Consider the following 115,343-nt stretch of genomic DNA (forward strand, 5'->3'; position numbering starts at 1 on the left):
ATGGCCGTCAACGCAGCAAACAGATATTGCCAGATGCCTTTTTGCGACCAGCGGTTATAACGATTGTAGACCGTGGTGGATGGACCGTAATCGGCAGGGCAATCTTGCCAACGACAGCCAGATTGAAGCACGTGAATGATCCCGCTGATGATGCGCCGATCATCTTCGCGCCGCCGACCCGCCGCACGGTATGGCAGATGCGGCTTAATCAGCGCCCATTGCTCGTCGGAAAGCCAGAATTGACCCTTCATGTTACGGAACTCCATATATTGCGTTCCAGATCATTGAATCTGTTAAAGGTTAATGAGTTCTAACCCTAGGTTTTCAAAAATCGGCGATAAAGTTGTAGCTTTGGATATGTGCTATAATGGCAAAACCGCTCCACTTTTTCTTAAGCAGAATCTCCCTGATGCACTAGAGAAGTCGAAATCAGGCTTGCTTTACTTCGATAGAAAAGAGGTTAGCAAAAGAGTCCGCGCTAAATTTAGATGCGTTAAACGAGAGAAGTCTGTTGCCCCCTCCGGATGTTCATTAAGCAATCTATGTGGCCACAAACTCTTTTTCGTGTTCACTCAGTTTTGCAAGGTCATCGCACGAAGAATCTCTAGAAAAGTAAACTCTGTTAGCGACAATGCGATAAGAAACTCATTAATTGAGCTATTCAAGCTCTTGGCAGACCACACCGTACAACAACACTACAAGAGCAGCCTCACCTCAATCTAGAAGCCCGGTCACCCCAAATACCTTCCTAAATGCTCCACCAGCATGCGGATTTTTGGGGATAAATGCCGATTGGTGGGGTAAAGTGCCCAGATGCCTTCGTCAGACGGCTGGTATTTGGTCAGAACCGGGACAAGATCACCACTCGCGACCCAAGGATCGACGTAATAGTCGGGCAGTTGCACGATCCCCATACCTTTACGGGCAGCATCAAGCAGCGCCTGCCCACTATTGGCATGGATGGAGCCATGAATGCGCACGGTGCGTTCGCGCCCGTCTTCTTCAAACCGCCAGTAATCAAGCGTTCCGACAAGGCAGTTATGGTGGGATAGTTCCGATAGCGAATAGGGCTCACCGCGTTTGGCGATGTATTTTGGCGCGGCACAGGCATAAAGCCGCCGGGTTGAAAGCTGCTGATGCATCAAGCCGCCCATCGCACCATCCAGTCGACCCAAACGGATGGCCATATCAAAACCTTCGAGCACCAGATCAAGTTTCTGATTGGTGAAACGACAGTGCACTTCAAGATCGGGATAGCGCGCAACGAAGTCATTGACCAATGGCGCAATCACGGTTTCGCCGTAGGTGGTCGGGGCGGTGATTTTAAGTTTGCCGCGCGGCACCTCGGTCAAATTGCCAATCGCGCGTTCGGCGTCTCCCAACCCATCGAGCAATTGTCGGCAATGCTGATAATAGATCACCCCGGCCTCGGTCGCGCTGACCTTGCGCGTGGTGCGGTAAAACAATTGCACGCCAAGCTTTTCCTCCAACGCCGTGACCTGTCGGCTGACCTGTGCGACGGAAATGCCAAGCTGCCTGGCCGCCGCAGTAAAGCTTTGGCGCTCGGACACGGCGATAAATTCGCTGATCCCGTCCCACGCATTCATCGCCATAATCCTTCGTCATTATTACGTATTGGTAAAAGTAAATTACCAAATCACAGGATTATCATTTTTGACGGAATAAATATACTGGTCGCATCCTTACATAAAAGCCGGAGTACGATCATGAGCGCCGAAACCATTACCTGCAAAGCCGCAATTGCCTGGGAAGCAGGCAAACCGCTGTCGATTGAAGAGGTTCAGGTTGCCCCGCCCAAGGCCGGCGAAGTGCGCATCAAGATCGTTGCGACCGGTGTGTGCCACACCGATGCCTTTACCCTGTCGGGTGACGATCCCGAGGGGATTTTCCCCGCCATCCTTGGCCATGAAGGCGGCGGCATTGTTGAGTCCGTCGGTGAAGGTGTGACCAGTGTGGCCGTGGGCGATCACGTCATTCCGCTCTATACCCCCGAATGTGGCGAGTGCAAATTCTGCAAATCGGGCAAAACCAACCTGTGTCAGAAAATCCGCGCAACGCAGGGCAAGGGCCTGATGCCTGATGGCACCACGCGTTTTTCCCAGAATGGCAAGCCGATCTTCCATTATATGGGCTGCTCGACCTTCTCGGAATATTCGGTTCTGCCGGAAATCTCATTGGCGAAAATCAATAAAACCGCCCCGCTTGAAGAAGTTTGCTTGCTGGGGTGCGGTGTGACCACTGGCATGGGGGCCACAACCAATGCCGCCAAAGTACAAAAGGGCGATTCCGTTGCCGTCTTTGGCCTTGGCGGCATCGGTCTTTCGGCGATCATTGGCGCGCAGATGGCCGGTGCGGGTCGCATTGTTGCCATTGATATTAACGAGTCAAAGTTCGAGCTTGCCAAGCAGCTGGGTGCGACCGATTGCATCAACCCGCAGAAATTCGACAAACCGATTCAGGAGGTCATTGTCGAGATGACCGATGGCGGCGTTGAATGGAGCTTTGAGTGCATCGGCAATGTCAATGTCATGCGCTCCGCCCTTGAGTGCTGCCACAAGGGCTGGGGTGAGTCGGTGATTATCGGCGTTGCCGGGGCTGGTCAGGAAATCTCGACCCGACCGTTCCAGCTTGTGACCGGGCGCGTCTGGCGCGGCACCGCCTTTGGTGGGGTCAAGGGCCGTTCGCAGCTTCCTGATTATGTTGAACGCTATCTTGCCGGTGAGTTCAAACTGTCGGACTTCATCACCCACACCATGAAACTTGAAGAGATCAACGAAGCATTCGATTTGATGCATGAAGGCAAAAGCATCCGTTCGGTAATCCATTACTGATCAAACCAAAACGTTTTGAATTATCACGCCAATGCCGGATTTAACCCCGGCATTGGCCGACAATCAAAAAGATCAGAGGAGCCCGAAATGGGTATTGAGAACGCGTCAAGCAACAAGGTCTATGGCGGCTGGCAAAAGCAGTACACCCACCCGTCCAATGTTCTGGGCTGTGACATGCGCTTTGCCATTTTCCTGCCGCCACAGGCAGGCAATGGCACCAAGGTCCCGGTGATGTACTGGCTATCGGGTCTGACATGCACCGACGAAAACTTCATGCAAAAGGCCGGTGCGTTTCGTCTTGCGGCCGAACTGGGCATTGCGATTGTCGCACCCGACACCAGCCCACGCGGCGATCATGTGCCCGATGACGAGAACGAGGCCTATGATTTTGGTAAGGGTGCCGGGTTCTACGTCAATGCGACGCAGGAACCCTGGGCACGTAATTACCGCATGTATGACTATGTCACGAAGGAACTGCCAAGCCTGATCAAGGATCACTTCCCGGTCAGTGACGATGCGGTGATTTCGGGTCATTCGATGGGCGGTCACGGGGCATTGATGATTGCGCTTCGTAATCCCGGCACATTCAAATCGGTCACGGCCTTTTCCCCGATCTGCAATCCGATCAATTGCCCGTGGGGCCAAAAGGCGCTGGGCAATTATCTGGGCGACGATAAATCAGTTTGGAAAGCATGGGACAGTTCGGAACTGATGAAATCGGCAACAGCGCCGGATGCGCAAACACCGGCCCTTGTCGATCAGGGCGATGCCGACGGCTTTTTGGCCGAGCAGCTTAAACCCGAAGTGCTTGAAGCAGCGGCCAAATCCTCAAGCTACCCGCTGACGGTGCGTATGCAGGATGGCTATGATCATAGCTATTACTTCATCTCAAGCTTCATCGAAGATCACATCCGCTTCCACGCCAAGCACCTTGGGCTTAGCTAACAAAGCGGATTGATTTCACGAGATCCGCAGCAATGCGGTTCCCCGGCACGCCATCTCGCCCAAAACTTGGTGTGCCGGGGGCTTTCTTTTGCGGCGCGATCAAGATGCCGTTTCATCAGGATCAAAGCTGCGCGCTTCAATCGCATCGGCCACATCATCGGCCATTTTAAGGGTTCGGATGAGCAGGGGCACGACCATGGCAAGGATGGATTTATCTAGGCCCCGTGCCCGTTGGGCGTCGCGGATTTCCGATGCCACGGTGGCGATCACCGGGATAAAACGCAGCACCATCGAAATCGCCAGGCTGACCTTTTCCGGATTAACGCCAAGCGGACGCAACGGCCCCATGGCGCGCTCCAGTGATGCCAGCATGGCGGATGTTTTGGTGGTTAGTGTCACAAGGGACGCGAACAATACAATTGCAGCAACGCGCGCAATGACAAGCAATCCGGCCTGCCAGTCATTGAGCCAAAGCTGCACGGCAAAAAAGATCAAAAGCAGCCAGAAGATCGGCTTCACCTGCGCCCAGATGACAGACGGGCCAAATCCACACAGCGGGTAGAACACCAGTACCGTTGTAAGGATAACTGTCACCACCGGCCAATCAGGGATCAGAAAAACACCGGTACCAAGGGCAATCATCGCCAATATCTTGATCCCGGCGCCTGCGCGGTGCAGCGGCGATGTCCCGTCGATATAAAGCCCGGCGATCATGCCATCATCTCGCGGTATTTTGGCAAGGCGTTGGCGGGCGTATCATCAAGGGCGATCTTGCCCTGATCAAACACCAGCACCCGGTCATAATCAGCAATCAGATCAAGATCATGCGACACCGTAATCACGGTTTGATCAAGCTTTGCGATGGCGCGTTCGACCCGATTGCGGTTGCGCAGATCAAGCAAGGTGGTCGGCTCGTCAAAAATGACGTATCGCGGGTTCATCACCAGCACCCCGGAAATCGCCAGAAGCTGCTTTTGCCCGCCGCTCAAAAGGTGGCTTGGATGGGTTTTGAAATCTGTCAGGTCATAGCGCGCAAGGATTTCATCAATGCGGCGATGAACTTCGTCCTTAGGCAATTTTAACGCCTTGAGACCAAAGGCGAGGTCTTCTTCAACCACCGGATAGACAATCTGATTATCTGGATTTTGAAAGACAAATCCGACATGACGGCGCAGCTTGCGCCCGTCCTTGGCCGGATTGAAATCATCGACCGTCACCGTACCGCTGGTCGCGGTTTGCAGCCCATTGAGCAAGCGCACAAAGGTGCTTTTGCCCGAGCCATTTGCCCCGACAACCGCAATCCGTTTTTCAGTCAGGGTCAGCGAAATATCGTGAAGCACACGTCGCTGGTCAAACTGCACAGAGACATTTTCAAAACGGATCATAAGGGGGTATCCGTGGGTTTTAAGGGCATGGAAGGATGCGCATAAAGGGTGCCAGGCATCGTCGCACATGGCGTTCCATGCGTGGCACCCATAAGACGTTAGCGCGCCTTGGAAATCAAGGGATAGGACCGCCGTACAGCAAGGCACGCCGCAACCGCAATCGCCACCTTGATCGCATCGCCAATCAGGAACGGTGCCGCCCCGACAGTTGCCTGCCAATAGCTGATGTCGGCGGCAACCGCCACCCACGCATTGCCGATGGCATACAGCACAACAATCCCGCCAAACCCGATGGCAAGGGTCGCTTTGATCACCGTAAGGTCATTCCAGAAGTGTTCGATCAGAAGGCCAATGACAAAGGCCGAAATGGCCCAGCCAAAGATGAAGCCACCGGTCACCCCGATCATCACGCCAAAACCACCGCGTCCACCAGACAGCAACGGCAAACCCACCGCGACCAGCACAAGAAACAGCACAATCGACAGGCCACCGCGCCGGGCACCCAAAATGGCCCCCGCCAACATCGGGCCAAGCGACTGTGCAGTTACCGGAACGCCGGTCACCGGAAGGGTAAGTGGCGGAAACAGCCCCAGAACTGCGGTCAAAGCCGCAAACAGGGCGATATAAACAATATCCTTGGTATTCATGTAACGGTTCCCATTCCCGTTATAAGACCGCCTTGCAATCAACCCCTTGCGCAAAACGACCTTTCGTTAACCGGTCCGCCCGACCGGCTCAACGGGCAATGGGATACCCGCAATTTTCCTTCCCGCCAAGCAAAATGACGCTTCTTTCGGACAAATGCCTTGGCTCATCCCGCAATAGATGCGCGATTTCAAAACGTTAGCCGTCATCGCCTTCGACAAAGGTTTTAAGCCGCATCAGTGCAGAATCCCAACGCCCGGCCACATGATCAAGATAGGCGCGCGCCTGTTTGAGTTGATCAGGGCAAAAGGCATAGTGGCTTTCGCGGCCCATCCGATGATTTTGCACCAGCCCGGCGGCTTCGAGCACGCGCAGATGCTTGGTCACGGCCTGCCGGGTCATGTCGGCATCATCAGACAGCACCGAAATTGATCGCGGCTTGCCATCCGACAGACGATCAAAGAGTGCTAACCGGGTGGAATCACCCAGAGCGGCAAAAATGACGGAAAAATCACCGTCATTTTTGCCATTCGCTTGATTATTTTCAGTTTTCGACATGTTTTTTGATGTTTTCCAACTGGGATGCCCAACCATGTGTGTTGGCGCGCAATGCTTCGGCAACCCGATGGGCGGGTAGATTGTCAAATCCGGTTTCGCGCACCCGAACCGATGTCTGACCATCGCCTTCTTCGAGCCAGAATTCGACCAGTGTTTCGGGCTCCCCACTGTAATCAACATCCGGGTCCACGGCATAGGGATGCCATGTATAGGCGAAATAGGCTGGTTCCTCCATCGCCTTGATGGTGGAATGCCACGGCACATGGGTGAAACCCTCAATCGTGATTTTGCCGGTTGAAACCTTGCCAACCTCAAACGGGGCATCAATCGCAAGACCAAACCACGTGCCAAATTCGGTATGACTGGTTAATGCGCGCCACACACGGGCACGTGGGGCCTTAATCTCGATAGACTTTTCAATCGTATTTGACATAACGCAACCTCCTGGTTGCATTTAAGATGCCTGAGCATTTTTTATTATGCAACTAAAAAGTTGCTCATTCTATTCTAAGCCCAAACCACAAACGCCCGACCATTGCTGGCCGGGCGATGTGTGCTCCCGTCATCCGCTTAATATTTGCGTCCATCTATCCCCATATCAGGACGCTGCGGATTGGCGGAGCCCCCCTGTCTCGATGATGAAATTCTTAACGTCTTCAAGGCCGTCCATCGCCTTAAGGTTGGTGAACAGGAACGGACGCGACCCACGCATTTTCTTGGCATCGCGGTCCATGACACCCAAATCAGCCCCGACCAATGGCGCCAGATCGGTTTTGTTGATCACCAGCAAGTCAGACCGTGTAATGCCCGGGCCACCCTTGCGCGGGATTTTATCACCGGCTGAAACGTCGATGACGTAAATGGTGATATCGGCAAGCTCCGGCGAAAACGTCGCGGACAGGTTATCGCCGCCCGATTCAATAAAGATCGCCTCAAGCCCGGCATGCTTGGCCGCCATGTCTTCGACTGCCGCCAGATTGATCGAGGCATCTTCGCGAATGGCGGTATGCGGGCAGCCGCCGGTTTCAACCCCGGCAATGCGGTCCGCATCCAATGCGCCCGAACGGGTCATGAATTCGGCGTCTTCGCGGGTGTAAATATCGTTGGTGATCGCCGCGATGTTAAATTCATCGCGCATGGCCTTGCACAGCCGTTCCAACAACGCGGTTTTACCGGACCCAACCGGGCCACCAATGCCGATACGAAGGGGTGAGCTCATGATCTAAATAACCTCGTATATTGGGTTTCGTGTTTCATCGATGTCCAGTCAACCATAGGGGCTGCCGCCCCCAGATCGGCCAAATCTGTTGCCATGGCATGATCCACGGCGATTGAGACGGCTTTATCAAGCGATGATAAGGACCGGACACCATCGGTCTGACCAAGCGGCACCAAACGCACTGCACTCGACACAAGGTTTGCCGCCATGGCATGTAAAAAGGCCGTCAGGGCTTCGCGCAATGGAACCGTGGCAACCGCCGCAGCAATCCCGACCGCAACGGGATAGGATGGCAGGCGATCATTACCCCGCATTTGATCAGCCCAGCGGGTCAGCACCCCATCGCCCCAGACTTTCGATACCGTGGAGACAAAGGCACGCCCCTGTGCGGTTGCTTCAAGCGCCATTTCCGATGTGCCGCGCCAACAGTCCGCCTCAACCCCGATGCCAAACAAGGCATCTTCATCGCCCGTAAGGGCGGCCCGCCATGCGGCACAAAACAGCACCGCATCAATCCGCCCGGCGCCAAACTCCAAAACACCCTCAACCCAGTTGATCAGGGTATCGGCCGAGCCAACCCGACCGTCCTCAACCGCATATTCCACACCATGCGAATAAGTATAGGACCCGACCGGAAAAGACGGGCTTAGCCACGTCATCAGGCGCATCAGACCCGCAGGGTTAAGCGTCAGGTTATCCGTGGTCATGTGGGATTCCTGCGGCATGGGCATGGGCGTGTTTGGGGTCATCATCCTGATCAAAATGATCGTTGCCATGGCTGTGGCCATGCGCACCGCCAAGCCCGTGATACGCGCCATTCAGCGGATCAAACGGCGCGATTTCATGTTCCACCACACCACCAAGGCCGATGATCATGTCGCGCATGACGTGATCGTCAATGATCCGCAAACGCCCATCATTCAAAACCTGAACCGGGGTATGGCGGTTGCCGATGTGCCATGCCAATTTGGCCGTCGCAATCGGCCCGGCTGCGGTGATGGTTAGGACCGGCTCATCCGCCGCACGCACGACAATCACCCCGCCCTCAGCCAGACGCAAACGATCCCCATCGGCCAGCCGCACCGCATGCGGCAGATCCAGCAGGAACGCATCGCCCGCATCATCATGCAGGCGAATACGCCGACGATGGCGGTCGGAAAACACCAGGGTCACCGTACCGCGCACTTCTGACGTATCGGCACGATCAACCGGGATATGTTCAATGGCATGACGCATGACGTTATCCATCCCAATCAGAACAGGAAATACCGCTGCGCCATCGGCACAGTATCGACCGGCTGACAGGTCAGAAGCTCGCCATCGGCCTTGACCTGATAGGTTTCAGGATCGACTTCCATTTTCGGCAAGGCGTCATTGAGCTTCATGTCTTTTTTGCCGATATTACGTGTGTTTGACACCGCCAAAAGATCCTTCGACAAACCAAATTCAGCCGCAATGCCAGCATCAATGCCCGCCTGCGACACGAACGAGAAGCTTGAGCGTGCAAGCGCACCACCATAGGCGCCAAACATCGGACGGTAATGCACCGGCTGCGGGGTCGGGATCGAGGCATTGGGATCGCCCATCGCAGCCGCCACAATCATCCCGGCCTTGATCACCATGTCGGGCTTCGTGCCAAAGAACATCGGCTTCCAGACCACCAGATCGGCGATTTTGCCAACTTCGATGGAGCCGACATGCGACCCGACCCCTTGGGCAATCGCCGGGTTGATGGTGTATTTCGCGACATATCGTTTGGCCCGGAAATTATCATTGCCCGCCCCGGCATCCTCGGGCAGTGCACCGCGCTGCTTTTTCATCTTGTCTGCTGTCTGCCATGTGCGGGTGATGACTTCACCGACACGGCCCATGGCCTGACTGTCCGATGAAATGATCGAAAACGCGCCAAGGTCATGCAGGATATCTTCGGCGGCAATCGTTTCACGACGAATGCGGCTTTCGGCGAAGGCGACGTCTTCGGGGATTTTCGGATCAAGGTGATGGCAAACCATCAACATATCGAGATGTTCGTCAATCGTATTGACCGTAAACGGACGGGTCGGATTGGTCGAACTTGGAATAACGTTGGCCTCCCCACACAGCTTGATGATGTCGGGCGCGTGGCCGCCCCCGGCCCCTTCGGTGTGGAAGGTATGAATGGTCCGTCCCTTAAACGCCGCACGGGTATGTTCGACAAAGCCGCTTTCATTAAGCGTATCGGTATGGATCATCACCTGCACATCAAGGTCATCAGCAACCGACAGGCAGTTATCAATTGATGCGGGCGTCGTGCCCCAGTCTTCATGCAGCTTAAGCCCGCAGGCACCGGCCTTGACCTGCTCAATCAGCGATCCCGGCAGGGTCGCATTGCCCTTGCCAAAGAACCCGATATTCATCGGAATGCCGTCTGCGGCCTGAAGCATCCGGGCAATGTGCCACGGACCGGGTGTGCAGGTGGTCGCATTGGTCCCCGCCGCCGGGCCTGTACCACCGCCCAACATGCTGGTCACACCGGAATAAAGGGCATCTTCAACCTGTTGCGGACAAATCCAGTGGATATGCGCATCAATGCCACCTGCGGTAATGATGTTGCCTTCACCGGCGATAATTTCGGTGCCCGGACCAATGATGATATCAACACCGGGCTGGATATCAGGATTACCGGCCTTACCAACGGCGGCAATACGGCCATCCCGAAGGCCGATATCGGCCTTGATGATGCCGGTATAATCAAGGATCAGCGCATTGGTGATCACGGTATCAACCGCACCATCGGCGCGCGTAACCTGTGACTGGCCCATGCCATCACGGATGACTTTGCCACCACCAAATTTGACTTCTTCGCCCAGTGTCGTGAAGTCCTTTTCGACTTCAATGATCAAATCAGTATCGGCCAGCCGGACCTTGTCGCCCACGGTCGGACCGAACATTGCCGCATAGGACGGACGATCAATTTCGTATGCCATTTCTCGTTCCCCCGCTTAAAGCTTGCCGTTGATTTTGGCGTTAAAACCGTAAACCGTGCCGGTCCCAGCGTATTTGACCAGATTGACCTCGCGCGATTGGCCCGGTTCGAACCGCACTGCACTGCCCGCAGGAATATCAAGGCGGAAGCCGCGCGCCGCATCACGGTCAAAATCAAGCCCCGGATTGGTTTCATAAAAATGATAGTGCGAACCAACCTGCACCGGACGGTCGCCGGTATTGGACACCGTGATGGTTTTGGTTTCACGACCCTCATTTAAAATCAGGTTGCCTTCTTTGGTAATGATTTCACCTGGAATCATAATCATAAGCCCCCTTAACGGATCGGTTCGTGAACGGTGACAAGCTTGGTTCCATCGGGGAACGTTGCTTCGACCTGAATGTCGTGGATCATTTCGGCAATGCCATCCATCACCTGATCGCGTTTGATCACGGTGGCCCCGTCGCGCATCAAATCGGCAACCGATCGACCATCACGGGCACCCTCGACAACGTAATCAGTGATGATTGCGATGGCTTCGGGATGGTTAAGTTTTACACCGCGTGCAAGGCGATTGCGCGCCACCATGGCGGCAACCGAAATCAGCAGTTTGTCCTTTTCGCGTGGCGTCAAATTCATGCCTGCTTCCTCCTTGGATCCACCATTTTAAATCTCCCACAAACGCGGCAAGCGTTCGGGAAGCCCCCGTGTTTTATGGCGGAACTGTTTCCACCATGCGCCGTAAACCCGGCGCAATTTCATCGGATCACGCGCCATAAAGCGCACAATCACAATTCCCTTCATCGCGGTTGCCGCACACAAAACGGCCGCGTCATCCAGACCGTCACACGCCTGTGTTAAACACACCCGCGCATCATCCAACTGATCCTCGGCACCGTGACCAACCAAAATGGCCGTCGCCGCAGCACGTGCGCCATCAAAGGCCGCCGCGTGATTGAGCATCCGCAACACATCGCCCTCAAGATGCAGCGCATCACGCCAGATCGGGCGCCCGTCAATCGACACATCCCATGCATCGCGGGCAAGTCCCGTGGTAAATACTTCGCCGCGTGCAAGACGGCCAAACACCATCATTTCCCCGGCCATGACCATGCCGCTGCCGGTTGCAGCCACGGTTGTTTTGCGCCGCAAGCGCGCCTGATCAAACAGGATGGTTTCATGGGGCAACCATTCCAGCCAGCCACCATCGCCAACGCCCAGATCAACCGACATCTCACAATCAAGCCCAGCAGACCGGTAAATCTTTTCCGCTGCCTGGGCGGTAAACAACGCAGACGCACCGTCCGAAACGCGACCTTCAAACGCCAGCTTATCGCCACCGACCATGCCACCCGATGTGGCGACCAAAACAGCCGTGGTCAGATCCCCTGCCACAGGGCGCGGGAACAGGATTTTCATCGGATCGCGGTAATACAGATGATCAAGTGCCGCATGCCCGCCCTGATGGGTCGGGCCGGTTCCCGTTCGGAACGTCACCTCGGCGCGGCCATCGGTTTTGATGCGCGCGTTCTCTGCGGTCAGTTCAGTATCCGCGTTTTGAGGGGCGGAGATCGGGGTTTCGAGTTTGCGAAGTTGCACAAGGCCACCTGATGATTTGGTTCTTTACGTGAACCTGATACCGTTTTCCGGCAATTCCATCGGCCATAACAGCAAGATGCGGGCCAACCAGACAATCCATCGCAACCGACGGATTTCCGGCCCCGTTTAAGCGCGCAAATCACCCCAAACCTGCGCAAATTTTCGGCAAATGCTGATCAAACAGTCAGATAAGCCCGGACTTTTTCACGATCCAGCGTGTCCTTTGATCCGGATAAAACCACCTCGCCACGTTCCAGAACGACAATCTCATCGGCCAGTTCATGGGCAAATTCAAAATACTGTTCGACCAGAAGGATTGCCATATCGCCACGATCCGCGAGCTGTTTGATCACGCGCTGGATATCCTTGATGATCGATGGCTGAATGCCTTCGGTCGGTTCATCCAGCACAAGCAATCTGGGTCGGGTGACAAGGGCACGCCCAATCGCAAGCTGCTGTTGCTGCCCACCCGAAAGATCGCCACCGCGACGCCCCAGCATGTCACGCAGAACCGGGAACAGTTCGAAAATCTCATCGGGGATATGACGCATGGCACGCGGCAAGGCGGCAAACCCGGTTTCAAGGTTTTCCTTCACGGTCAAAAGCGGGAAAATCTCACGTCCCTGCGGGACAATAGCGATACCATTGACTGAACGCCGCCATGATGGATCGCGCGAGATATCCTTGCCTTCCCATTTGATGTTGCCATCCGCAATCGGATGCTGACCAACGACCGCGCGCATCAGGGATGTTTTACCCACCCCATTACGACCAAGCACGGCGGTGACTTTGCCCGTGCTTGCACTCAGCGACACTTTGCGCAGGGCATGGGACGCACCATAGAACAGATCAATATTGCTAACATCGAGCATGATTAAGTCTTTCCCCTAGCGTCCCAGATAAACTTCAATGACCCGCGGGTCTTTTTGCACGTGATCAAGACGGCCTTCGGCCAGCACCGATCCTTCATGCAGCACGGTTACCTTGCAATCAAGGTCACGGACAAATTCCATGTCGTGCTCGACCACCACCACTGAATATTCCTTGGCGATTGTGCGCAAAAGCTTGGCGGTTTCTTCGGTTTCAGAATCGGTCATACCGGCAACCGGCTCATCGACCAAAAGAAGTTCAGGTTCCTGCATCAACAGCATCCCGATCTCCAGCCACTGTTTCTGCCCATGCGACAGGTTGGCGGCCAACTCATCGCGCTTTTCATCAAGCATGATGGTGATCAGCGTTTTCTCGATCTTGATCTTTTCGGCACTCGAAAGACGATGGAACAGGGCCTTAAACACCCCACGCCCGCCCGAACAGGCAAGCAGGAGGTTGTCAAACACCGTATGGCTTTCAAATACGGTCGGTTTCTGGAACTTGCGCCCGATGCCAAGATTGGCGATGTCGGCTTCATCCAGTTTGGTCAGGTCGGTTTCGCTTTTAAACAAAACGTCCCCGGTATCAGGCCGGGTTTTACCGGTGATGATATCCATCATCGTGGTTTTACCCGCCCCGTTCGGGCCAATGATGGCGCGAAGCTCGCCCGGTTCGACATAAAACGACAGATTATTGAGCGCACGGAAACCATCAAAGGTCACCGACACCCCATCGACATAGAGAATGGTTTCAGCACGGGCACTTTTAACCTGCGCGTCTGGTTTGATATCCATGGCTTCGCTCATGCTTTGCCTCCTGCACTCAGGCGTTTTCGCATTGACGATAGGATTGATTGCCTGTCAGGCGCCCCGAATGCCGGAACCGCGCCAATCACCCCTTTGGGCAGAAGCAAGGTCACCGCAATAAACAACCCGCCAAGGAAGAACAGCCAGAAGTCCGGCATTACCCCGGTAAAGAAGGTCTTGGCATAGTTGACGATAAACGCGCCAAGCACCGCCCCATAAAGCGTGCCACGCCCGCCAACCGCGACCCAGATGACGATTTCAATCGAAAGGGCCGGGGCAAATTCGCCCGGATTGATGATCCCGACCTGCGGCACATAAAGCGCACCGGCAATTCCGGCCATCACCGCCGAAATGGTAAAGACAAACAGCTTGTAATATTCAACCCGGTAGCCCGTAAACCGCACCCGGCTTTCGGCATCACGAATTGCGATTAAAACTTTGCCAAGGCGTGACTGGGTAATGCCGCGCGCCACGATGTAACAAATGCCAAGAAACACACAGGACGCGACAAACAACCCGGCCCTTGTGCCATCCGATTGCAATGAATAGCCCAGCAAATCCTTAAAATCGGTCAGGCCGTTATTGCCGCCAAACCCCATATCGTTGCGGAAAAACGCCAGCAACAGTGCATAGGTCATGGCCTGCGTAATGATCGAAAGATACACGCCGGTCACGCGTGATCTGAACGCCAGGAACCCAAACACAAAGGCCAGCAGTCCCGGCACAAACATCGCCATGACAATGGCAAACCAGAACATGTCAAAGCCGTACCAGTACCACGGCAATTCGGTCCAGTTCAGGAACACCATGAAATCGGGCAATTCCGGGTTGCCATAAACCCCGCGATCACCGATCTGGCGCATCAGGTACATGCCCATGGCATAGCCGCCCAGCGCAAAGAATGCCCCATGACCCAACGACAAAATCCCGCAGAAGCCCCATATCAGATCCACGCTAAGTGCCAACAGCGCATAGCACAGATATTTGCCCAAAAGGCTCAGCATCCATGTCGGCACGTGGAAGGACGAAGTTTCAGGCACCAACAGGTTTCCAATCGGCACCAGAATGGCTGCGGCAATCAGGATCGTAAGCAAAATCATGCCCCCGCGATCCTTAAGCAACCAGCCCACGACCGGCGTCATTTGATATTTTTGACTGTAATCGGTCATGTATCAGGCCTCCACCGCGCGGCCCTTAAGGGCAAAGAGCCCCTTGGGTCGTTTCTGGATGAACAGGATCAGCGCAATCAGCACAAAGATTTTGGCCAATACCGCACCGGCAAATGGTTCAAGGAACTTATTGACGATGCCAAGGCTGAACGCGCCCAGAACCGTGCCCCAAAGATTTCCGACACCGCCAAACACAACCACCATGAAACTGTCGATGATATAGGTCTGACCAAGGTTCGGACTGACGTTTGAAATCTGGCTCAGCGCCACCCCGGCAATCCCGGCGATCCCCGATCCCAACCCAAAGGTCAACGCATCGACATAGCCCGTACGTATGCCAACCGACCCGGCCATGCGGCGGTTCTGGGTGACGGCGCGCATTTGAAGGCCAAAGGCGGTATAGCGCAGAACGCAGGCAATCCCGGCAACCACAATCAGGCTGAACAGAATGATCCACAGCCGGTTATAGGTCAGGACCAGACCGGTCGAAAATTCAATCGCGCCACTCATGAAATCGGGCGCTGTCACCTGTTGGTTGGTGGCACCGAAAATCGTTCTGGTGGCTTGCTGCAACACCAGACTGACACCCCATGTCGCGAGAAGGGTTTCAAGTGGCCGACCGTACAAGAAACGAATAACGCAGCGTTCAATCACAACGCCGATCATACCGGCCACCAAAAACGCGGCAGGCACGGCAATGATCAAAGACCACGGCGAGCCAGACGGCAGAACCGAACTTAAAATCTGCTGCACGACAAAGGTGGTATAGGCGCCGATCATGATCATTTCGCCGTGGGCCATGTTAATGACCCCCATCACGCCAAAGGTGATGGCAAGCCCGACGGCGGCCAGCAACAAAACAGAGCCCAAACTGATCCCGCGATAAACATCGCCAAGTGTTTGCCAGTTTGAAAGACGGCCTTCGACATCGTCCAATGCATCCTGCGCGGCAGTCACGACTTCGGGTTCAATCCCCTCGGCCTCGGCACTGGCAACAAATTGCGACAGAACCGCGCGAATTTGCGGGGTGGTTTCACTGGCCAGAACGTCGATGGCAGCCAACCGTTCCTCGGCATTTTCACCCGCGGCCAAGGCCATGGTCGCGCGCGCCAAATTCATCCGCGCCAGAAGCGTTTCATCGTCTTCGCGCTCAATCGCGCGTAAAAGCAACGGCAACATCGCCGGATTACGGGCATCCATGATCTGCTCTACGGCAGCGGTTCGCACGGCATGGTCGGGACTAAACAGGTTCAGGGTTGCCAGCGCATCGCGAAGCGCCCCGCGCAGCCGGTTGTTGACCTTGATTTTATCAAGTTCCTTGGATGAACTTTCCCCGGCTTCTTCACCACTGATGATGTCGATATGGGTATAGACCTTGCCCTTTTTGGTCGCGATCACGACATGTTCGTCGCTGTCACGGACATAAAGGTCACCTTCGAGCATTGCCTTAAGGATTGGCGCGACGCGCGGATCGCCGTCTGCGGCCATTTCTTCGATGATGGCAACCTGTTTGGTCGAACTTTTGTCATTGAGTTGTTCGGCAATATTGCGCAGTTCCTCGTCGCTAAAGGCCTGCGCAACATTGGGGAAAACCACAGAAAGCATCATCAAACAGGCAACCACACCACAAATCCGGGCAGTAAACCGGCGCATCTGCATGATGGAAAACGGGGAACGGCGCAGCACTGAAAACATGTCATTGCGCATGATCACCAAACCTTTGTATTCAATATGGAAAATGGGGAAAATAATAGATCAGACGATGGCGGCACCCTGGCCTGCCTGACAGCGAACAGGCCGGTCGCGTTCCCACGACCGGCCCGCCCAGCACCGATTAGTACATCGGTTTTTCACAGTTGCCGCAGACCCAAGGATAGGTCCAGTCGGCGGTCAGTTTTGCGCTTTCTGGCAGGAAGTCCGACCATGCATCGCCAACGACCGTACCTTCGGTTTCCCAAACGGTGTCAAACTGGCCATCGTCCTGAACTTCGCCGATCAAAACCGGCTTGGACAGGTGATGGTTGGTGTTCATGACAGCCATACCACCAGTCAGGTTTGCAACTTCCTGGCCATACATGGCCTGACGCACGGCATCAACATCGGTGGTGCCAGCCTGCTCAACAGCCTGTTTCCACATGTTAAAGCCGATGTAGGTTGCTTCCATCGGATCGTTGGTGACACGTGCGTCATCACCAATGAAGGCATGCCATTTTTCGATAAAGGCCGTATTGGCATCAGACTCAACCGACTGGAAGTAGTTCCAGGCAGCAAGGTGACCAACAAGCGGCTTGGTATCGATACCAGCAAGCTCTTCTTCACCGACAGAGAACGCAACAACCGGAATGTCTTCGGCTTTGATGCCCTGGTTGGCGAGTTCCTTGTAGAACGGAACGTTCGCATCACCGTTAATGGTCGAAACCACGGCGGTTTTCTTACCGGCTGACGCGAATGCTTTTACATCCGCAACAATCGACTGCCAGTCGGAATGACCGAACGGGGTGTAGTTCTCCATGATGTCTTCATCAGAGATACCCTTACCGTTCAGGTAAGACCGCAGGATTTTGTTGGTGGTACGCGGATAAACGTAATCGGTACCAAGCAGAACAATACGTTCTGCAGAACCGCCGTCTTCGCTCATCAGGTAATCAACAGCCGGAATGGCCTGCTGGTTCGGCGCGGCACCGGTATAAAATACGTTGCGCGAGCTTTCTTCGCCTTCGTACTGAACCGGATAGAACAGCATGCTGTTCAGCTCTTCAAACACCGGCAGAACCGATTTACGCGAAACCGAGGTCCAGCAGCCAAAAACAACATCGACTTTATCTTTTTCGATGAGTTCGCGGGCTTTCTCGGCGAAAAGTGGCCAGTCGGATGCCGGGTCAACGACCACAGCTTCGACCTGCTTACCAAGCAAACCACCATTTTTGTTCAGATCATCGACCAGCATCAGGACAGTGTCCTTCAATGTGGTTTCAGAAATCGCCATCGTCCCCGAAAGAGAATGCAGCACACCTACCTTAATGGTATCTGCTGCTTGTGCGGCTGACATGGTCATAACAGACAATGCCAAGGCCCCAGCGCCCATGAGCGCTTGAAGCTTCTTATTCATTTATAGCCTCCACTGCGAGTTTATTGCACCACAGTGGTACTAGCTAAAACCGTGCCAGAATCACCCTCTTATGGAATAAAATCAAGAATCGAGGGATTCCCACGCAATATCCAACTATTTTACATCGCAGTTTCGGAAAATATTTGCGTGGACCACATTTTATCTGACCATTTTTCAATCATAGATTAAAATTTGATTATTTTTTAATCACATTGACGCACCTGCCACCAGCCCCTATTTCAAGGGCGGAAGTTTCGCCACCGCTTGCGGTTATTGCACCACAATCCCGCCTTGCCATTGGCGGCTTCCCGCCCTGCGGGTTCGCCCGCAGGGCGTTATCCGTTCAACGTCAAAATCATTCCGCTGCCAGAAGGTGATCTTCAGGGGCGATTGACGCAATTACATTTCGGATTTGATCGCGCAACCAAACCAGCCCGACGTCCTTGTCGGTCCAGACCGCCCAGTTCATCGTCACCGGTGGAAATGCGACTTCAATTGGCATCTGGCAAAAGCTCAACCCAAATAACGGGGCATACTGGGTGGCAATACGGCACGGAACCGTTGCGATAATCGGTGCATTGCGCGCCGCAGCCAAAAGCGGCATGAAATCAGGGGCCGCCATGACGACGTTCAAATTGATCCCCAACCCCTGCAACGCATCGCCGACACATCCCGCAACGTTACCCGTCTGCGACAACACCGCGTGGCGTGACGCCAGATAATCCTCACGCGACAAAGGGCGGCTCAACTTAAGGAGATTGGGGTTAAAGCAGCACGCCACTTCGGACTTAAAGAGTACCTCGCCGAAATAGCCTGATTGCAACGGGCTTTTACATCCGATTGCCAAATCGATCTCGCCATTATTGATCATCGTATCAACCCTGTCGGTGGTGATCGTGCGGCTTAACAGCTTGGTTCCCGGTGCGTGTATCTGCAAATGACGCAACAACACCGGAAGCAGGATCATTTCCATTTCGCCGGTCACCCCCAACCGAAAAACGCGTTCCGCCGTTGCCGGATCGAACCGGTCCGTTGCCTGAAGCGCATTTTGCGCCTGTGACAAGGCGGTCCGGACGGGCCCGGCCAATGCACGCGCCTTGGCGGTTGGTTGCATTTTCTGCCCGACCCGCACAAACAGATCGTCCTGCAACAACACGCGCAGTGTTGATAAATTGTGACTCATGGCCGATTGCCCAATCCGCAATTTTTCGGCGGATTTGGTCACGCTAAGCTCTTGCATCATTGCGTCAAACGCAACCATGAGGTTGAGATCGAATGACCGTAAATTGAAATGATCAATATTATCCATGACCCGCATCGATTTGATTACTGATGAAATGGACTATACATTTTGCCCATAAACTTACAACCCGCCGGTTTGCCCGGCATCTTTAGGAGGAAAAGATCCATGTTATCACGTCGCGACATGCTCAAAGGGTCATTGGCCGCCGCCGCCATCGGTGCAGTTGGCAGCACCGTATTTGTCCCCCTGCGTGCGGATGCCAAGGCCCCTTTGGCCGGTACACAGGCACCGGGGTATTACCGCCTGATGGTCGGGGACGTCGAAATCACCGCCCTGTCGGATGGTACCGGCCATTTCCCATTGGCCGATCTTTATCTTAACACCACGCCCGAACATGCCCGTACCGCCCTTGCAAATGCGTTTCAGGGCACGCCGACACATGTATCGGTCAACGCGTACTTGCTGAATTTCGGGGATCGGCTGGTGCTGCTTGATGCGGGCACCAGTGACTTGATGGGCCCTGCCCTTGGCAAACTGCCGGCCAACATCATCGCATCGGGCTATCACCCCGATCAGATTGATGATGTCGTCATCACCCACATCCACACCGACCATACCGGCGGGCTGACACTCAATGGCAAAAAGGTCTTTGCCAATGCCACGGTCCATGTGCCGAAACTTGATGCGGATTACTGGCTTGATCCGGCCATCCGCGACGCAGCCCCCGATGAAGCCAAGGCATTCTTTGATCAGGCGGTCTCGGCCACCAAACCCTATGTCGACAGCAGCACGCTCAAAACCTATGACGCCGATGCGCCAGCCCTTCCGGGCTTGGTCAACACGACCCATCGCCCCGGCCACACGCCGGGCCACAGCGCGCTGTGGTTTGAAAGCAAGGGCGAAAAGTTTGTCTATTGGGGCGACATCACCCATGGCGACATCCTTCAGTTCGACGAACCGGGCGTTTCAATCGCCTTTGACGTTGATCCCAATCAGGCGATTGAAACCCGCGAAGCTGCCTTTGCCGAGGCGGTCGCGGAAAAATATCTGGTTGCTGGCTGTCACATCGCATTCCCGGGCATCGGCCATGTCCGCGAAGATGCCACGATGTATGACTGGGTTCCGATGAATTATCGCAGCGACGTCTGATCCCCCATCCCCGCCGGGTCTTTGCCCGGCACGTCAACGCAAAAGGGCGGCCGCATCACGCGACCGCCCTTTTGCGTCATCAACCAAGATTGGTGATTATTCCGGCATGCCCGCACGTATCCACTGGCCAAGCTGGGCACGTTCTTCGTCGGACATTTCCGTGATATTGCCAAGCGGCATGGCCCGGCCAATCACGGCCTGTGCCAGCACACGCTGGGCATTGGCTTCGATCTGGGCCAGATCATCAAACATCACGCCCGCCGGGGCTTCATCGAACCCTTCGTCACGCGGGTTTTGCGAATGACAGCTCGCACAGCGTGTTTGAACAATCGCCAACGCATGATCAGCCGTGATGATGTCTTCATCCGCAAGCTTGACCGCATTAGGGTCATAGGATGCAAACATCGCCAAAACCGCCATGCCCACACCGGCTGCCGGAAGCTGCCAGACAATTGCCTTACCCGTCCCGCCCGCATTGCGCGTGTTAAAGAAGTGCCGCACTAGCCCGCCAATAATCAGGATCAACCCAACGATCAACCATGACTGATCGTGCGAAAACAGCATCGAATAATGGTTGCTGATCATCATCAGCAACACCGGCAGGGTCAGATAGTTATTATGGGTTGAGCGTTGCTTGGCCTGTAGCCCCAATGCCGGATCAGGCTTTTCCCCGGCCATCAGGCTGGCAACGACCTTTTTCTGATTGGGGATGATGATGCGAAACACATTGGCGGCCATGATCGTACCAATCATTGCCCCAACATGGATAAAGGCCCCACGCCCACTAAACACATGGGTAAAGAAATAAGCCGCCACCATGATCAGGATAAACAGGGCGACCGCAAGCTTACCCGTACTTTTGCCAATCGTACTTTTGCACAGGATGTCATAAATCACCCACCCGGCAAACAGGCTGCCCAGCCCAATCAGGATCGCATCCATCTTGGTCAGCGCCAGAACACTTGGGTCGATCAAATAGCTTTCGGCACTCCAGTAATACATCGTCACCAAAAGTGCAAAACCGGTCAGCCAGGTAAAGTAAGCCTCATACTTGAACCAATGCAGGTCGGCTGGCATGGATTTGGGCGCAACCATCCATTTATTGACGTGATAAAACCCGCCGCCATGCACCATCCATGCTTCGCCGTAGACACCCTCATCCATGTCTGGCCGCTTGCGCAAACTCAAGTCCAGCCAGACAAAATAAAACGAAGATCCGATCCAGGCGATGCCCGTAATCAGATGCGCCCAGCGCAGGATCAAATTGATCCAGTCCTGAAACAGAATATCCACGGCGTTAGAAACCTCCGTCTCGCCCAAGGCAGATGACGATCACGTCATGCTTGGGCTGCCCCTCTTTTGGGAATGATACCGGCGCCGCTTATCCCCACGCAGACCAAGAATCATTCCAATCACTCTCTTATTCAGTCCTACCATAGGCGTCAGAGCTCCTCTATTATTAACGCCCCGAGCATAATCGAAATGACTTTCAAACTATTCTTTAAAATGGCACAGTGGGCGCCACCAAATTGAACAAACAACAACACTAAACGCCAAAAGCCACGACCAGATCAGGAGCATCCCGCACCATGTCCGACTTTGAGGACATCCAGATTTTTGTCCGCGTTGCCGAACTTGGTAACCTTTCTGCCGCCGGGCGCGAATTGCGTCATTCAGCAGCCGTCGTGTCCAACCGGATTGCACGCCTTGAAGAACGCCTTGGCGTTCGCTTGCTCAACCGCACAACGCGCCGGGTTAATCTGACCACCGAAGGCGATGTCTATTACCGGCACTGCCTGCGCATTTTATCGGAAATGCAGGAAGCCGAAAATGCCATCGCCAATCAGAAAAACACCACACGCGGCCCGGTAACGCTGACCTGCCCGATTGCATTTGGCAACAAATATGTCGTGCCGATCATTCCAAAATTCGTTGAACAAAACCCGGATGTGCAAATCCGCCTGCATCTGTCGGACCGGCTTTTGGATTTGTTGCAAGACAAGGTTGATCTTGCCATTCGCATTGCCGAGCTTAAGGAAAGCTCGCTCATCGTTCGCAAACTGGCGGCCAACAAACGCATGCTGGTGGCAAGCCCGGATTATCTTGAAAAGCATGGCGCGCCAAATATGCCCGGTGACCTTTTGCATCACAATTGCCTGTTGCTGCGCTTCCCCGGATCGCAACAATATCAATGGACGCTGGTCGGCCCGAATGACGAAGGCGCGGCCACCTTGGCGGTTTCGGGCTCAATGGATTCCGATAACGGCGAAGTCCTGACCCGCTGGTGTCTGGACGGGCACGGCATTGCGCTTAAATCACACTGGGAAGTCGGCGCCCACATCCGCGATGGCCGCCTGAAGGTGGTTCTGCCCGACTATCAACCGCCATCACATGCGGTCTATGCGCTGTATCCGGAAAACCGCTATCTGCCGACACGCGTGCGCGCCTTTGTCGATTTTCTGGTCGGTGAATTTGGCGGCACGCCGCCGTGGGACCGCTGAACACGTTGGCCTACCCCTGCCCATCCAAAATGAAAATGCCCCGGCACGAAGCACGGGGCATTTTCATTTCAAGCCACATCTAATCACGTGATCAGCGTTTGGCCTCATTCAGATATCCACTGAGAACCGCCGCCACATTATGCCCAATCACGTCATGGGCGTAGCCGCCTTCCATGGCAAACACGGTTTTAAGACCCAAGCGCCCGATCATTTGACCGATGCGTTTAAAATCATCGGTCTGGAGTTTGAAATCACAAATCGGTTCCGCTTCGTGGGCATCAACACCCAGTGCAATCACCAGCGCATCGGGTTGCCATGTCACAAGCTTTTGCATGGCCTTGGCATAGCCCTGCCCCCATGCACCAAAATCACTACCACCGGGAAGTGGGATGTTCAGGTTCGCCCCCTGCCCGTCATTGCGACCGGTTTCATTGGCATAGCCCATGAAGAACGGGAACTGATGGGTCGGGTCGGCATGGAGTGAGATGGTCAGAACATCGCCACGTTGATAGAAAATATCCTGCGCGCCATTGCCGTGATGGTAATCAATATCAAGGATCGCGACCTTTTTCGCGCCCTTGGAAATCATCCTCTGGGCCGCAATGGCGCAATTATTCAAAAAACAATACCCGCCATAACGGTTGGCATGGGCATGATGCCCGGGCGGACGGGTGAGGGCAAAGGATGCCTCGCCATCATGCCACGTCGCATCGGCAGCAGACGTAACAGTCTGCGCCCCCCAATAGGCCGCTTTCCACGTGCCTTGCGTGATCGGTGTATCTGATGAAATGGCAAACTGGCCCAGACGCGCGCTGATATGTTCGGGTTTACCGCCAGAAAACCCAGCACTGGGCCAGACATAGGGGAACGCATCGCCCTTGTTACCCGCCTTGGCCCATGCGCCCCAGGCGTTTTCGATGAAATCAAGGTAATCGGCATCGTGGATGGCGCGGATCGGATCCATGCCGTGATCAGCCGGATCAACAAGTTGCGCCTGTACCGCATGTGCGACCGCATCACGGATAATCGGAATGCGCCGGGCATTTTCAAAACAGGGCACCATGCGCCCGTGGTGCATTTCGCCAGCACCGTCATGGGCATCGTGGCGGGCATTAAAGAAAACACGCACGGCACAGTTCTCCTGTGAGAAGGGCAAGGAAAGAGCATCTCTAAGGACGCTCCTAGATCATCACCCTACCCCGATATGTTTAGAAAACGGTTATTTCTTGGCGGTATAGAGCAGCTTTTCAATCGTATCGAGGAATCCGCCCAGCTTATTGCGCAGATTTTCCGACTGTGTCGCCAGACGGCTGGCCATTTCGCGGGTCGTATCGGCGGCGTCCCCTGTACGGCTGGCCATGTCGGAAACGACCGTGATGTTATCGGTGACTTCCTGTGCGCCGCTTGATGCCTGTTCGACATTGCGGGTGATGTTTGATGACAGGCTGGCTTGGGTTTCAACATTGCCCGAAATCATGTCTGAACGTGCAGCCAGATCATCAATCACCCCGGCAATTTCACGGATCGACCCAACAGACTGTTCAATCGCGGTCTGGATATCCTGAACTTTTTCTTCGATGCTTTCGGTGGCCTTACTGGTCTGATTGGCAAGACCTTTGACCTCATTGGCAACCACGGCAAACCCTTTGCCCGCCTCGCCCGCACGCGCAGCCTCGATGGTCGCATTCAGGGCCAGAAGGTTGGTCTGGGCGGCGATATCACGGATGAAGCTGACAACTTCGACGATTTCACCGGCAGCCGCTTCAAGCTGGCCAATCCGACCATCGGTTTCCTGTGCCAGACCATTGGCACGATGGGCAATTTCAACCGATTCACGTGCCTGATCGGACACTTCGCGGATTGACTGGTTCAGTTCTTCGGAGGCCTGCGACACCTCGGTCACATTGCTGGCGGTCTGACGCGCCGCGGCGGCAACAGTGGTCGAACGTGCGCTGGTTTCATGGGCAATCGAATTGGCATCACCCGATGCCTCGGACAAGGCCGAGGCTGCACTGGCAATTTCGTCAACAACGTCAAACGAACCACTTTTGAAATCATCAAGGATGGATGCAAAGCCCGACAGTTTTTCTTCAATTGAGGCGGTCGCCGCATTGATGCGTTTTGCCGATGACAGATATTCACCAACAAGGCCGGTTTCGACAATCCGGCGATAATACCGGTTTTCCGAAACGGCGCCCATCGATGCGGCACTTTCGCGCAGGAACGCATCATTACGGTCGATCAACCGGTTGATCGCGATAAACAATTCGCGCATGTCCGAATGACTGTCGACATTGGTAATACGCGCTTCGTAATCACCTTCGGCTGCGGCCAGAACCACATCCAGTGCCTTTTTGATACCTGACTTGGAACCACCAAATAGCGCCATTGCGAACCTCGAACCTCTTGGTCTTAAAGACTTTGGATGAATTTATCGTACGCCATACCGGCATCGGAAAGCTTTTGCGCAAGAACCTTGGATGCGGCCATCATTCCGTCCTTACGGTTGGCCGTACTGTCCTCGATCTTGCGCAGCTCCGCATAAAGCGGAATGATCGTTTGCTTAAGAATTCTTGGGTCGGCAACACGACGATTTGAATGATAGCCAATCACCTTGTACGCGGCATCAAATGTCGGGGTGATATGGGCATAAACCCAGTAATGATCACCTTTTTTGCCCATATTCACGACATAGGCAAAAATCTCGTGCCCGGCTGCAATTTCATCCCACAGCATTTTGAAAATGCAGCGCGGCATATCGGGGTGACGGATAAGCGAATGGGGCTGACCAAGGACTTCCTTTTCACTGAAGTCGGCCAAATTCAAAAACAGTTCGTTGGCATAGGTAATCCGACCTTTAAGATCGGTCTTGCTGACAATCAGTTCTTCTGGTTTGAAATGGCGTTCCTTGCCGGACGGCTGAACACCTGAACGCTTTTCACTCACCTTCAATACCCCGTTTATATTCTTCTTTCCCTGCAATTAAGGCGTGCAGGGAATTTTGACTGTCCGATTATCATGTAACCTTAATTCAGCGAAGAAAAAATGTAAATTTATCTTATATTTCAGACCCTAAGCCCGCTCGCAAAAATAAGATCAATTCAAAGGCTTAACCTCTTTCACGGATGGGCGATTTGGTCGAATTTACCTACACTGGAAAGCTGAAATTCTTCTAATCGCCCCGACAACAGAAGCCACGAAAAGGATTGATACATCCTTGCGTGCGATGTTCATGTATCATTGCCGCGTCAGGCAGGGTTTGTCTTGGGGGATACATGCAACAAGACCTTCGCAATTTTCCGTTCCGCGTTGTTATTCACGAAAAGCAGTCTGCGCAAAACGTTCTGGACTGGCTTGATAAAAATATCCGCAGTGACCGCTGGACCATGGGCATTCGCAACATCGAACTGCCCCGATCCGGGCAATCCGCACCGTTTGTCGACATGGTGATCTATTTTGCGCGCCGCGATGACATGGACCTGTTTCGCGAACGCTGGGCGGGTAAAACCCGCGAACACAAAGTCAAACTCCGTGGTCTGCGGGCGGCTTTCTATGCGCTGCTGCATCCGGGCACCGAAATGGTCGCCTATGAAAAGTCATCCGACACACCGACCAAAACGGCAAACGCAAAAACCTGAACAAAAAAGCCCCGCGCACCTTAATGCACGGGGCTTTGTCATTTAACCGATCCGGATGGATCGAAAACCTGACTTATTTCGGAAGTTCAGCGTCGATGCCTTTGATGTACCAGTCCATGCCAAGCAGCATGCCATCTTCGGCCATTTCGCCTTCCTTGATGCGAAGCTCGCCTGCCTGATCATAGATCGGGCCGGTGAACGGATGCAGTTCACCCGAAGAAATTTTGGCTTCGACTTCTTCTGCAAGCGCTTTTACGTCGTCAGGCATGTTGGTGTAAGGCGCCATCTCGACCATACCGCTATCAATACCACCCCAGGTGTCGATCGACTCCCATGTGCCATCAGCAACCGCTTTGGCGCGCTCGACATAGTATTTGTCCCAGTTATCAACAATCGCAGTCAGCTGTGCTTTTGGCGCAAACTTGATCATGTCAGAAGCTTGACCGAAACCAAGAACGCCACGGTTTTCAGCAACCTGAAGCGGTGCCGGGCTGTCGGTGTGCTGCACCATGATGTCAGCACCCTGATCGATCAGGGCCTTGGCTGCATCGCCTTCTTTGCCCGGATCATACCAGGTGTTGGCCCAAACGATTTTCACTTTAACGTCCGGGTTCACCGACCATGCACCAAGCATGAAGGCGTTGATGCCACGCACAACTTCCGGGATCGGGAACGACCCAACATAGCCGATGGTGTTCGACTTGGTCATTTTACCGGCAATTACGCCCGCAACATAACGGCCCTGATAGAAACGTGCAGCATAGGTCGAAAGGTTATCGGCACGCTTGTAACCGGTCGCGTGTTCGAATTTCACATTCGGGAACTGCTTGGCCACTTTTTCGGTCGGGTTCATATACCCGAACGAGGTGGTGAAGATCAGGTTGTGACCGGTCTGTGCCATCTGACGGATAACGCGTTCCGCATCAGCACCTTCTGGCACACTTTCGACGTAGCTTGTCGAAGCCGCATCACCCAATTCTTTTTCAATCGCCTGACGGCCAATGTCGTGACGATAGGACCAGCCGTGGTCACCAATCGGGCCAACATAAACAAAACCGACTTTTACGTCTTCGGCCTGGGCTGCACCCATGCCCAATGCAAGTGCACCCGTCGCCACAACGGCGGTAAGGGTACGCTTCATGAAACTTGTATTCATTATGTAGTCTCCCTGTTAATCAGCAGATCAGGATTTAAACACATTCCTGTTTGCAATCAATGACGTGTTCTCACGCGAACCAAGACTCAAACAAACCGGCCGAACAGATTGACCGCCTTGCGTGAGTTTTGGTCCGTCGCGCTCTTCCTCCCGCTGGGCTGGAACATCATTTGTCGTGTTCCGGTCCCAATCGCAGACCGGCCTTAGTGGGCCGGTCTGAACGCCTGACCAATACAGGCCGGCGCATTCAGTCTGATTTTTGCACGGTCACTGGAAATAATCACCAGCACAATCACCGTCGCCAGATACGGCAGCATCGACATGAACTGGGATGGCACATGAATGCCCGCCCCTTGCGCATGAAGCTGCATGACCGAAATCAGGCCAAACATATAGGCCCCGGCCAACAACCGCCCCGGACGCCACGTGGCAAACACCACGAGTGCGAGCGCGATCCAGCCACGGCCCGCTGTCATGTTTTCCGCCCACATCGGGGTATAGGACAGCGACAAATACGCCCCGGCCAATCCGGCCATCGCCCCGCCAAACATCGTGGCAAGATAGCGGATTTTAATCACCGAATAGCCAATCGCATTGGCCGAATGATGCGAATCACCCACCGCCTTAAGGATCAATCCCGCCCGGGTTTTGGTCAGGAAATAACCCACCCCGAACACCACAAGCAACGAGAAATAAACAAGGAAGTCCTGTCCAAACAGGATCGGACCAATCACCGGAATCTGACTGATCCCCGGGATCGAAAGTGACGGCAGCGGATCAATCGCAAAGCCGACAAAACCCGATCCGACAAGGGCGGAAAAACCAACCCCAAAGATGGTCAATGCAAGCCCCGTCGCCACCTGATTGGCCATCAGGGTCAAGGTCAGAAACGCAAAGATCAGCGATATCAACACTCCGGCCACCACAGATGCAAAAATGCCCAGAATGGCCGATCCGGTCGTCGCGGTGACGGCAAAACCGGCAATCGCCCCAACCAGCATCATGCCTTCGACGCCAAGATTAAGCACACCGGACTTTTCCGTGATCAACTCACCCGACGCCGCCAGCAAAAGCGGGGTCGATGCAGTAATCACCGTCAATGTGAAAGGAACAATCCAATCCATTATGCGGTTCTCCCTTTTGCCGCGATAGAACCGAAACGAATACGGTATTTGGTCAAGACATCACAGGCCAGCAAGAAGAACAGCAATATCCCCTGAAACAGGCCGGTCACCGCATTGGGAAGCCCCAGCGTAATTTGGGCAAGTTCACCGCCAAGATAGGTCAGCGCCATAATCAAACCGCCAAACAAAATGCCCACCGGATGCAAACGCCCCAAAAAGGCAACAATGATCGCGGTAAAGCCATACCCGGGCGAAATGGACGGCTGCAACTGGCCAATCGGGCCCGCAACCTCAAACAAACCAGCCAATCCCGAAAGTCCACCGCCCAAAAGCAGGGTAAACCAGATCATGCGTTTCTGACGGAACCCAACGTGGCGGGCGGCCTGCGGGGCCTTGCCAACCACACGCAACTGGAACCCGATCAAGGATTTCGACAGTAACAACCACCCGGCAATCACCACCAAAACCGCAATCGCCGTGCCCAGATGCACCCGTGTGCCATCATAAATGATCGGCAACAGTCCGGCATCGGGGAATGGGCGCGATTCCGGGAAGTTAAATCCTTCGGGATTACGCCACGGGCCATGCACCAGATAACTTAAAAACAGGGTCGCAACATAGGTCAGCATCAGGCTGGTCAGAATTTCATTGGCGTTAAAGCGCGTACGCAACAATGCCGGGATAGCACCCCAGAACGCCCCGCCGATGGCGCCAAACACCAACATGGCCGGCAGTAAAAACACGCTTTGACTGTCATAGAAATAAAGGGCCAGGCCACCGCCAAAGATCGCCCCCATGGTCAGCTGCCCTTCGGCACCAATGTTCCAGACGTTTGCCCGAAACCCCATGGCAAGACCAATCGCAATGATCACAAGTGGGGTCGCCTTGACCAGAAGCTCGGACACGCCATAGCTGTTGCTGATCGGCAGGATAAAGAAGGTATAAAGCGCTTCAAGCGGGTTCTTGCCCATAAAGGCAAAGATGACGCCGCCAACAACAAGCGTCATGACGATTGCCAAAACCGGCGACAGATAGACCATCGCCTGTGAATGCGAACGGCGGGGTTCAAGCCTGATCAACGCGACCTCCTGTGGCTAGCATGTCGTTCGCCGGGGTCGCGTCGCCGTCCAAATCATGGAGCCCCCCCATCAACAGACCAATTTCTTCGATGCTGACATCGGCCATCGGACGCGATCTGGACATTTTGCCCTCCGACATCACAACGACCTGATCACAAATCGCAAAAATCTCGTCAAGGTCCTGCGAAATCACCAGAACCGCCGTACCCTTTGCCGCGAGATCAAGCAACGCCTGATGAATGGCACTGGCCGCGCCGGCATCTACACCCCACGTCGGCTGGGAAATCACCAGTACACCGGGGTCTTGCAGGATTTCACGCCCGACGATGAATTTTTGAAGGTTCCCGCCTGAAAGGCTTCCGGCTTCGGCACCAGAGCCGGTGGTACGGACATCAAATGTTTTAATAATAGTATCGGCAAAGGACCTGGTCGGGACTTCGCGGATCAAACCACGTGCCGTCAAGGCCATCCGGCGAAATGCCGTCAGGAACCCGTTTTCTGCCAAACTCATATCGGTCACGGCACCATGGCCATTGCGTTCTTCGGGAACAAACGTCGCGCCAAGGCGACGGCGGCGACGCGGCCCGAAATGTGCGACGGATGTGCCATCAATCTTGATGTTATCGGGGGCGGCAAACTGTTCGGTTTCCCCGGCCAGTGCCTGAAACAGCTCGTTCTGACCGTTCCCGGCCACCCCGGCAACGCCAAGGATTTCACCGCCGCGCACGGTCAGATTGACATCCTTAAGGTCAGTGCCGAACTGTTCTTCGCTGGCCAGTGACAAGTTGCTGACCTCAAGACGAACATCGCCAAAGGTCCGGTCATTGCCCCGGTCCGGTGCGGTCAGTTTCTGGCCGATCATCATTTCGGCCATCGATTTTGCGGTTTCTTCCCGCGGGTCACAGCCACCCACCACCTTGCCACCGCGCAACACAGTCGCTTTCTGACACAGCGCTTTGACCTCATGCAGCTTGTGGCTGATATACAGGATCGCGCAGCCCTCATCGGCCAGACGGCGCAGCGTTTCAAACAGTTTTTCGACTTCTTGCGGGGTCAGAACCGATGTCGGTTCGTCCAAAATCAGCAATTTGGGATTTTGCAGCAAACACCGGACAATCTCGATCCGCTGACGTTCGCCAACCGACAGGGTGTAAACATGGCGGTCCGGATCAAGCGGCAGGCCATAGGTCTTTTCGACCTCGACCACCTGCTTGCGCAGCACCTCCATATCGCGCACATCGTTCATCGCCAGCGCAATGTTTTCAAGCACCGTCATGGTTTCAAACAGCGAGAAGTGCTGGAACACCAGACCGACACCCATTTCACGCGCATCGTGCGGGCTATGAATGGTCACAGGCTTGCCGTCCCAAAGCACCTCGCCCTGATCGGCCTGCAATACACCGTAAATGATCTTCACAAGCGTACTTTTGCCAGCCCCATTTTCCCCAAGCAGCGCATGAATCTCGCCCGGCTCGATACGGAAACTGATATCGTCATTGGCCAGACAGCCCGGAAAGGCCTTGGTCACACCGCGCACTTCAAGTTGCGCGTGCCCTGCCCCCGTCATGGCTTCTGTCCCGGCATCACCGGTCATTGACGTCACTGCTACCACCCCTATTTAGCAATATGATTTTGCACACCGTTGGCGGTTTTACCGCATTCTGTGCTGCAATCAAACGGTCTCAATATGCGATCTTGTCGGTTTTGGTATCCCAGGCGGCGAAAACCTCGCGCGCTTCGGGCACATCGACATGTTCTATGGGCAAGGACCGATCCTTGATCGGCTTTGCCACTTCATCATACAGGAACTGATCATCAAAACCGATGGCGGCGGCATCATCGCGGCCATTGGCATAATAGATCTTGTCAAGACGGGCCCAATAGATCGCCGAAAGACACATCGGGCAGGGTTCGCAACTGGTGTAAATCTCACACCCGGCAAGGTCAAAACTGCCAAGCTTCTCGCACGCCGCACGAATGGCGCTGACCTCGGCATGCGCGGTTGGATCGTTTGTCGATGTGACATTGTTCCATCCTTCGGCAATCACGTCGCCATTGCGCACAATGATTGCCCCGAACGGCCCACCACATCCCTCGTCCATTTTTTGCCGGGATAAATCCACGGCATGGCGCATATGGCCCTTTTTGGCATCACACACTACCAGTTCTCCTTTGCGAAACCCACGATCTGGCAAACCAGATCACCTGATCAGGCCGTCATTAACGCGGCCCTTTATCATTAAAAACACCTTCAATGAAGGTCGTAAAATCAACCCGCCCCGTCTGATGCGGTTTTAATCGGCTGACTTTGCGCCATCTGTGCTTCGCGCACAGACAGCAATTGCACAGCAACTGACGCCGCAATAACGGCCGGCTGTTTGCCGGTAATCCCACCAACACCAATCGGGCAGGTCAAACGACCAATCGCCGCTGCGCTTAAACCCCGATCGGTAAGCCGCCGGATAAAACGCGCGCGCTTGGTCTGGCTGCCAATCATGCCGACAAAGCCAAGATCACCACGCACCAACGCCGCCCGGCAGATGTCAAAATCAAGCGCGTGGTTGTGTGTCAGGATCAAAACATGCGCACCAGCTGGAATATCGGCGACTTCTTCTTGCGGTTTATCACTGTGACACACCTGAAGTTTCGCCCCGCTCAGTCCAGTCAGATAGTCCTCACGCGGATCGACAAGATGAATGTCAAACGGCAAGGGTGCCAAGGTATTCACCAGTGCCGTGCCCACATGCCCGGCCCCGAAAATCCACACCGGTGTCGCCGCGTCATCCAGACGCAGACACAGCATGTCCACCCCGTTATGGCTCACCATGCCGCCACGCAATGCACCAAAGGTCCGCGCCAACACGGCTGATTGCTCGGCATCGGCCACGCCGAGGTGGTTGTCACTGGTCGGCAGCATGATCCAGTGACCATCGTTCTGCCCGCCACCGCTAACAAGCTGCTTGAAGGCGTTTAAAAGTATGGTCTTTTGCGACGGCCCAAGCAGATGAAACCCGACCTCAACCGATCCACCGCAACATTGGCCCAAGCCCGGCCCCAGCGGGAACCGCACGATTTCCGCATTGGCGATGTCAGGGATGTTAGCGCTAACATCCTCTGCTACGGCAAATGCATCGCGCACCCGGCGCGTCACCTGATGTTCAAGGTTGCCACCGCCAATCGTACCGGAAATGCCCTCTGACCCGATCAGCATGAAGGCACCGGCTTCACGCGGGGTTGATCCGCGAATGGCCGCAACACTGACCAGCATCACCGGCCCCGACGATGCCAACAGATCAATATGTGCACCATGCGACAGGGTCATGCCTTATTCCCCCGCCGCGGGCATGGATTGCCCGACATTTTGCATCATCCGCTTGGCCACATCGGCCACCGCATACAAAACCGCCTCGGGCGTTGCCGGGGTGTTAAGTGCCGGGATCACCTTATGATCGGCGACCGAGGCAATCGCATCGGCAATTGCGCGATGAACCGAAATCGCCAACATCAACGGCGGCTCCCCGACCGCCTTGGACCGGTGAATGGTTTTTTCAACGTTGCGTCCCGATGACCACAATTCCATGCGGAAATCTTCCGGTCGATCCGAACAAGCCGGGATTTTATAGGTTGATGGCGCATGGGTGCGCAAATTGCCCTTATCATCCCACCAAAGCTCCTCGGTGGTCAGCCACCCCATGCCTTGAATAAAGCCGCCTTCGATCTGCCCACGGTCAATCGCCGGGTTCAGCGACCGCCCGACATCATGAATGATATCCACCCGTGTGACCTTGTTTTCACCGGTCAGGGTATCGATCAAAACTTCCGAGCACGCCATGCCATAGGCAAAGTAATAAAACGGTCGGCCCGATGCGTTTTCGCGGTCGTAATGGATTTTCGGCGTCGCGTAATAACCCGTCGCCGACAAAGACACCCGTGCGAGATAGGCCTGCTTGATCACATCGGCAAAGCTCAGCTCCGCCTGATCGCCGATAATCACCTTACCGGGTACAAACCGCACCGCCGCCTCGGCCACACCGTATTTTTCGGCTGCAAACGTGATCAATCGGTTCTTGATCGTCATCGCCGCATCACGTGCCGCCATGCCGTTCATATCCGCCCCGCTTGAGGCCGCCGTCGCCGATGTATTGGGCACCTTGCCGGTATTGGTCGCGGTGATCTTGATCTGGTCAAGGTCGATCTGGAATTCCTCGGCGACGACCTGGGCGACCTTGATAAAAAGCCCCTGCCCCATTTCCGTCCCGCCGTGGTTCAAATGCACCGACCCATCCTGATAAACATGGATCAACGCCCCGGCCTGGTTCAGGAACGACGTGGTAAAGGAAATGCCAAACTTGACCGGGGTTAACGACAGCCCCTTTTTCAGAACCGGGCTTTGCGCGTTAAACGCCTCAACGTCCGCCCGGCGTTTGCGATAATCGCTGGCCGCCAGAATATCATCGGTCAGATCACCCAGAACATTGTCTTCGACCACCATGTGATAGGGCGTCGTATTACGATCATCGGTCCCGTAATAATTGGCAATCCGCACATCCAGCGGATCGCGGCCAACGGTCATCGCAATTTCATCAATGATGCGTTCAATCGCCACCATCCCCTGTGGCCCACCAAACCCGCGAAACGCCGTGTTGGACACAAGATTGGTTTTACAGCGGTACGACCGAATTTCGACATCGCCAAGGTAATAGGCATTGTCGGTATGGAACATCGCCCGGTCAGCAATCGCAGCCGACAAATCGGCCGAAAAACCGCAATTGGCGGCATATTGGATATCAAGCCCGCAAATCCGCCCGTCATCGTCAAAGCCGACATCATAATCGACGATAAAGTCATGGCGCTTGCCGGTCATGATCATGTCGTCATCCCGATCCAGCCGGAATTTCGCCGGGCGACCGGTTTTCACCGCCACGATGGCGGCCAGTGCCGCCCACTGGGATGCCTGCGTTTCCTTGCCGCCAAAGCCACCACCCATACGGCGCACTTCGACCGTCACCGCATTGGCCGGACGGCCAAGCACATTGGCGATATTGTGTTGCACTTCGGATGGATGCTGGGTCGAGCAATGCAGCAACACGTCACCGTCTTCCTGCGGGACGGCAAACGTGATTTGCCCTTCAAGGTAAAAGTGATCCTGCCCGCCAATTTCCATTCGGGCCGACCGGCGATGCTTGGCCTTGGCAAGTGCCGACGCCGCATCCCCCTGTTTCATCACATGCGGCGGGGCGACAAAAAGCTGCTTTTCAAGGGCTTCATCCACCAACAGAACCGCAGGCAGTTCTTCGTATTCAATGTCTGCCAGCTTGGCTGCGGCACGCGCCTGTGCGCGGGTTTCGGCCGCCACACAAAACACCGGCTGACCATAAAACTGCACCAATCCGTCGGGCAAAACCGGCTCATCATGGGTATGGGCCGGGGACACGTCATTAACACCGGGGATGTCATCGGCGGTCAAAACGCACACCACACCCGGCGCCGAACGCACCTTGGACAGATCCATCTTGGTGATTTTGCCATGCGCAATCGTCGCCGCACCGGGGGCCAGATGCAGCGTGCCGAATGGCTCGATAATGTCATCAATATAAACCGCTTCGCCCGCCACATGTTTCGGGCCGCTATCATGCTTGGACGCGGTGCGCACCCCACCCGACAAACCGGCAGTCGGGGCAAGAAGATCATCGGTTTGGCTGTTTGCAGATGGGTCAGACATGTGCAGCCTCCTTACCAACAAGGCGGGTGGCAACATCGGGCGCGCTGGTTTCGATAAACAGCTTGGTCAAAAGGTTCTGGGCCACCAGCATGCGGTATTCCTTCGATGCCCGCATGTCGGTCATCGGCGCAAAATCACTGGCAAGGGCAAGCTGCGCCGCACTGAGGCTGGCCTCATTCCAGTCCTGCCCGATCAGGGCCGCCTCGCATTTCTTGGCACGCATCGGGGTCCCGGCCATACCGCCAAACGCGGCACGGAATTCCGCCACCTTGCCATCCGCAATCCGGATCGCAAAGGCGCCAAGAACCGCCGTGATATCCTGATCAAAACGTTTGGAAATTTTATAGGCCTTAAATGTCATGCCCAATGCCGGTTTGGGCACAATCACGCTTTGTACAAACTCGCCGGGCATCCGGTCCTGTTTGCCATAGCTGACAAAGAATTCTTCCAACGGCACGTCGCGCGTTACATCGCCCATGCGAAGGACAATTTTCGCCCCCAGTGCAATCAGGGCCGGCGGCATGTCACCAATCGGTGATCCGTTGGCGACATTACCACCGACAGTCCCGGCATTGCGGATTTGCCGCGATCCGATACGCCGGATCAGCTCACCCACATCGGCCGCCACCCGACCCAGCGCATCATGCGCACGGCTATAGGTCACACCGGCCCCGATGGTCACGGCCGTCTCGGTTTCGCTCACCGATTTCAGATCAGCAACGTCACCAATGTAAATGATCGGATCAAGCCGTTTGAGCATCTTGGTCACCCAAAGCCCAACATCGGTTCCGCCCGCCAATACGGTTGCGTCCGGATGCGCCACCAAAAGGGCCGCCAGTTCATCAGATGTGCGCGGCGCGTAATAGCGGCCCGCAGCATGTTCTACCGCCAAAGTCCCGGCATCCTTGACCATATCACTCAGGCGGGTGGCAAGATCAGTCCGGCGTTTTTGTTCAGTTGTATCATTGGCGGCAACACCGCCAGCATTCCGCGCCGCCTCAATAATAGGACCATAACCAGTACAGCGGCACAGGTTCCCGGCCAGTGCATCATTGATCGCCCCGCGATCCTCCTCGCCACCATCCAGCCACAGCTGATACAGGCTCATGACAAAACCGGGTGTGCAGAAACCACATTGCGATCCATGGGTCTCGACCATCGCCTGTTGCACCGGGTGCAGGCTACCATCCTTGGATTTCAGGTGTTCGACCGTCAAAAGCTGTTTGCCATCAAGGGTCGGGACAAACTGGATACAGGCGTTCACCGTGCGATAGGCCATGCCCCCATCGCCATTTGGCTCACCAATAATGACGGTGCAGGCCCCGCAATCCCCCTCTGCACAGCCTTCTTTCGTACCTGATTTGCGTTCTTCAAGACGCAGGTAATCAAGAACCGTCATCTGCGGATCAATATTGCGCAGGCTGCGTTCTTCGTCCCCCAAAAGGAACCGGATGTCAGCCCGCATAGTGATGTCGGTGTGTTGCGTCATGCTCGGCCTCAGCTTCCGCGATAGGTCGAATAGCCGAATGGCGACAGCAAAAGCGGCACATGATAGTGCGACTGCCCGTCTGAAATGCCAAACCGGATGACAACCTGATCAAGGAACTTCGGGTCAGGAAGCTCTGTCCCACAGGCGTCAAAATAATCGCCCGCATGGAAAACCATCTGATACTTACCGGGCTTGAATGACGCCCCGTCAAGCATGGGCGCATCGGTCCGACCATCAACATTGGTCACCGCCTCGGCGACAAGGTCATCATGGCCATTGCCAAAACGATGCAGCTCGATCCGGATACCGCCCGCCGGACAGCCTTTTGCCGTGTCGAGTACATGCGTCGTCAGTCGTCCCATGGCGGGCCTCCCTCTCTCAAACTCTTATATGGTGGTCGATCGCTTCTCCCCAGGTCGGCATTCTATTTGGTGATTTTGTGCCGTACCAAATTTTGAGCGATGTTCTTTTAAGCCCTTCCCGTTTAGGGCAGTTTTAAAAAGGGTCGCATTACGACCCGTTCTCGGAAAGAGGCGATAAAGTGAAACTATATCAATAATTCTTTGAAAAACGAATTCCGTCACTTCGTGCAGAATGGTACGAAACAATGGTCAAAAGCCCAAGGGCCAAGACATAACGACCACAAAAACGTGGCAAACCGCTGATCCCGTCCAGGAACATTATCAAAGTCGTCTTGATAGTGCGGCGCTACAGCAACGGAGTTCTTCCTTGCTGCACTGCGACCTATGGTTAATGCTATACCCATAGATGCTACACCAAACATCCCGGCAGACAAAGCAAGGGATACAAAGAAGGCAGGAGAGGCAGACATGAGCGACCAGAATTATGCGCGCGATCTGATTGGCTATGGCGACACCCCGCCCAAGGCCAACTGGCCAAATAAGGCCCGCGTCGCGGTTCAGTTCGTCCTGAACTATGAGGAAGGTGGCGAAAACTGCATCCTGCATGGCGATAAGGCATCCGAGGCGTTTCTGTCGGAAATCGTTGGCGCGGACATGCGCGAAGGTGTCCGCCACATGAGCATGGAGTCGATCTATGAATATGGATCGCGTGTTGGTGTCTGGCGCATTTTAAACCTGTTTCGCGAACGCCAAATCCCGATCACGGTCTTTGCCGTTGCCATGGCGCTGGCGCGCAACCCCAAGGTTGGCGAAACCGCGATGAAGGACGGGCATGAAATTTGCTCGCACGGCTATCGCTGGATTGATTACCAATATCTGTCCGAAGACGTCGAACGCGACCATCTTCATAAGGCGATTGAGATTATCAAAGGCATCACCGGCGAACGCCCGCTGGGGTGGTACACCGGGCGCACCAGCCCCAATACACGCCGCCTGGTCGCCGAAGAAGGCGGATTCCTCTATGATGCCGATGATTACAGCGATGAACTGCCGTTCTGGAGTACCCAGACCGAAACCCCGCATCTGATCGTGCCTTATACCCTTGATGCTAATGACATGCGCTTTGCCGCCATGCAGGGGTTTAATTCCGGCGAACAGTATTTCCAGTACCTCAAAGACAGCTTTGACACGCTGTATGAAGAAGGCGCTGAAACGCCGCGCATGCTGTCCATCGGGTTGCATTGCCGCTTGGTTGGTCGTCCGGGCCGTTTTGCCGCGCTCAAACGCTTTGTCGATTATGTGCAAAGCCACGACAATGTCTGGTTTGCACGCCGCATTGATATCGCACGCCATTGGCGCGAACATCACCCGTTTGGCGGCTAAGAAAACAAAAAAGAAAAGGTCATCATGACGAATACCGCACCATCGCTTTTTGAAACCCGCCCGCCCAGCACATTGGCCGAAAGCGCCTTTGTCTCGCGCTATGGCTGGGTCTATGAACATTCACCGTGGGTCGCCCATAAATTGTATGAGCGCGGCATTACCAGCGCGCTTGATACCTCCACGGCCCTTGCCGATGCGATGGCCGCCGTGGTCAATGGCGCGGTTGACGCCGATAAGCTATCCTTGCTGCGCGCTCATCCCGATCTGGCTGGAAAACTGGCCTTGGCCGATTTGACCGCCTCATCACAAAGCGAGCAAAAGGGGGCCGGGCTTGATCAATGCAGTGCGGATGAACTGGTCCGCTTTACCGAGCTTAATGACGCCTATAAGCAGAAATTCGGCTTCCCGTTTATCTTTGCCGTAAAGGGCTTTGACCGCGCCGATATTCTGGCCGCCTTTGAACGCCGCGTAAAAAACGATCCGGAGGCCGAATTTAACGAGGCCATTGGTCAGGTCCATCGCATCGCCAAGCTGCGGCTTGAAGATCTGTAACCATCAAAACTTCCGCGCCACAATGCCCGGACCGAATAACAAACGATAAAATCAGGAATGAACTGTTATGAGCCATACTGAAAACCATGATGCACCGGAATTTACACGGCGCTTTGTTAATCTGGCCGATGAACGTCTGGGCGCAGAAGCCATTTTCGCGACCGATGATTTCTTTGCCGACAAACAGCGCATGCTGCAATCGGGCGACGCCATTTTCTATCCCGACCGATATGACGATAACGGCAAATGGATGGATGGCTGGGAAAGCCGCCGCAAACGGATCGAAGGCCATGATTACTGCGTTGTCCGTCTGGCAACATCGGGCCGCATTCACGGGGTGGATATCGACACCAGCCACTTTACCGGCAACTTCCCGCCTGCAGGCTCACTCGAAGGCTGCTATTGCCCGGCGGGTGATCCGGGTGATGATGCCACATGGACGGAAATTGTCGCCCCCATGGGCCTTGGGGCCAGCGCGCATCACTATGCTGATGTGACCTCAGACGCCATTTACACCCATGTCCGCCTGCACATCTATCCAGATGGCGGGGTGGCACGTTTGCGCGTTTATGGCCGCCCAAACCGCGACTGGACCGATATGGCCGCCCGCAGCGAACAGGTTGATCTGGCCTCCATGATCAATGGTGGGGTCGTTGTTGGCTGGTCTGATTCCCATTACGGCAACCCGAACGCCATTTTGTCCCCCGGTCGTGGGGTTAATATGGGCGATGGCTGGGAAACCCGCCGCCGACGTGAACCGGGCAATGAATGGCTGATCATTGAGCTTGGCAATCCGGGCGAGATTGAAAAAATCATCGTCGATACCTGCCACTTTAAGGGCAACTATCCTGACCGCGTATCGATCCAAGGTGCCTTTGTCGATGGGGAAAAGGACAAGTCGCTGACCGCACGTTCGATGTTCTGGTCGACCATCCTGCCCGAAAGTAAAATGCAGGCAGACCATATCCACGAATTTGATGCATCGGCCCTGACCATCAGTGGCCCGGTCACCCATTTGCGGGTCAATTCGATCCCCGATGGCGGCATTAGCCGTTTGCGCATTCTTGGCAAACCGACCAGCAAATAGGGCGGATGCATGTCGATGAAACTTAAGGTCGAACCGCTTACCGCGGATGACTTCGCCCCATTTGGCGAGGTCATCTCAACCGCGACCGCGCGCGACAGTTACAAAATCAATCTGGGTACCACCACCCGGTTTCACGATATCTCGCGCGTTGATGTCGGGGATCAGGGTGGTGCCCCGATCATCAGCATCTTTCGCGGCACACCCCGGGCCAAGCCGATTGAAATCAAGATGATGGAACGTCACCCGCTCGGCTCACAGGCTTTCATGCCATTGGCCGGTCAGAAATTCCTGATCGTGGTGGCATCGGGTACGGATACCCCGACACCAGACACCCTACGTGCGTTTATCTCGGACGGCACCCAAGGTGTGACTTACGCCAAAAACGTCTGGCATCATCCGCTGTTAGTCCTTGAATCCGACAGTGATTTCCTGATTGTGGATCGCAGTGGACCGGGGGAAAACCTTAACGAAGTCGACCTGCCGCTGGTTGATGGCGCGGTGATCACCCTCGATTGGTCTTAGCGCGTATTGTGGGACTACATGTCGGCAAGGCTCACTTGCCGACGAGCTCAGATTTAATAACTTATAACTGACACAGAGCGGGCAATCTTGCCCGCTCTGCATAAGATTTAAGGGATCAGTTGATTTCCGACAATAGATCCGGATTTGTCACAAGATTTCGCACGCCATGGGCGTGGTTTTCACCAAACGGGTTATCTTTTAGCCATGCATCTACCGACGCAAGGTTCAGCTTAACGACCGTTGGTCGCACACTCCAGGTCACCTGGAAGGGCGAACCTTTTTCGTTATAGCCTGGACCTGTCGTCGATCCTTCGTACAAAACCGGTTTACCCAGATCGGTTGGCAGGTTCGGAACCTGATTGAGCCCGTTGATATCTTCAATCTCGGCCATCTTGGCAAAGTCTTCTCCGCCCTCGGAAACCAGAACCCCAACAACCGCTTCGACACGCAGTTGTGGATTTTTAATCGCATCGCTCAGACAGGTACCAAGGCCATTGCCAATTGTGGCTTTCGCAGTCGAGTAGACAAAATGAATTTCGATGGTGTCACCCGGCTCAAGATCGCCATGCTCGCTGGCCCCAACTTTCATACCAATCGGGGCAAGTTCATCTTCGGTCAGTTTGCCATCATATTTAAAGCCGGTACCATACCCGTGCCCGTCACCATTGCCCGCATATGTTGTGAACATGCCGCCTTTGTGTTCGGCATTCTCATGAAAATGAATGTCGCACAACGTCATCTTATCGACAGCCGGTGCAATGCTAAAAATGCGATGGTTCTCGCCAGAATATGAACCGATATCGCGTGGCGACTGAGGACTATACCCTTTTCCGTCGGTCTCAATGGCCAACGATGTGCGCTGCTTGGCAATGACCTCATCAGGAACACCATGGTCCGCCGATGCAGCCATGGCAGCAGATGAGACAAATGCGACTGTTGCAGTTGCCAAAAGGAACGTCTTGAACATTTTCTTCTTTCTCCAGAAAATACGGCAAATAGGAATATTAGATCCGCCACATAAGACTAGAGCGCCGCCATTGGGGCGATATCTGGGCAACATCCGGGCAATACCGGGACGATATTTCTCCCCTCAGCCTGAAGAACTGTTCACCACTTCAAAGCAATTGTCAAAGACCACAACTTAGCGATGTGGCCATGTCACCCCCGTCATCATCTTGACTAAACCTAACGTCTGAACGCACCAACCAACCCGAGATCACGCATATAGCCGAACAAATCAACGCTGTTGTCCGCAACATACTCCGCCCCGGCATCGCGCAGAATATCGGCATCCTGCGTATGGCGATGCGCCCCGCCTAAAAACCCGACCGACCGCATGCCCGCCGCCTTTGCCGCAACGACCCCAGATGGACTGTCTTCAATCACCAAACACTGTTCTGGTGCCCACCCACAGGTTTCAGCCGCCAATAGGAAAACATCCGGTGCCGGTTTGCCGCGTTTAACCTGCTCGGCGGAAAAGATGCGATGTTCAAAGAAATCGGCCAAACCGGTCAGGGACAAGCATTCATCCAACCGCGCCAGATCGCTACCCGATGCCAAGGCAAATGGCACACGCAGCGACGACAGCAGTTCGGGAATACCCGCAATGGCGCGAAGCTCGGTTGCAAACATACCTGCAAGTTCGGCCTCGCAATGTTCCTGATAACGTTGCGCGTTGATCGACGTGCCAAACCGGGTATTAAGCGCAAGAACCATCTCGCCATACGCAACCCCGCCAAACGTGCGGGCCAGTTCAGCCGCCGTAAGGCTGACGCCATAATCAGGCAAAAGTTTTTCATCGACCGCAAAAGACAAAATCTCGCTGTCGATCAGAACGCCATCACAGTCAAAAATGACGTTGGAAATCATTGTGCCGGGGCTTGCTGACCACTTGATGCACCGCCGAGATCAAGGGCAAGCAACCGTTTCTGAATGGTTTGTGACAGCACCGGGCTGGGATCGGCCTGCATCGCACGTTGATAGGCCGCACGCGCCATATCGGTTTTGCCCATCGCAAGCGCGTTATCGGCAAAATGCGCAAGATGCTCGGCCGTCGGCATTGACTTATTAACCGCAACAAACACTTCCTCAGCCTCGGCGTAGCGTTCCTGTTTATACAGGATCAAGCCATAGGTATCGAGTGCACTCGGGTTCTCCGGATCAGCTTGCATGACCTGCTTCGCCAACCGTTCCGCTTCACCAAGGTTTTCACCCTTCTGGGCAAAATGAAACGCCAGCCAGTTTGCCGCTGCGATATTCCCTTGACGTGCGGCCTGCCAAGCTTCTGCGGTCATAGTATCGCGGTACGATGAAATCACCCCTTCGATGGTTTGCTGATCCAGCCCATCGACCCATGTCAAACCAACCCGCACCGCCTTGCAGCCCTGCGCGTTGGCCTGCTGGCACATGGCAACGGCTTCCTCGACCGCGCCCAGAACGGTGGCCGATGGACCCGCCGCATATTCCTTGCCCACGTCATCACGCGACAGCGCCTTAAAATCAATCATCGCCCGGTATCGGTCATCAACCTTGGCCTGTTTGGGCGCTTCGAACATATCTTGGGGCTCCCAGTTTGAACTGGTATCCCCGCAGGCAGCAAGACCAAGCAGCAGGGCAACCGCCACAAACGGGCGCATGGATCGAATGTTAAGGGGACGAAAATCAGGCACGGCAGTCATTCCCTGTATTGGTGAAAAAGCCAGACGCATCATAGCGCAAATCGGTTTTTCAGACATTAACAGCATGGTTTTTACCGGGTTTGGCGCCAGCGTTGCCCACCGATCTTAAGGTCGGAATAGCGCGGCGCAATCACATCAACCGCCCCTTCGGCCAAATCGCGTTGCATCTGGGCCCGGTCTCTGTCGTTGGGATCAAGCTGCAAGGTCGCAACCGACACCCATTCACTGTCTTCGGCCGCATACCGATAGACCGGGGCATAATCTTCATCGATGAAAAACACGGCTTCTTCGCTGCCATCGCCATCAAGATCAATCAGCAAAATCGAACACAGGTTCGCCCCGGTATCATCGCGGCAAAATCGGCGATAAAATTCAAGCGGCCCGGTCAGAAGCTCATCAACAAGGTCACTGGGCACCTTATGGGTTGCCGGAAAGATCGGAATGCGATCAGCCGCAATCATATCGCCCCGGTCATTGGGATTGCGGTCACGCAAAGCAGTCAGATCGGGCATAGCATCGGGATAGCTTGCCGTAAATTTGGCAATGGCCGCGATGCCAGGGTCGCCTAATCGGGTGGCCATAAAGGACAGATCATTCAGCGTGCGAGTTGACAGCTCAGAAGAGGATGCCTCGGCCCCAAGCTTCTCCGTCAGGCGGGCTTCCTGACTGCGGGCCGACATGGTCACAGGATCAAGCAACGGCAGATGCACGACAAACGCCGTTACCGCCAGACAGATCGCGATATGGCCAAATGTCGCGCGCAGGGCATTGGGGGCTGATTGGCGACGGCCAAAGGCCGCAACCGATAGCCAAATGGTCGAAAACAGCACAAACAGTGCTGCCCAAATGCCATAGGTCCGCGACGGTGTAAGGCCGTAATCGGTCACCCGAAGCCAGATGGTATAGATCGCAATCGCGGCAAAAACCGGCGCCATCCACAAGGTCACCCGAAATATGCGGTCGCCAATCTTGCCAAACAGGGTCGATGCCTCACCGGCCTGAACCGCCCCAAACAGCAAATAACTAAGCCCCGCGGCGGCGGCCATCACCGTCCACCACACACCAAAGTCCTGCGCAATCAGGATTTCCCAGCCGCCAAATACGGCAACGGCCAAAAACACCAACAGCCCACAAGCCTGAATGGGATAGAGCACGCGAAACATCACGCCGATGACCTGGCGCACCGGGATCAAAAGATTGGCTTTTTCCTGCGCAATCAAAACACCCGTCGCAAACGCAACCCCCGACAGGGGGGCACCAATATATCCTTCGGCAATGAGGTCCCAAATCTGATCAAGCCCGACCAGCTCAAGCAGGGCTGTCAGCGCATATAAAAGCGGCCAAAGAATACCAATCGCCAAAAGTCCGAAGGCCAGCGAAAGCTTGATCGACCAGATTTCCGGTACCAAAGCTCCACGGTCGCGATGGTTTGGCAAAACCGTTGTTTGCGGGCGGGCCCATATCCGCCAAGCCGCCACCGCAATACCAACCCAAATCGCCTGACAGACCAAAAGCCCGGTTGTTGGAATATCGGTCACAAAGTCAAACCCGACGAAAACCTGAAAACCAAGGACCTGAAGGGCAGAAAGACCCGCAACGCCAAGGGTAAAAAGCACATCATCGCGCAGGTTGCGCACGCCAACCGCAAACCAGCTACAAAAGGCAAGGCTTGCGACAAGTGTCATCAGACTTGTCAGGGCATATTCATCCAACGGCGCGTAACTGCTTAGATACCAGAACGCCAATCCATACGCCGCCCCGCTCAGCGGAAACATCCAGTGCCTATTGTTCATTGATGTACTCATGCTTGTGCCTAGGGTCTGAACCCACATGCGGTCTTATCGCCGCGAAGTTTGCATTAGAACAGAAAAAGCCGCCAGGATCATCAGATCACTGGCGGCTTTAACATGTTGGCGTAAAACGCCTATTTCAGGGCAACCCGATGCGCAATTATGCGCGGCGTTCTGCAATCATCTTTTTGATTTCAGTAATCGCAAGCGACGGGTTAAGGCCTTTCGGGCAAGTATTGGTGCAGTTCATGATCGTGTGGCAACGATACAGGCGGAACGGATCTTCGAGTGCATCGAGACGTTCACCGGTATATTCGTCACGCGAGTCTGCCAACCAGCGATACGCCTGAAGCAAAACTGCCGGGCCGAGGAATCGGTCGGAGTTCCACCAATAAGACGGGCACGCGGTCGAACAGGAGAAGCACAAAATGCATTCCCACAACCCATCAAGCTGGGCACGTTCTTCACGCGACTGCAAACGCTCGCCGTCCGGCGGTGTCGGGCTGTCGGCCTTAAGCCACGGCTCGATCGAGGCAAGCTGCGCATAAGGCTGTGACAGGTCAGGCACCAAATCCTTAACCACCGGCATATGCGGCAGCGGATAGATTTTGACCTCACCCTTGATGTCATCAATCGGCTTAAGACACGCAAGCGTGTTGCGGCCATCAATGTTCATCGCGCACGAACCGCAAATGCCTTCACGGCATGAACGGCGGAATGTCAGGGTCGCATCGATCTCGTTTTTAATCTTGATCAGCGCATCCAGCACCATCGGACCACACTTATCGAGATCAATATCGTAAGTGTCGGTCCGCGGGTTGTCGCCGCTGTCAGGATCAAAACGATAGATCTTGAAGCTGCGTGTGTTCTTCGCGTCAGCCGGAGCAGAGAACGACTTGCCCTCTTTAACGACCGAATTGGCGGGAAGATTGAATTCTACCATCTCTCAAATCCTCTCTTGCCGCGCCTTAATAGACGCGCTCTTTCGGCTCGATGTATGACACTTCATCAGTCAGGGTGAAGTTGTTAACCGGACGATACGTCAGATCAACAGCATACCCCTTGGCGTCATCCACCTTGGCAATGGTGTGCTTCATCCAGGTTTCGTCATCACGTTTTGGATAATCTTCGTGGGCATGTGCCCCACGTGATTCGTGACGCGCTTCTGCCGAATTCATTGTCGCTGCGGCACAGGTCATCAAGTTCTCAAGTTCGAGAGTCTCGACCAGGTCCGAGTTCCAGATAAGGGACCGATCCGAAACGCCAACATCGGGAAGTGTTTTGGCGGTTTCAGACAATTTGTCCTTACCTTCTTTCAGGATTTCAGCCGTCCGGAACACGCCGCAGTTGCCCTGCATGACGCGTTGCATTTCCAAACGGATATCTGCCGTCGGACGCGAACCTTTTGCCCAGCGCAGACGATCAAAACGTGCAATCGCTTCGTCGCCGTCGGTGGTTTTAAGTTCCTTGAACGATGATTTCGGATCGACCACTTCGGCGGCATGCATACCGCACGCACGGCCAAACACCACCAGATCAAGCAGCGAGTTGGTACCCAAACGGTTTGCACCATGGACCGACACACAGGCGGCTTCGCCCGCGGCCATCAGACCCTTAACAATTGCGTTCGGGTCTTTGGCGGTCGGGCGCAGAACTTCGCCCTTATAGTTGGTCGGAATGCCGCCCATGTTGTAATGGACCGTCGGAAGAACCGGGATCGGTTCCTTGGTCGCATCAACACCGGCAAAGATTTTTGCGGTTTCGGTAATACCCGGCAGACGTTCCCACAGCACTTCCGAACCAAGATGTTCAAGATGCAGGTGGATATATTCGCCGTGCTCGCCAACACCACGACCATCACGGATTTCCTGTGACATGCCACGCGACACAACGTCACGCGATGCAAGGTCCTTAACGGTCGGCGCATAACGTTCCATGAAACGTTCGCCTTCGGAGTTGGTCAGATACCCGCCTTCGCCGCGCGCACCCTCGGTGATCAGGCAACCTGAACCGTAAATGCCGGTCGGGTGGAACTGAACAAATTCCATGTCCTGCAAACCAAGACCTGCACGTGCCACCATGCCATGACCGTCACCGGTGCATGTATGGGCCGAGGTGCAGCTAAAGAATGCACGCCCATAACCACCCGATGCCAGAATGACCATCTTGGCGTTGAAACGGTGCATTTCACCAGAATCAAGGTCCCAGGCCACCAAACCGCGGCACGTGCCGTCATCATCCATGATCAGGTCAAGGGCGATATATTCGACAAAGAACTCGGCTTTATGCTTCAGGCACTGTTGATACAGGGTATGGAGCATCGCGTGACCGGTACGGTCAGCCGCGGCACAGGCCCGTTCAACCGGCGCCTTACCGTGATCACGGGTGTGACCACCGAACGGACGCTGATAGATTTTGCCATCTTCGGTGCGCGAAAACGGCATGCCATAATGTTCAAGTTCATGAACAGCCGGCACCGCATTGCGGCACATATATTCGATTGCGTCCTGATCACCCAGCCAGTCTGACCCCTTGACGGTGTCATACATATGCCACTGCCAGTGATCTTCGGACATGTTGCCAAGCGACGCACCAATGCCACCCTGTGCCGCAACAGTGTGCGAACGGGTCGGGAAGACCTTGGTGATACATGCGGTTTTAAGCCCGGCCTCAACCGTACCCAGCGTCGCGCGAAGTCCCGCGCCGCCCGCACCCATAACAACAACGTCGTAGTTATGGTCGATGATTTTATAAGATTCACTCATTGGCTCAGGCTCCGGCAAAAACGATACGCAAGACCGATACAATGGCAGCAACGGACAGGAATGCCGCCACAGCCTTGATCAGCATCAACGAAATCATTTCTGCTTTACGGTTATGCACATAATCTTCGATCACAACTTGCAGGCCGTGCGTGGTGTGCACAGCAACGCTGACAATCATCAGGATCATCATCGTCGAATGGAAGTACGAGCTCAACCACGCATGGACCGCGTCATAGTTGGCTGTATGTCCGGCAAGAATCGAAATTATGAACCAGATGCCGAGCGGAAGGTTCGCCATAGCCGTAACGCGCTGGGTCCACCAGTGCGATGCGCCACTTTTGGCAGAACCAAGACCGCGCACACGGCCAAGATCGGATTGCATCTTCATGACAAGTTTGTCCCCTCTTGCCCGGCCTTAGGCCAGACCGATGATCCAAGTGATAATGGTCAGCACAACTGCCGCGCCAAGGACGATGGGGTTGCTTTTTGCTGCACCCTCATTCGACAGGCCGCGACCAGTGTCCCAGACAAGATGCCGGACACCGTTGCAAGCGTGGAAATAAAATGCCACCGTCCAACCGAACAGCAACAAAAGACCAAACCACGAGGTGAAAAATGCCTGATAGCCTTCAAAGGCATCACGGCCAGCGCCGGCACCAATCAGCCAGGACGCTAAAAATACGAAACCAACGGCAAGGCCGACACCCATCACGCGGAAAGTAATGGACATCACTGCTGCCATCGGAAGCCGGTACACCTGTAAATGCGGAGACAGCGGCCGATTGGCTTTGCTCATAACGGAATTGCCTCTTCTCAAAGTAGCTGGCGGGAAAGCAGGGTTTATTTACCCATGCGAGCCGTTTGAGTCAATCTGAACCCCTCTGTAAACCAAAGAAATCAGTGATCAAATCGGGTTTTAGCTTCCGTTTAACTACGTAGGTTGACCTCTCAGACACCGTAAACGACCCGCGGGAAGGGCCCAAAGTAAGACTCGGCGTCAAACTCCTGAAGTGCATACGGCATAACGTGGACTTAGCAATTGCACAATTAGACCTTCTTACGCAAGACAACAGCAATGCGATCAATGGCTAATAATGGCTAATATTCGTCAAAGATGAGGATGAATGTGCTGGCAATCAACCGTCGGCAAGCACCGCATTGAGATAATCTTTGGAAAAATCGGTCTGAATTTCGCACCAGAGAAGTTTATGGTCCGACATTTGATGCTTGCGATAATATCGCCGGTAATAATTTTCCTTTTGATCGCGGGTGCGCAAATTACCGTCACTGTTGCGATCAAACGCCGTCCCCCAGACGTGATCAAGGTAATGGTCGCTGTCCTCGTTGCGATAAATCACATCAAACATGCTAAACACGCCCGATCGCAGCAAACTGAACCGGTCATCGGCCAACCGGAACGCAATCTGATCATAATGATGCTTTCCCGACAGGCTGGTCGGGGCGTTCTTGATCGCCTCGGGGATGACAAACCCGGCGCCTTCAAGCGCCTGCATGGTGTGATGTTCGGGCGACACAATGTTGAAATCGCCCAGCAGGACAAAATTGGCGGCCTTGCCCTGCACCTTCTGTTCCTTGCTTTGACGTGCAGCAAGAAAATCGGCTATGCGGCGTATTTCTTCACGCCGATGCGCCATTTCCGGACTGGTTTCAGATGCATTGCCATAAAAGATATGCACCGTACACAGCTTGAATTTGAACCAGCCGGACTGAAAGGCCACGGAAAAAGGTGTCCGGGCAAACTGCACACCGTCCGCGTCGTCATCGTCTCGACCGACGGCAGCATCACCGGCATCACTGGCGCGCCCCGGCTCGACGATCTTCTGACCGGTCGGCAGGACAATTTCACCGGCCTCCCGGCGAAACCACACCTTGGATTTGCGAAAGGCAAAGGCAAGCCGTTCGCTATTGCCTTTGCTGCCTTCGGTGGTGTCGGTGACGATATAGTCCCAGCCACTGCCCAAATGATCGCGAAACAGCGTTTCAAGTGCGGCCAGGTTTTCATTCACTTCCTGGATCGCCACCAGATCGAAATGATCGATGATTTCGGCGATATACATCATCGACTCGGCCTCACGGGTATAAGCCCCGCCATTGCCAAAATGCATCAGGTTCCATGACGCCAGACGCAGGCTTTGTGTCTCGGCCTCCGCCCCGGCAAGAATGTCTGATTTCAAACGATCCTTAAGCCGCAAAAGCGCACTGGCGACAAACCGACGATGGATCGGATTTTCAATATCGCGGATGGGTTTGACATTGGTCACGGCACCCTCACACTGCAATTTATGGTGAATGCGTTATTCTACGTAATTCAACCATAAATGAAAGTTACAATTTCAAAAGCAACCAAAGCGATTATCGGATACCGTAAACCTAGCGCGGAATGAGAACCGTATAATCAAAGTCCAAAAGAACATCGGCGTGATATTTCCCGTCCTCCGTCCGCAACGGGAAATCGCTTGCCCGGCGATCTCGCACCGCCACAAGCCGCAAACGAAGCGCGCCAAGATCGCGCCGACCGGGCAGCTCAAACTTATCCAGAACTTCTGACCAGGCAAAAACCGTATCGCCGGCAAAGGCCGGATTGGCATGTGCCCCGGCATTGATTGCGGCAATTTTAAACGCATTGCCCAGCCCGTTAAACGACAAGGCGCGGGCCAGTGATATGATATGCCCGCCATAAATCAGCCGCTTGCCAAACCGTCCGGCACTGGCGGCCACCTGATCAAAATGCACCTTGGCGGTATTTTGATACAGCCGGGTTGCGATCTGATGTTCGGCTTCTTCAAGGGTCATGCCGTCAATATGATCAATCTTTTCCCCGACATAATAGTCATCCCAAAGATCGGGCGATCCTGAAAGTTCGGTATCATAATCGGACGCATCCAACCCAACGGGCACCTGAAGCGCCTCGGGGGAGACAACCGTTGGCAGTTCGGGCAAAACCGTTTCGGGGGCCGGCGCTGATTGGTCTTTTTTGACCACCATCACCCAGCGATTGTAATCCAGCACCATCTCGCCGCGCTGATTGCGCCCGACAGTATTGACGTAAACAACCCCGGTTTTGCCGTTTGAATTTTGCTTGAGCCCCGTCACGGTCGAGACCGAACTCACCGTATCACCGGGATAGACCGGAACGCCAAAAACACCCCCGGCATAGCCCAGATTGGCCACCGCATTTAGCGACACATCGGGTACCGTTTTGCCAAACACCATGTGAAACGCCAAAAGATCATCGACGGGGGCGGATTTAAACCCGATCCGATGGGCATAAACGTCTGACGACTGCACGGCAAACCGCGGACCATACAGCCCGGTATAAAGGGCGACATCGCCCGATGTGATGGTGCGCGGTGTGGCGTGGCGAATTTCCTGCCCGATGCGGAAATCCTCGAAATAGTTCCCCGGATTGGTCTTTGACATTCGATGGCCTCCCTAAAGGCAAAACTTTGCAAACGTCCGGTTCAGTCGGATTTTATGGTTTTATGATCCGAACCGGTGTCATGGGTTGGCGGCTCAGGCCCCGTCCATTTCGCCGATCAAATCGGCCATGGTCACCAGTTTCTGGGCTGACACCACATGCAGGTTTTCAATCAGCTTGCCATCCACAACAACAACGCCCTTGCCCTCGGACGCGGCCTGCTCAAAGGCCGCAATGATCTTGCGCGCCCAGGCAACATCCGCCTCACTTGGCGCAAATGCCGTATTGGCCGCGCCAATTGTTTTGGGATGAATAAGGGTTTTGCCGTCAAAGCCCATATCGCGGCCCTGCTGGCAGGATGCGGCAAATCCATCGTCATCGGACAGATCAAGATGCACACCATCCAAAATCGCCAAGCCAAAGGCCCGTGCCGCCAAAATACACAGACCAAGGCTTGTGATCATCGGCAAACGATCCGGGGTATGGGCGCAATTTAAATCCTTCGCCAGATCAGACGTCCCCATGACAAACCCGCCAAGCTTGGGATGCGCCCCTGCAATTTCCTTGGCATTGAGCATCGCAAGCGGGGTTTCCATCATGCACCAGATGCGCATGTCCTCATGCGCGCCTTCGGCCGCCATGATGTTTGCCACCTGACGCACGGTATCGGCACTTTCGACCTTGGGCAGCAAAATCGCATCGGCCGATGTTTTCGCCGCCGCAACAATGTCGGCATGGCCCCACGGGGTATTGAGCCCATTGGTCCGGATTTGAATTTCGCGTTTGCCATACCCACCCTCGGCCAAGGCCGAGACAATCTGATCGCGTGCGCTATCCTTGGCATCAGGCGCCACCGCATCTTCCAGATCAAGGATAAGCCCATCAGCGGGCAGGTTTCGACCCTTTTCCAGCGCGCGGGCGTTGGATCCCGGCATATACAAAACAGACCGGCGCGGACGTGGGGCAGCAGCCATCAGACATCTCCCGTTTGATAATATTTGTTCAAAATTGACGTTTTATTTTTACGAAAATTACCCAAACTTGTTTTGCACCGCAAGTCACTTTTTGCACTGCGGGATGAATACAATTGAAAATTGGAAGGTTCTGAATACCGACCCACAGCCTTTAACCCACCCGGCCAAGGCAAAAGAAAAACTATTCCGGTTTCCCAAAAAGCCCCGTCATCAGCATGCTGGTGACGGTCGGAACGTCGTTTAACGCCCGCCCGTTTGACAGAAACACCACCACGGTGTCCTGATCGGGGAACCATGAAAATTCGGCGGAATAGCCAAAGTAAATCCCGTCATGCCCCCACACCGGGCCCCACGCACTATTGCCGATTACAAACCCATAGCCATAGGACCCGTCCCCGGCAAAAATCGTATCGCTGGTCGCGCGCTCAATTGCATTGGGGCCCAATAACACCCCGTTAACAAACAGTGCCCGGGCAAACTTCACCATGTCTTGCACGGTAGACATCACCCCGCCATCGGCAAGCTGATCACCCACATCATAATCGGTGACGTCTTCAAGCTGCCCGTCATCATCGGCATCATCAAACCCGCGCGCCAGAAGGTCCGGTCGCGGAAACCGGCCAAAGGATGTGTTGCGCATTTCGGCGGGTTCAAAAATCCGGCGGTTAAACACCGCTTCAATAAGATCGCCCTCAACCGCCTCAATCATGATGCCCAGCAAGATGAAATTGCTGTTGGACGGGGCATAGGTCGAACCGGGCTCAAAATAGGCATCGTGATCGGCAATCAGCGGCAGCAACTCAATATTGCGCCAGCCATGCTGCGGATCGCTGCCGACCAGTTGAAAGAAAAACTCCCCATCAAGATAATCGGGGATACCCGAACTGTTGCGCAAAAGATCACGGATGGTCGCCGTCTCGCTGTTGGCAATACGGCCCTTGTATTCCTCGGGCAGGAATTTACCGATTTTATCTGACAGATTGATGCGTTTTTCCGACGCCAGCTGCAAGGTCACCACAGATGTCATCATCTTGGTCAGCGACCCGATATAAAACTGCCGGTCGACCGTCATCGCGGTATCGGGCTTGACCGAGGCATAGCCGCTCGCCGCCGTGCGCAGTGTCCCATTGCCATAGCCAATGCCAACAACCGCACCGGGCAACCCGGCATGATCGACATATTGCTTCAGGAAAATCTCAAGCGGATCGGCATCGGGTTGTGTCTCCCCCTTGGCAGTCTGCGCCATCGCCACGGTCGGACACAGCATGGCCGGGAACACATATGCCCCCAGCACCAGCACCGCAAAAACCCCAAAAACCCGATGCAGCTTTATCATACGCCCCATAATCTCGTTGCCCATTATCCAATGGCGACCATCTGCGCGGCCTTGCGAACCTGCCATTTTGTGGTGTTCATCGGTCGATCTGCTTGCACCAGGCCACCAGTGCAGCCCGCAATTCTTGCGTTTTAACCTGCACCGACGGATCGCCGGCGTCGTCATAGACCGGTGATATATCGGAAACCTCCATCCCCACATTGAGGATATGGGCATTCATCGCCATTTCCCAACCCGTTGATTTTCCCGAAATCACATCTTCCACCTTGGCCAGAACCTGCCCCGCCCAATCGGGCACAGCCTGAACATCAAACACCAGTACGGCACAAATCTGATCGTGCCCGGCGTTACCGACAATCCGCCCCGGCCAGTCGGGAACAAATGCCTCATTGTCGTTCGATGCGGTCATGGGTTTTGTCCTTTAAAACAGCCTGCTACGCACTTAACGCAGCGGAAAGGCCGTATTGATCCGACCGTCTTTGAGCAACCCCATCGCGATCAAAAACCGCGATTTTGGGGCCGCCCCGACACAGAACTTCACATCTTCCCCGATCAATCCGCCGCCCTCCGGCCGATTGGCCCCGCATTGCCACCAGCCGGGCGACCCCGCCGGACAGGCTTGGCGATGTTCAAACGCATACAGGATAGATGCCGTCACCTGTTCCATGCTGCACGCATCGGGAAACAGGCTGGAAAACTTTTGTGGATCATCCCCATTCCGATTGCGCAAACGCACGGTCCCGGCATAAATCCCGTTGGCATTGGGGCTTTGCGTCACCTCAACCCCGGCCACCGTGGCTGGATTGATCGCATTTGGCCGGGCATGAAACCCGGTTGCCGATCCGTTTGACCGGATTTCACCGCAAAACACATGATCAAGGTTGATCGGCGGCGTACTTTTGCTCCATGCCGGGGCTGCCGGGCAGGCCACCTGTGCGCGCGCCGGCAGGATCAGCACAAACACCCCGACAATGATGATAGCGGCGAGCCCCGAAATACCACCACCAATGCCCAACAGCCCCAAATTCCGGCGACTTGTCATGTCTCACACCCGTCCTTAAAGCTGCGAAAACTCAAGCCCGATACGAAGGGCCAGCACACTGGCCGGCTCAAACCGCATCGGCACACCGCCAATTTTCCCACCGTGCCATTGCGCCTTGGTCAAAACAAACGCACCCAGCGGCAAGGCATGACTGCCCCGGAAATTAACCAATGCACGGATTTCCTTGGGCTTGCGGATCGCTTCATCACGCCACAGACAGTGATAGGCAAAAAGCGGCGTGCCCGACCGCCGATCCAAGAACACAAATGGCACCTCATAATGCCCCCAACGCGCGTAATAGAGGCTTTCCATCCCGACACTCGATGTCAAAAACTGCGTCTGGATCGCGGTTTCCGCCAACCGCGTGATTGTCGCACTGTCGGACGTCCGCGCGCCAATAAGCCCGGTGCGCAAACCCGGATGGATCAGATGGACCTTAAACGCCACCGCACGCTGGAACGGCTTGGCATCCTGATCAACCCGTTCAAGACGGCGCACCAACCACGCACTTTCAAGATATTCCAGATAACGGCGCAGCGTGTTTTTGGCGATATCAAGCTCACGCGCCAGCGTCTCGATCGAAAATTCCGAGCCGGTGTTATAGGCCAGAAGCGCAAACAACCGGTGCAAATCCGACGGGCTTGAAATCCCGTGCAACCCCGGCAAATCGGAATGAAGCGACCGATGAATGGCGCGCGCTTCGCCGTTGCGGTCATGAAAACCGCCTTCATTGATATAGGCCTCGAACATCTCGTTCAGCTCAACCAAGCCACCGGGCACATCGGACGTATAGCGTCCGACATTTGGCGTTTCGGGCAAAACGTCAGTTGGCGAAACGCCATTCTGTTCAAGATATTCGGCAAAACTAAACGGGGGTAAAAACAGGCTCTGAATATGTCCGGCACTGTCCGCACTTGGGGCCAGCGCACTGACCGCCACCACACGCAACAGCGGATCCGCCACCAGCAATTGCGCCAAACGGTCTTCCCAGTCGCGTTGATAAGACACCTCATCGACGAAAATCCACAATGGATGATCGGCCGAAATACCGCGCATCGACCGCAGCAATTTGGGCAAACGCGGCAGATCAATTTCCAAAAACAGCGGATGTTCAAGCGAGATATAGCAAACATGACGGCGCGGCGTGTCGGCATTCAGCAAGCTTGCAATCGCCTGGCGCATCATCACGGTTTTACCCACCCCGCGCGGCCCGGTCAGAACAACCGCCTTTTGCCCGTCATGCTTTTCAATTGCCGCCCAGAACCGCTTGAAAAAGGCGCGCTGCGGCAAATCATGGACCAGATCGTCCGTCACCCCGTCCCACCACGGGTTATCTTGCATCAAACGGTGCAGAAAGTCCTGCTCACCGGGATGTTCGATCATGGTCGCCATTGTCACCTACCCCAAATATTCCGCCGCCCATCGCGCGTCTTTGGCGATAATGCCGGGGAAAACCTTTAAATTAGGTATAGTGATAAACGCTATTTGGCAATTATTTCGTAATTCCCTGCAAACAAAAGAAAAACCGGACCCGCAAAGCAGATCCGGTAAAAAAGGCTGGCGGCGATTTCACATTGCAGACGCAAGGGGGAGCCGTTGCAAGGGAAATTGGGGATTTGAAATCGCCACCCGTATCGCGTTCGTCGCGTTACGCTTTATCGTTGGGGGAGGAAGGATCGTTTTTCGGATCCTTTGAATGTGCATCATCACCAGACGTTGCATCATCCTTTTTCATTTTTTCAAGTTCGGACGCCAACCGGTAATCGCCAGAAGCAACAAACCCCTCCATCGAGCCGGTCCGGCTTTCAAGGTCGTCAAACTTCTCACGCAGCTCTTCCATCCACGGCTCTTCAAAATCAACACCCATGGTCGGACGATCTTCCGGGGCCGTGCTGCTTGATGTCGTGCTGCTTGCTTTGGCGTTATGGCGCGCTTGATATGATGGATTGCCACGCGATGCGCCGCCAAACTTGCCGCGCAATCCGTCAAACCATGACGGATGATGGACAAAGGCCCATGCAATGCCAAACAGCATCACACCCACCGGGAAACTGAACACAAGGATCAGGATAAAGGCAATCAAAACACCCTTACGTGGAATGCCAAAGCTTTCCGCAATTCCGCGCGTGGTGCGACCAATCACACCGTGACATTTCTCGCCGTTCTGATCACGCTTGCGCGCACGGCATCCGCCGCGATCGCGCCTTTTGTGACCACACCGATACCCACCGCCATCAGCAGTCGCTTGCTGGGCACTCATATCCTGTTCCTCCATTCGACAACCTCGGCATCCAACAGGCGTTCAAGTGTTTCGACACGGCCTTCAAGACGTTCGGCCCGTTTTTTCAAACCCGCCACGAGTTCCTTTTCGTGCGCGGCTTGCTCCGGGCTTTGTGCGCGCTGTGCCGTCTTCATCCGTTTCCAGACCGTTATATAGTGAAACACAACCCAGACCGGGCCAACAACGGCAATAAATACGATAAGAGGTACAGCAAACGCCCACATGTCTGTCAGCTCATTCCTTGTTCAGGTGCACGTGTCGAAACCCTCGGCACGCTGATTATTTGTCTTTCTTGACGTTCTTCACGCGCGATTTAAGCTCCTTGAGATCATCTTCAATCCCAATTTCGCCCTCAAGGTCTTCAAACTGTTCTTCAAGGCTCTGCCCGCGACCAAGGTCCCAGGAATCCGCACCCGCTTCAAGTTCGTCAATCCGGCGCTCCATCTGCTCATAGCGCAGAAGTGCGTCATCAATCTGACCCGAATGGATCTTTTCACGCATTTTGACACGCTTTTCAGCCGTCTGCATACGGATTTCCACCGCGCGCTGCTTGCCCTTGGCTTCATTAAGCTTGTTCTGCAACTTGTTCAGATCCTCGTCGAACTTGCCAAGAGTCTCTTCAATCACTTCAAGCTCGCGCTCAAGCACAAGGCTCTGATCGGCCAACCGGCGGCGCGCCATCAGTGCGCCCTTGGCCAGATCATCACGGCCCTTGGACACGGCAAATTCCGCCTTGGTGTCCCACTCGACCTGACCGTCATGCAGCTTTTTAAGCTTACGCTCGACTTCTTTCTTGTCGGCAATCGCCTTGACCGCACTGGAGCGGACCTCAACCAGAGTGTCTTCCATTTCCTGGATCATCAACCGCACCATTTTTTCCGGATCTTCGGCACGATCCAGAAGCGAGTTGATGTTGGCATTTACGATATCGGACAAACGCGAAAACACGCCCATTGTCAGATCTCCTTCAAAATACGGGGACGCAAAAATTCTGACATCACTATTTCAAATGCCGTGCCAGTTTCATTAATTGTTATATTTCAACATCTTATGTAATCATCAGACTATTTAATTAACTTTTATCGCGACATTAATTGCGATTTTCGATATCGTTTTTCGCGAAATGGATAGCTTGCAACCGATATTGGGCGAAGACCCCATTTTTCTGGCCGCGCTTGAGCATGTCTCACGTCTGGCACCAATTGAACGCCCGTGCCTGGTGATTGGTGAACGCGGATCGGGTAAGGAGCTGATTGCTGCGCGCCTGCATTACCTGTCCAAACGTTGGGGCGGGCCACTGGTTAAGGTCAATTGCGCAGCCCTTTCTGAAACCCTGCTTGATACCGAGCTTTTCGGCCACGAAGCCGGGGCCTTTACCGGCGCGGCCCGCCGCCATATTGGCCGGTTTGAACGCGCGCACGGCGGCACCATCATTCTCGATGAAATCGCCACCGCCAGCCCCGTGGTGCAGGAAAAACTTCTGCGTGTTGTCGAATATGGTGAAATTGAACGGGTTGGCGGCTCCGAGGTGATCGAAATCGACACCCGCGTCATTGGTGTGACAAATGAAAACCTGCGTGAACTAGCCAAAACCGGCAAGTTCCGCGCTGATTTACTCGACCGCCTCGCCTTTGACGTCGTTGCCGTGCCGCCGCTGCGCCAAAGGTCTGATGATATCCTGCCCCTTGCCGAACAATTCGCGCTGGAAATGACCAAACGCCTGTCACGGCAAGTTTTCGCAGGCTTCACCCCGACGGCGGCCCGCCAACTTCTCAGCCATTCCTGGCCCGGCAATGTCCGCGAGCTGCGCAATGCGGTTGAACGCAGCCTTTATCTGTCTGAAGACGATGAAGCCCCGCTTGGTCATATCGTGCTCGACCCGTTCGAAGGCATCTGGACCGAAACCGACCATGCCGGACCACCGGCAGCAACAAGCGCCCCCGACGCCCCAACTCCAAGCAGCACAACAGACTTCAAATCCCAGGTCGCCGAGTTTGAAATCAACCTGCTCAAACAGGCCCTTCGGGATTACGGCAACAACCAGACCGAAGCTGCCAAGGCGCTTGATCTGAATTATCATCAGTTTCGCCGGTTGCTCGACAAGCACAGCCTGTTACCGGGGAAATAAGCATGTATCAACCCCGGACTCCGAACTACGACAAATCCGATCCGATCAAACGTTGGCAGCTGCCCGACAGGGTCTTTTTTGCATGCGGCGCTTGTCACATTCTCGCCCATGCCTTTCTTGAACGCTATGCAAACACGGCAATGCAGCCGTTCTGGTTCAAGCCATTTGATGGCTTCACCGGAAACCACATCGTTGTCATCTGGGGTGATTGGGCATTTGACTACCACGGCTACAGCAAACGCACCGTCCTGATCGATCATTATTTCAAACGCGCCCGGCAACGCTGGCCGGGCTGGGATGCAGAATTGCAGTCACTGCCCCGCGACGTGCTGGTCTCTGAAAACAAATCAAAGGAAATCAGCGGCCTTTGGCTGCGCGAACCCGACCAGTTTCTTCACAACGCCCTGCCCCGCGCCGAACGCTATCTTGATCGATTTGGCCCGCCCCCAGACGCTTAATCGACCAATGCCAACACGCTCTACACCCCAATCAAACGCGACAAGGTCAAAAGCGCAAAAAACAGCAATCCCCCAGCGCAGGTCAGATTAAGCACCCGCCAAATAACCGGCGACACATAATGCCGCGTCCAGCCGATGCCTGCGGCACAGACAAAACACCACAAAAACGACGACGCCATAAACCCGGTAATGAAGACAAAAAAGGCCAACCCATCCGGGTCTGCCGCCCCAAGTGCCGAGATTGTCCCGCCCAAGGCCGCCCAATAGGGGATATTCATCGGATTAGACAGTGAAAGCCCTGCCCCGGCGGCAAAGGCAGACTTTCGACTTTGCACACCCGACGACATCAAACAGGGCATCGGGCGAATAGCATCGCGCAGGCTTTGCCATGCCATCCATCCCAGCAACGCCGCCCCTAGAACGGCCATCGGCTGTGCAACCAAAGGCAGCGTAAAAATCGCCGCCGCCCCCAAAAGCCCCAGCACAGCCCAAATCAGATCGCCAATCAACGAGCCGACCTGCACCGCAAAGGCCTGCGCAAACCCGCCGACCATGCCACGCCGAAGACTTTCGGTAAAAATCGCCCCGGGCGCTGCGTTAAACAAAAACCCCAGCGCAAAGGCCGATACAAACAATTCGATCATCCATGCCCCGCCAACAAAATGCCCTGTACCTTATGCACATGCATCTGCTTAGCGATTGGATGTTCTTGCTGTCAGTCGGCAAGCGACCGTGCAATGACCATCCGCTGAATGTCAGATGTGCCTTCGTAAATCTGGCACACCCGCACATCGCGATAGATGCGCTCCACCGGGAAATCTTTAAGGTAGCCATAGCCGCCGTGAATTTGAATGGCGGCGGAACAAACTTCTTCGGCGATTTCGGATGCAAACATTTTGGCCATGCAGGCCTCGGTCAGGCACGGTTTATGGTCATCGCGCAGTTCGGCGGCGCGGTGCACCAGCAAACGGGCGGCATCGATTTTGGTCGCCATATCGGCCAAGCGAAAGGCTACGGCCTGATGCTCCATGATTTTTTTGCCAAAGGTTTCGCGTTCATTGGCGTAATCGCGCGCGGCCTCAAATGCTGCGCGGGCCATGCCAACCGATTGCGCGGCAATGCCGATGCGGCCACCTTCAAGGTTTGCAAGGGCGATTTTATAGCCCTGCCCTTCATCGCCCAGCATGTTTTCCGCAGGAACCCGGCATTCAACAAAGGTGATCTGGCAGGTGTCCGAGGCATTTTGCCCCAGCTTTTCCTCGACCCGCGACACCACGTAACCCGGCGTATCGGTCGGCACAATAAAGGCGGAAATCCCGCGCTTTCCTGCGTCCGGATCCGTGACGGCAAAGACGATGGCAATATCGCCCTCACTGCCCGATGTGATGAATTGCTTGGACCCGTTGATCACCCAGTGATCGCCATCGCGCACCGCACGGGTTCTAAGGGCACTTGCGTCTGATCCGGCCTGTGGCTCGGTCAGGCAAAACGCACCGATCTTTTCGCCCTGCGCCATCGGCACCAGGAATTTCTGCTTTTGATCTTCGGTGCCAAATTTCAGGATCGGCATACAGCCGACCGAGTTATGCACCGACATAATGGTCGATGTTGCCCCGTCGCCTGCGGCAATTTCTTCGAGGGCCAAGGCATAGGCGACATGATCCATGCCCGCCCCACCATAACTATCTGGGACCAACATACCCAGAAAGCCAAGCTCGCCCAGACCGGCAATCGCCTCGGCCGGGAAGGTATGGTGGGCATCCCACTTGGCGGCATTGGGTTTGAGTTCATTTTCGGCGAACTCGCGCGCGGTGTCGCGCACCATGATCTGATGATCTTCCAACCGCATGGCGGCACGTACCCCTTCCCTTTACTTGGGCGAAAGCACCGGCCATGCGATCAGATAAAAGCATTCAGCCGGGCCTAAAGCCCCTGAACAAATTCTTCTTTGGCATCATCATATTGCCAAAGAATGCCTTCTTTCATGCCGTACCACCACCCATGCAGGTGAAGGTTCCCGGCATCGACCCGATCCTTGATGAAAGGAAAGGTCATTAGATTATCCAGCGAATTGCGGATCGAATGGCGCGAGACTTTGTCGACATCCGGGCCATGATGCAGGCAACATTTCGCCATACTGACCCATTCGCCGATAAAGTCACGTTCGGGCACCTTGCCAGCCTCGCCGTGCTCGACCAATGCCTCCATCCCGCCACAGCCGGAATGCCCAAGAATCACGATATCCTTGACCTTAAGATCGCGGACCGCAAATTCAATCGCGGCTGACGTCCCGTGATAGTTTTCATCGGGCTCATAGGGCGGGACAAGGTTGGCGACGTTGCGCACGACAAACATCTCACCCGGCTCGGCATTGGTCAGGATCGCCGGATCAACGCGCGAGTCTGAACAGGCAATCAAAAGCACTTCGGGCTTCTGGCCCATGTTGACCAAGTCTTCGACGCGTTCAGGGCGCTGCTCATAATACATCGCCTTGAAGCTTTTAAACCCGGCCAGCATCCGGTCAACGGTCGGCTTTGACATCGCGCGAACTCCCCTGTTTTGATCAATCACTCTGCCGACAAAATAGGGGGAATTCGCACAAGTTGGTAGCCCCAAACGCAACTTTTTAGAACGGATTTAATCTGCGTTAAATAAGCTCAATCGCAACGGCCGTGGCTTCCCCCCCGCCAATGCACAGTGATGCGACACCTTTGGTCCCGCCATGGGTTTTAAGCGCATGGATCAAGGTCACCAGCAACCGCGCGCCCGTCGCGCCAATCGGATGGCCAAGGGCACAGGCCCCGCCGTGCACATTAACCTTGCCATGATCAAGCTCAAGATCACGCATCGCGGCCATGGCGACAACCGCAAACGCCTCGTTGATTTCCCAAAGATCGACATCGCCGACCGACCAGCCGGTTTTATCCAGAACCTTTTTGATTGCGTCAATCGGGGCGGTGGTGAACCAGCAGGGTTCCTGTGCATGGGTCGCCTGCCCGGTGATTTTGGCAAGGGGTTTAAGACCCCGTTTTTGGGCCTCGGACGCGCGCATCATCACCAAGGCCGCTGCCCCATCGGAAATCGATGCCGAATGGGCGGCGGTGACTGTGCCGTCCTTGGCAAAGGCCGGACGCAGGGTCGGGATTTTTTCCGGTTTGGATTTTGGTGGTTGCTCGTCGGCATCAATGGTCACATCACCCTTGCGCGTGGCATAGGTCACCGGGGTGATTTCATCGTCAAAATGCCCGGCCTTCGCCGCATCCTGTGCGCGGGTCAGTGATGTGATGGCGTAGTCATCCTGCTCTTTGCGGGTAAATCCGTATTTTTCCGCGGTCGCCTCGGCAAAGGTGCCCATCGACCGGCCCTTTTCATAGGCATCTTCAAGCCCATCAAGCGCCATATGGTCATAGACCATGTCATGACCGTATTTATGGCCCGACCGCATTTTGGACAGCAAAAATGGCGCATTGGTCATGCTTTCCATGCCGCCAACCACCATGACATCGGAACTGCCTGCGGCCAGAATATCATGGGCAAACATCACCGCCTTCATGCCCGATCCGCACATTTTATTGATCGTGGTGGCCCCTGCTGCACGCGGAATACCGGCATGCCATGCCGCCTGACGTGCGGGGGCCTGTCCCTGACCGGCGGGAAGCACATTGCCCATGATGACTTCGTCAATGTCATCGCCGGACACACCACCGCGCTCAAGGGCGGCCTTGATCGCGACACCGCCAAGCTCGGCGGCGGTAACCGGGGCAAAATCACCCTGCAAACCGCCCATCGGGGTGCGGGCACAGGAAACGATGACGATTGGATCAGACGTATTCATGATATTTATCCTGTTGTCTTTAGGTCTTAAGCGGTTTCGCCAAACAGTTCGCGGCCAATCAGCATGCGCCGTATTTCACTGGTCCCCGCCCCGATTTCATAAAGCTTGGCATCGCGCAGCAACCGGCCCGTGGGGTATTCGTTGATATAGCCATTGCCCCCCAGCGTCTGAATCGCTTCAAGCGCCATCCATGTGGCCTTTTCCGCAGCATACAGGATCACACCCGCCGCATCCTTGCGCGATGTTTCGCCGCGATCACAGGCCTTTGCAACCTCATACACATACGCCCGGCAGGCATTCATCGTGGTGTACATATCGGCCATTTTGCCCTGCATCAGCTGAAACTCGCCAATTGCCTGACCAAACTGTTTGCGTTCGTGGATATAGGGCACGACCACGTCCATGCAGGCGCGCATGATCCCGGTGGGGCCTGCGGCCAAAACCGCCCGTTCGTAATCAAGGCCGCTCATCAGAACGCGCACACCACCATTGAGCTGACCAAGGATGTTTTCTTCGGGGACTTCGCAATCCTGAAAGACCAACTCGCAGGTGTTTGAGCCGCGCATGCCCAGTTTATCAAGCTTTTGCGCCGTCGAGAAACCCTTGAAACCCTTTTCGATAATGAAGGCGGTAATGCCCTTTGGCCCGGCTTCCAGATCGGTTTTGGCATAGACCACCAGTGTGTCCGCATCCGGGCCGTTGGTGATCCACATTTTATTGCCATTAAGGATATAATGATCGCCTTTTTTCTCAGCCCGCAGCTTCATTGACACCACGTCCGATCCTGCCCCCGGCTCGCTCATGGCAAGTGCGCCGACATGTTCACCACTGATCAGTTTGGGCAGGTATTTTGCCTTCTGATCGGCGTTCCCGTTGCGTTTGAGCTGATTGACGCAGAGGTTCGAATGCGCGCCGTATGACAGAGCGACCGAGGCTGAGGCGCGGCTGATTTCTTCCATGGCGATGACATGTTCAAGGTATCCAAGGCCAGTCCCGCCGTCTTCTTCGGAAACCGTCATGCCCAGAAGGCCCAAATCGCCGAATTTGCGCCAGAGATCGTTGGGAAACGCGTTCTTTTCGTCGATCTCGGCGGCGCGCGGTGCGATTTCAGCCTCAGCAAAGGCGGAAACGGTTTCGCGGATCGCATTTGCGGTCTCGCCAAGATCAAATTTCAATCCGGGAAATTCGAAAAATGCCATGGTATCTATCCTGCCCTGAGTACGGTTTGATTATTCGTTTAAAATGAAGAATGCACCGAATTAGTCATTTTCATGCAATAATTCAGGCGGCAGCTTCATCACCTTAAGCGTCTGAAGTGCGGTCGTGCACAACACCGGTTTTTCATTCCTCATACCAAAGATATCGATACGGGTGACAATGATCGACCGACCGCGTGAAACAACCTCGCCAACGGCACGCAATTCATCGCCCAAACCGGGTGCAACGATGTTGAGTTTATATTCAATCGTCAACATCCCCTGATCGGCCTCAACCAGACTCCATCCGGCAAAGCCCCCGGCAATATCGGCCAGACCAGCAATCAGGCCTCCGTGGAAAAAGCCATTGTGCTGCACCAGATCAGGACGGGTCGGTACAACCACCTCCACCCGGCCCGGTTTGACGTCGGTGATTTTCGCACCAATCGACAGATTGTAGGGCTGCTGGGCAAAACGATAGCGGACTTCGGCATCGTAATTGGGGTTTTGCGGTTCGAACTGTGCCATTCGCGATCCTGATGATAAAGCGATGCACATTTTTGAATGCACCGGGATATGACGCAGCTCTGTTGTAGTTAACGTTTACGTTAACGTCAAATCAAATCCGCATAGAGATGCCGATTTAATATTTACGTCTCAAACCCCGGAAAATGATGGCCTGTCACCCCGCACACAAATGCCACGACTTCACGGCTTTGAACCAAAAGTAACGACCCGCAGCAAAAACCGATGCCACCGGTGCACCGATGCCCGGAAAACTCTGAATCTAGTTGGTGTTTTCGCCCCAGCGTTTGATCCCCGCCTCAAGCATGTCGTCCATTGCACCGTCGGACACAAGCTTGAAGACGGCCTTGGATATCCGCCCGCGCAACGACGCGGTATTGCATTCTGAGTTGTGCGACATGGTCAGATACAGACTTTCTTCGCTGACCGCCACCGGATAGCTCCGAAGGTTTGTGATGTTTTCACGTGCGGCATAGGCCTTGCCGGGGAATTCTTCGTAAATCAGGTATTCAGCACGATTGTGCGACAGCATTTTTAAACCCTGATCGAGGCTGGGAACTTCGCGAATGGTAAGGTTTTCGTCCGCATAGGTATCAAACGTCTGACCGAAGCTATTGTTGATCACAGTCAGGCCTTCGAGCCCGACCAGATCGGACCATTGGCTATAGCGCAAATCCAGATGGCTTTCGGTCCAGATGACGGTTCGGGTTCTTTGAAAGGGCGGATAAAAATAATCCATATATTCAAGGCGGGGCGTGGTCAGGAATGCGCCAGCAATCATATCGATTGAACCATCGCGCATGTTTTGTTGCACACGTCCCCAGTTACCTGTGTGGATTACTTCGATCTCAACACCGGCAAGCTCACCGACACGTTTAAGGAAATCAGCAGCGGCCCCATCAAGTCTGCGCCCGTCTTTTGCCCGCCAAAGATAGGGGGGATAATCGGGATTCCCGGATGCCAGAAGATGCGCACAATCGCGCGTCTCATCGGCAGATGTGACAAAATGGCCTGCTTTGTCGTGCGCCCGTACGGCGCCGGGAACAAGCACCCACACCATCGCGCCGAGTAATATGATCGCCCACCTCATGGGACATGAACTCCTGTGTCACCCATTAGCCATGAATGGGCATCGTATTAATATGTGGGATGACGTCCGGAAAAGTCCACCCGCAAGGATAGGTTCAAAGCTTAATTTTTAGGATCTCTGCCATCGCAGACAGGCCACAAACACGAAAAGGGCCGACTGTTTCCAGCCGGCCCTTTGGTATCTTTTGTCCGTCGCTATAGGGGGGTATCCCGCCTATAAGATGTCAGCTTAGGCTGAACGACGTTTCATGCCCTGGTTGCCACCGCGACCTTCGCTGCGGCCTTCACTGCGACCACCTTCTGCGCGACGCGGACGATCATTGAAGTCACGGCGTGCGCCGCCATCACCGCGGGCACCGTCACGACCGGCACCATCACGATTGCGGAAGTTCGCAGCGCGTTCAGCACGCGGCTTGTCTGCACCGCGGCGTTCGCCACCATCACGACCGGCACCGGCATCACGCTGGCCACCTTCGCCACGCGGGCGGAAGTTACCACCGCGACCGGCACTGCGGTCTTCACGATCACCGCGCGGGGCACGATCATCATTGTCGAAACGCGGTTTGCGATCGGCACGGAATTCACCGCCATCACGGCGCGGACGATCAGAGAAATCACGACGTGCGCCATCGCGGGCACCATCACGGCCCCCATCGCGTGCACCATCACGACCACCGAAACCACGTGCTGCGCGTTCACCCTGAACACCATCACGGGCACCGTCACGACCGCCGCCGAAGCTGCGACCACGACCGGCATCGCGACCACCGTCACGACCGCCATCGCGCGCACCATCACGGGCTGCACCGTCACGACCACCGCCGAAACCGCCGCGACCGCGACCGGCATCACGACCACCGCCGAAGCCACCACGACCACGACCAGCATCACGACCGCCGCCAAAGCCACCACGACCACGACCGCCATCACGACCACCGCCGCCGCCAGCCGAACGGGCCGGAGGAGCTGCATGGAATTCGTGATTTTCGTCGATGGCAATTTCCTGTTTGATCAGGCGTTCAATGTTGCGCAGCAAACGAATGTCACGCGGTTCACAGAACGCAATGGCAATCCCTTCGGCACTGCCACGACCGGTACGACCGATACGGTGAACATAGCTGTCGGAATCCTGCGGCAGATCATAGTTCACAACGTGGGTAATACCCGGAACGTCAATACCACGGGCCGCAACATCGGTTGCGATCAGAACCGGGAACTGGCCATTGCGGAAATTGCGCAGGATTTTCTGACGGATGCGCTGCTGTTTATCACCATGGATGGCATCGCTATCAATGCCTTCATCGCGCAGCTGGAACGACAGTTCGTCAGCATCTGCCTTGGTTTTGGTGAAGACCAGAACGCGTTCGGTATCATCACGTTTAAGAATCTGAACCAGAAGCTTGGTTTTGTCGTGACGTTTCACGAACATACCAATCTGGGTCACACGCTCGGTGACACTTGCCTGCGGTGCGGTTTCAACCTTGACCGGATCGCGCAGAAGACGGTCGGTCAGATGTTTGACTTCTGCTGGCATGGTTGCCGAGAACATCACGGTCTGATGTTTGTGCGGCAACTGCTGTGCAACAGTCAGAACGTCTTCGGAGAAGCCCATGTCAAGCATACGGTCGGCTTCATCAAGGATGAAGACTTCGACGTCGTCGAAACGGATCGTATTACGCGACATGTGATCAAGCAGACGACCCGGGGTCGCAACCAGGATGTCAACGCCACGGCGCAGTTCCTGAATCTGCGGGCCCATCGGGGAACCACCGAAAACAACAGATGAGAAAAGGCGGATGCCTTTTTTGAAATCACGCAGACACTGGCCAATCTGGGTTGCCAGTTCACGGGTCGGCGCAAGGATCACTGCGCGCGGCTGGCCCGGTTTTGGACGCTGCGGATTTTCAGCAAGACGCTGCAGCAACGGAAGGCAGAATGCAGCGGTTTTACCGCCACCCGTATGGGAAATACCCATAAGGTCGTGCCCTTCGAGAAGTGCCGGGATCGTAGCAGCCTGAATTTCAGTCGGTGCGGTGAAACCGGAAGCTTCAACATTGCGCAGCAGGGGCTCGATAAGCTTGAGCCCTTCAAAATTAGTCATAAAAGGAATATCCTTACGTTATCCGGTGGCGACATGTTAACGCCAATGATGCCTGCTCAAACGCAGTCATGACCGGTAACGCGGCAAAGAAGCCACTGCGTCGGACCCTGCAAGAGAGGCAAATGATGTGAGGCCACAACGTCATCACGTTGTAACCACCCTCCTCGCCTTTGATACAGTTCCTGACAGCTGATTCTGTCTTTGCAAGCGAAGGAATGAGCCGGGTGATACAGGCCCTTTGAAACAATGTCAATCAAAGCCAACGCCGATCAGCCATGCAAAAACGCATTTGGACGTAATATATCTTCGAGAATTAACTGTTCTGTTTACAATTCATGGTCCCATAATCGTTATGTGACATGTGCTTAACAAGGGGACGGACATGCGATTTCGTGTTGTGACGGGGATTTTTTCAATCCCGGCAATTTGTCTACTGACGCTGCTGGCGATTATTTTCACGGTTGCGCTTAATTACCAGACCAGCCTTCGGAACGGGAAGTTCGAGCAGATTTCGCATCTGACCGAAGGGGCGGTCACAATCGTCGATTCTTATGTTGCCAAGGCAAAATCAGGTGAGATGAGCGAAGCCGATGCCAAGGCAGCCGCCCTTGGTATCCTCAATGCGTATCGCTTTGACGGTGCCAACTACATCTTTGCCAGTGACTATGGCCACTGCATGGTTCTTGATCCGCTGAGCCCTGAAGACGTTGGCAAATGTAATCCCGACAGCAAAGTGCGCACCATGATCGTCAAAACGGCCAAGGCCGGTGGCGGGATCATCACCTATGAAACCAAGAAACCCGGTGAAGGTGACAGACTGATTGAAAAGGCGGCCTATATCCGCCCGATCAAGGAGTGGAACTGGGCGCTGGGGGCTGGCGTTTATATGGATGACGTACAGTCGGAATTCCTGACCATCATGCAGCGTATTGCGATTATTTCGGTGATCGCCATCGTGATTGCCGGAATTCTGTCGTGGATTGTCGGCACCCGGATCACCAGAAGTATCGTTGGCCTGAACAGCAGCATTCGCACCATTGCGGATGGCGACTATCAGGCACCGGTCGAAACCGAATCGCGTTTCGTTGAAATTGGCGACATGGCGGCAGGTGTTCTTGCCCTGCGTGATAAATCGGCTCAGGCGCAGCAACTTGAAGCCGATGCCGCCGTTCAGAAACAGAAATCCGAACAGGAACGCCGGTCGAACATCCGATCCATCGCCGAAAAACTTGAAAGCGAAGTCGGCGGGATTGCAGGTGCGGTAAACACGTCGGTAAAACGCAGTAACGACCTTGCGATCAGCATGGCGCACAATGCCGATGGTATCCTTGGCCAAAGCCAGCAGGTTGCATCGGCAGCCGGCGAGGTTTCGCAAAACGTTGACGCGGTTGCGGCCGCGACCGAAGAGCTTTCATCCTCGATCACGGAAATCAACATTCAGATTTCCCAAATGTCGAACACGGTGGAACGTGCCACCAATGAAAGCCAAAGTGCGTCAAACGATGTCGCGGGCCTTTCCGATACAGTCGACAAAATCAAGGAAATCATTGGCCTGATCAATGATATTGCCGGTCAAACCAACCTTCTGGCGCTAAACGCAACGATTGAGGCGGCGCGCGCGGGCGAAGCGGGCAAAGGCTTTGCCGTGGTCGCAAACGAGGTCAAAAACCTTGCGACCCAGACCGCAAAGGCAACCGACGAAATCGCCGCCCAGATCAACGATATCGTCGATGGCACCGAACGCGCGGTGACCGGCATTTCACGGGTTTCAGAAACCATTGAACAGGTCAGCGGTGCCTCCACCGCGATTGCCGCTGCCATTGAAGAACAAGGTGCGGCGACACAGGAAATTTCGGGCAATGCCAACCGCAGTGCGGATGGTGTTAAGCAGATTTCCCAAAGTGTCGATGAAACCATGAAGAGTGCGCAAAGCACGACCGGAGATGCCACCGAACTGAAATCGGCATCCGAAGAGCTTTCGAGCCGTTCGGCCGAACTGACCCAGATCATCAAGCGGTTCTCAAGCGATCTGATCAAACAATCGGAAAGTTAAGTCCGTCGGACGTCTGACATCTTGACGTTAAAGGGCCGGTCTTTTGCAAGACCGGCCCTTTTTTCGTGACGTGCTCTACATGCTGCGGGGGATTATTCGGCAGGCAAATCGTTTTCGCGGCGGAATGTATGGGCCGGATAAACACCGAGAATGCGAACTTCATGCGAGAAGAATTGCAGTTCTTCAAGCGCGTGGCGCAGGCCAAGCTGTTCGGGATGGGCTTCGACCTCGGCGAAAAACTGCGTCGCGGTGAAGTGGCCCTCGACCATATAGCTTTCGAGCTTGGTCATATTGATGCCGTTGGTGGCAAATCCGCCCAGCGCCTTGTAAAGGGCGGCCGCCACGTTGCGCACCCGGAAGACAAAGCTTGTCACAACCGGGGTGCCGTCATTGGCGATATTGAGCGGATCGCGGGCCAGAATGATAAAGCGCGTTGTGTTGTGTGCGGCGTCTTCGACTTCGGTGCGCAAGATATCAAGGCCATAAATCTCAGCGGCCAGTGCCGGAGCAATCGCGGCAATCGATTTATCACCAAGATCAGCGACTTCCTTGGCACAGCCCGCCGTATCGGAACCGACAACCGTATTCACCCCAAGTTCTTTGCGCAATTTGCGGCATTGGCCCAGCGCATGAACGTGGCTGCGAATTTCCTTGATTTCTTCGATTCTGGTTCCCGGTACGGCCACAAGGGCGTGATTGATGCGAAGGAACGTCTCGCCAATGATGTGCACACCCGACTCGGGCAGAATGTGGTGCACATCGGCCACGCGCCCGGCGAGTGTGTTGTCAATCGGGATGACGGCCAGTTCAACGTCGCCGTCTTCCAGTGCACTAAAGGCGCCTTCAAAGGTCCGGTAGGGTACGGTTGCGGCCCCCGGAAAGGCACGCCGGGCAGCCTGATCGGAATAGGCCCCGTGCATTCCCTGAAAAGCGATCCTTTGTTGCGCGGTCATCTGGTTGTTTCCTGATACGTCAAAAGTGTTTTCGTCACGAACTTCAAGTATTTGGGATAGAAAACCCCAATTACGCGCCCAGCACAAGGCGTGCGCGTTCAAGGTCTTCGGGCGTGTCCACACCCAAGGGCACGCCATCGACCAATGCGACAGCAATCACCATGCCATTTTCAAGGGCACGCAACTGTTCAAGCCGTTCGCGTTTTTCAAGTTCGGCCGGGGGCAATGCGACAAAACGATCAAGGGCCGCACGGCGATAGGTATAAAGACCGATGTGATGATACAGCGGGCCATCACCAAACGGTGCGGTCGCGCGGGTGAAATAAAGTGCACGTGCGACACGCTGGCCGTTAAAGGCAACGACGGCTTTGACCACGTTGGGATTGTGGCGTTCTTCTTCGCGTTTGATTTCAGCCGCCAGCGTTGCGATATCGACCATCGGATCATTGAGCGGTTCAAACACCGCCCGGATGTCATCGGGCGAGATCGTCGGCAGATCGCCCTGCACATTCACAACTGCGTCATATGTGCCATCGGGATCGAATGTCTGCAGGGCCTGATGGACGCGGTCCGAGCCGCTTGGCAAATCGGGATCGGTGAGAACCGCGATGCCGCCCGCCGCCTCAATGACATCGACAATTTCCTGTTCGGCACAGGCGACCAGCACCGGGCCGATTTCGGCCTCCATCGCGCGGCGCCAGACCTGCACAATCATCGGTTCACCGCAAATGTCGGCCAGCGGCTTGTTGGGCAGTCGCATGGACGCCATACGGGCAGGAATAACAACAACAGGATTGCGCGGCGTCGACATTTTGGAACTCCGGTCAGGCAGCAGGGCCATATAGTTAGCCACATTTTGATTTCGCGCAAAGCATGCATGTTGCGCAAGATGCCAAAACATGGCTGTGAATCGGCGGGACAATAGCCGGTTTCAGGGAATAGGCAAAAGACAGAATCGTTTTTGCGGCAATCACGCGGGCCAATGCCCAAAATTGTGCTAGACGAAAGTCTACTGCTTTTTGTTTTCGCCTTTATGTTTAAGAAAGGTTGATGCAAATCTCTGAAACGTATAGTTTCCCACCGATCAGTTTTGCCTGCTGTCACATGCGTGTTGCGTAAATTGGCGCAACACTAGGGGGACGCATGGGCAATCTGGTCTATATTATATATAAAAAACCTGAGAGTGATTAGGCTGTAACGGGGTCCCGTCATGAACACGATGGAAATCAACAAGATCGTCGCCGGCGTCATTTGTGCCGTGCTTTTGGTCATTGTTGTCGGAAAGATTGGTGGCGCACTTGTCCATCCCGATGAACTGGAAGAAGCGGTTTATCCCTTCTCCGAAGAACTGATGGCGGGTGCCAATGCGCCTGCTGCGGCGCCAAGCGCACCAGCAGGACCGGAACCTATTCTTGCCATGCTGGCGTCTGCCGACCTTGGTGAAGGCGAGAAAGTTTTCAAGAAGTGCGCATCCTGCCATGATGCCGAGCAAGGCGGCCCGAACAAGGTTGGTCCGAACCTCTATGGTATCGTTGGCGCGAACTTCGCGCACAAAGATGATTTTTCCTATTCCGGCGCCATGGCCGACCATGGCGGTCAGTGGGGCTTTGCCGAGCTGAACGAGTTCCTTTACAATCCGCGTGGTTACATCGACGGTACGAAAATGGGCTTTGGCGGCCTGAAAAAAGCATCTGACCGCGCAAACGTCATTGCCTGGCTGAACAGCAAGTCTGACAGCCCGATGGCCTATCCGGATCCGGCGGAAGCCGCAGAAGCAGCCCCAGCTGAAGACGCGGCTGCACCGGCAGAGGATGCTGCGCAATCAGCCCCGGCTGAAGGCGACGCAGCAGCCCCGGCTGAAGATGCGGCAGAAGATGCGGCAGAAGATGCGGCACCGGCAGAAGGTGATGCAGACGCCGCGCAAGGCGACGCAGCACCGGCGCAGTAACCGGCATTAAACTGGACAGATTTTTCTGATCAGACATTGATTTTTTACAGGGGACAGGTAACTGTCCCCTGTTTTCGTTTCAGGGCCGGTTTTGGCCCTATCTGATCGCGTCTTTCTTGCCGATTTGGACGCCGCGCCATCAACCATCACAGGGATGTGCCTTCATGGAAGATCTCGAGCCGTTTCTGACCATTGCCCACAAACTGGCCGATGCCGCCCGCCCGGTCGTGCGCAAATATTACCGCACCCCGGTTGCGGTTGATGTGAAGGCCGATGACAGCCCGGTCACCATTGCCGACCGCGAAGTCGAACGCACCATGCGCGATATTCTGGGTGCCGAGCTTCCTGATCACGGGATTTTGGGCGAAGAATACGGTCGTGAGAATATGGACGCAGACTATGTCTGGGTGCTTGATCCGATTGACGGCACCAAGTCGTTCATTTCCGGCAAGCCAAGCTTTGCTACCCTGATTGCGCTTTGCCACAAAGGCAAACCGGTTCTGGGCATCATTGATCAGGCGATCACCGATGAACGCTGGGTCGGCGTCATGGGACAGGCCAGCACCATGAACGGCGATGAGATCAGTGCGCGCGACTGCGAAAACCTTAAATCCGCGACCTTCTTTACCACCGCACCCGAGCTGTTTCGCGGCGATGCGGCCAAGGCCTATGACGCGGTATCGCGCACATGCCGGGTGCCGATGTATGGGGTGGATGCCTATGCCTATGGGCTGACGGCCCTTGGTTTGGCCGATACAGTGGTTGAAACCGGGATGCAGGCGTATGATTTCTGCGCCCTTGTGCCCGTGGTTGAAGGGGCTGGCGGGGTAATGAGTGACTGGTCAGGCAACCCATTGACCATGGAGAGTGCCGGGGACGTTATTGCCAGTGGCGATGCGCGGTGCCATCACGATGTTTTGGTCACGATCAAAGCCGCAATGGCCTAACCTGGCCTAAGCTGACCTAAGCACGTGGCCTGATTAATTTCTGCGACCCGCCAACTTGCAACCTGCCATCCGCCCAACAGGAGCCCCGACAATGACCAATTCACATCCGTTTCTGGCCATGGCGCACAAGCTGGCCGATGTCGCCCGGCCTGTGTTGCAAAGCTACTACCGCAAGCCGGTGGAAATTGACGTTAAGGGTGACGCAAGCCTTGTCACCATTGCGGACCGGGAAATTGAACGGGCGATGCGCGACATGATCAATGCCGAGCTTCCCGATCATGGGATTCTGGGCGAAGAACACGGATCGGAAAACCTTGATGCGGAATATGTCTGGGTGCTCGACCCGATTGACGGGACCAAATCGTTTATCGCCGGCAAGCCGAGCTTTAACACCCTGATTGCGCTGTGTCAGAACGGCAAACCGGTTTTGGGATTGATCGATCAGGCGATATTGGATGAACGCTGGATCGGGGTTACCGGGCAGGCCACCACGCTGAACGACAAACCGATCAAAGCGCGCGCCTGTGAACATTTAAAAGATGCCACCATTTTCACCACTGGACCGGATCTTTTCATCACGCCAAAGGCCATTGCCGGATATAAAGCGTCATTTGGGGCAGCACGCCATCCAATTTACGGCATTGATTCATATGGCTATGGCCTGATTGCCATGGGGTTTGGCGATGTTTTGGTCGAGTCTAACCTGCAACCCTATGATTTCTGTGCCGCCGTGCCGGTTATTGAAGGGGCTGGCGGGGTGATTACCGATTGGGATGGCACGGCATTGACCATCAACAGTGGTGATCTGGTAATTGCCAGTGGTGATGCGCGGTGCCACGGTGAAGGGCTTGATGTGTTGCGTGCTGCGACCGCCTAACGCCTTCCGCCGCCATCACATTACCCGTTTGAACCTTTTGGTGTTTGCGCCGATTTGGGGCATCATTATGTGATGAACCAATCAGTTAGGCGCAATCATGTTTGAATGGGTGATCATCCTTTTCCTGGGATCGGGGCTGATATACGGATTGCAATCGCGCCGATTACAACGGCGCAGCATTTCATCGCCGATGGTGATGGTGCTTGCCGGGGCGGTGATTGCCCTACCACTTGGTATCTGGCACGAAGCGCCATTGGCCCCGCTGGCCGATCGCATTCATTTCGCCACCGGCTTTGCCGAAATGACGCTGGCGATTATTTTGTTTCTCGATGCCGCCGTGCTTGATTACCGCAAGGAACGCCCGGCATTGCGCCTTGCCAACCGGTTGCTTTTGGTCGGATTGCCGCTGACCATCGGGGTGACATGGGCGTTTATCATCGGGATTGATCCAACGATTGGCATTTTGCCCGCCCTTATTCTGGCCCTGATTGTCAGCCCGACCGATGCGGCCCTTGGCCAGCCGGTTTTCGAAAACAAAAAAGTCCCCGATGCGGTGCGCCAGGGCATTAACATCGAAAGCGGTTTGAATGACGGGCTGGTGTTGCCGGTCTTTACCACCGCGGTGTTGTTTGAGGCCGAATTGCTGGGCGAAGGGCCCGGCAACTGGATCCGCGAAGCGGTGATGGAAATTTCCATCGGGGCCGGGGTTGGTATTTTGACCGGGATCGTCATTGGTTATGTGGTTAATCATGCGGTGACCCATCGCACCATTCTCGATCGGTTTGAACGGCTTTTGGGGGTGTTATCGGCCCTGTTTATCTACTTCCTGTCGGAAAAGCTTGGCGGCAACGGGTTTGTTGCGGCCTTTGCCGGGGGATTGGCGCTTAACATCACAAGCGACAAGGTGCGCGATGCGATTGAAAGCTTTGGCGAGGCCGAGTCAGAGCTTTTGACCATGCTGACCTTCTTTATCTTTGGCTTGTTGGTTGTCCCGGCGGTTTGCGGGCTTTGGACGTGGCAAATGGTTATTTTCTCGGTCATGAGCCTTGTGGTTTTGCGGCCCGTCTGTGTGTGGATTTGCATGATCGGCAGCCCCTATTCATTGGCCGAAAAGCTTTATATCGGCTGGTTCGGGCCACGCGGGATTGCCTCGATCATTTATTTGCTGATCATGGCCACCATGATTGACCCGACCGGGCATGAGACGATCTATGCCGCGGTTGTGATGATTGTCTGTATCAGCATCATCGCCCATGGACTTAGTGCCGCCCCGCTGTCGCGCGCGCTGGTGGCGCATCTGGCACGCACATCAAAATCATCCTGATATTTGCGGTGAATGCTGCTTATTGTTCGGTGATGGCAAGGCGCACACCAAGGGCGATGAACATCGCCCCAAGGGAGCGTTGCAGCCACGCGCCAATCGCGCCATTGCCCTTGATGCGAAGGGCCGCCGCCCCGACCAGAAGCACAATTGCACCTTCGACCACAAGCCCGATCAGATTGACCGTTGTGCCGAGAATGAGAAACTGCAGCGCGCCGTGTCCCTGTTCGGGATGCACGAACTGCGGCAAGAAGGCCATGAAGAAAATGGCGACCTTGGGATTAAGCACATCAATCATCGCCCCCTGTCGCCATGCCTGAAAGGCGGTGACGTTATGGGCCGTGACGCGAGCGGATGCGATGTCGTCTATGTCTGAGGCGGAGGAGGATTTGGCAAAACTGCTGCGCAGCGCGCCAATGCCGAGCCAGACCAAATAGGCAACCCCAACCCATTTAACGATGGAAAACGCCAGTGCCGAGGTCGCGAGAATGGCGGAAAGACCAAGGGCAGCAGCAAAAACATGGACAAATGCGCCCGAAACCACCCCGAAACTTGAGAAAAAGCCGATTTTGCGCCCATGCACCGCCGTTTGACCGATAATATAGGCCATATCAGGCCCCGGCGAGACATTCAGCAGCGCGGCCGCGATCAGAAACGGGGTATATTGGACCAGAAGGTCAAGCATCACAGCAAATCTCGTGCGTAATAGACCAAATCAATCTCAAGCGGTTTGCCGCCCGCCTCAAGCAGCATGGACGACAATTGCCCGCGATGATGGGTTTGATGGTTGAACATATGCCCCAAAATCAGATCACGCGGCATGGTATAGGCCCCGGCCGTGACCGACTGATAGGTCAGATCGCTGGTCAGGACGTCTTCGGTCAGGCCTTCAAGATACGCGATAATCGCCTGATCCTGTGCCTCACGCGCGACCCGCAGATCGCCAAAGGCATCAAACAGGATGGTATCAAGCGGCATGACTTCGGGCGCACCCAACAACCGCGACAACCACAGACGATCAGCCACCAGAAGATGGTTCAGGGTGCGCATGATCGACGGGAAGAATGCGGTGCGCGGCTCATACAGTGCGTCGGCGGGCAGGATGGCACAGGCCGCGTACAGATGACCATTGGCCCAATGATTATAGCCCGCCATGCGTTTGAAAAAGGCGACGCCGTTCATGTGCTTTCTCCGTTCGTCTTTTATCGTCTGGGTTCGTCTTTGCGCGTTTTCAGTCTAACACACCACCGTCAGGCCAACGATCATGTCAGCAGTCAGACACCGGCTTGTTTGGGCTTGTCGTCGCAGACCGGTTCTGGCGCCACTTGTGCCAAGACAAGTGATGCCGGTTTGGGCATGCGTTTGGTCAGGATAACCACATTGCCCAGCATCGTCAGCCCGACACCCAGAATGATGTTACCGGTCCAGATGAAATCTTCAAACCATGTCGAAAGCAAAAGAGCCACCACCGGAAACATCACCGAACTATAAGACGCGCGGTCCGGCCCGATTTTTCCCAGCAACGTCAAATAGGTACCAAACCCGATCACCGAGCCAAACAGCGCCAGATAGACAAGGGCGGCAAGGAACGACGGGCTGGTATCAAACGTCAGTGGCACACCAGAAACCGCGATATAACCAAACAGCATGACGGTGCCATAGAGCATGCCAAAGGCATTGGCCTGCATCACCGGAATGCGGTGCGCGTGATTGCGTGCCGAGGCCATATTGCCAAGCGATGCGATGTAGCTTCCGGCCAGAGACAGCAAAAGCCCGATGCTGCCGCCGGTTGCCAGATCAAAGGCGGCCAGATCGCGGGCAAACACCAGCGAAATCCCGGCCATGCCCAGAACCGCGCCAATCACGGTGCGCGTTTCAGGACGGCGATGGAAAAAGATCGCGCCATTAATCATATTCATGATGACGATGGTCGAAAACACCACCGCCAACAGCCCGGAGGTCAGATGGATACTGGCGATATAGATCAGCACATAGTTAAACGAGAACAGGCAGACGCCAAGGGCGGCCATGAACAGATGGTCCCGCCGCGAGAAGCGCATTGGCAAGCGGCGCAGGCCACACCATGCCATCAGGATCAGGGTCGCCAGCGCAAAGCGATAGGCAACAGCGGCCTCGGGGGCGACGGAGAGCTGAAACTGGATCGCAATCCAGGTCGATCCCCAGATCAGAACAACAACCGCATATAAACCCAGTATGCCCATGACGGACTCCAACAAAAAGTGAAGCGGTAATCTAGGGCAGAATCACGGGATTCACCAAGCCAGCATTTTTGATCATGGCATTAGGTGGACTAATGCCAACACCCTGTTTGACTTATCATCAACCAGCCCCGGCCACCCCGCATAGCATGCCCGACATCAGGCCCGTTTGCCATCATCGGCCGGGGTATCGGGGTCGGAGTTAGCATCGGGATCGGTGCCGACAGTTTTATCTGTGGCGCCGAGATCGTGTTGGGTGTCGTTATCGTCGTCATGCGCGGCATCGAGGATGCCTTGCTGGTCGGCCTTTGAGGTGCTGCCGATTTGCAATGCGGCGTTTTTCTCGTCGCGGCGACGTTTTTGCCAGTCTTTCCAGATGCTGAGAAGTTCGCTGCGCGACTGGAAGATCGGGATATTGCGTTTGGGTTTGGCAATCTGTTGTTCGACCGCCAGCCCGACGTCCGTCACACCATGTTCATCATCGGTGCGGCGCACGATCAATTCCACCGTGCCATAGGCAATCCGGTCCCCCAGTTCGAGCGTGTCGGACAAATCACGTTCAAGGATATCTGCAACCGTGAGGTCAATGTCGTCCTCGGCGACCGCAAAGCCATACAGACGGCCGATATCGGCAATCTGGGTTGTCGCCGGGAAGCTGAAATCACCAAACAGTTCGACGTCATTGGCCCCCTCGGCCGGACCGGCAAACAATTGATCAAGCAATTCGACATGACGCGGCGGGGTGATGATATAGACCTGATCGCCACCTTGGATCGGCCCGGCACTGTGCGGGCGAAGCGACGTGCCATCGCGCAGGATCAGGCTGGGCCGGGCCCAGCGCGGAATGCGTTGGCCGGTTGCAACCGCACTGGCATCATGCACACGATAAATAACGACTTCCTGATTGGCATTGCCGGGCAATTCAAGATCAATACGGTCGACCGGACCATGACGCGGCGGCACAATAATGCCCAACCAGCGCGCCATCCGCCGGATCGTCCAGCCCTGAAGCAAAAGGGATGTGATCACAACGATAAAGGCAGTGTTAAACAGAAGCTGTCCTTCGGGAACGCCTTCGACCATCGGCACAATGGCCAACAGGATCGACACCGCACCACGCAACCCGACCCACGAAATAAACGCGGTATCATTGCGCGAGAAGTTAAAGAACATCAGGCACAGCCATACCGCGACCGGGCGGGCGACAAACACCAGAACCAGTGCCAAGATGACACCGGGGATGATCACCGCACCAAATTCCGACGGGGTGGCCAAAAGACCGAGGGTGACAAACATCGCAATCTGGGCCAGCCATGTGGTGACATGCTGGAACCGTCGAACGCCGACGCTCATTTTCATGTTGCTGTTGCCGGCATATAGCCCGGCAACATAGACCGCCAAAAAGCCGCTGCCGCCCAGAATGCTGGTCGCGCCAAACAGGCTGAGTGCGCAGGCCATGGTAATGATCGGCACAAGCCCCGGCTCAAGCTTGACCCGGTTGATCATTTGCACCAGCGCATAGCCGCCCGCCAGCCCAAAAATCGCACCCAGACCGATTTGCAAGACAAAGCGTTGTAGCAGTTCAAAGGCAACATTGTCCCCACCGCCCAGCACGATCAGTTCTACCAGCGAGATGGTCAGAAACACCGCCATCGGGTCGTTCGAACCCGATTCGACTTCGAGCGTGCTGCGTGTACGATCACGCAGATTGATGCCGCCGACCCGCAGAAGGAAAAATACCGCCGCCGCATCGGTTGAACTGACAATCGCGCCAAACAGAAGGGCCACCAGCCATGGCACACCAAGGACAAGCCATGTAATCGCACCAATGACACCGGTGGTGATCATCACCCCGAATGTGGCCAGCACAAGCGAGGGGGCCGCAGCAATTTTCAATGTGCGTCGCTGGGTTTCAAAGCCGCTGTCAAACAGGATCAGGGCAAGGGCGATGGAGCCGATGAAATAGGCCAACGGCGCATTGTCAAAATCAATGCCGCCAATGCCGTCTTCCCCCGCGCCAAGGCCGACAAACAAAAACACCAGCAGCAAAGGGGCGCCAACGCGGAAGCTGACCAGACTTGTAAAAACGGCGACAATCACCAGAATCGATGCAATCAGGATAACCAGATTCATCGAATCAATCATGTTTGTCCCCTTTACCTTGGTTGCGTTTTTGCCATTTGTCTGGATCGTTATCGGCACAAAACGACATTGTTACGGCAACAATGGCTTTGTGCGCGATGATCTGATCGCCATTAGGGCATGAATTTATGAATATATGCCTGCAATCAAAAGCATTTCTCCCGCATAGGATTGTCATCAGTCAAAACAGGAGAATATTTAGTTACTTTCGGCCTGCGCCGGAACAAAGGCTGTTTCCTTTGCCGTTGACAGGGCAATCTCCGGCAATACTTCCAAAATACCGCCAAGTTCCTTGATCGTGTCGGTGATGAAGCTTTCAAGATGGGCGGTATCGCGCAGGCGCAATTTCAACAGAAAGTCAAACCGCCCGGTCATGTGATGGCATTCAAGAACCTCATCGGCCTTGATCAGTGATTTCACCAGTTTTTTATTGCCTTTGGCCGGATCGGTCCGCAACCAGACCATGGCGGTCAATGCCCGTCCGATGGCGTGCGGATCAACCGCAATCTGATAGGATTTGATAATTCCCTGATCGCGCAATTTGCGCACGCGATCATTCACCGCAGAGACCGACAATCCGACCCTTGTCCCAAGGACCGAATAGGATAGTGAAGCGTCTTCCTGCAAAATATCGATCAACTTGCGATCAATCGCATCCATTAAACTTCCCCCTGATGCATTCCTGTCGAGTTGCTTGATCTTACACGAAAATCAGCGGCCCGAGAACATTTCACCCCAAAGCAATGCGCCAGACTGTGAAATTCGCGTGACGATTAACCGCTATTGACTTGCGGCTTCTCGCTTTTGCCGTTGTGAAACTGCGAAGCAACATTACTCATACCAATCGCCTAACACGATAGCCTTGCCGGTTGGAAGCCCCGGGGGTAACCGATTGCGGCAAGACAGCCCCGCCGATTTGTCATACAATATTGAAAGATATATAGTTTCAATTCAATGCCCTGCCTGCCACCCGATATCGCCCCCCCCATTTTACCCCTATAAGGGTTCTGCCCCCGATGCAGCCTTCGCCCCCGACTGCCCCGACTGAACATAATGCCCTGCGTGGTACCCTGCTTATGATTGGGTCAGCCTTTTGCATGGCGACGATGGCGGTGTTGATCCGCTATGTCACGCAAGATGTTCATCCGTTCGAAGCCGCCTTTTTCCGGAACCTTTTCGGTTTGGTTCCGATGGTGCCATGGATATTGACCCATGGGCGCACCGGGTTAAAAACCGAACGGTTTAAACTGCATTTCCTGCGCGCCGCCCTTGGCCTTGGCGCGATGCTGTGCCTGTTTTCCGCCCTTGCCATCACCCCGACGGCACAGGTGATTGCGATTAACTTTACCCTGCCGATCCTGACCACGGTATTGGCGGCCCTCATTGTACGCGAGGTCGTGCGTGCGCGCCGCTGGAGTGCGGTTGCCATCGGGTTTGTTGGCGCGATGGTCATCATCCGCCCGTTTGGACAAAGTTTCGAGACCGGCGCGATTTTGGCCCTGACAGCGACGCTGTTTATGGCGGCCGCCATGACGACGGTTAAGATGCTGTCGCGCACCGAAAGTGCCAATGCCATTGTCACATGGATGGGGCTGATCATGACGCCGCTATCGTTCTTGCCAGCGCTTTATTACTGGCAGACACCGACACTTTGGCAGTTTGCCGTGCTGCTTTTGATGGGGGGGTTCGCCACCGCTGGACAGCAGCTTCTGGTGCGGGCCTACCGGGCGGCGGATCAGTCGTATGTGATGATTTTTGACTTCCTGCGCCTGCCGTTTGTGGCGGCAATGGCCTTTATCATGTTTGGCGAAGTGGTCGATATCTGGACATGGGCCGGGGCGGCCTTGATCATTGGATCGGCCCTTTATATCGCGCGCCGCGAGGCAGTTCTGGCCAAACAGGCCCGGATTGAGCCGCGCCTGCCGACCAGTGCGCCCGCCGACGCACAAGCCATTCCAGTGACCAGAGAGGACCGAAACATCGCGTCGGAAAGAAAACCCGATGCGTAGTTGGTATGCGGGCCTGCCCCCCTATTTACAGGCGACGGTCTTTGCCCTGATCGGGACGGTAATGGCGGCGATGTCATCGGTCCTTGTGCGGTTGGCGACAGCCGAAATTGATCCGTTACAGGCGGTTTTCTTTCGCAATTTCTTTGGCCTGATCATGATTGCGCCCTTTGCGCTTCGATCCGGGGTGATGCAGCTTAAAACCCATCGACTGCCGATGTTTGGCCTGCGCGCCTTATTGTCGATGGGGGCGATGAGTTTCTGGTTTTCCGCCCTTGCCTATTTACCGTTGGCCGAGGCGACGACGCTTAATTTTACCGTGCCGTTGTTTGGGACGTTTCTGGCCGCGATCTTTTTGCGTGAAACCATTCGAAAGTATCGCATTGCCGCCCTTTTGGCCGGGTTTATCGGGGTTCTGATCATCATTCGGCCCGGCAGTGAGACCATGCAACTGGCAAGCCTTCTTCCGATTGCCGCCGCCCTTTGTATGGCGTCGGCGGGATTGACGATCAAGTCGCTGTCAAAAACCGAAAACAGCACCACCATTGTGCTTTATATGATGCTTTTGATGACGCCAATGACCTTGATCCCAGCCCTTTTTGTCTGGCAAACGCCGGACTTGCCAACGCTTGGCCTTTTGGTCGGGGTCGCGGTTTTTGCCAACATCACACAGATTTGCAACACCAATGCGTTCCGGCTTTATGATTACAGCTTTGTGGTCGGGTTTAACTATCTGCGATTGCCGATTGTCGTTGGCATTGCCTTTGTCCTGTTTGGCGAAGTGCCGGAAATCTGGCTGTTGCCCGGTGCGGGGCTGATTATCGGATCGGCGTTGTTCATTGCACGCCGTGAAGCCAAACTTGCCAAAGAAGCCAACCGCATCAACCGCGGCCCGACGGCCGCCACCAGCGACATCGAACCGCCGTCAAAACGCCGATAAACCCGCGCAGAACGTCAGGATCGCCAAAAATGAAAGCATGGTTTGACCGCCAGCCCAACACGGTAAAGGCCAGCTTTTATGCCCTGTGTGCGGCCATCCTTGCGGCGTGCTTTACGCTGACCATCCGGTTTGCCACGGCGGAAATTCATCCGTATCAGGCGGTGTTTTTACGGTTCTTTTTCGGTGTCATCCTGATTGCGCCGATGGTGCTGCGCAAAGGATTGGCCGAACTTAAAACCACGCGCCTGCCGTTGTTTGGGGTGCGCGGGGTGTTGTCGGCTGCGGAAATGTGCCTGTGGTTCATGGCGGTTTTGTATTTGCCACTGGCCGAGGCCACCACGCTTAACTTCACTGTGCCGCTGTTTGGCACCATACTGGCCGCCGTTGCCTTACGCGAAACGGTGCGCGCCCATCGCTGGATCGCGGTTGTGGTCGGGTTTGTCGGGGTTGGATTGATTATCCAGCCGGGATCAGATGCGATGCACCCGGCAAGTATCCTTCCGATTGCGGCTGCCCTCTGCATGGCCTGTGCGGGCATGATCACCAAACGGCTGGTGGCAACCGAAAGCACCACGTCGCTTTTGTTTTATCTGATGATCATCACCACCCCGGTGTCGCTGATCCCGGCCCTGTTTGTCTGGCAGACACCGAGCCTTGAGGCCTTGGGCCTGATGGCGGTTGCGGCATTGATGATGAATGTCATGCAGATGTGTAATATTCAGGCGCTGAGGTTGGCCGATTACAGTTTCTTTGTCGGGTTTTCCTATTTACGCCTGCCGATCATCGCCATTCTGGCATTGGTCCTGTTTGGCGAAGTGCCCGATATCTGGATTTTGCCCGGTGGGGCGATGATTGTCGGGGCGGCGATTTATGTCGCCGTTCGGGAACGCAAGCTAGCCGCAACCAGTGCCCAAGCAACACAAATCCCGGCACAAGACCCGCAAGCCGCGACCATCACTGGCGAACAAACCAAAGGCCTTTGATGCCATTGCCCCGTGTTTTGCCCCTACTTGCAATAGCCCTTGCCCGGTAAAGATATAATTTGGTATAGAAATACCAATTAAAAGATTTCTGAGGAAAAAGGGAGGCTTCACGTCATGCAGGTCAAGGGATCGATTGCCATTGTCACCGGGGCGGCGTCCGGGCTTGGTGCGGCCACCGCCGAGGTTTTGGCCAATGCCGGTGCGAAGATCGTTGCATTTGACCTTAATGAAGATGGGGCCAAAGCCACGGCAGACAAGCTTGGTGGGGTTGGTTTTGGTGTTGATGTTTCGAACGGTGACAGTGTTGAAACCGCGATCAAGGCCGTGGTCGAGACTGTTGGCATCCCGTCAATTCTGGTCAATTGCGCGGGGATTGTGCACGGTGAACGTATTGTCGGGCGTGACGGACCAGCCGACCTTGCGGCGTTTTCAAAGGTGATCACGGTCAATCTGATTGGCACATTTAACATGATGCGGGTCACCGCTGATGCCATGAGCCGCAATGAACCATCCGATACGGGCGAGCGCGGGGTGATTATCAACACCGCGTCCATCGCCGCATTCGAAGGACAGATTGGACAGGCCGCCTATGCAGCATCCAAGGGCGGTGTGTCTTCTCTTACATTGCCAGCAGCGCGTGAATTATCCCGCCATGGGGTCCGGGTCGTGGCGATTGCGCCGGGCCTGTTTGGTACCCCTATGCTGATGGGATTGCCGGGTGAGGTTCAGGAAAGCTTGGCGGCCAATACACCATTCCCCAAACGGCTGGGCGATCCAAACGAATATGGCCGGTTGGCGTTGCATATCTGTGAAAATCAGATGATCAATGGCGAAACCATCCGTATCGACGGCGCGGTCCGGCTGGAACCGAAATAGTCCCGCACGGTTCCACCCTACATGACCGCAGCCAGAACACCCTGCCGATCCCACACCGGCAGGGTGTTTTTTTTTGTGAAAGACGATGATGTTAAAGCATGTTGATCTGGCAATAGATTCCCGCCTTCGCGGGAATGACGATCAGGGGAAGATGGGGCCCCCCCTGCCCGTCGCGTGCGCGCACGCCGTTATTTATCAACAACCGTATTGCAGAAGGTCGCAAGGTCAATGTCCTTGGCCGTCACGCCCCCGGCATCATGGGTGGTCAGAGTGACGCCGACTTTGTTGTAGACATTGAACCATTCGGGATGGTGATCCATTTTGTCGGCCATGATCGCCACACGGGTCATGAACCCGAAGGCGGAATTGAAATCGCCAAACATGTAAACGCGGCCAATCGACAGGCCGTCTTCGGCAAGATCCCAGCCCGGAAGGTTGGTCAGGGCGGTCTGGATTGCTGCTTTGTCGAGTTTGCTCATGTGTTTTGCTCCTTGTTTTTTATCGCGTCATTGAACCACAAAAGCGCGATTAACCCAACAGGGCCTGTACCTTGGCGCGCAGGACCGGCAAAAGATCGGTTTCAAACCACGGGTTCTTTTTCATCCATGCGGTGTTGCGCCAGCTTGGATGGGGCATGGGCAAAATACCCTCGGGCAGATAATCGGCAAACTGATGCACGGTCTGGGTCATGGTTTTGGCCCGGCGTTTGCCAAGATAGTAACTTTGCGCATATTGCCCGATCAGAAGGGTTAATCCAATGTTGGGTAAATGCCCCAGCAGAGCATCATGCCACGTCGGGGCACATTCCGGGCGGGGCGGCAAATCGCCACCGCGCGCCATGCGGCCGGGATAACAAAACCCCATTGGCATGATGGCAAGTTTGGCCGGGTCATAGAAATCATCAACCGGCAGCCCCAGCCAGTCGCGCAATCGATCCCCCGACGCATCATTCCATGGCAGGCCGGTTTCATGCACCTTTGTCCCCGGCGCCTGCCCGATCACCAGAATGCGGGCCGATTTTGCCATGCGGACAACCGGGCGCGGCCCCAATGGCAAGCTGTCGGCGCAAATCGCACAGGCCCGCACATCAGCCAGCAGGGCATCAAGGGCCACGTCCCCGCCGGGCGGGTCAATTTCAGGCAGTTTTCCGGGTTTTAGTCCGGGCATGGGTTATTTTACCTCGGAATCCTCGATGATCCATTCTTCGACCGTCGCATCATTGTACCATGCCGTCATATCAGGCAGGGCAAGGATGGTTTCCATATAGGCATTGCCCACCGGATCGAGCGTCACGCCATAGGTTTTAAACCGGGTGACCACCGGCGCATACATGGCATCGGCAATGGAAAAGTGGCCAAACAGGAAGTCCCCGCCCTGCCCATATTGGGTGCGGCAGGTTTTAAAAATCTCGCCAATGCGGGCGATGTCGGCATCGACACCGGGACCGCGCCCCAGACCGGGCAATGATTTACGGCAGTTCATCGGCATGTGGCTGCGCAACGGGCCAAAGCCGCCATGCATTTCAAGCGATACGGCGCGCGCAATCGCACGGATATCCATATCAAGCGGCCAAAGCAGGGTATCGGGCTGGGTATCGGCGATATATTCAAGAATCGCCATGGCTTCCCAGATGGTTTTGCGCCCATCGAAAAAGGCCGGGACCTTGGCGGTTGGCGAAAACACCGGCGCCTGTGCGGCGAAGGCATCGCTGCGCAATTGAACGAGTTTTTCCTCAAATTCGACACCGGCAACTTTGAGCCCCAGCCAAGCCCGCAGCGACCAGGACGAATAATTTTTATTGCCGATATAAAGGACGGGAAGCGTTTCCATGGCGGAGCCTTTTGACCAATGGGGTTGCGATACAGCGTTACTATCTTTGCTTTGCAAAGCCGGTTCAAGCACCCATGCGGGGAATTCTTTTCCCCAATTGCCCAAAGGCCATGGCAGCCGTAAGATCACGGAATATATCTTGCACTTGGCATCTTACGATGGAAGGCGGGCGGCATCACCGCCGCATATAACGCCCTTGAGCATAAGTAACGCCAGAACCACGTCACCAGCAGGGAAGTCATACATTGTACGACCACATTATCGCACTTGATACATCCGCAAACCCGATCACCATCACCCCGATTGCCGAAGGCGATTTTACCGCGTGGCTTGCCGATCAGCCAGCCAATACCAAGGCATGGATTGCCGCCAACGGCTATGAGGCAAAGCGCGGGACGCATCTGGCGTTGCCGGCAAACGGCGGCGGGCTTGGCACCGTTTTGGTCGGTTACCTTGATGATGCCAAAGCCCTTTGGGACTTTGCCGCACTGCCCATGGCCCTGCCCGAGGGGACCTATGCGTTTGAGGATGGTTTTGCGAAAAATGCCGAGCTTTATGAAAAGGCTGCCCTTGGTATCTACCTTGGGGGGTATCGGTTTGACCGGTATCGCAAGGATGATGGCAAAAAGGACAAACGTGCGAAAATCGCCCTGCATGACATCACTGCGACCAAACGGGCCGAGAATGTTGCACGTGGCATCGGACTGGCGCGTGATTTGATCAACATCCCGGCCAATGACATGGGCCCGGCCGAACTTGAAGCCGCAGCAAAGCATCTTGGCGCGGAATTTGGGGCCAAGGTCAGCGCGATTGTGGGTGAAGAGTTGCTCAAGCAAAACTTCCCGGCCATTCATACGGTCGGGCATGGCAGTGACCGCGAACCGCGCCTGATTGATTTGCATTGGGGCGATCAAGACGCACCAAAAATCACGCTGGTCGGCAAGGGGGTGTGTTTTGATACCGGCGGCTATGACCTCAAGCCATCAAGCAACATGTTGCTGATGAAAAAGGACATGGGCGGTTCGGCACAGGTTCTGGGGCTGGCGCGCATGATTATGGCCGCAAACTTGCCGGTCCGGTTGCGTGTGCTGATCCCCGCGGTTGAGAACATGGTGTCGGGCCGGGCCTATCGCCCAAGTGACATTTTGCAAACCCGTAAGGGCATCACGGTTGAAGTTGGCAATACCGATGCCGAGGGGCGGCTTGTCCTGTCTGATGCGCTGACTGAGGCCGCATCGGAAGACCCCGACATGCTGCTTGATTTCGCCACCCTGACCGGGGCGGCACGTGTGGCGCTTGGCCTTGGTTTGCCGGCGCTGTTTTCCAATGATGATGATCTGGCCAATGGGTTGATGGAAAATGGGCTGGCCCTGCATGATCCGATGTGGCGGTTGCCATTATGGGATGAGTACCGTCCGATGCTTGATAGCAAGGCGGCCGACATGAACAACATTTCCGGCAGCCCGTTTGGCGGTGCGATCATTGCCGGTCTGTTTTTGGATCGGTTTGCCGATGGGGCAAAAAGCTGGGCGCATATTGATTTGATGGCCTGGAACCCGACCGACCGACCGGGTCGCCCAACCGGTGGCGAAGCGCAGGGAATTCGGGCTGCCTTCAAGCTGATCGAGGATCGTTTCGGTAAGTAAACTAAACCCAAGAGCCTTTTCCCTCTGGGCTTGATCGATTTTGTTCGTGCTTGGCGAAGTGTTTGGCAAGGCACAGCGCGCAGAACGATGCGGCGCATCGTTCAAGCGGTGTAACGATGCGAAACATCGCCAAACACGAACCCTTCGGGCCGGGACCTTCTTCTGCCCCGCAGCGTCAATGGTCTTGACCGTAGCACCGCTACGCTCTGCGATCATTTCCTTGCCGGACAGTAGAAGGCCTCCGGCAAAACGTTTCAACCCAGAGGGAAAAGGCTCTGGATTGTACATTTCCCAATTAGACCTTTGACATCTACGCAGGGGTCAGGTAGACAGATTACGTATTCGTAACAAATAATTGTTGGGCACAAGCATGTCGATCGAGATCAAACCGTCCAAGGCCCTCGACCTTTGGCGTATCGCGATTGTAGAAAGTGTGCGTCGGGATTCCCCCGATTTATCTGCTCGGCAAATGGCTTTGTTATTGAATGTTTACCTGACCCCGGCGCCGCATACCGTGCGTGGATTGTCAGATGCGCTTAACATCTCCAAACCGGCCATCACCCGTGCCCTTGACCGCCTGAGTTCGCTTGGCATGGTCAAACGCAAGGTCGATGAAGACGACCGTCGTTCGGTCCTGATCCAGCGGACGGTTAAAGGGTCTGTTTTCCTGCGCGAGTTTGGCGATATTATCGTCGCGGCAGGCAAAGAAACCGATTAAACGGCCACTGTTTTGCGGTCACACGACCGTTGCCAGATCGAATTTTGCCCCGTTTGAACGGTAAATTCGCAATATGACCGCCCGTAAGACGATTTAGGGCAGCAATCCTTTCCTTTGTGCAAATTCCATTCTTCTTATACAGTCAAAAATCGCTATATACAGACCAGTTGGTATGTAGCGGCTGTTTTGCGCATCTCGTTCATTTCCCTGTTTTCACTTTTAATAACAAGGGGATAAGCGAAATGAAATCTGCACACATAAGATAACCACGGGTGAATTTCGCCAAATACTCCGTGCCGGGCGAAAGGTCAGTGACGGGTGCCCGCACTGCTTTCTGGCATCTCAATCAGCGATAAAAGGGCCGCAGCAGCGATCAAAACAGCCCCGGAGACCCGTGCCACCACATTTGTCCCGCCGCGCTGCGCCAGCCAAGGCATCACCCGGGCGGCCCCCATCGCGTAAATCATTACGAATGTGTAATCAAGAACAACGAAGGTCACACCAAGGATCAGCAACTGCGGGATCAATGCGGCGGTCGGATCGACAAATTGCGGGAACAATGCGCCGAAGAACGCGATGGCCTTTGGATTACCCGCCGCAACCAGAAAACCCTCACGGAACAGTTTACGGCGACGGACGGGTTCATAGTGGCCCGCCGGGTTCGTTTTGATATCGTTCTGAACCTTGTTTGCCCTGGATTTGCGGAAAAGGGCTGTCAGCCCCATCACCAGAAGAAAACCAACCCCGCACCACTTCACAACCGCAAACGCCGTCACCGACGTTGCCAAAAGCGCCCCAAGCCCAACAGCGGCAACCACCATCTGGATCATGTTTGCCGTCACATCGCCCAAGGCCGTCATCAAGGTCGGGCGGGCGCCATAGCGCAGCGCATGCGACATCCCGATCAGAACACTTGGCCCCGGTGTCAGGACCAGCAAAAAGACAAGAACGGTAAAACTCAGCCAGGTTTCAAACGGCATGATAGGCGATCTCCGGTGCAAAGGACGTCATCGGCATATCACGCCATTCCGATTGCACAAGTGCATGTTGTGCAATGCCCCATGACAATGCGTCATCGCGCCCGGATCAGCCGCGAAGATTAAAGATCACAGGCTATAAAACCCGCCACAGGATAAACCGGTAGCACCGCCGAAGCATTGCAACCGGTTCATATGGAGGTCGGGTCAGGAGGTCATTGCAAAGGGAGTGCGAACAGCGTTAGCGTTTTTTGGCATCGCCCGGCCAATGATCATAGAATTTGCGAACCTGAACGGAGCGCAGGGTATCTGGCGGCAAGATAGCTTGTGCCGTTTTCTGCAACTGGAACTGAAGGGCCGAGAAATAGCGGTTCGGCACGGGTGCAAACGGGCTAAAGGGTGGCTCGGGTGTGATTTCCTCACCTTTTTCGGCCGCTTCTTCGGCGGCGTCTGCTTCGGCCTGAAGTTCTTCTTCGGTTTTGGCAGGCGGGGGTGGCAACAAGGCCGGCGCATCAAACTTAAAGCCGCGCTTGCCCGGTTCGCGGGTTTCGAAACGGTTCTGGGTATCGCGATACATCAAACGTTGCAGTTCAACCAAAAACGCATTGATGATTTTTGGCATCCGGCTTTCGATCACCTCGACATCCTGTTTGGTCGCGGCCTCAAGCCAGATGTTGAATACCAACTGGCGAATGGTGCCCGATTTTGGCAGAACCACGGTCAGCGACACCGGATCGGGGATGATAACTGTATCAGGGATGACAGGTTCGGTGGGAGCGTCTTCCTCGGCGGCGGGTTCGTTCTTGGTCGAGGCATCCGCCGACGGGACCGCGCCCAACAAGACAAACGTGCTGAACAGTCCGGCGATCATGCACAGAACGACGCGTTTAAAGATCGTGGTATTGGCACTGGTTTTTGGCTGCTGGAAGGTCGCCATCAACGGTATGCCCCTTTTCTTTCCATGTTATCAGTATCTTATTGGCATTCTTATAGCATCTTTTACGTGCATATGTCTGCCATCAGTTACTGACAAAATCTGTCCCGGCCGCACGCAGATCAAGGGCGGCCGCCAGAAGCGCCTTGGTATAGGGTTGCTGCGGATGATCAAACACATCTGCCGCCGCTCCGCTTTCGACCAGTTTGCCGCCCTGCATCACCATCACCCGATGTGAAAGCGCACGCACCACCCGCAAATCATGGCTGATAAACAGATAGGCCATTTTGTGGCGTGCCTGCAAATCGCGGAGCAATTCAACAATTTGCGCCTGTACCGACATATCAAGGGCCGACGTTGGTTCATCCAGTACGATAAAGCGCGGCTTTAGGACCAATGCGCGGGCAATCGAGATGCGTTGGCGCTGACCCCCGGAAAATTCATGCGGATAGCGGTCCATGGCATTTTGCGGCAGGTCGACCTCAACAAGCGCCTCGGAAATGCGTTTTTGACGCTCGGCCGGGGTTAAGTCCGGTTCATGGATTTCAAGCCCCTCCCCGACGATCTGGGCGATGGACATGCGCGGGCTGAGTGACCCGAACGGGTCCTGAAACACCACCTGCATGTCGCGGCGCAGAGTGCGTAAATCTGCCCCGGTGAATTTGCGGACATCCTTGCCGCCAAACCGGATCTCGCCATTGGATTTCAACAGGCGCAGGATCGCCATCGCAAGGGTCGTCTTGCCCGATCCACTTTCCCCGACAATACCAAGCGTTTCGCCCTGCTTCAATGTCAGTGAAATATGATCGACCGCATCAAGGTAGCTTTCGGGGCGGCCAAGCAATCCTTTGCGGCCAATCGGAAAGCGCACCTGAATGTTACTGGTTTCAAGAAGGTCGGCGGCATTTTCAGGCAAAGCCGGTGCATTGCCACTTGGCACGGCGGCCAATAGTTTCTGGGTATAGGGGTGCTGTGGACTTTCAAACAATCCATGGCCTGTTCCGCGTTCGACGATCTCGCCGTCTTTCATCACACAGACGTTTTGCGCCATTTTCTGCACGATTTGCAGATCATGGGTGATCAGCAACAAGCCCATGCCAAGTTTGTTCTGCAAATCTTGTAGCAGTTCAAGAATCTGGGCCTGAATGGTGACGTCCAATGCCGTGGTCGGTTCATCCGCAATCAGAAGTTCCGGTTCGTTGGCAAGCGCCATGGCAATCATGACGCGTTGACGCTGCCCGCCCGATAGCTCATGGGGCAGGGCCCTCAACCGTGACGACGGATCGGGGATGCCAACCAGGTCAAGCAGTTCGAGAATACGTGCGCGTGCCTTACCGCCACGCAATCCTTTATGCAGCAGCAACACCTCGCCGATCTGCTTTTCAATATTATGCAGCGGATTAAGCGAGGTCATCGGTTCCTGAAAGATCATCGAAATCCGGTTGCCCCGGATTTGGCGCAGCGTGCGTTCATCCGCCCCGACCATTTCCGTACCATCAAAGGTGATCGAGCCCGATGGATGGGTCGCACGCGGATAGGGCAGCAATTGCAGGATCGAAAGGGCGGTGACCGATTTGCCTGATCCGCTTTCGCCGACAAGGGCCATGGTTTCCCCGCGCCCCATCGAAAATGAAATGCCCTTAACTGCGGGAATACCGGCAAAGCTTGCCGAAAGGTCGCTTACCGCCAGAAGCGGCTGTGTCGATTGGGGGGTCGTCATAGCCAACTCCTAGAACGTTTTGCGCGGGTCAAAGGCATCGCGCACCGCCTCGCCGATGAAGATCAACAAACTTAACATCAACGCGATGGCAAAGAAGGCGGTCAGGCCAAGCCACGGGGCCTGAAGATTGTTTTTACCCTGTGCGAGCAGTTCCCCAAGCGATGGCGATCCGGGTGGCATGCCAAGCCCCAGGAAATCAAGCGAGGTTAGTGCCACAATCGAACCATTCAAAACAAACGGCAGGAAGGTAATGGTCGCGACCATCGCATTGGGCAAAACATGGCGATACATGATCCGGGTATCTGTCATGCCAAGCGCACGGGCCGCGCGGACATATTCAAGATTACGCGCACGCAGGAATTCAGCACGGACAAGGCCGGTCAAACTCATCCAGCTAAACAGCACAAGAATAAACAGCAAGGTCCAGAACCCCGGTGCAAACAGGCTGGCAAGAATGATCAGGATGAACAGTTGCGGCAAGCCAGACCAGATTTCGATCACGCGCTGCGCACCCAAATCAACCCAGCCGCCGAAATAGCCCTGCACCGCACCGGCCGCAATGCCAATCACTGAACTGATCGCGGTGAGCGCCAGACCAAACAGGATCGATATCCTAAAGCCGTAAATCAACCGGGCAAGCACATCGCGCCCAAGATCATCGGTGCCGAGCCAATGGCGAGCCGACGGCGAGGCCGGTTGAGGTTCGCGCATTTGAAAATCGATGGTGTTGTAAGAAAACGGAATCGGCGGCCAGATGGCAAAGCCGTGGTCCTCGATCTTGCCAAGGATATAGGGGTCGTAAAAATCCGTCTCGACGTCAAAATCCCCGCCATAGGCGGTTTCGGGATGGTCTGAGAGGATCGGCACATACCAGTTGTCGTCAAATTTGACGAAAATCGGTTTGTCATTGGCGACAAATTCAGCCGCCAGACAGATGACAAACAAAATGGCAAAGATCACAAGCGACCAGTATCCGCGTTTGTTGGCGCGGAAGTTGACCATGCGACGTTTGTTAAGCGGGGATAAAATGATGTTTGGCATGATCAATCCTCCCGCGCATCAAAGTTGATCCGGGGATCAACGAAGTGATAGCTGAGATCGCTGATCAGGTTGAGCACAAGCCCAAACAGCGTGAACAGATAAAGGGTGGCAAACATCACCGGATAGTCCCGCTTCATCACCGCTTCAAAGCCGAGCAACCCAAGCCCGTCGAGCGAGAAAATCACTTCAATCAGGACCGAGCCAGTAAACAGCAAGCCGATCAAGGCACTTGGGAAACCGGCAATCACCAGCAACATGGCATTGCGAAACACATGGCCATAGAGAACCCGTTTTTCCGTCAGGCCCTTGGCGCGGGCGGTGACGACATATTGCTTGTTGATTTCATCAAGAAACGAGTTCTTGGTCAACATTGTCAGGGTGGTAAAGCCGCCAATCGTAAGGGCGGTAATCGGCAAGGCCAGATGCCAGAAATAATCGCCGATTTTGCCCAGAAGTGACATTTCATCAAAATCCGATGAGGTTAATCCCCGAAGTGGGAACAGATCGAAATACGTCCCCCCGGCAAACACCACAATCAGCATCACGGCAAACAGGAAGCCCGGAATGGCATAGCCGACAATGATCGCCGCCGACGACCAGACATCAAAGTTTGATCCATCGCGCACCGCCTTTGCGACACCAAGGGGGACGGAGACCATATAAATGATCAGTGTTGACCAAAGACCCAGCGAAATCGATACCGGCATTTTGTCGACCACAAGATCAATGACATCGCGGTCCTGAAAATAGCTTTGGCCAAAATCGAACGTCAGATAGTTTTTCATCATGATCCAGAAGCGTTCATAGGCCGGTTTATCAAACCCGAATTGCTTTTCAAGCTGGCTGATGATTTCAGGATCAAGCCCCTGTGCGCCGCGATAGGTCGAGGTCGAGGAAAAGTTGTTGCTTCCCCCGCCGTTGCCACCGCCGCCGCCGCCACTTTCAGCGCCCTGATTGCTGATGCGTGCGGTTGCGGACACATCAGCCCCCTGAAGCTGCGCGACGATTTGTTCAACCGGGCCGCCGGGGGCAAATTGAATGATCGCAAAGTTCAGCACCATGATGCCAAACAAGGTGACCGGGATCAGCAAAAGGCGGCGCAGGATATAATTCAGCATTGCCTAGTACCCCCCCTTGTTAAGCTTTCGGGATTTTTCGGGATCAATCCACCAGGTCATGACCGAGGTGCCCTTAAGCGGCACGGTATCAGGCCGTCCAAACACATCCCAATAGGCCATCCGATCCCCGCCAAGATAATATTGCGGGATCACGTAAAATCCCCATTGCAGCACCCGATCAAGGGCGCGCACGCGCTGCACCAGCGTTTCACGATTATCGGCATCAATCACAAGCCCGATCAGTTCATCAATCACCGGGTCGCTGATTCCGGCAAAATTCCGCGTGCCGGGCTGATTGGCCGCCGATGATGACCAGAAGATTTGCTGCTCATTGCCCGGCGACAGGCTTTGTTGCCACCAAAACGTCGTCATATCGAAATCATAGGCCTGAATGCGGTTGATCCACTGCCCGGTATCAATCAGACGGATATCAAGTGTGACGCCAAGCTGACGCAGGCGGGCCTTGAGGACCAGTGCGATTTTTTCTAACCCCGGCTGGCGGATGATCAGTTCAAAGCGGAACGGTTGGCCGGTTTTGCTGTTGATCAATTGCTGATCGCGCAATTCCCAGCCAGCTTCTTGCAGAAGCTTGATCGAATGACGCAAAGCTTCGCGTCGGCCATTGGGTGGATCGAAATTGGGCAGATATGGTGGTTCGGTAAACAGTTCAGGGGGAAGCTTACTTTTGAAGCCCTTGAGGATGCCAAGTTCTTCGCCGGTCGGAAGACCGGTTGCGGCCAGTTCGGAATTGGCGAAATAGCTGACGTTGCGCTTATACGCGCCATAAAACATCGCCCGGTTCAGCCATTCAAAGTCAAAGGCATATTGCAAGGCTTCGCGCACCCGGCGGTCGGAAAACAGCGGTTTTCGGGTGTTAAACACATAGGCCTGCATGCCGTTTGGCAGATTATCGGGCAGGAATTCTTTTTTGATCTCGCCGTTTTGCACGGCGGGTGTGTTGTAGGCCGTGTTCCATTCGCGCGACGAATGTTCGCTTCGGACCAGATATTCACCGGCAAAGAATGCCTGACGTTCAACATCCAGATCACGGTACGTGTCATAGCGGATGGTATCAAAATTATTGCTGCCGCGGTTGACCGGCAAATCGGCCGCCCAGTAATCCTTTACCCGTTCATAGGTGATGCGTCGCCCGGCTTCGATACTTTGTATCTTATAGGCACCACTTCCCACGGGAATATCGAATGTGGTCTTTGAAAAATCGCGCCCTTCCCAATAATGTTTGGGCATGATCGCCAAGTCGGCAACGATCATCGGCAATTCGCGGTTATTGCCCGGTTTGAAGTCAAACCGCACGGTGAGATCATCAAGCGCCTCGACCTTATCGACCTGGGCATAATACTGGCGATAGACCGGGCTGCCCTTTTCGATCAGGATATTGAACGAAAAGACGACATCGTCGGCGGTGATGTCGGTGCCGTCCTGAAAGCGCGCACGCGGATCAAGATGGAAAATGGCAAAGGACCGGTCGGCGGGGTATTCGATGCTGCGCGCGATCAGGCCATAATGCGTGCTGGGCTCGTCGGCACTTCCGACCATCAGACTGTCATACATCAGGCCAAGCCCGGAGGCGGCTGTGCCCTTCAGGGTATAGGGATTTAACGTGTCAAACGAAACACTTGAGCCTTGTACCAGTGTACCGCCCTTCGGCGCATTGGGATTGACGTAATCAAAACTCCGGAAATCCGGCCCGTATTTCATATCGCCATACAGCGAGATGCCATGGGACACGGTGGTGACAGGCGCCAGTTGCTCTTCATCAACCGATATGGTCGGTGCAGCAACGATTTTTGGCATTTCCTCGGCCTGTGCCGGAACAGAAAACGTCAAAAAGGCCCCTATTGCGATGCCCGATCCAATGCCCGCAAGCCTGCGGGGCAATGATCTGGTGATCGTTTTGGTGTCAGTCACGGCCCGCGTGACAGCATGCGCGATCATCTGACTAATCGTCTTTCCCCTGATCTGGTCTGGTCTGGTCTTTTTTGCGACATTCAAAACAGCGCGAACCCATTGCGATGCCCCGTGAAGCAACATGATCACGATACCGGACATCCTGTCATCCTGATACTACCGTTTCAGTTCGTTCATTAGAACCGCTTCAGTGCATAAATGAAGGATAAAATGGTGCATTTTCAAGGCATCATCACGTTATTTAGTCTTTCTGTGCCAATTTTCTTCTTTCGGTTTCAAGTCGGATTTCCGCCATCAACCAATTGCGAAAGGCCCGGACCTTACGCCGTTCCAATCGGCCTTCGGGGTAGCACAGCGAATAGGCATAGGGGCTGTCGACCGGCAAGTTGAACGGCACGGTCAAGCGGTTGGTGACAACATATTCGCCGATCATCGCCGGGTCCGAAATCACCACGCCAAAGCCACTTGCCGCAGCCTCCATCGCCATATCAAGAGTGGCAAAGACCGGGCCACGATCCGCATCGACCCCCTTGATCCCGGTTTCGGCCAGCCAGATCCGCCAATCTTCGCGTGAGGCCGAACAGTGCAACAAGGTCACATCGCCAAGGTCTTCGGGGTTTTTAAGCTGCTTGGCCAAGTTGGGGTGACAGACCGGCAGCAATCGTTCGCCGGTCAGAAATTCGTGCACCAGTTGTTCGTCCTGAATGTCGGCGAACCGGATGGCGATGTCTGTTTCGTTAAAATCGACCGGGGCCTTGTCATCATTATAGGTGCCCAGTTGCACCTGAAGATCGGGGTGTTCCATCTGAAACCGGCCGAGACGCGGCACGATCCAGCGCATGGAAAAGGTCAGCGGGGCGAGCACACGCAACTGGGTGTCATCGGCGCGGTCCTCGACCTTGGCCACCGTTTGTTCGATCGCATCAAAGGCCGGGGTCAAGCCAAGCAACAGGTTCCGCCCGGCACGTGTCAGTTTCAAACTGCGGTGCTGCCGATCAAACAGTTTCCGCCCAAGGACATCTTCAAGGTGTTGCACCTGTCGGCTGACGGCCCCTTGGGTCACGTTAAGCTCATGTGACGCTTTGGTGAAACTTTCAAGACGACCGGCCACTTCAAAGGCACGAAGCGCATTTAACGGCAAAGGGCGACGTTTCATGAGGATGACTTTGCATGACTAAAACTCATACAATGATGACTAAAGATGGTTTGAGCGCAAGTGTTTTTAGGCTTAACCCTGAGTTTAGAAGAATTCAGAGACACAAAACACAGACACTCGGCCGCGAATTGTTGAGAGCAGGCCGTAAGATTGAAGGAATGAGATCATGGTCGCGATCACCAAAGATGCCGGTGCCTTTGTCACCACCCGTCGTCCAAACACCACCATCACCCTGATGGATATGCCGCGCCAGTGGGTTAAACGCTATGACCTGCGTCAGAAGCTGGCGGTGATGGACTCCCGTATGCTGCGCGATATTGGCTGGAACGTTTTTGACGCCCGTCGCGAAGCTGCAAAGCCATTCTGGAAAGCCTAGGCTTTAAGCCTTTGCCCCAAACCAAAGAGATTTAAAATGTCTGCCCGCATGTTTCGCCTTCAGGGGCCACTTTCATTCCCCTTGCAGGTTATTGACGCTCTGATGAGCGCTTTGAGAATCCCCAGCGCCAAATAAGGCGCTTATGTTTCGATCTCCCTGAACGCAACTCCAACTTCCCCCGTTGGAGCGTGCGCATATGAAAACCGGTCACATCCCTGTTGACCGGTTTTCTTTTTGCGCAACGACGCAAGGCAGGTCCGCCTTATTTCTTTTCAGGCAGATGCAAATACATGATGTTTGCCGCACTCAGCACCGAATACATCACGGCAAACTGCGCGTTGAATTCGTATTTTTCCGGCTTGGGGTCAAACATCTTATAAATCTCGCCGATGCTGCGTTTGCCATCAATCCGCGACAGGATCGCCGGGCTGGCAGCAGGCATGGTGCGGGTCACGGCAAGACCGGTAAAGGTGATTTTGATGTTGCCGGTTTTGGCCACCGACCGTGCCAAGGCGGGCCCATCCACGCGGGTAAAGAACGGAATGGCGTCTTCGGATGGCATCGGCGGTTTGACCTTGTTTTTGGCCTTCACCACGTAAAATGTGTGCTTGGTGATATTGCCCGCCATCAGTTCGGCCAGGGCGGCGCGCTCGCGAAACGGCACATGCACCGCACGGTCAAGCACATCATGGCGCGAACAATAGGTTGTCGGGTCATAACGCATCGGTTCGACAAAGTTCTGAAGACGCAAACCGGCCTGTTCGGTGAAATCAAACACCTCATCCACCCGGTAGGCCCGGTCCTGTTGATGGAGCAACAGATCATAAAACCCGGCATCCCCGCCATGGACATGATCGCCGACAAACGGATTGCGCTTGAGCCAGTTGGTGCCGGGCAGGCTGTTAAACAGCGCCTTGCCGAAATTCAAACGCCGCACCCCGCCGGCTTCGGCGTTCATGCGTTCCATCATTTCTTGCATATGGTAAACGCCGGTGCGCCCGAGCTCACCATAGACCATCAAGCCCATGCCGCCGTTGGGTTTGAGCGCATCAGACAACGCGCGCAACCCGGCATCCGGATCAGGCAGATGATGGAGCACCCCGCAGCAATCAATATAATCAAACGGGCCGTGCTCAGCCGCCAGATCGACAAACGATCCGGTGACAAAGGTAACGTTCTTTTCAAGATTGCGGCGCTTGATCCGCGCCTCGGCGATGGCGCGCGCGCTTTCGGACAGATCGATATAGACAATTTCCGCCTTGGCCTTACGGTCCCGGGCCTGCTGGGCCAGCATGACCAAGGCATCCCCGGTTCCACCACCGGCAACCAAAATCCTGATTTTGCCCTTGGCGGAAGGGTCGCGCCCGCCAAACACAAAATGCACCACCTCATCCCAATTGCCCGGAGAACCTGTGATCAGGCGCTTATCCTCGTCGTCCGGATCGCGTGCCGGATAAGGATAGCTTTCATACTGATCGCGCGTCTTGGCAGACGATGACACAGCATCAGGCATTTTTTTGTCGTCGGGCATTACCGCGGGTTCCAGTAGATCATCGAGTGGGACAGCGCCATCCTATACCAAGGAATTAATTAATAAAATCCGGCGATTTGCTTAATATCAGACTTTGTTGAAACAACAGCGACCTTAGGCTTCCTGACAGGTGATCACGAGCTTGCCGGTTGCTGTGCGATCGGCAATCGCCGTCAGGGCCTGCATGGCGTCCGACAAGGGATAGCGGCGTGAAATCATCGGAGTGATTTTACCCGCCGACAACATCGCAACAAGTTCCGCCATGCCCGCACGCGCAAGGTCGGGATTTTGCAGTAAATAGGCACCAAAATAAAAGCCCAGCACGGCAATATTTTTAACCAGCAGGATATTGGCCGGGATTTGCGGCACGGTGCCACTGGCAAAGCCAATCAGCAATATGCGCGCCCCTGGCGCAACACAGCGCAGACTTTGGTCAAACACATCCCCACCAACCGGGTCATAGACCACATCAACCCCACCTTGCATCCCCGAAGGACGGTTAAGCCCGGCGACAATGTCGCGCACCCGGTCACGGATGCTTTGCGTTTTGTAATCAATAACGTAATCGGCACCATGGTCGCGCGCGATCTGGCATTTTGCCGCCCCGCCCGCCGTGGCGATCACCGTCGCCCCCAACAATTTGGCGCATTCAACCGCAGTTAACCCAACACCGCCCGCAGCACCATGGACCAGAACAATCTCGCCCGGCCGCACGTTGACGCGATACTTCAAGCCAAACCAGCTTGTACCATATGCGATTTGAAAGGCTGCTGCTGCGTCAAACGAAACTGCATCGGGTAAAGGCATGACAAGGGACGCATCCACCGCAAGCCGGGTGGCATAGCCGCCCCAATCGGGCAGAGCCATGACACGATCCCCCACCGCGATGCCCCGCACATCATCACCGATTTCCATCACAGTGCCGCTGACTTCAAAACCGGGGGAAAAGGCGCCGGTTGGGCGCTTTTGATAGGTTCCCTGCAGGATCAGGCTATCGGCGAAATTAACCCCGCAGGCCGCAACCTCAATCACCACCGCGTTTGGACCGGCCACCGGATCAGGGTGCTCGATCAACTGTGGCTCTTCACCGAATGCGGTGCAAATCCATGCTTTCATGCCTGCTGCCTGTCCGTGATCGGGAATAGTTGGCAACAGTGTGCCGCCTGACGAAACGACAAACAAGCCGACATTGGGCTAAACCCGCAAACAGCCCGCACACAGATTGCGAGATATAGGGTCTGAACCCAAGTGCGATGATGGTTTGGAAATTAGAAAATACGCTGACGTTTGCGTTTACGGGTCAGCACCAGCAACACGACGGCAGGCACAAACAGCACCACAAGGGCCGGGGCCAGCAGCACAGGGACAAAGATATTGTCCCAGATCCAGACCGAAACGTAACGCTGTATGACCGATTGCAACAGGTTCAGGCTTCCGGCATCAAGGCGATACCAGAGCTCTCCGGCGGCTGCCAGACGAAAACTACCTGTCTGAAGCGCCGTGATGGAACCATCGACCAGCACCGCAATGCTGGCGAAAAGCAACAACCATCCCAACGCCCTGAAAAACCACATTGTCTTCTCCGCACCACCCCGCAAGGATGGGTATATTAGAAAATCATGCAGGCACCCTAACGGCAAGACCCCACCAGCGTAAAGTGTTGCAGGGTTTCAGTGTTATTTATCTTGCAGGTCGAGAACCCTGACATGAAACCTTAGTCATCAGACCTCAATAAGAAGTAAAGATTGCGCCAGACCACGTTTTCTCAACCCTGATAGCCTTGATCAAAGCAGCCGTCAGCCCTGTTTTGGGGCGGATTTCCCGAAAGTGAAAAAAGAGGCTGATTGGCCCTTGTCAAGCAAGGACGGGTCGGCTAATGTCCGCCCGCTTTCGCGATATATAGATCGCATGTGGAGAGGTGGCCGAGTGGTTTAAGGCGCACGCCTGGAAAGCGTGTTGGGGTGTAAGCCCCTCAGGGGTTCGAATCCCCTCCTCTCTGCCAGTTTCTTTAATAAGATATTGAAATAGTTTTATTTTATTTCCCTGATCTTATCAGTCCGCACAAATTCCTACCTTTCATAAACACTGGTCGTTTTCCTGCACCCCAAGCTGGAAACACGCCAAGTGCTATGTCAGATATGACGCATGATCATCTGACCTAACTATAGAATCAGGCTTTCAAACCGTCAGTTCCTTATCCTTCAGGCTGCGTAAATCATCATTCAGGCGCGTTTGCCACCCCCGACCCTCTGCCCGATATGCTTCTAAGACATCGGCATCAATCCTGATCGTGACCCGCTCTTTCGTGGGAGTTTTCTGGGGACCTCTCTGCCCCCGTGCCCGCGACACCAATTCAGGCAGGACCTCAGAGGCTGGTCGGGCTTTTTTAAATAGCTCGCCATCCAGTTCCGGAATTTCGTCAAGATCGGGTTCTGTGTTACGTTTGGACATCTGAATACCTCTTTTGCTCTCGCTTGTTTGCTTTGCGAAGGCTGATAATACGAACCTTGTCGCCCCGTTCCGCAAAGGCGACAGCATAAACACGATGGCCTATAAACCCGATTGCGAACCAGCGCAGCTCTGTGTGGCGGTCGTCCGGGATTATAAAGGCAGTATCCCAATCGAAACGTTCCATTTGTTCGAATGCAACGCCATGCTTTTCAGCATTCAATTTGTTCTTGCTGTCGTCCCATTCATACATTTACACCCCTCACTCGAAATAAAATGTACATACAATAAAAACGTTGGTCAATATCTTTTTGTGCATACAATTAATGACAAGCCTGATCACATAATTCTTTAAACCCGTGATAGCATCCCACCAACTGACATCAGGCTGTCAGCAGTCCCAGGATATGCTTCTTTTTTGGAAAAGGGGCAGAAATGATCAAATTCAACTATCCAGACGGCTCGCATTGTTATCGTGCATTGCATACTGCACATGCCGTATTTCGCAATGACGACGGCAAGTTGATTGCGCGCGCCGAAAAAGCGGACAGAACTGGGATGTATGAATTCGAAATTACCGGGTTTGAGCTGCTTTCAACTGGTATTGTTTACGATTAAGCTCAAAGCCCGCTAGCGGTCATTCATTTCCACCGCTGCCAACCATTTGCGCAGCAAACCGTCAAGCTGTGCCTGCTCCTCGCTGCTCAGGCCTTCGGCAAGGCGGTGCTGGTTGGCGACATGGTCGGTGACGGCGGCGTCAATCAGATCGCGCCCCTTTTGGGTGAGCGCGATGACAAAGCCACGGCCGTCATCCGGATTCTTTTCGCGTGAGACCAATCCGGCCTGTTCAAGCTTATCGAGCCGGTTGGTCATGGTGCCTGATGTTACCATGGTCCATGCGATCAAGTCAGATGGGCTGAGTGCATAGGGCGGGCCGGAACGGCGCAAAGTGGCGAGCACATCGAAACTTGCCGCACTCAGGCCATGGGCGCGAAAGATATCATCCAATCCCGACATTAAAACGGAACGCAGCCGCCCGAAGCGGCCAAACATTCCCATTGGCGTCACATCAAGATCGGGACGTTCCTGATGCCACTGCGCCAAAATGCGATCTACCTGGTCCATGGGTGGGTGATGGCAAAAATTTATCTTGACGTCAAGATTTATCGATATACCTTGACGTCAAGATAAATGGAGAAAGCCGATGAACCGAACAACAGACTTATTGCTTACCGCCCTTGCCCCGGCGATCTGGGGCAGCAGCTATATCGTTGCCACGGAGCTTTTGCCGCATGGCTATCCGCTGACCGTGTCGCTGCTGCGTGCATTGCCGGCGGGTTTGATCCTGTTGCTTGTTGTCCGCCAATTGCCGCAATCAGGGTGGTGGGGCAAGGTTTTGATCCTTGGCGCGCTTAATTTTGCGATTTTCTGGTCGATGCTGTTTTTGGCGGCCTACCGCCTGCCGGGCGGGGTGGCCGCGACACTGGGCGCGGTTCAGCCGTTGTTCGTGCTGTTTTTGGCGCGCTTTGCCTTGGGAAGCACCATCAAGTTGGCCGGGATCATCGCAGCAATTTCCGGGATCTTTGGTGTTGCACTTCTTGTCCTTGATCCCAGCGCGACGCTTGATCCGGTTGGCATTGCCAGTGCCACCATCGGCGCCCTTTCAATGGCGGCAGGCACGGTTTTAACCCGCAAATGGCAACCACCCGTATCGCCACTGACCTTTACCGCGTGGCAGCTCACGGCGGGCGGCGTGCTTCTGATCCCGGTTGCGCTGATTTTGGAGCCATCGTTTCCGGTCCCGACGCTTGAAAACCTTGCCGGGCTGGCGTGGCTTGGCCTGATCGGGGCGGCATTGACCTATTATCTGTGGTTTCGCGGGATTGCCAAACTGGGTCCGGCCACGGTGACAAGCTTTGGCTTTCTCAGCCCGACCAGTGCGGTGTTGCTTGGCTGGATCATCCTTGGCGAACAGTTAAGCCCAACCCAGATCGCCGGTGTGGTGATTGTTCTAGCCAGCATCTGGATCGGACAACGCGCCGCACGACCGATGGCTGCGCCGTCATCGTCACCGCCCCCTGTCGAGAGCGCGAGACCTGAAACAGCCCCTCGCACGAGTTAAAATCAAACTCCCCAAATATATATAAGGAAACGTCCAATTAAAATTGTCCTGTTTTGGCGCCACTGGCGATGTTGGCACCGCACCCGATCAGATGCACAGTTTGATCAGTATGAAGATGTCCAATGGCCCAGCGCCTGCAATGCTTATCGACGGCCCGCCGATAAACCAATATTTGCGCGGCACCGATAGCTAGTTCCTAACCATATCGGGTTGGCGCGGATAAGTTTTGCTGATTTCGGCTACGCCACGGTCAATCTAATCGGAACGACCAGTAACGCATAGCAACGCCTGACTGTGCGGCTTTAGAACCGGGCGAATTCCGTCTGCTTCAACTTTACCGCATGAGTACAAGCTACAGCGAGCGTCTATTCTTAGCGGCCGTCTTTTTTTCAAAAGAAGCGGCTCGCAATGCCTAACCCTATTTTAGTGTGAAACAACACAGCTCGAATTACTACAACAGAACGATATAGAATATTGAAAATAATAACTTATTAGTTTTATGTAAAATTTAAGATGTGAAAAAACTAAGGACCGATCGATGTTTTACTTTATCGATGAAAGTGGAAACACAGGGCTAAACATTTTCGATGAAAATCAACCAAAACTGTATTATGGCGTATTAAGCTGCCAAAAAAATCTGGACCTAATAGCTGCCCCCCTAATGACAAAATGCAGAAAAAAACTTGGTGTGAAACGGATACATGCCAATGAACTGGGCGTTGGTAGACTACTAGAAATTGCACCCGAAATCATCGAATTCAGCAAGAAAAACGATGTCCGGTTCTCATTTTTCAAAGTGTTAAAACCCGATCATGCAGTTATTTGTTTCTTCGATCAGGTTTTCGACTCTGCTCTCAATAAAGCAATTAGTTGGAACCATTACTTCTCGCCACTAAGATATCCTCTACTTCTAAAACTGGCCATGCTCTTTGATGAAGAACTCGCCAAGTTAGCCTGGAATGCCAGAAAAGCGCAAAACCCAGTTATCTGCGCAGAGATGCTCTGTGAGCTATGTAAGCGGCTAAGGGATCGCGTTGATTTATTACCTGACGCTCGCAGCAGGGAGTTGATCTCCGGAGCGCTGCACTGGGCCGAGAAAAAACCCATGGAAATTGACTATGGCGCAGGGAATAAAGATAGCGCGTTGCAAATCTCGCCGAACCTAATTGGGTTCCAGCAGGTTCTTCAAGACGTTGCCACCCAATCGTCAAAAAGAGGACGAAAAGCGCGGAAGATTACGGTCGATAGACAAAGCCAATTCAACGAAGCCCAAGGCGAGTTGGCGGAGTGGTACTCGAACCTACGTAAAAGCGGACATGTAAGCGATTTGGGGCCAGGAATGCCGAGCTTTGATTATTCGAAGATGCCCGAAGTACCTCCCACCTTCCGCGCCTCGGACGAGAGCGCCGGCCTCGAAATGGTCGATGTGACTCTTTGGATCGCAAAACGCATTGAAGAGGGCAAAGATGTCCCTATCGAATTGAGAAAAATGTTCTGGTCCCAAGCTAAACGCGGGTCAACAGATGAAGTCTCACTGAAAGCCATAGATCAAAGATGGCGCTTCTTACTAGACTTACCTGAACCTAGTGAAAGCCTGCATGAGGAAATTGAGAAACATTTTGAACAGATTGAGGCTGAACGCAAAAAGGAAGTTGAGGCACTAACCAGATAGTAAAATACTTATTTCGTCAGTTTATTACGCCTTGATGCGGGCAAACACATCATCCAATGCGGTGTGGAGTGCCGCCCCGCCCTTTTGCCGCATAAAGGTTTGCGCGACCTGTTCGTTTAAACCGCCCGGTGTCGAGTGGCCTTCGACCAAGGTGGCAAAGCTTTGATCGGGGGATTTGATTGTGTTGTCAGAAAGCCCGGCAAACAGGGCCGCGAGATAGCGTCTGGCGTCGGCATAATCCGATCCATGTGCGACCATCCATTGCGCCGAACTTTCAAGAACTTCAAAATAGGTCGCCATCAGCGCACTGCCCGCCGCATACCCGTCAAAAGCATCGATGGTATCGGCTGCAACCGCCCCGCCGAGTTTTTCAAACAGGGCGATAACATCAGGTGCGCCGGGATAGACCGCCGTCACACAATTACAATGGGCGACCGAGGGTAATGGAATGGCGCGATCAAAGGAGGCCCCGCCGGAAATCCAGCCTTGCAGCTTTGCAATCGGGATGGTGGCGATCAGGCTGACGATTTGGGTGTTGGCGGGGGCCTTGAGGCCGCTTAAGACCTGCTCGGCGATTTGCGGGCGGACGGCAAGAAACACGATATCGGCGGCATCCATGAGCACCTGATTGTCGTCTTCGACCCGAACAGTATCAAACTCCGTCGCCAGCTTTTGCGAGAATTCACGCCCACGGCGCGAAACGATGATTTCGGAAACCGCATCGTCGGTCGAAAGAAGCCCCCGGATCATGGCATCACTGATGACGCCGGTGCCAATAAAGCCGAGCTTCATTCGATTTCTCCTAACATTTTACGTTCTAAAAACGCCTGATCATCGCGGAAGTTCTGTGTGTCACCAGTGCCATTTTGGCCATCCGTCCCATCATAGGCCGCGACCACCCGAAATTCCGGGCCTTCGGCGGTGGAATGGCTTTCATACAGGCAGAAACGATCAATGGTAAACGTCCGTGAGCTGACATCGCCATGATCGGCAACCGCCTGCTCAATGGTTGCGCGCGCGGCATTGCGGTTGCGGCCGAGCGTAATGTGCGGGGTGAAATTGCGCATGTCCATGTCGGGGCATTCTTCCAGTGCAAGAAGCGCATTCTCTACCCGTGCGGCCAATTGGCGCATCAGTGGTTGATCCTTGACCCCGGCCCAGAAAATGCGGATTTTGCGGGTTGATGCAAAAACATTCAGGCCCTGCACACGAAGGTCAAACGGCTCAAAGGCAATTTTTGCCAAGGCCTGATCAATTTCGACAGCCAAGCCGGGATCAACATTGCCGATGAACTTAAGGGTGATGTGCATATTTTCCGGGGTTTGCGCATCAAGCCCCTTAATCCCGCGCGCCAACGGGTAAAGATCGGCTGCGATATCAGCCGGTATTTCGACGCCAACAAACAAACGCATATTCAAAACTCAAAACGAAATGGGTGGATGCGATCAAGCAGCATTCAGCCGGTTGATCGGCCCGGAAGCGGAATGATGTCATCCTCGCCGTCGATCTGCGGGAAGTTGCCCGCCGCCCAATCGGCTTTGGCCTGATCAATGCGTTCCTTGGAGCTTGAGACAAAGTTCCACCACAGATGGCGATAGCCAACCGACAAGCCGCCCAGCAACATCACCCGGCAGTCGCTTTGCGCGACAATATCGGGGATTTCTTCGGGCGCGACATAGATGAAGCTTTGCGGCGCATAGGCCGTGCCATCAATGCGCAAGGTGCCCGAGACAACATAAAGGGCGGCTTCCTGATTTTCACCGGGGAGTAAAAGCTGCGCGCCTTCGTCCATGTGGACATCAAGATAAAACAGTTTGGATTTGACCGGCACCGGGGCGGTTTTGCCGAATGCCTCGCCCGCGATCAGGCGCATGTGCAGGCCGGCATCTTCGATGATCGGCAAATCGTCCTTTGCCACATGGAAGAATTCGGGATCAGATTCTTCGTCTTCTTCGGGAACGGCGACCCATAATTGCAGCCCGTCGAGTTTGTGTGCGCTGTTGCGCACGGCGTCGGTTTCACGTTCGGAATGGGTGATCCCGCGCCCGGCATGCATCCAATTCAGGTCGCCCGGCTTGATTTCAAGCAGGCTGCCAAGGCTGTCATGGTGGCGGATGGTGCCTTCGAAAATATAGGTCACCGTGGCAAGACCAATATGGGGATGCGGGGCAACGTCGATCCCCTGACCGGGTTGGAAATCAGCCGGTCCCATATGATCAAAAAACACAAACGGCCCGACCGACCGCACATCACGGTGCGGCAGGACGCGGCGCACGGAAAAGGCACCAAGATCGGTTTCCTTACCAAAAATCTGCTTTACCATGCGCCGTCTCCTTCACATTTTGGTGGGGTCAGGAGCCCGACAATCGGGCTGCCTTCCCGTTACCTACGCGTATATCTGTGCCTTACGGGCACGGATACGGCCAGGTTTGATGGATATTTTCAATCTCAGACAGAACGTCTTCGGACAGGGTGATTTTGGCCGATCCGATATTGAGTTTCAGCTGTTCCATACTGGTCGCGCCAATGATGTTTGACGTCAGGAACGGGCGCGAATTGATATAGGCCAGCGCCATCTGGGATGGATCAAGGCCATTGTCCTTGGCAAGTTTGACATAGGCCTCGGTCGATTTGATGCCGTTTTCGGTCAGATACCGGCCAAAGTACTGCGGCCATTTGGTGACACGGGTGCCTTCGGGGCGTGCCCCACCCAAATATTTACCCGACAATGCCCCACCGCCGAGCGGTGAATAAGCCAGAAGACCGGCATCTTCGCGGATCGAACATTCCGCCATGCCGACTTCGTATTGACGGGTCAGCAGGCTATAGGGGTTCTGGACCGATACCACGCGCGGCCAGCCCTTTTTCTCGGCCAGTTCAAGGAACTTCATCAAGCCCCATGGGTTTTCGTTCGACAGACCGATGTGACGGACTTTACCGGCCTTGACCAAAGCATCAAGGGCTTCGAGGCTTTCCTCGATCGGGGTGAAATCCTCGTCGGCATCATGGACGTAGCCCAGTTTGCCAAAAAAGTTGGAATTCCGGTCCGGCCAATGGAGCTGATACAGATCGACGTAATCGGTTTTAAGACGTTTGAGCGATCCGTCGATGGCTTCATTGATCTGATCACGGGTCAAACGCGGCCCACCGCGGACATAGCCAAAACGTTCGGCAGGGCCGACGATTTTGGTTGCGATCACAAGATCATCACGACGCCCGCGTTTTTCCAGCCAGTTGCCGATGATGGTTTCGGTTTTGGTGAAGGTTTCTTCCATTGCCGGAACCGGATACATTTCGGCGGTATCAATGAAATTGACTTCGTTCGAGGTCGCATAGTCGAGCTGTTCGAATGCTTCATCTTGCGTATTCTGTTGGCCCCAGGTCATCGTACCCAGGCAAATAACACTGACATCAATATCAGTACGTCCCAATCGACGGTATTCCATGTATCAATCCCCTTTTACACCCCGGGTGGGGTGTGCATATTTTTCAATGGATTGAATATATCCTGTCAGGCCGGGGATGGAACCTTTCACAGCAAAAAATGTCGGGCCGCCTTGAATTTATATTGCTGTTGCAAAGCGTTCCAAACGGGTGCGTGTTTAAACAAACAGCGTTAAAACCCCGGTATAGCCATAAAACCGGTCATTACAGACTTCGCCATTGCCGTAAAACCCGGTCAGCGGCAAATCACCCAATTCATCACGAATGATCATCATTTCGCGGCTTTCGGTGCCAAACAAATGCGGCCCACGGGCGACACAGCTGCAATACAGCGCACCACGTGGTTTTCCCGGCAGGCGTTTTTGCACATCGTTCAGCATACGGCGCAGGTCTTCTTCGGCCGCCGCCCCGTCACGCCGGACAAAGCGAACCGCATCACCCGCCTGCACATCACCGCTGATGGCGATCATGTGATTATGTGGATCAACACCCAGAAGATTACGCACGACAAAATCGCCGGTGTCCGAGCCCGGAATCATCAGGGCAACGTGGTAACGACCCGATGCGATGGAATTCTCGCTGCCGTCGGAATTGAGTTCTTCTTTAAGCACCTCAAGGGCGGGGCGGTCATCAAGCGTGGAAACGATGCCTTCGCGCCCTTCGGTCACGCGATGCACCGGGCCGACAGGGGTGCAGGCCTGCGTGATGCCGACCTGAACGGCGGTTTTGGCATCAAACAAAACACCTGATAATCCGCCGTCCACCACACGATCAGCAATCTGTGGCGCGCCGCGTTCGCCCGATGCGATACCGCCGACCAGATAGGTCGAGCCAACCCGCGCCAGTTCGCCAAGGGTGGACAATGACTGGGGTGCGCCCGGATCACCATGGACCAACCCAAAGATCGGTTGCAGGCGGTCGATGGCCTGTTGCAAATCCGGTGCATCCACATCCGCATCGGTTTTCAGCGGTTCGAAAACATGAAAATCCTCACTGGCAAACGGCGCAATCAGCACCGATGCCGCCGGAACCCCGAAATAGGCCCGACCAGATCCACAGACGCCAATGCCGGCCGTCCCCGTCCAGTGTTCGATCGACAAACGTGATCGCAGGAAGGTCAGGATGCTGCCCAGATCGTCAGAAAGCGCCTCGGTGACATACAAAAACGCCAAGGCCTGTTTTGGCAAGGGAGTTGTCTGAAGTTGATCGGCCAGTTCGGAGGCCACTGCTGCCCAGTTTTCACCACTGGCATGTGCCGCGCAAAATTCCCCCGTCATGCATTCTCCCGATGTTCCATGTTGGACCCTTCTGGGGCCTTATTCATATCTAAGCATTGCGGTCTGGTGTTCTCAAGATACGCCGTTAAAAAACCCGCGTGAGCCTAGGTTACCTGAGCCTAGGTTATATGGCGTCGCAGCAGATCCATTGCCGCATTAAGTTGCGTCATGCGTTGGTGCGATCCGTAATTGCTGTCGGGATGATGGATGGCGGCAAGCACGCGATATTTGGTTCGAATTTCGCGTAAATCCGGCCTAGCACTTGGCGCAAACCCCATGACATGTAGGGCCTCGTTGAAGGTGGTCACACCGCGATCAAGCGGATCAAAAGCCAGATTATCAACAATCTGACGCAGACGTTCGAGTTCTTCGCGCGATTGCAAAAGTTCGACCGGGGGTTCGGCCTGACGCTTTTTCAGTGCGCGGGCTTCGGCGAGTGCGGCACTTTCGGCAGCCAGGATATCGGATTTCTCAACCCGCATTTTGACATCGCCCGTGTCAAAATCCAGCGCCATTTTCAAAGCCTTACGCACCATGATGATGGAAAACCCCGGTGGCAGGCGCAATTGCAGGCGCGGCTTTCTACGCCAAGGACGCCCTTCGGCCGGGCCGGATTTCAAAACAATGGTTTCTCGGTCCGACTTGGGTGGATCACCCGGATCATCATACTCATCAATCGCCTTTTCCGGCACGATCAGCATTACAGAGCGCGCAAGGTCGGCGGCATTCACCCCGCGCCGTTCGGCCAAGGCCTGCACCGCATCACGGAAAACCGACGAACAAGGAATGGTGTAGGATTGTTTGACGCCCGGTGTGGTCACGAATATTCCCCACAAGCATTTGATTTATAATACTATATCAGTGTTTTTACGGCGCACGCCGGACATTGAATGGTTAAAGTCTATCGGCGGATTCCGGGCTGGGCAACTGCATTTGCAGTCAAAATTTGAATCGCTTCCGATTCATCCACAGGCCCTATTCGGTCGTCAAACCGCGACTCGGAACTGTTTGATAGAACTTAAACACCTGATATACCAAGGATATTAACGATTCCCGGCACGTTTGGTTTATTTGTCTGATGAAAAGATAGTCAACAAACTTATCCACAAGACTTTGCAGTGGATAACTCTCCAGACACATCTAAGACATTGAATCATAAGGACTATCATTATGAATCATTGCGTTTGATTTTCGCTCCTGCGCAGGGGCCAAATCGACTTTTTGAAGTAAAAATGGCGTCGTTGTTTCCATCTTGCCAACCTGAAAACTACATATGCAGTTACGCCATCGACATTCGGAACATAACCGAAAGTAAATGGAGTGTTAATTTTACACTCGCCCCACTGTTCAGAGCGATTTTAGGCGGGTTTTTGATGCTTTTGCGGGTAAAATAAGCAGCATTGAATACGATATAACTAGTTGATATATAACAGATTAGTGATGATTTTTAGTGTTCTTACGGGATACACTGCCAAGGCAGCCAAAATCATTTCGATAAGCGTACGAATTCCATCTACGTATGCAGTTTTAATTGCTGACTCAGACAGATTTTAGCCGCTTTTTTTGCGCTTTTTTGTCAAAGAACCAAAACTGAAAGTTTCGCAACCGACTGTAATACATACGATTTTTGGTCTTTCCGGCTCAACTGAAAACAGGCCACATCAGATTGATGCGGCCCGTTTGGCAAAATCATAAAACGTCTCGTCGTAGAGATGCCGTGGGCAAAACCGGGAGATGCCCGCCCCGGTTAAGACCCGGAGGTGATGATAGAAACAACATCTGGCAGGATACGCCCGACGATTTCATCAACACCCTGTGCATTGGGATGCATGCCATCATCCTGATTAAGGGCCGGGTCAGCCGCGACGCCATCAAGGAAAAATGGATATAAATCAACCTGATACTCGCTTGCGAGATCGGGATAGATGCTGTTGAATTCATCGCCATATTGCATGCCCATATTGGGCGGAGCCATCATGCCAGCCAGCAAAACATCAATGTCCATTGCGCGCAATTTTTCGATGATCTGAGCCAGATTATCGCGGGTCTGGGCCGGTTCCATGCCGCGCAAGGCATCATTGGCACCAAGTTCAAGCAACACCGCATCGGGTTTATCAACCAATGCCCAGTCAAGCCGCGCCAGCCCTGCTGCTGTGGTATCGCCAGAAACGGAACTGTTGACGACATTGATTGAATGCCCGGCATCCTTCAAGGCGGCTTCAAGCTTTGGCGCAAAGCCGTTTTCTTGCGAAAGTCCATAGCCCGCCATCAAACTATCGCCAAATAAAACAAGGGTTTGCGGCTTGTTTTCACTAGCATTGGCATTGGCAGGTGCAGACAGGAAAATGGCCGCAACCCCAAACAGGATTACACTGCTGCGCGAGACAAACCGCGCGGCACGCCATAGCGGATTTGCAGTGAACTTGATTACACTGCACCCTTGCCCGAAGCCAAAATTCATTACACATCCCATCTCATATGCCTGTTACTTTGTGAAACGGTTACCATACGGTTACCTGCGAACGGCGCATTTCAAACCTGTTATGGTTGAACCGAAACCCTGCGTTTCCGTATGAGTATTTAGCCCGCATTCTTATTCTTGCAATGGATTAAGCCCGATAGGACCCCAGATGAGTGTTACTGAAACTGCCTCGATCCCGGATGACAACACCGTCGCATCACGACAGGAACGTAGCAAAACCGTTGATGTGCAGAACCTCAAACTGCGTCTGGCCGGCCCGGCAGGCATTGTTGAAATCCTGAAAGGGATCGATATTTCTATCGAGGCGGGCGAACGCGTCAGTCTGGTCGGGCCATCCGGATCGGGCAAAACGTCGCTTTTGATGGTGATTGCTGGGCTGGAGCAAGCCCAGGAAGGTGTAGTCACAGTGTGTGGCAATGATTTGCGCACGCTTGATGAAGACGGGCTGGCACTGTATCGCCGCCATCATGTTGGCATCGTGTTTCAGGACTTCCACCTGATCCCGACGATGAGCGCACTTGAAAACGTTGCACTTCCGATGGAGTTTGCCGGGCGCAAGGACGCGTTTGAAAAGGCAGAACAGGAACTTAAAGCCGTCGGGCTCGGTCATCGGATTGGCCATTATCCCGGCCAGCTTTCGGGCGGCGAGCAACAACGTGTTGCGCTGGCGCGCGCCCTTGCCACCGATCCTGAGCTGTTGCTGGCTGATGAGCCGACCGGGAACCTTGATGGGGCGACCGGCGAAACGATTATTGAATTGCTGTTTGATCTGGCCAAGCGCAAAGGATCGACGCTGCTTTTGATTACCCATGATCCCAATCTTGCCGACCGGTGCGACCGCACCATCATGCTGCGCGATGGTGAAATCGTTTCGCAGCAGGAAGAGCACTC

Annotated in this window: 116 protein-coding genes and 1 tRNA gene (1 of these 117 running past the window's edge); 28 read left to right on the forward strand and 89 right to left on the reverse strand. The window is 54.7% G+C overall.

The window, feature by feature from the left end:
• Positions 1-266: transposase (locus K355_RS0112955; protein ID WP_022732574.1), on the reverse strand; the 266-nt coding region annotated here is incomplete at its 3' end.
• A 465-nt stretch (positions 267-731) separates the two neighbouring features.
• Positions 732-1,607 (reverse strand): LysR substrate-binding domain-containing protein, encoded by an 876-nt coding sequence (locus K355_RS0112960; RefSeq protein ID WP_022732575.1) that lies wholly within the window; start codon positions 1,605-1,607, stop codon positions 732-734.
• A 120-nt stretch (positions 1,608-1,727) separates the two neighbouring features.
• Between K355_RS0112960 and K355_RS0112965 the strand changes: the two genes are divergently transcribed.
• On the forward strand, positions 1,728-2,852 hold the full coding sequence (locus tag K355_RS0112965) for an S-(hydroxymethyl)glutathione dehydrogenase/class III alcohol dehydrogenase (RefSeq protein ID WP_022732576.1): 1,125 nt from the start codon (positions 1,728-1,730) through the stop codon (positions 2,850-2,852).
• Positions 2,853-2,939: 87 nt separating this feature from the next.
• A complete protein-coding gene (fghA, locus tag K355_RS0112970; protein ID WP_022732577.1) occupies positions 2,940-3,797 on the forward strand; it encodes an S-formylglutathione hydrolase in 858 nt (285 codons plus the stop codon).
• Between the two features lie 99 nt (positions 3,798-3,896).
• On the opposite strand, the gene K355_RS0112975 is transcribed toward fghA, so the two are convergent.
• The 18 genes from K355_RS0112975 to K355_RS23970 all read right to left on the reverse strand — a co-directional run bounded on the left by K355_RS0112975 (position 3,897) and on the right by K355_RS23970 (position 19,431).
• Positions 3,897-4,511: an energy-coupling factor transporter transmembrane component T family protein gene (locus K355_RS0112975; RefSeq protein WP_022732578.1), complete on the reverse strand. Its 615-nt coding sequence runs from the start codon at positions 4,509-4,511 to the stop codon at positions 3,897-3,899.
• Complete coding sequence (locus K355_RS0112980) at positions 4,508-5,182, reverse strand: energy-coupling factor ABC transporter ATP-binding protein (protein ID WP_022732579.1); 675 nt, start codon at positions 5,180-5,182, stop codon at positions 4,508-4,510. Before K355_RS0112980 ends, K355_RS0112975 begins: the two co-directional genes overlap by 4 nt.
• 98 nt (positions 5,183-5,280) lie before the next feature.
• The gene (locus K355_RS0112985; protein WP_022732580.1) at positions 5,281-5,829 is read right to left on the reverse strand and encodes a biotin transporter BioY; all 549 of its coding nucleotides are present in this window, start codon (positions 5,827-5,829) and stop codon (positions 5,281-5,283) included.
• 196 nt (positions 5,830-6,025) lie between these two features.
• Positions 6,026-6,385 carry an ArsR/SmtB family transcription factor gene (locus K355_RS0112990; protein WP_022732581.1) on the reverse strand — a complete coding sequence of 120 codons (360 nt, stop codon included), beginning with the start codon at positions 6,383-6,385 and terminating at the stop codon, positions 6,026-6,028.
• Entirely contained in the window at positions 6,372-6,818 is a 447-nt protein-coding gene (locus K355_RS0112995; RefSeq protein ID WP_022732582.1) for an SRPBCC family protein, read from the reverse strand. Before K355_RS0112995 ends, K355_RS0112990 begins: the two co-directional genes overlap by 14 nt.
• A 165-nt stretch (positions 6,819-6,983) precedes the next feature.
• Positions 6,984-7,604, reverse strand: a complete 621-nt coding sequence (ureG, locus tag K355_RS0113000) for an urease accessory protein UreG (RefSeq protein ID WP_022732583.1) — start codon at positions 7,602-7,604, stop codon at positions 6,984-6,986.
• Positions 7,601-8,311 carry an urease accessory protein UreF gene (locus tag K355_RS0113005; RefSeq protein ID WP_022732584.1) on the reverse strand — a complete coding sequence of 237 codons (711 nt, stop codon included), beginning with the start codon at positions 8,309-8,311 and terminating at the stop codon, positions 7,601-7,603. The genes ureG and K355_RS0113005 overlap by 4 nt, the downstream gene beginning before the upstream one ends.
• Positions 8,298-8,840: an urease accessory protein UreE gene (locus K355_RS0113010; protein WP_022732585.1), complete on the reverse strand. Its 543-nt coding sequence runs from the start codon at positions 8,838-8,840 to the stop codon at positions 8,298-8,300. The genes K355_RS0113005 and K355_RS0113010 overlap by 14 nt, the downstream gene beginning before the upstream one ends.
• Positions 8,841-8,857: 17 nt before the next feature.
• Positions 8,858-10,570 (reverse strand): urease subunit alpha, encoded by a 1,713-nt coding sequence (gene ureC, locus K355_RS0113015; protein ID WP_022732586.1) that lies wholly within the window; start codon positions 10,568-10,570, stop codon positions 8,858-8,860.
• A gap of 15 nt (positions 10,571-10,585) precedes the next feature.
• Complete coding sequence (locus tag K355_RS0113020) at positions 10,586-10,891, reverse strand: urease subunit beta (protein WP_028791580.1); 306 nt, start codon at positions 10,889-10,891, stop codon at positions 10,586-10,588.
• A gap of 14 nt (positions 10,892-10,905) precedes the next feature.
• A complete protein-coding gene (locus K355_RS0113025; protein WP_022732588.1) occupies positions 10,906-11,208 on the reverse strand; it encodes an urease subunit gamma in 303 nt (100 codons plus the stop codon).
• Between the two features lie 27 nt (positions 11,209-11,235).
• Positions 11,236-12,168 carry an urease accessory protein UreD gene (locus K355_RS0113030; RefSeq protein WP_022732589.1) on the reverse strand — a complete coding sequence of 311 codons (933 nt, stop codon included), beginning with the start codon at positions 12,166-12,168 and terminating at the stop codon, positions 11,236-11,238.
• A 176-nt stretch (positions 12,169-12,344) separates the two neighbouring features.
• Positions 12,345-13,040, reverse strand: coding sequence for an urea ABC transporter ATP-binding subunit UrtE (gene urtE, locus K355_RS0113035; protein WP_022732590.1), 696 nt, complete (start codon positions 13,038-13,040; stop codon positions 12,345-12,347).
• A 15-nt stretch (positions 13,041-13,055) separates the two neighbouring features.
• Complete coding sequence (gene urtD / locus K355_RS0113040) at positions 13,056-13,844, reverse strand: urea ABC transporter ATP-binding protein UrtD (protein WP_022732591.1); 789 nt, start codon at positions 13,842-13,844, stop codon at positions 13,056-13,058.
• Positions 13,841-15,013 carry an urea ABC transporter permease subunit UrtC gene (gene urtC / locus K355_RS0113045; protein WP_022732592.1) on the reverse strand — a complete coding sequence of 391 codons (1,173 nt, stop codon included), beginning with the start codon at positions 15,011-15,013 and terminating at the stop codon, positions 13,841-13,843. The genes urtD and urtC overlap by 4 nt, the downstream gene beginning before the upstream one ends.
• 3 nt (positions 15,014-15,016) lie before the next feature.
• Positions 15,017-16,720, reverse strand: a complete 1,704-nt coding sequence (gene urtB / locus K355_RS0113050) for an urea ABC transporter permease subunit UrtB (RefSeq protein WP_022732593.1) — start codon at positions 16,718-16,720, stop codon at positions 15,017-15,019.
• A gap of 127 nt (positions 16,721-16,847) precedes the next feature.
• Positions 16,848-18,122, reverse strand: a complete 1,275-nt coding sequence (urtA, locus tag K355_RS0113055; protein ID WP_022732594.1) for an urea ABC transporter substrate-binding protein — start codon at positions 18,120-18,122, stop codon at positions 16,848-16,850.
• 355 nt (positions 18,123-18,477) lie between these two features.
• Positions 18,478-19,431 carry a LysR family transcriptional regulator gene (locus K355_RS23970; protein WP_033368876.1) on the reverse strand — a complete coding sequence of 318 codons (954 nt, stop codon included), beginning with the start codon at positions 19,429-19,431 and terminating at the stop codon, positions 18,478-18,480.
• A 99-nt stretch (positions 19,432-19,530) separates the two neighbouring features.
• Here K355_RS23970 and K355_RS0113065 point away from each other — a divergent pair, with 99 nt between their 5' ends.
• Positions 19,531-20,514 (forward strand): MBL fold metallo-hydrolase, encoded by a 984-nt coding sequence (locus tag K355_RS0113065; RefSeq protein WP_022732596.1) that lies wholly within the window; start codon positions 19,531-19,533, stop codon positions 20,512-20,514.
• 96 nt (positions 20,515-20,610) lie between these two features.
• Here K355_RS0113065 and K355_RS0113070 read toward each other — a convergent pair whose 3' ends face one another.
• The gene (locus tag K355_RS0113070) at positions 20,611-21,807 is read right to left on the reverse strand and encodes a urate hydroxylase PuuD (RefSeq protein WP_022732597.1); all 1,197 of its coding nucleotides are present in this window, start codon (positions 21,805-21,807) and stop codon (positions 20,611-20,613) included.
• 296 nt (positions 21,808-22,103) lie between these two features.
• Between K355_RS0113070 and K355_RS0113075 the strand changes: the two genes are divergently transcribed.
• Positions 22,104-23,015: a LysR family transcriptional regulator gene (locus K355_RS0113075; protein ID WP_022732598.1), complete on the forward strand. Its 912-nt coding sequence runs from the start codon at positions 22,104-22,106 to the stop codon at positions 23,013-23,015.
• Between the two features lie 91 nt (positions 23,016-23,106).
• Here K355_RS0113075 and K355_RS0113080 read toward each other — a convergent pair whose 3' ends face one another.
• The 3 genes from K355_RS0113080 to K355_RS0113090 form a co-directional block, all read right to left on the reverse strand.
• Positions 23,107-24,144, reverse strand: a complete 1,038-nt coding sequence (locus tag K355_RS0113080) for a histone deacetylase family protein (RefSeq protein WP_022732599.1) — start codon at positions 24,142-24,144, stop codon at positions 23,107-23,109.
• Between the two features lie 90 nt (positions 24,145-24,234).
• The gene (locus K355_RS0113085; protein ID WP_022732600.1) at positions 24,235-25,404 is read right to left on the reverse strand and encodes a methyl-accepting chemotaxis protein; all 1,170 of its coding nucleotides are present in this window, start codon (positions 25,402-25,404) and stop codon (positions 24,235-24,237) included.
• A 23-nt stretch (positions 25,405-25,427) separates the two neighbouring features.
• Entirely contained in the window at positions 25,428-25,961 is a 534-nt protein-coding gene (locus K355_RS0113090; protein WP_022732601.1) for a PAS domain-containing protein, read from the reverse strand.
• Positions 25,962-26,290: 329 nt separating this feature from the next.
• On the opposite strand from K355_RS0113090, the gene K355_RS0113095 reads away from it, so the two are divergent.
• Positions 26,291-26,653 carry a hypothetical protein gene (locus tag K355_RS0113095; protein ID WP_022732602.1) on the forward strand — a complete coding sequence of 121 codons (363 nt, stop codon included), beginning with the start codon at positions 26,291-26,293 and terminating at the stop codon, positions 26,651-26,653.
• Positions 26,654-26,726: 73 nt separating this feature from the next.
• Here K355_RS0113095 and K355_RS0113100 read toward each other — a convergent pair whose 3' ends face one another.
• The 9 genes from K355_RS0113100 to uraH form a co-directional block, all read right to left on the reverse strand.
• Positions 26,727-27,794, reverse strand: coding sequence for a BMP family ABC transporter substrate-binding protein (locus tag K355_RS0113100; protein WP_028791583.1), 1,068 nt, complete (start codon positions 27,792-27,794; stop codon positions 26,727-26,729).
• A gap of 218 nt (positions 27,795-28,012) precedes the next feature.
• The gene (locus tag K355_RS0113105; RefSeq protein WP_022732604.1) at positions 28,013-28,933 is read right to left on the reverse strand and encodes an ABC transporter permease; all 921 of its coding nucleotides are present in this window, start codon (positions 28,931-28,933) and stop codon (positions 28,013-28,015) included.
• On the reverse strand, positions 28,933-30,012 hold the full coding sequence (locus tag K355_RS0113110; protein ID WP_022732605.1) for an ABC transporter permease: 1,080 nt from the start codon (positions 30,010-30,012) through the stop codon (positions 28,933-28,935). The genes K355_RS0113105 and K355_RS0113110 overlap by 1 nt, the downstream gene beginning before the upstream one ends.
• The gene (locus K355_RS0113115; RefSeq protein ID WP_028791584.1) at positions 29,999-31,606 is read right to left on the reverse strand and encodes an ABC transporter ATP-binding protein; all 1,608 of its coding nucleotides are present in this window, start codon (positions 31,604-31,606) and stop codon (positions 29,999-30,001) included. The genes K355_RS0113110 and K355_RS0113115 overlap by 14 nt, the downstream gene beginning before the upstream one ends.
• An 88-nt stretch (positions 31,607-31,694) precedes the next feature.
• Positions 31,695-32,171, reverse strand: a complete 477-nt coding sequence (locus tag K355_RS0113120; protein WP_022732607.1) for a nucleoside deaminase — start codon at positions 32,169-32,171, stop codon at positions 31,695-31,697.
• Positions 32,172-32,281: 110 nt separating this feature from the next.
• The gene (gene xdhC / locus K355_RS0113125; protein ID WP_022732608.1) at positions 32,282-33,334 is read right to left on the reverse strand and encodes a xanthine dehydrogenase accessory protein XdhC; all 1,053 of its coding nucleotides are present in this window, start codon (positions 33,332-33,334) and stop codon (positions 32,282-32,284) included.
• Positions 33,335-33,337: 3 nt separating this feature from the next.
• Complete coding sequence (gene xdhB / locus K355_RS0113130) at positions 33,338-35,734, reverse strand: xanthine dehydrogenase molybdopterin binding subunit (protein WP_022732609.1); 2,397 nt, start codon at positions 35,732-35,734, stop codon at positions 33,338-33,340.
• The gene (gene xdhA / locus K355_RS0113135) at positions 35,727-37,223 is read right to left on the reverse strand and encodes a xanthine dehydrogenase small subunit (RefSeq protein WP_022732610.1); all 1,497 of its coding nucleotides are present in this window, start codon (positions 37,221-37,223) and stop codon (positions 35,727-35,729) included. The genes xdhB and xdhA overlap by 8 nt, the downstream gene beginning before the upstream one ends.
• 8 nt (positions 37,224-37,231) lie before the next feature.
• Positions 37,232-37,585: a hydroxyisourate hydrolase gene (uraH, locus tag K355_RS0113140; RefSeq protein ID WP_022732611.1), complete on the reverse strand. Its 354-nt coding sequence runs from the start codon at positions 37,583-37,585 to the stop codon at positions 37,232-37,234.
• Between the two features lie 468 nt (positions 37,586-38,053).
• Here uraH and puuE point away from each other — a divergent pair, with 468 nt between their 5' ends.
• From puuE to K355_RS0113160, 4 genes are all read left to right on the forward strand, one after another.
• Positions 38,054-38,968, forward strand: a complete 915-nt coding sequence (puuE, locus tag K355_RS0113145) for an allantoinase PuuE (protein ID WP_022732612.1) — start codon at positions 38,054-38,056, stop codon at positions 38,966-38,968.
• 24 nt (positions 38,969-38,992) lie between these two features.
• Positions 38,993-39,520, forward strand: a complete 528-nt coding sequence (gene uraD, locus K355_RS0113150; RefSeq protein WP_022732613.1) for a 2-oxo-4-hydroxy-4-carboxy-5-ureidoimidazoline decarboxylase — start codon at positions 38,993-38,995, stop codon at positions 39,518-39,520.
• 67 nt (positions 39,521-39,587) lie between these two features.
• Positions 39,588-40,607, forward strand: coding sequence for an allantoicase (alc, locus tag K355_RS0113155; RefSeq protein ID WP_022732614.1), 1,020 nt, complete (start codon positions 39,588-39,590; stop codon positions 40,605-40,607).
• A 9-nt stretch (positions 40,608-40,616) separates the two neighbouring features.
• On the forward strand, positions 40,617-41,129 hold the full coding sequence (locus K355_RS0113160) for an ureidoglycolate lyase (protein WP_245562948.1): 513 nt from the start codon (positions 40,617-40,619) through the stop codon (positions 41,127-41,129).
• A gap of 115 nt (positions 41,130-41,244) precedes the next feature.
• Here K355_RS0113160 and K355_RS0113165 read toward each other — a convergent pair whose 3' ends face one another.
• From K355_RS0113165 to pspA, 18 genes are all read right to left on the reverse strand, one after another.
• Positions 41,245-42,096, reverse strand: coding sequence for a delta-class carbonic anhydrase (locus K355_RS0113165; protein WP_022732616.1), 852 nt, complete (start codon positions 42,094-42,096; stop codon positions 41,245-41,247).
• Positions 42,097-42,314: 218 nt separating this feature from the next.
• Complete coding sequence (locus K355_RS0113170) at positions 42,315-42,998, reverse strand: HAD family hydrolase (protein ID WP_022732617.1); 684 nt, start codon at positions 42,996-42,998, stop codon at positions 42,315-42,317.
• On the reverse strand, positions 42,995-43,807 hold the full coding sequence (locus K355_RS0113175; protein ID WP_033368878.1) for a tetratricopeptide repeat protein: 813 nt from the start codon (positions 43,805-43,807) through the stop codon (positions 42,995-42,997). The genes K355_RS0113170 and K355_RS0113175 overlap by 4 nt, the downstream gene beginning before the upstream one ends.
• Before the next feature lie 71 nt (positions 43,808-43,878).
• The gene (locus K355_RS0113180; protein ID WP_162142301.1) at positions 43,879-45,600 is read right to left on the reverse strand and encodes a DUF4153 domain-containing protein; all 1,722 of its coding nucleotides are present in this window, start codon (positions 45,598-45,600) and stop codon (positions 43,879-43,881) included.
• A gap of 157 nt (positions 45,601-45,757) precedes the next feature.
• Entirely contained in the window at positions 45,758-46,540 is a 783-nt protein-coding gene (locus K355_RS0113185) for a succinate dehydrogenase iron-sulfur subunit (RefSeq protein WP_022732620.1), read from the reverse strand.
• A 25-nt stretch (positions 46,541-46,565) separates the two neighbouring features.
• Complete coding sequence (sdhA, locus tag K355_RS0113190) at positions 46,566-48,362, reverse strand: succinate dehydrogenase flavoprotein subunit (RefSeq protein ID WP_022732621.1); 1,797 nt, start codon at positions 48,360-48,362, stop codon at positions 46,566-46,568.
• 4 nt (positions 48,363-48,366) lie between these two features.
• On the reverse strand, positions 48,367-48,750 hold the full coding sequence (gene sdhD, locus K355_RS0113195; RefSeq protein WP_022732622.1) for a succinate dehydrogenase, hydrophobic membrane anchor protein: 384 nt from the start codon (positions 48,748-48,750) through the stop codon (positions 48,367-48,369).
• 27 nt (positions 48,751-48,777) lie between these two features.
• Complete coding sequence (gene sdhC, locus K355_RS0113200) at positions 48,778-49,158, reverse strand: succinate dehydrogenase, cytochrome b556 subunit (RefSeq protein ID WP_022732623.1); 381 nt, start codon at positions 49,156-49,158, stop codon at positions 48,778-48,780.
• 340 nt (positions 49,159-49,498) lie between these two features.
• Positions 49,499-50,644 (reverse strand): endonuclease/exonuclease/phosphatase family protein, encoded by a 1,146-nt coding sequence (locus tag K355_RS0113205; protein ID WP_022732624.1) that lies wholly within the window; start codon positions 50,642-50,644, stop codon positions 49,499-49,501.
• 109 nt (positions 50,645-50,753) lie between these two features.
• A complete protein-coding gene (locus K355_RS0113210; protein WP_022732625.1) occupies positions 50,754-51,803 on the reverse strand; it encodes a MaoC family dehydratase in 1,050 nt (349 codons plus the stop codon).
• Between the two features lie 93 nt (positions 51,804-51,896).
• Entirely contained in the window at positions 51,897-52,775 is an 879-nt protein-coding gene (locus tag K355_RS0113215; RefSeq protein ID WP_022732626.1) for an HpcH/HpaI aldolase/citrate lyase family protein, read from the reverse strand.
• Positions 52,776-52,956: 181 nt separating this feature from the next.
• On the reverse strand, positions 52,957-54,111 hold the full coding sequence (locus K355_RS0113220; protein ID WP_245562950.1) for a serine hydrolase domain-containing protein: 1,155 nt from the start codon (positions 54,109-54,111) through the stop codon (positions 52,957-52,959).
• Positions 54,112-54,187: 76 nt separating this feature from the next.
• Positions 54,188-54,520 carry a hypothetical protein gene (locus K355_RS0113225; RefSeq protein WP_022732628.1) on the reverse strand — a complete coding sequence of 111 codons (333 nt, stop codon included), beginning with the start codon at positions 54,518-54,520 and terminating at the stop codon, positions 54,188-54,190.
• Between the two features lie 33 nt (positions 54,521-54,553).
• Entirely contained in the window at positions 54,554-55,153 is a 600-nt protein-coding gene (locus K355_RS25145; protein ID WP_022732629.1) for an EndoU domain-containing protein, read from the reverse strand.
• A 15-nt stretch (positions 55,154-55,168) separates the two neighbouring features.
• On the reverse strand, positions 55,169-56,545 hold the full coding sequence (locus K355_RS0113235) for an ATP-binding protein (RefSeq protein WP_022732630.1): 1,377 nt from the start codon (positions 56,543-56,545) through the stop codon (positions 55,169-55,171).
• A gap of 256 nt (positions 56,546-56,801) precedes the next feature.
• Entirely contained in the window at positions 56,802-57,413 is a 612-nt protein-coding gene (locus tag K355_RS0113240; RefSeq protein WP_022732631.1) for a PspC domain-containing protein, read from the reverse strand.
• Positions 57,410-57,658, reverse strand: a complete 249-nt coding sequence (gene pspB / locus K355_RS0113245; protein ID WP_022732632.1) for an envelope stress response membrane protein PspB — start codon at positions 57,656-57,658, stop codon at positions 57,410-57,412. The genes K355_RS0113240 and pspB overlap by 4 nt, the downstream gene beginning before the upstream one ends.
• 55 nt (positions 57,659-57,713) lie before the next feature.
• On the reverse strand, positions 57,714-58,388 hold the full coding sequence (pspA, locus tag K355_RS0113250) for a phage shock protein PspA (RefSeq protein WP_022732633.1): 675 nt from the start codon (positions 58,386-58,388) through the stop codon (positions 57,714-57,716).
• 169 nt (positions 58,389-58,557) lie between these two features.
• Between pspA and pspF the strand changes: the two genes are divergently transcribed.
• Together pspF and K355_RS0113260 are read left to right on the forward strand one after the other, a co-directional pair.
• The gene (gene pspF, locus K355_RS0113255) at positions 58,558-59,562 is read left to right on the forward strand and encodes a phage shock protein operon transcriptional activator (protein WP_022732634.1); all 1,005 of its coding nucleotides are present in this window, start codon (positions 58,558-58,560) and stop codon (positions 59,560-59,562) included.
• A 2-nt stretch (positions 59,563-59,564) separates the two neighbouring features.
• Positions 59,565-60,020: a hypothetical protein gene (locus tag K355_RS0113260; protein ID WP_022732635.1), complete on the forward strand. Its 456-nt coding sequence runs from the start codon at positions 59,565-59,567 to the stop codon at positions 60,018-60,020.
• Positions 60,021-60,040: 20 nt separating this feature from the next.
• Here the strand turns inward: K355_RS0113260 and K355_RS23980 are convergent, their stop codons facing one another.
• The 8 genes from K355_RS23980 to K355_RS0113300 all read right to left on the reverse strand — a co-directional run bounded on the left by K355_RS23980 (position 60,041) and on the right by K355_RS0113300 (position 68,766).
• On the reverse strand, positions 60,041-60,664 hold the full coding sequence (locus K355_RS23980; RefSeq protein ID WP_022732636.1) for a LysE family transporter: 624 nt from the start codon (positions 60,662-60,664) through the stop codon (positions 60,041-60,043).
• Positions 60,665-60,735: 71 nt separating this feature from the next.
• A complete protein-coding gene (locus K355_RS0113270) occupies positions 60,736-61,869 on the reverse strand; it encodes an acyl-CoA dehydrogenase (RefSeq protein WP_022732637.1) in 1,134 nt (377 codons plus the stop codon).
• A 74-nt stretch (positions 61,870-61,943) separates the two neighbouring features.
• Positions 61,944-62,561: a carbonic anhydrase gene (locus K355_RS0113275; protein ID WP_022732638.1), complete on the reverse strand. Its 618-nt coding sequence runs from the start codon at positions 62,559-62,561 to the stop codon at positions 61,944-61,946.
• A gap of 106 nt (positions 62,562-62,667) precedes the next feature.
• The gene (locus K355_RS0113280; protein WP_022732639.1) at positions 62,668-63,855 is read right to left on the reverse strand and encodes an acetyl-CoA C-acyltransferase; all 1,188 of its coding nucleotides are present in this window, start codon (positions 63,853-63,855) and stop codon (positions 62,668-62,670) included.
• 26 nt (positions 63,856-63,881) lie between these two features.
• Complete coding sequence (locus K355_RS0113285; RefSeq protein ID WP_022732640.1) at positions 63,882-65,054, reverse strand: isovaleryl-CoA dehydrogenase; 1,173 nt, start codon at positions 65,052-65,054, stop codon at positions 63,882-63,884.
• Between the two features lie 60 nt (positions 65,055-65,114).
• Positions 65,115-65,579, reverse strand: coding sequence for a PaaI family thioesterase (locus K355_RS0113290; protein WP_022732641.1), 465 nt, complete (start codon positions 65,577-65,579; stop codon positions 65,115-65,117).
• Positions 65,580-65,838: 259 nt separating this feature from the next.
• Positions 65,839-66,666 (reverse strand): substrate-binding periplasmic protein, encoded by an 828-nt coding sequence (locus tag K355_RS0113295; protein ID WP_028791588.1) that lies wholly within the window; start codon positions 66,664-66,666, stop codon positions 65,839-65,841.
• Between the two features lie 228 nt (positions 66,667-66,894).
• Complete coding sequence (locus K355_RS0113300; RefSeq protein ID WP_022732643.1) at positions 66,895-68,766, reverse strand: DEAD/DEAH box helicase; 1,872 nt, start codon at positions 68,764-68,766, stop codon at positions 66,895-66,897.
• A gap of 382 nt (positions 68,767-69,148) precedes the next feature.
• Here K355_RS0113300 and K355_RS0113305 point away from each other — a divergent pair, with 382 nt between their 5' ends.
• Complete coding sequence (locus K355_RS0113305; RefSeq protein WP_022732644.1) at positions 69,149-70,819, forward strand: methyl-accepting chemotaxis protein; 1,671 nt, start codon at positions 69,149-69,151, stop codon at positions 70,817-70,819.
• Between the two features lie 92 nt (positions 70,820-70,911).
• On the opposite strand, the gene K355_RS0113310 is transcribed toward K355_RS0113305, so the two are convergent.
• Complete coding sequence (locus K355_RS0113310; protein WP_022732645.1) at positions 70,912-71,772, reverse strand: prephenate dehydratase; 861 nt, start codon at positions 71,770-71,772, stop codon at positions 70,912-70,914.
• A 70-nt stretch (positions 71,773-71,842) separates the two neighbouring features.
• Positions 71,843-72,583: a 3-deoxy-manno-octulosonate cytidylyltransferase gene (locus K355_RS0113315; RefSeq protein WP_033368879.1), complete on the reverse strand. Its 741-nt coding sequence runs from the start codon at positions 72,581-72,583 to the stop codon at positions 71,843-71,845.
• A gap of 399 nt (positions 72,584-72,982) precedes the next feature.
• Here K355_RS0113315 and K355_RS0113320 point away from each other — a divergent pair, with 399 nt between their 5' ends.
• From K355_RS0113320 to K355_RS0113335, 4 genes are all read left to right on the forward strand, one after another.
• Complete coding sequence (locus K355_RS0113320; RefSeq protein ID WP_022732647.1) at positions 72,983-73,720, forward strand: c-type cytochrome; 738 nt, start codon at positions 72,983-72,985, stop codon at positions 73,718-73,720.
• Between the two features lie 164 nt (positions 73,721-73,884).
• Positions 73,885-74,667, forward strand: coding sequence for a histidinol-phosphatase (gene hisN, locus K355_RS0113325; RefSeq protein WP_022732648.1), 783 nt, complete (start codon positions 73,885-73,887; stop codon positions 74,665-74,667).
• A gap of 91 nt (positions 74,668-74,758) precedes the next feature.
• Positions 74,759-75,544, forward strand: a complete 786-nt coding sequence (locus tag K355_RS0113330; protein ID WP_022732649.1) for an inositol monophosphatase family protein — start codon at positions 74,759-74,761, stop codon at positions 75,542-75,544.
• Between the two features lie 97 nt (positions 75,545-75,641).
• Complete coding sequence (locus K355_RS0113335) at positions 75,642-76,868, forward strand: cation:proton antiporter (protein WP_022732650.1); 1,227 nt, start codon at positions 75,642-75,644, stop codon at positions 76,866-76,868.
• 19 nt (positions 76,869-76,887) lie between these two features.
• Here K355_RS0113335 and K355_RS0113340 read toward each other — a convergent pair whose 3' ends face one another.
• From K355_RS0113340 to K355_RS0113365, 5 genes are all read right to left on the reverse strand, one after another.
• On the reverse strand, positions 76,888-77,550 hold the full coding sequence (locus K355_RS0113340; protein ID WP_022732651.1) for a LysE family translocator: 663 nt from the start codon (positions 77,548-77,550) through the stop codon (positions 76,888-76,890).
• Positions 77,550-78,047: a DinB family protein gene (locus K355_RS0113345; protein ID WP_022732652.1), complete on the reverse strand. Its 498-nt coding sequence runs from the start codon at positions 78,045-78,047 to the stop codon at positions 77,550-77,552. The genes K355_RS0113340 and K355_RS0113345 overlap by 1 nt, the downstream gene beginning before the upstream one ends.
• 92 nt (positions 78,048-78,139) lie before the next feature.
• Positions 78,140-79,087, reverse strand: coding sequence for a DMT family transporter (locus K355_RS0113350; RefSeq protein WP_022732653.1), 948 nt, complete (start codon positions 79,085-79,087; stop codon positions 78,140-78,142).
• A gap of 156 nt (positions 79,088-79,243) precedes the next feature.
• Positions 79,244-81,229 carry a potassium/proton antiporter gene (locus tag K355_RS23985; protein ID WP_022732654.1) on the reverse strand — a complete coding sequence of 662 codons (1,986 nt, stop codon included), beginning with the start codon at positions 81,227-81,229 and terminating at the stop codon, positions 79,244-79,246.
• Between the two features lie 195 nt (positions 81,230-81,424).
• A complete protein-coding gene (locus K355_RS0113365) occupies positions 81,425-81,886 on the reverse strand; it encodes an Lrp/AsnC family transcriptional regulator (RefSeq protein WP_022732656.1) in 462 nt (153 codons plus the stop codon).
• 356 nt (positions 81,887-82,242) lie between these two features.
• On the opposite strand from K355_RS0113365, the gene K355_RS23990 reads away from it, so the two are divergent.
• The 4 genes from K355_RS23990 (at position 82,243) to K355_RS0113385 (ending at position 86,031) form a co-directional block, all read left to right on the forward strand.
• The gene (locus tag K355_RS23990; protein ID WP_022732657.1) at positions 82,243-83,235 is read left to right on the forward strand and encodes a DMT family transporter; all 993 of its coding nucleotides are present in this window, start codon (positions 82,243-82,245) and stop codon (positions 83,233-83,235) included.
• Positions 83,228-84,172 carry a DMT family transporter gene (locus K355_RS0113375; protein WP_022732658.1) on the forward strand — a complete coding sequence of 315 codons (945 nt, stop codon included), beginning with the start codon at positions 83,228-83,230 and terminating at the stop codon, positions 84,170-84,172. The genes K355_RS23990 and K355_RS0113375 overlap by 8 nt, the downstream gene beginning before the upstream one ends.
• Positions 84,173-84,201: 29 nt before the next feature.
• The gene (locus K355_RS23995) at positions 84,202-85,155 is read left to right on the forward strand and encodes a DMT family transporter (RefSeq protein ID WP_022732659.1); all 954 of its coding nucleotides are present in this window, start codon (positions 84,202-84,204) and stop codon (positions 85,153-85,155) included.
• A gap of 114 nt (positions 85,156-85,269) precedes the next feature.
• Positions 85,270-86,031, forward strand: a complete 762-nt coding sequence (locus tag K355_RS0113385) for an SDR family NAD(P)-dependent oxidoreductase (protein ID WP_022732660.1) — start codon at positions 85,270-85,272, stop codon at positions 86,029-86,031.
• 188 nt (positions 86,032-86,219) lie between these two features.
• Here K355_RS0113385 and K355_RS0113390 read toward each other — a convergent pair whose 3' ends face one another.
• From K355_RS0113390 to K355_RS0113400, 3 genes are read right to left on the reverse strand one after another with little or no spacing between them, the layout of a single operon-like run.
• Entirely contained in the window at positions 86,220-86,510 is a 291-nt protein-coding gene (locus tag K355_RS0113390) for a 4a-hydroxytetrahydrobiopterin dehydratase (protein WP_022732661.1), read from the reverse strand.
• A 49-nt stretch (positions 86,511-86,559) separates the two neighbouring features.
• Positions 86,560-87,198: a uracil-DNA glycosylase family protein gene (locus K355_RS0113395; protein WP_022732662.1), complete on the reverse strand. Its 639-nt coding sequence runs from the start codon at positions 87,196-87,198 to the stop codon at positions 86,560-86,562.
• A 3-nt stretch (positions 87,199-87,201) separates the two neighbouring features.
• A complete protein-coding gene (locus tag K355_RS0113400) occupies positions 87,202-87,861 on the reverse strand; it encodes a glutathione S-transferase family protein (RefSeq protein ID WP_028791592.1) in 660 nt (219 codons plus the stop codon).
• A gap of 245 nt (positions 87,862-88,106) precedes the next feature.
• Here K355_RS0113400 and K355_RS0113405 point away from each other — a divergent pair, with 245 nt between their 5' ends.
• Complete coding sequence (locus K355_RS0113405; protein ID WP_022732664.1) at positions 88,107-89,507, forward strand: leucyl aminopeptidase family protein; 1,401 nt, start codon at positions 88,107-88,109, stop codon at positions 89,505-89,507.
• Positions 89,508-89,877: 370 nt separating this feature from the next.
• Positions 89,878-90,225: a MarR family winged helix-turn-helix transcriptional regulator gene (locus K355_RS0113410; protein WP_022732665.1), complete on the forward strand. Its 348-nt coding sequence runs from the start codon at positions 89,878-89,880 to the stop codon at positions 90,223-90,225.
• Between the two features lie 308 nt (positions 90,226-90,533).
• On the opposite strand, the gene K355_RS0113415 is transcribed toward K355_RS0113410, so the two are convergent.
• From K355_RS0113415 to K355_RS0113445, 7 genes are all read right to left on the reverse strand, one after another.
• Entirely contained in the window at positions 90,534-91,205 is a 672-nt protein-coding gene (locus K355_RS0113415) for a LysE family translocator (protein ID WP_022732666.1), read from the reverse strand.
• A 238-nt stretch (positions 91,206-91,443) separates the two neighbouring features.
• Entirely contained in the window at positions 91,444-92,139 is a 696-nt protein-coding gene (locus K355_RS0113420; RefSeq protein WP_022732667.1) for a hypothetical protein, read from the reverse strand.
• Positions 92,140-92,221: 82 nt separating this feature from the next.
• Positions 92,222-93,856: an ABC transporter ATP-binding protein gene (locus tag K355_RS0113425; RefSeq protein ID WP_022732668.1), complete on the reverse strand. Its 1,635-nt coding sequence runs from the start codon at positions 93,854-93,856 to the stop codon at positions 92,222-92,224.
• A gap of 9 nt (positions 93,857-93,865) precedes the next feature.
• On the reverse strand, positions 93,866-94,897 hold the full coding sequence (locus K355_RS0113430) for an ABC transporter permease (RefSeq protein ID WP_022732669.1): 1,032 nt from the start codon (positions 94,895-94,897) through the stop codon (positions 93,866-93,868).
• A 2-nt stretch (positions 94,898-94,899) separates the two neighbouring features.
• Entirely contained in the window at positions 94,900-96,015 is a 1,116-nt protein-coding gene (locus tag K355_RS0113435; protein WP_022732670.1) for a microcin C ABC transporter permease YejB, read from the reverse strand.
• 3 nt (positions 96,016-96,018) lie between these two features.
• Entirely contained in the window at positions 96,019-98,085 is a 2,067-nt protein-coding gene (locus K355_RS0113440; RefSeq protein ID WP_022732671.1) for an extracellular solute-binding protein, read from the reverse strand.
• A 100-nt stretch (positions 98,086-98,185) separates the two neighbouring features.
• Positions 98,186-99,100: a LysR substrate-binding domain-containing protein gene (locus K355_RS0113445; RefSeq protein WP_022732672.1), complete on the reverse strand. Its 915-nt coding sequence runs from the start codon at positions 99,098-99,100 to the stop codon at positions 98,186-98,188.
• A gap of 166 nt (positions 99,101-99,266) precedes the next feature.
• Between K355_RS0113445 and K355_RS0113450 the strand changes: the two genes are divergently transcribed.
• On the forward strand, positions 99,267-99,476 hold the full coding sequence (locus K355_RS0113450; protein ID WP_022732673.1) for a DUF1127 domain-containing protein: 210 nt from the start codon (positions 99,267-99,269) through the stop codon (positions 99,474-99,476).
• 262 nt (positions 99,477-99,738) lie between these two features.
• Here the strand turns inward: K355_RS0113450 and K355_RS0113455 are convergent, their stop codons facing one another.
• The 3 genes from K355_RS0113455 to K355_RS0113465 form a co-directional block, all read right to left on the reverse strand.
• On the reverse strand, positions 99,739-101,007 hold the full coding sequence (locus tag K355_RS0113455; protein WP_022732674.1) for a class I SAM-dependent methyltransferase: 1,269 nt from the start codon (positions 101,005-101,007) through the stop codon (positions 99,739-99,741).
• Positions 101,008-101,121: 114 nt separating this feature from the next.
• Complete coding sequence (locus tag K355_RS0113460) at positions 101,122-102,123, reverse strand: NADPH:quinone oxidoreductase family protein (protein ID WP_022732675.1); 1,002 nt, start codon at positions 102,121-102,123, stop codon at positions 101,122-101,124.
• Between the two features lie 152 nt (positions 102,124-102,275).
• Positions 102,276-102,581: a hypothetical protein gene (locus K355_RS0113465; RefSeq protein ID WP_022732676.1), complete on the reverse strand. Its 306-nt coding sequence runs from the start codon at positions 102,579-102,581 to the stop codon at positions 102,276-102,278.
• A gap of 338 nt (positions 102,582-102,919) precedes the next feature.
• Between K355_RS0113465 and K355_RS0113470 the strand changes: the two genes are divergently transcribed.
• Positions 102,920-103,009 (forward strand) — tRNA-Ser (locus K355_RS0113470).
• A 176-nt stretch (positions 103,010-103,185) separates the two neighbouring features.
• Here the strand turns inward: K355_RS0113470 and K355_RS0113475 are convergent.
• Positions 103,186-103,458, reverse strand: a complete 273-nt coding sequence (locus K355_RS0113475) for a BrnA antitoxin family protein (RefSeq protein ID WP_022732677.1) — start codon at positions 103,456-103,458, stop codon at positions 103,186-103,188.
• A complete protein-coding gene (locus K355_RS0113480; protein ID WP_022732678.1) occupies positions 103,445-103,708 on the reverse strand; it encodes a BrnT family toxin in 264 nt (87 codons plus the stop codon). Before K355_RS0113480 ends, K355_RS0113475 begins: the two co-directional genes overlap by 14 nt.
• Before the next feature lie 182 nt (positions 103,709-103,890).
• Here K355_RS0113480 and K355_RS0113485 point away from each other — a divergent pair, with 182 nt between their 5' ends.
• The gene (locus K355_RS0113485; RefSeq protein ID WP_022732679.1) at positions 103,891-104,073 is read left to right on the forward strand and encodes a hypothetical protein; all 183 of its coding nucleotides are present in this window, start codon (positions 103,891-103,893) and stop codon (positions 104,071-104,073) included.
• Between the two features lie 12 nt (positions 104,074-104,085).
• Here the strand turns inward: K355_RS0113485 and K355_RS0113490 are convergent, their stop codons facing one another.
• Positions 104,086-104,580 carry a MarR family winged helix-turn-helix transcriptional regulator gene (locus K355_RS0113490; RefSeq protein WP_022732680.1) on the reverse strand — a complete coding sequence of 165 codons (495 nt, stop codon included), beginning with the start codon at positions 104,578-104,580 and terminating at the stop codon, positions 104,086-104,088.
• Positions 104,581-104,659: 79 nt separating this feature from the next.
• On the opposite strand from K355_RS0113490, the gene K355_RS0113495 reads away from it, so the two are divergent.
• Both K355_RS0113495 and K355_RS0113505 read left to right on the forward strand, forming a co-directional pair.
• Positions 104,660-105,577: an EamA family transporter gene (locus tag K355_RS0113495; protein WP_022732681.1), complete on the forward strand. Its 918-nt coding sequence runs from the start codon at positions 104,660-104,662 to the stop codon at positions 105,575-105,577.
• A 538-nt stretch (positions 105,578-106,115) separates the two neighbouring features.
• Entirely contained in the window at positions 106,116-107,249 is a 1,134-nt protein-coding gene (locus K355_RS0113505) for a DUF3800 domain-containing protein (protein WP_022732683.1), read from the forward strand.
• A 24-nt stretch (positions 107,250-107,273) separates the two neighbouring features.
• On the opposite strand, the gene K355_RS0113510 is transcribed toward K355_RS0113505, so the two are convergent.
• From K355_RS0113510 to K355_RS24005, 7 genes are all read right to left on the reverse strand, one after another.
• The gene (locus K355_RS0113510) at positions 107,274-108,041 is read right to left on the reverse strand and encodes a pyrroline-5-carboxylate reductase (RefSeq protein ID WP_022732684.1); all 768 of its coding nucleotides are present in this window, start codon (positions 108,039-108,041) and stop codon (positions 107,274-107,276) included.
• Positions 108,038-108,661, reverse strand: a complete 624-nt coding sequence (thpR, locus tag K355_RS24000; RefSeq protein WP_022732685.1) for an RNA 2',3'-cyclic phosphodiesterase — start codon at positions 108,659-108,661, stop codon at positions 108,038-108,040. The genes K355_RS0113510 and thpR overlap by 4 nt, the downstream gene beginning before the upstream one ends.
• Before the next feature lie 44 nt (positions 108,662-108,705).
• The gene (locus K355_RS0113520; protein ID WP_022732686.1) at positions 108,706-109,572 is read right to left on the reverse strand and encodes a pirin family protein; all 867 of its coding nucleotides are present in this window, start codon (positions 109,570-109,572) and stop codon (positions 108,706-108,708) included.
• 82 nt (positions 109,573-109,654) lie between these two features.
• Positions 109,655-110,695, reverse strand: coding sequence for an NADP(H)-dependent aldo-keto reductase (locus K355_RS0113525; RefSeq protein ID WP_022732687.1), 1,041 nt, complete (start codon positions 110,693-110,695; stop codon positions 109,655-109,657).
• A gap of 156 nt (positions 110,696-110,851) precedes the next feature.
• Positions 110,852-111,970 carry an FIST signal transduction protein gene (locus K355_RS0113530; protein WP_022732688.1) on the reverse strand — a complete coding sequence of 373 codons (1,119 nt, stop codon included), beginning with the start codon at positions 111,968-111,970 and terminating at the stop codon, positions 110,852-110,854.
• A gap of 119 nt (positions 111,971-112,089) precedes the next feature.
• On the reverse strand, positions 112,090-112,791 hold the full coding sequence (locus K355_RS0113535; RefSeq protein ID WP_022732689.1) for a J domain-containing protein: 702 nt from the start codon (positions 112,789-112,791) through the stop codon (positions 112,090-112,092).
• A 926-nt stretch (positions 112,792-113,717) separates the two neighbouring features.
• Positions 113,718-114,431, reverse strand: coding sequence for an arylesterase (locus tag K355_RS24005; protein WP_022732690.1), 714 nt, complete (start codon positions 114,429-114,431; stop codon positions 113,718-113,720).
• Positions 114,432-114,600: 169 nt separating this feature from the next.
• On the opposite strand from K355_RS24005, the gene K355_RS0113545 reads away from it, so the two are divergent.
• Positions 114,601-115,343, forward strand: the 5' portion of a protein-coding gene (locus K355_RS0113545) for an ABC transporter ATP-binding protein (RefSeq protein ID WP_022732691.1). The gene runs 4 nt beyond the window's last position; only the first 743 of its 747 coding nucleotides appear in the window; the start codon lies at positions 114,601-114,603; its stop codon lies beyond the right edge, outside the window.

Source organism: Thalassospira lucentensis MCCC 1A00383 = DSM 14000, from assembly GCF_000421265.1.
Lineage (GTDB): Bacteria > Pseudomonadota > Alphaproteobacteria > Rhodospirillales > Thalassospiraceae > Thalassospira > Thalassospira lucentensis.

Bases quoted from the DNA above. Each gene is read 5' to 3' on its own strand.
- K355_RS0112960 (WP_022732575.1), bottom strand. From the start codon at position 1,607: ATGAATGCGTGGGACGGGATCAGCGAATTTATCGCCGTGTCCGAGCGC.
- K355_RS0112965 (WP_022732576.1), top strand. From the start codon at position 1,728: ATGAGCGCCGAAACCATTACCTGCAAAGCCGCAATTGCCTGGGAAGCA.
- fghA (WP_022732577.1), top strand. From the start codon at position 2,940: ATGGGTATTGAGAACGCGTCAAGCAACAAGGTCTATGGCGGCTGGCAA.
- K355_RS0112975 (WP_022732578.1), bottom strand. From the start codon at position 4,511: ATGATCGCCGGGCTTTATATCGACGGGACATCGCCGCTGCACCGCGCA.
- K355_RS0112980 (WP_022732579.1), bottom strand. From the start codon at position 5,182: ATGATCCGTTTTGAAAATGTCTCTGTGCAGTTTGACCAGCGACGTGTG.
- K355_RS0112985 (WP_022732580.1), bottom strand. From the start codon at position 5,829: ATGAATACCAAGGATATTGTTTATATCGCCCTGTTTGCGGCTTTGACC.
- K355_RS0112990 (WP_022732581.1), bottom strand. From the start codon at position 6,385: ATGTCGAAAACTGAAAATAATCAAGCGAATGGCAAAAATGACGGTGAT.
- K355_RS0112995 (WP_022732582.1), bottom strand. From the start codon at position 6,818: ATGTCAAATACGATTGAAAAGTCTATCGAGATTAAGGCCCCACGTGCC.
- ureG (WP_022732583.1), bottom strand. From the start codon at position 7,604: ATGAGCTCACCCCTTCGTATCGGCATTGGTGGCCCGGTTGGGTCCGGT.
- K355_RS0113005 (WP_022732584.1), bottom strand. From the start codon at position 8,311: ATGACCACGGATAACCTGACGCTTAACCCTGCGGGTCTGATGCGCCTG.
- K355_RS0113010 (WP_022732585.1), bottom strand. From the start codon at position 8,840: ATGCGTCATGCCATTGAACATATCCCGGTTGATCGTGCCGATACGTCA.
- ureC (WP_022732586.1), bottom strand. From the start codon at position 10,570: ATGGCATACGAAATTGATCGTCCGTCCTATGCGGCAATGTTCGGTCCG.
- K355_RS0113020 (WP_028791580.1), bottom strand. From the start codon at position 10,891: ATGATTCCAGGTGAAATCATTACCAAAGAAGGCAACCTGATTTTAAAT.
- K355_RS0113025 (WP_022732588.1), bottom strand. From the start codon at position 11,208: ATGAATTTGACGCCACGCGAAAAGGACAAACTGCTGATTTCGGTTGCC.
- urtE (WP_022732590.1), bottom strand. From the start codon at position 13,040: ATGCTCGATGTTAGCAATATTGATCTGTTCTATGGTGCGTCCCATGCC.
- urtD (WP_022732591.1), bottom strand. From the start codon at position 13,844: ATGAGCGAAGCCATGGATATCAAACCAGACGCGCAGGTTAAAAGTGCC.
- urtC (WP_022732592.1), bottom strand. From the start codon at position 15,013: ATGACCGATTACAGTCAAAAATATCAAATGACGCCGGTCGTGGGCTGG.
- urtB (WP_022732593.1), bottom strand. From the start codon at position 16,720: ATGCGCAATGACATGTTTTCAGTGCTGCGCCGTTCCCCGTTTTCCATC.
- urtA (WP_022732594.1), bottom strand. From the start codon at position 18,122: ATGAATAAGAAGCTTCAAGCGCTCATGGGCGCTGGGGCCTTGGCATTG.
- K355_RS23970 (WP_033368876.1), bottom strand. From the start codon at position 19,431: ATGGATAATATTGATCATTTCAATTTACGGTCATTCGATCTCAACCTC.
- K355_RS0113065 (WP_022732596.1), top strand. From the start codon at position 19,531: ATGTTATCACGTCGCGACATGCTCAAAGGGTCATTGGCCGCCGCCGCC.
- K355_RS0113075 (WP_022732598.1), top strand. From the start codon at position 22,104: ATGTCCGACTTTGAGGACATCCAGATTTTTGTCCGCGTTGCCGAACTT.
- K355_RS0113085 (WP_022732600.1), bottom strand. From the start codon at position 25,404: ATGGCGCTATTTGGTGGTTCCAAGTCAGGTATCAAAAAGGCACTGGAT.
- K355_RS0113095 (WP_022732602.1), top strand. From the start codon at position 26,291: ATGCAACAAGACCTTCGCAATTTTCCGTTCCGCGTTGTTATTCACGAA.
- K355_RS0113100 (WP_028791583.1), bottom strand. From the start codon at position 27,794: ATGAAGCGTACCCTTACCGCCGTTGTGGCGACGGGTGCACTTGCATTG.
- K355_RS0113105 (WP_022732604.1), bottom strand. From the start codon at position 28,933: ATGGATTGGATTGTTCCTTTCACATTGACGGTGATTACTGCATCGACC.
- K355_RS0113115 (WP_028791584.1), bottom strand. From the start codon at position 31,606: ATGACCGGTGATGCCGGGACAGAAGCCATGACGGGGGCAGGGCACGCG.
- xdhC (WP_022732608.1), bottom strand. From the start codon at position 33,334: ATGACCCTGTCGCATGGTGCACATATTGATCTGTTGGCATCGTCGGGG.
- xdhB (WP_022732609.1), bottom strand. From the start codon at position 35,734: ATGTCTGACCCATCTGCAAACAGCCAAACCGATGATCTTCTTGCCCCG.
- xdhA (WP_022732610.1), bottom strand. From the start codon at position 37,223: ATGACGCAACACACCGACATCACTATGCGGGCTGACATCCGGTTCCTT.
- uraH (WP_022732611.1), bottom strand. From the start codon at position 37,585: ATGGGACGACTGACGACGCATGTACTCGACACGGCAAAAGGCTGTCCG.
- puuE (WP_022732612.1), top strand. From the start codon at position 38,054: ATGAGCGACCAGAATTATGCGCGCGATCTGATTGGCTATGGCGACACC.
- uraD (WP_022732613.1), top strand. From the start codon at position 38,993: ATGACGAATACCGCACCATCGCTTTTTGAAACCCGCCCGCCCAGCACA.
- alc (WP_022732614.1), top strand. From the start codon at position 39,588: ATGAGCCATACTGAAAACCATGATGCACCGGAATTTACACGGCGCTTT.
- K355_RS0113160 (WP_245562948.1), top strand. From the start codon at position 40,617: ATGTCGATGAAACTTAAGGTCGAACCGCTTACCGCGGATGACTTCGCC.
- K355_RS0113165 (WP_022732616.1), bottom strand. From the start codon at position 42,096: ATGTTCAAGACGTTCCTTTTGGCAACTGCAACAGTCGCATTTGTCTCA.
- K355_RS0113170 (WP_022732617.1), bottom strand. From the start codon at position 42,998: ATGATTTCCAACGTCATTTTTGACTGTGATGGCGTTCTGATCGACAGC.
- K355_RS0113175 (WP_033368878.1), bottom strand. From the start codon at position 43,807: ATGACTGCCGTGCCTGATTTTCGTCCCCTTAACATTCGATCCATGCGC.
- K355_RS0113180 (WP_162142301.1), bottom strand. From the start codon at position 45,600: ATGAACAATAGGCACTGGATGTTTCCGCTGAGCGGGGCGGCGTATGGA.
- K355_RS0113185 (WP_022732620.1), bottom strand. From the start codon at position 46,540: ATGGTAGAATTCAATCTTCCCGCCAATTCGGTCGTTAAAGAGGGCAAG.
- sdhA (WP_022732621.1), bottom strand. From the start codon at position 48,362: ATGAGTGAATCTTATAAAATCATCGACCATAACTACGACGTTGTTGTT.
- sdhD (WP_022732622.1), bottom strand. From the start codon at position 48,750: ATGAAGATGCAATCCGATCTTGGCCGTGTGCGCGGTCTTGGTTCTGCC.
- sdhC (WP_022732623.1), bottom strand. From the start codon at position 49,158: ATGAGCAAAGCCAATCGGCCGCTGTCTCCGCATTTACAGGTGTACCGG.
- K355_RS0113210 (WP_022732625.1), bottom strand. From the start codon at position 51,803: ATGTCAAAGACCAATCCGGGGAACTATTTCGAGGATTTCCGCATCGGG.
- K355_RS0113215 (WP_022732626.1), bottom strand. From the start codon at position 52,775: ATGGCTGCTGCCCCACGTCCGCGCCGGTCTGTTTTGTATATGCCGGGA.
- K355_RS0113220 (WP_245562950.1), bottom strand. From the start codon at position 54,111: ATGATAAAGCTGCATCGGGTTTTTGGGGTTTTTGCGGTGCTGGTGCTG.
- K355_RS0113225 (WP_022732628.1), bottom strand. From the start codon at position 54,520: ATGACCGCATCGAACGACAATGAGGCATTTGTTCCCGACTGGCCGGGG.
- K355_RS25145 (WP_022732629.1), bottom strand. From the start codon at position 55,153: ATGACAAGTCGCCGGAATTTGGGGCTGTTGGGCATTGGTGGTGGTATT.
- K355_RS0113235 (WP_022732630.1), bottom strand. From the start codon at position 56,545: ATGGCGACCATGATCGAACATCCCGGTGAGCAGGACTTTCTGCACCGT.
- K355_RS0113240 (WP_022732631.1), bottom strand. From the start codon at position 57,413: ATGAGTGCCCAGCAAGCGACTGCTGATGGCGGTGGGTATCGGTGTGGT.
- pspB (WP_022732632.1), bottom strand. From the start codon at position 57,658: ATGTGGGCGTTTGCTGTACCTCTTATCGTATTTATTGCCGTTGTTGGC.
- pspA (WP_022732633.1), bottom strand. From the start codon at position 58,388: ATGGGCGTGTTTTCGCGTTTGTCCGATATCGTAAATGCCAACATCAAC.
- pspF (WP_022732634.1), top strand. From the start codon at position 58,558: ATGGATAGCTTGCAACCGATATTGGGCGAAGACCCCATTTTTCTGGCC.
- K355_RS0113260 (WP_022732635.1), top strand. From the start codon at position 59,565: ATGTATCAACCCCGGACTCCGAACTACGACAAATCCGATCCGATCAAA.
- K355_RS23980 (WP_022732636.1), bottom strand. From the start codon at position 60,664: ATGATCGAATTGTTTGTATCGGCCTTTGCGCTGGGGTTTTTGTTTAAC.
- K355_RS0113270 (WP_022732637.1), bottom strand. From the start codon at position 61,869: ATGCGGTTGGAAGATCATCAGATCATGGTGCGCGACACCGCGCGCGAG.
- K355_RS0113275 (WP_022732638.1), bottom strand. From the start codon at position 62,561: ATGTCAAAGCCGACCGTTGACCGGATGCTGGCCGGGTTTAAAAGCTTC.
- K355_RS0113280 (WP_022732639.1), bottom strand. From the start codon at position 63,855: ATGAATACGTCTGATCCAATCGTCATCGTTTCCTGTGCCCGCACCCCG.
- K355_RS0113285 (WP_022732640.1), bottom strand. From the start codon at position 65,054: ATGGCATTTTTCGAATTTCCCGGATTGAAATTTGATCTTGGCGAGACC.
- K355_RS0113290 (WP_022732641.1), bottom strand. From the start codon at position 65,579: ATGGCACAGTTCGAACCGCAAAACCCCAATTACGATGCCGAAGTCCGC.
- K355_RS0113295 (WP_028791588.1), bottom strand. From the start codon at position 66,666: ATGAGGTGGGCGATCATATTACTCGGCGCGATGGTGTGGGTGCTTGTT.
- K355_RS0113300 (WP_022732643.1), bottom strand. From the start codon at position 68,766: ATGACTAATTTTGAAGGGCTCAAGCTTATCGAGCCCCTGCTGCGCAAT.
- K355_RS0113305 (WP_022732644.1), top strand. From the start codon at position 69,149: ATGCGATTTCGTGTTGTGACGGGGATTTTTTCAATCCCGGCAATTTGT.
- K355_RS0113310 (WP_022732645.1), bottom strand. From the start codon at position 71,772: ATGACCGCGCAACAAAGGATCGCTTTTCAGGGAATGCACGGGGCCTAT.
- K355_RS0113315 (WP_033368879.1), bottom strand. From the start codon at position 72,583: ATGTCGACGCCGCGCAATCCTGTTGTTGTTATTCCTGCCCGTATGGCG.
- K355_RS0113320 (WP_022732647.1), top strand. From the start codon at position 72,983: ATGAACACGATGGAAATCAACAAGATCGTCGCCGGCGTCATTTGTGCC.
- hisN (WP_022732648.1), top strand. From the start codon at position 73,885: ATGGAAGATCTCGAGCCGTTTCTGACCATTGCCCACAAACTGGCCGAT.
- K355_RS0113330 (WP_022732649.1), top strand. From the start codon at position 74,759: ATGACCAATTCACATCCGTTTCTGGCCATGGCGCACAAGCTGGCCGAT.
- K355_RS0113335 (WP_022732650.1), top strand. From the start codon at position 75,642: ATGTTTGAATGGGTGATCATCCTTTTCCTGGGATCGGGGCTGATATAC.
- K355_RS0113340 (WP_022732651.1), bottom strand. From the start codon at position 77,550: ATGCTTGACCTTCTGGTCCAATATACCCCGTTTCTGATCGCGGCCGCG.
- K355_RS0113345 (WP_022732652.1), bottom strand. From the start codon at position 78,047: ATGAACGGCGTCGCCTTTTTCAAACGCATGGCGGGCTATAATCATTGG.
- K355_RS0113350 (WP_022732653.1), bottom strand. From the start codon at position 79,087: ATGGGCATACTGGGTTTATATGCGGTTGTTGTTCTGATCTGGGGATCG.
- K355_RS23985 (WP_022732654.1), bottom strand. From the start codon at position 81,229: ATGATTGATTCGATGAATCTGGTTATCCTGATTGCATCGATTCTGGTG.
- K355_RS0113365 (WP_022732656.1), bottom strand. From the start codon at position 81,886: ATGGATGCGATTGATCGCAAGTTGATCGATATTTTGCAGGAAGACGCT.
- K355_RS23990 (WP_022732657.1), top strand. From the start codon at position 82,243: ATGCAGCCTTCGCCCCCGACTGCCCCGACTGAACATAATGCCCTGCGT.
- K355_RS0113375 (WP_022732658.1), top strand. From the start codon at position 83,228: ATGCGTAGTTGGTATGCGGGCCTGCCCCCCTATTTACAGGCGACGGTC.
- K355_RS23995 (WP_022732659.1), top strand. From the start codon at position 84,202: ATGAAAGCATGGTTTGACCGCCAGCCCAACACGGTAAAGGCCAGCTTT.
- K355_RS0113385 (WP_022732660.1), top strand. From the start codon at position 85,270: ATGCAGGTCAAGGGATCGATTGCCATTGTCACCGGGGCGGCGTCCGGG.
- K355_RS0113390 (WP_022732661.1), bottom strand. From the start codon at position 86,510: ATGAGCAAACTCGACAAAGCAGCAATCCAGACCGCCCTGACCAACCTT.
- K355_RS0113395 (WP_022732662.1), bottom strand. From the start codon at position 87,198: ATGCCCGGACTAAAACCCGGAAAACTGCCTGAAATTGACCCGCCCGGC.
- K355_RS0113400 (WP_028791592.1), bottom strand. From the start codon at position 87,861: ATGGAAACGCTTCCCGTCCTTTATATCGGCAATAAAAATTATTCGTCC.
- K355_RS0113410 (WP_022732665.1), top strand. From the start codon at position 89,878: ATGTCGATCGAGATCAAACCGTCCAAGGCCCTCGACCTTTGGCGTATC.
- K355_RS0113415 (WP_022732666.1), bottom strand. From the start codon at position 91,205: ATGCCGTTTGAAACCTGGCTGAGTTTTACCGTTCTTGTCTTTTTGCTG.
- K355_RS0113420 (WP_022732667.1), bottom strand. From the start codon at position 92,139: ATGGCGACCTTCCAGCAGCCAAAAACCAGTGCCAATACCACGATCTTT.
- K355_RS0113425 (WP_022732668.1), bottom strand. From the start codon at position 93,856: ATGACGACCCCCCAATCGACACAGCCGCTTCTGGCGGTAAGCGACCTT.
- K355_RS0113430 (WP_022732669.1), bottom strand. From the start codon at position 94,897: ATGCCAAACATCATTTTATCCCCGCTTAACAAACGTCGCATGGTCAAC.
- K355_RS0113435 (WP_022732670.1), bottom strand. From the start codon at position 96,015: ATGCTGAATTATATCCTGCGCCGCCTTTTGCTGATCCCGGTCACCTTG.
- K355_RS0113440 (WP_022732671.1), bottom strand. From the start codon at position 98,085: ATGTCCGGTATCGTGATCATGTTGCTTCACGGGGCATCGCAATGGGTT.
- K355_RS0113445 (WP_022732672.1), bottom strand. From the start codon at position 99,100: ATGAAACGTCGCCCTTTGCCGTTAAATGCGCTTCGTGCCTTTGAAGTG.
- K355_RS0113450 (WP_022732673.1), top strand. From the start codon at position 99,267: ATGGTCGCGATCACCAAAGATGCCGGTGCCTTTGTCACCACCCGTCGT.
- K355_RS0113455 (WP_022732674.1), bottom strand. From the start codon at position 101,007: ATGCCCGACGACAAAAAAATGCCTGATGCTGTGTCATCGTCTGCCAAG.
- K355_RS0113460 (WP_022732675.1), bottom strand. From the start codon at position 102,123: ATGAAAGCATGGATTTGCACCGCATTCGGTGAAGAGCCACAGTTGATC.
- K355_RS0113465 (WP_022732676.1), bottom strand. From the start codon at position 102,581: ATGTGGTTTTTCAGGGCGTTGGGATGGTTGTTGCTTTTCGCCAGCATT.
- K355_RS0113475 (WP_022732677.1), bottom strand. From the start codon at position 103,458: ATGTCCAAACGTAACACAGAACCCGATCTTGACGAAATTCCGGAACTG.
- K355_RS0113480 (WP_022732678.1), bottom strand. From the start codon at position 103,708: ATGTATGAATGGGACGACAGCAAGAACAAATTGAATGCTGAAAAGCAT.
- K355_RS0113485 (WP_022732679.1), top strand. From the start codon at position 103,891: ATGATCAAATTCAACTATCCAGACGGCTCGCATTGTTATCGTGCATTG.
- K355_RS0113490 (WP_022732680.1), bottom strand. From the start codon at position 104,580: ATGGACCAGGTAGATCGCATTTTGGCGCAGTGGCATCAGGAACGTCCC.
- K355_RS0113495 (WP_022732681.1), top strand. From the start codon at position 104,660: ATGAACCGAACAACAGACTTATTGCTTACCGCCCTTGCCCCGGCGATC.
- K355_RS0113505 (WP_022732683.1), top strand. From the start codon at position 106,116: ATGTTTTACTTTATCGATGAAAGTGGAAACACAGGGCTAAACATTTTC.
- K355_RS0113510 (WP_022732684.1), bottom strand. From the start codon at position 108,041: ATGAAGCTCGGCTTTATTGGCACCGGCGTCATCAGTGATGCCATGATC.
- thpR (WP_022732685.1), bottom strand. From the start codon at position 108,661: ATGCGTTTGTTTGTTGGCGTCGAAATACCGGCTGATATCGCAGCCGAT.
- K355_RS0113520 (WP_022732686.1), bottom strand. From the start codon at position 109,572: ATGGTAAAGCAGATTTTTGGTAAGGAAACCGATCTTGGTGCCTTTTCC.
- K355_RS0113525 (WP_022732687.1), bottom strand. From the start codon at position 110,695: ATGGAATACCGTCGATTGGGACGTACTGATATTGATGTCAGTGTTATT.
- K355_RS0113530 (WP_022732688.1), bottom strand. From the start codon at position 111,970: ATGACGGGGGAATTTTGCGCGGCACATGCCAGTGGTGAAAACTGGGCA.
- K355_RS24005 (WP_022732690.1), bottom strand. From the start codon at position 114,431: ATGAATTTTGGCTTCGGGCAAGGGTGCAGTGTAATCAAGTTCACTGCA.